At 69.1% G+C, this 105,504-nt stretch carries 110 protein-coding genes (1 of these 110 running past the window's edge); 61 read left to right on the top strand and 49 right to left on the bottom strand.

The genetic code is table 11. The annotated features are described in order from the left end of the window. Positions 1 to 187: 187 nt before the first annotated feature. Complete coding sequence (locus tag ACWGE0_RS21360; RefSeq protein ID WP_452262626.1) at positions 188 to 676, bottom strand: SRPBCC domain-containing protein; 489 nt, start codon at positions 674 to 676, stop codon at positions 188 to 190. A 153-nt stretch (positions 677 to 829) separates the two neighbouring features. Here ACWGE0_RS21360 and ACWGE0_RS21355 point away from each other — a divergent pair, with 153 nt between their 5' ends. The 3 genes from ACWGE0_RS21355 to ACWGE0_RS21345 are packed head-to-tail and all read left to right on the top strand — an operon-like array spanning position 830 to position 3,305. After that, positions 830 to 1,288 (top strand): nuclear transport factor 2 family protein, encoded by a 459-nt coding sequence (locus tag ACWGE0_RS21355; RefSeq protein WP_319964434.1) that lies wholly within the window; start codon positions 830 to 832, stop codon positions 1,286 to 1,288. Further along, positions 1,285 to 2,376 (top strand): acyl-CoA dehydrogenase family protein, encoded by a 1,092-nt coding sequence (locus tag ACWGE0_RS21350; RefSeq protein WP_452262625.1) that lies wholly within the window; start codon positions 1,285 to 1,287, stop codon positions 2,374 to 2,376. Before ACWGE0_RS21355 ends, ACWGE0_RS21350 begins: the two co-directional genes overlap by 4 nt. Then, positions 2,373 to 3,305: a Gfo/Idh/MocA family protein gene (locus ACWGE0_RS21345; protein WP_452262624.1), complete on the top strand. Its 933-nt coding sequence runs from the start codon at positions 2,373 to 2,375 to the stop codon at positions 3,303 to 3,305. Before ACWGE0_RS21350 ends, ACWGE0_RS21345 begins: the two co-directional genes overlap by 4 nt. A gap of 57 nt (positions 3,306 to 3,362) precedes the next feature. On the opposite strand, the gene ACWGE0_RS21340 is transcribed toward ACWGE0_RS21345, so the two are convergent. Further along, positions 3,363 to 4,781, bottom strand: a complete 1,419-nt coding sequence (locus ACWGE0_RS21340; RefSeq protein ID WP_452262623.1) for an alpha/beta fold hydrolase — start codon at positions 4,779 to 4,781, stop codon at positions 3,363 to 3,365. A gap of 156 nt (positions 4,782 to 4,937) precedes the next feature. On the opposite strand from ACWGE0_RS21340, the gene ACWGE0_RS21335 reads away from it, so the two are divergent. From ACWGE0_RS21335 to ACWGE0_RS21325, 3 genes are read left to right on the top strand one after another with little or no spacing between them, the layout of a single operon-like run. Beyond that, on the top strand, positions 4,938 to 5,261 hold the full coding sequence (locus tag ACWGE0_RS21335) for a 2Fe-2S iron-sulfur cluster-binding protein (protein ID WP_452262622.1): 324 nt from the start codon (positions 4,938 to 4,940) through the stop codon (positions 5,259 to 5,261). A 13-nt stretch (positions 5,262 to 5,274) separates the two neighbouring features. Further along, positions 5,275 to 6,051 carry an SDR family NAD(P)-dependent oxidoreductase gene (locus ACWGE0_RS21330; RefSeq protein WP_452262621.1) on the top strand — a complete coding sequence of 259 codons (777 nt, stop codon included), beginning with the start codon at positions 5,275 to 5,277 and terminating at the stop codon, positions 6,049 to 6,051. Beyond that, the gene (locus ACWGE0_RS21325; RefSeq protein ID WP_452262620.1) at positions 6,051 to 7,217 is read left to right on the top strand and encodes an NAD(P)/FAD-dependent oxidoreductase; all 1,167 of its coding nucleotides are present in this window, start codon (positions 6,051 to 6,053) and stop codon (positions 7,215 to 7,217) included. The genes ACWGE0_RS21330 and ACWGE0_RS21325 overlap by 1 nt, the downstream gene beginning before the upstream one ends. 63 nt (positions 7,218 to 7,280) lie before the next feature. On the opposite strand, the gene ACWGE0_RS21320 is transcribed toward ACWGE0_RS21325, so the two are convergent. Beyond that, a complete protein-coding gene (locus ACWGE0_RS21320) occupies positions 7,281 to 8,396 on the bottom strand; it encodes an epoxide hydrolase family protein (RefSeq protein WP_452262619.1) in 1,116 nt (371 codons plus the stop codon). Positions 8,397 to 8,514: 118 nt separating this feature from the next. Here ACWGE0_RS21320 and ACWGE0_RS21315 point away from each other — a divergent pair, with 118 nt between their 5' ends. Next, positions 8,515 to 9,726 carry a cytochrome P450 gene (locus ACWGE0_RS21315; RefSeq protein ID WP_319964442.1) on the top strand — a complete coding sequence of 404 codons (1,212 nt, stop codon included), beginning with the start codon at positions 8,515 to 8,517 and terminating at the stop codon, positions 9,724 to 9,726. A gap of 61 nt (positions 9,727 to 9,787) precedes the next feature. Here the strand turns inward: ACWGE0_RS21315 and ACWGE0_RS21310 are convergent, their stop codons facing one another. Beyond that, positions 9,788 to 10,915, bottom strand: a complete 1,128-nt coding sequence (locus ACWGE0_RS21310) for an acyltransferase family protein (RefSeq protein ID WP_452262618.1) — start codon at positions 10,913 to 10,915, stop codon at positions 9,788 to 9,790. A 214-nt stretch (positions 10,916 to 11,129) separates the two neighbouring features. On the opposite strand from ACWGE0_RS21310, the gene ACWGE0_RS21305 reads away from it, so the two are divergent. The 6 genes from ACWGE0_RS21305 (at position 11,130) to ACWGE0_RS21280 (ending at position 17,949) form a co-directional block, all read left to right on the top strand. Then, the gene (locus ACWGE0_RS21305; protein WP_452262617.1) at positions 11,130 to 12,539 is read left to right on the top strand and encodes an NDP-hexose 2,3-dehydratase family protein; all 1,410 of its coding nucleotides are present in this window, start codon (positions 11,130 to 11,132) and stop codon (positions 12,537 to 12,539) included. 111 nt (positions 12,540 to 12,650) lie between these two features. Continuing rightward, positions 12,651 to 13,826 carry a nucleotide disphospho-sugar-binding domain-containing protein gene (locus ACWGE0_RS21300; RefSeq protein WP_452262616.1) on the top strand — a complete coding sequence of 392 codons (1,176 nt, stop codon included), beginning with the start codon at positions 12,651 to 12,653 and terminating at the stop codon, positions 13,824 to 13,826. A 6-nt stretch (positions 13,827 to 13,832) separates the two neighbouring features. Then, complete coding sequence (locus ACWGE0_RS21295) at positions 13,833 to 15,425, top strand: MFS transporter (RefSeq protein WP_452262615.1); 1,593 nt, start codon at positions 13,833 to 13,835, stop codon at positions 15,423 to 15,425. Positions 15,426 to 15,530: 105 nt separating this feature from the next. Then, a complete protein-coding gene (locus ACWGE0_RS21290; RefSeq protein WP_319964447.1) occupies positions 15,531 to 15,980 on the top strand; it encodes an ester cyclase in 450 nt (149 codons plus the stop codon). A 9-nt stretch (positions 15,981 to 15,989) separates the two neighbouring features. Continuing rightward, the gene (locus ACWGE0_RS21285) at positions 15,990 to 16,763 is read left to right on the top strand and encodes an NAD-dependent epimerase/dehydratase family protein (protein WP_452262614.1); all 774 of its coding nucleotides are present in this window, start codon (positions 15,990 to 15,992) and stop codon (positions 16,761 to 16,763) included. Positions 16,764 to 16,776: 13 nt separating this feature from the next. Continuing rightward, positions 16,777 to 17,949 (top strand): nucleotide disphospho-sugar-binding domain-containing protein, encoded by a 1,173-nt coding sequence (locus ACWGE0_RS21280; protein ID WP_319964449.1) that lies wholly within the window; start codon positions 16,777 to 16,779, stop codon positions 17,947 to 17,949. A gap of 113 nt (positions 17,950 to 18,062) precedes the next feature. Here the strand turns inward: ACWGE0_RS21280 and ACWGE0_RS21275 are convergent, their stop codons facing one another. Further along, a complete protein-coding gene (locus tag ACWGE0_RS21275; RefSeq protein WP_452262613.1) occupies positions 18,063 to 19,091 on the bottom strand; it encodes a zinc-binding dehydrogenase in 1,029 nt (342 codons plus the stop codon). 134 nt (positions 19,092 to 19,225) lie between these two features. On the opposite strand from ACWGE0_RS21275, the gene ACWGE0_RS21270 reads away from it, so the two are divergent. From ACWGE0_RS21270 to ACWGE0_RS21260, 3 genes are all read left to right on the top strand, one after another. Then, positions 19,226 to 20,590, top strand: a complete 1,365-nt coding sequence (locus ACWGE0_RS21270) for a GMC family oxidoreductase (RefSeq protein ID WP_452262612.1) — start codon at positions 19,226 to 19,228, stop codon at positions 20,588 to 20,590. Next, entirely contained in the window at positions 20,580 to 21,170 is a 591-nt protein-coding gene (locus ACWGE0_RS21265) for a malonic semialdehyde reductase (RefSeq protein ID WP_452262611.1), read from the top strand. Before ACWGE0_RS21270 ends, ACWGE0_RS21265 begins: the two co-directional genes overlap by 11 nt. A gap of 168 nt (positions 21,171 to 21,338) precedes the next feature. After that, the gene (locus ACWGE0_RS21260) at positions 21,339 to 22,466 is read left to right on the top strand and encodes an IS30 family transposase (RefSeq protein ID WP_452262635.1); all 1,128 of its coding nucleotides are present in this window, start codon (positions 21,339 to 21,341) and stop codon (positions 22,464 to 22,466) included. A gap of 55 nt (positions 22,467 to 22,521) precedes the next feature. On the opposite strand, the gene ACWGE0_RS21255 is transcribed toward ACWGE0_RS21260, so the two are convergent. The 6 genes from ACWGE0_RS21255 to wrbA all read right to left on the bottom strand — a co-directional run bounded on the left by ACWGE0_RS21255 (position 22,522) and on the right by wrbA (position 28,182). Continuing rightward, the gene (locus ACWGE0_RS21255) at positions 22,522 to 23,358 is read right to left on the bottom strand and encodes an SMP-30/gluconolactonase/LRE family protein (RefSeq protein ID WP_452262610.1); all 837 of its coding nucleotides are present in this window, start codon (positions 23,356 to 23,358) and stop codon (positions 22,522 to 22,524) included. Between the two features lie 25 nt (positions 23,359 to 23,383). After that, complete coding sequence (locus ACWGE0_RS21250; RefSeq protein WP_452262609.1) at positions 23,384 to 24,457, bottom strand: winged helix DNA-binding domain-containing protein; 1,074 nt, start codon at positions 24,455 to 24,457, stop codon at positions 23,384 to 23,386. Next, the gene (locus ACWGE0_RS21245; protein WP_452262608.1) at positions 24,454 to 25,527 is read right to left on the bottom strand and encodes a winged helix DNA-binding domain-containing protein; all 1,074 of its coding nucleotides are present in this window, start codon (positions 25,525 to 25,527) and stop codon (positions 24,454 to 24,456) included. The genes ACWGE0_RS21250 and ACWGE0_RS21245 overlap by 4 nt, the downstream gene beginning before the upstream one ends. Before the next feature lie 92 nt (positions 25,528 to 25,619). Next, the gene (locus ACWGE0_RS21240; protein WP_452262607.1) at positions 25,620 to 26,438 is read right to left on the bottom strand and encodes an SDR family NAD(P)-dependent oxidoreductase; all 819 of its coding nucleotides are present in this window, start codon (positions 26,436 to 26,438) and stop codon (positions 25,620 to 25,622) included. A 133-nt stretch (positions 26,439 to 26,571) separates the two neighbouring features. Continuing rightward, positions 26,572 to 27,594 carry a ketoacyl-ACP synthase III family protein gene (locus ACWGE0_RS21235; RefSeq protein ID WP_452262606.1) on the bottom strand — a complete coding sequence of 341 codons (1,023 nt, stop codon included), beginning with the start codon at positions 27,592 to 27,594 and terminating at the stop codon, positions 26,572 to 26,574. Next, a complete protein-coding gene (gene wrbA, locus ACWGE0_RS21230; RefSeq protein ID WP_452262605.1) occupies positions 27,595 to 28,182 on the bottom strand; it encodes an NAD(P)H:quinone oxidoreductase in 588 nt (195 codons plus the stop codon). It lies immediately after the preceding gene. 111 nt (positions 28,183 to 28,293) lie between these two features. Here wrbA and ACWGE0_RS21225 point away from each other — a divergent pair, with 111 nt between their 5' ends. Then, positions 28,294 to 28,899, top strand: a complete 606-nt coding sequence (locus tag ACWGE0_RS21225; protein WP_452262604.1) for a response regulator transcription factor — start codon at positions 28,294 to 28,296, stop codon at positions 28,897 to 28,899. Positions 28,900 to 28,915: 16 nt separating this feature from the next. On the opposite strand, the gene ACWGE0_RS21220 is transcribed toward ACWGE0_RS21225, so the two are convergent. The 4 genes from ACWGE0_RS21220 to ACWGE0_RS21205 all read right to left on the bottom strand — a co-directional run bounded on the left by ACWGE0_RS21220 (position 28,916) and on the right by ACWGE0_RS21205 (position 34,388). Next, positions 28,916 to 31,144 carry a sensor histidine kinase gene (locus ACWGE0_RS21220; protein ID WP_452262603.1) on the bottom strand — a complete coding sequence of 743 codons (2,229 nt, stop codon included), beginning with the start codon at positions 31,142 to 31,144 and terminating at the stop codon, positions 28,916 to 28,918. Between the two features lie 129 nt (positions 31,145 to 31,273). Next, positions 31,274 to 31,918 (bottom strand): hypothetical protein, encoded by a 645-nt coding sequence (locus ACWGE0_RS21215; protein ID WP_452262602.1) that lies wholly within the window; start codon positions 31,916 to 31,918, stop codon positions 31,274 to 31,276. A gap of 26 nt (positions 31,919 to 31,944) precedes the next feature. Further along, positions 31,945 to 34,206 (bottom strand): TOMM precursor leader peptide-binding protein, encoded by a 2,262-nt coding sequence (locus tag ACWGE0_RS21210; protein WP_452262601.1) that lies wholly within the window; start codon positions 34,204 to 34,206, stop codon positions 31,945 to 31,947. After that, on the bottom strand, positions 34,203 to 34,388 hold the full coding sequence (locus tag ACWGE0_RS21205) for a hypothetical protein (RefSeq protein WP_452262600.1): 186 nt from the start codon (positions 34,386 to 34,388) through the stop codon (positions 34,203 to 34,205). The genes ACWGE0_RS21210 and ACWGE0_RS21205 overlap by 4 nt, the downstream gene beginning before the upstream one ends. A gap of 204 nt (positions 34,389 to 34,592) precedes the next feature. Between ACWGE0_RS21205 and ACWGE0_RS21200 the strand changes: the two genes are divergently transcribed. The 8 genes from ACWGE0_RS21200 (at position 34,593) to ACWGE0_RS21165 (ending at position 41,199) form a co-directional block, all read left to right on the top strand. Then, positions 34,593 to 35,402: an AfsR/SARP family transcriptional regulator gene (locus tag ACWGE0_RS21200; RefSeq protein WP_452262599.1), complete on the top strand. Its 810-nt coding sequence runs from the start codon at positions 34,593 to 34,595 to the stop codon at positions 35,400 to 35,402. Positions 35,403 to 35,571: 169 nt separating this feature from the next. After that, the gene (locus ACWGE0_RS21195; protein WP_319964465.1) at positions 35,572 to 35,823 is read left to right on the top strand and encodes an acyl carrier protein; all 252 of its coding nucleotides are present in this window, start codon (positions 35,572 to 35,574) and stop codon (positions 35,821 to 35,823) included. A 33-nt stretch (positions 35,824 to 35,856) separates the two neighbouring features. Beyond that, a complete protein-coding gene (locus ACWGE0_RS21190; protein WP_452262598.1) occupies positions 35,857 to 36,792 on the top strand; it encodes an aromatase/cyclase in 936 nt (311 codons plus the stop codon). Positions 36,793 to 36,838: 46 nt separating this feature from the next. Beyond that, the gene (locus ACWGE0_RS21185) at positions 36,839 to 37,027 is read left to right on the top strand and encodes a hypothetical protein (protein WP_319964467.1); all 189 of its coding nucleotides are present in this window, start codon (positions 36,839 to 36,841) and stop codon (positions 37,025 to 37,027) included. Further along, the gene (locus tag ACWGE0_RS21180) at positions 37,028 to 37,741 is read left to right on the top strand and encodes a hypothetical protein (protein ID WP_452262597.1); all 714 of its coding nucleotides are present in this window, start codon (positions 37,028 to 37,030) and stop codon (positions 37,739 to 37,741) included. Beyond that, on the top strand, positions 37,738 to 39,006 hold the full coding sequence (locus ACWGE0_RS21175) for a beta-ketoacyl-[acyl-carrier-protein] synthase family protein (protein ID WP_319964469.1): 1,269 nt from the start codon (positions 37,738 to 37,740) through the stop codon (positions 39,004 to 39,006). The genes ACWGE0_RS21180 and ACWGE0_RS21175 overlap by 4 nt, the downstream gene beginning before the upstream one ends. Next, positions 39,003 to 40,217, top strand: coding sequence for a ketosynthase chain-length factor (locus tag ACWGE0_RS21170; protein WP_319964470.1), 1,215 nt, complete (start codon positions 39,003 to 39,005; stop codon positions 40,215 to 40,217). Before ACWGE0_RS21175 ends, ACWGE0_RS21170 begins: the two co-directional genes overlap by 4 nt. Before the next feature lie 64 nt (positions 40,218 to 40,281). Next, a complete protein-coding gene (locus ACWGE0_RS21165; protein WP_452262596.1) occupies positions 40,282 to 41,199 on the top strand; it encodes an acyltransferase domain-containing protein in 918 nt (305 codons plus the stop codon). Between the two features lie 190 nt (positions 41,200 to 41,389). Here ACWGE0_RS21165 and ACWGE0_RS21160 read toward each other — a convergent pair whose 3' ends face one another. Next, a complete protein-coding gene (locus ACWGE0_RS21160; RefSeq protein ID WP_452262595.1) occupies positions 41,390 to 42,166 on the bottom strand; it encodes a cyclase family protein in 777 nt (258 codons plus the stop codon). 106 nt (positions 42,167 to 42,272) lie between these two features. Here ACWGE0_RS21160 and ACWGE0_RS21155 point away from each other — a divergent pair, with 106 nt between their 5' ends. The 3 genes from ACWGE0_RS21155 to ACWGE0_RS21145 are packed head-to-tail and all read left to right on the top strand — an operon-like array spanning position 42,273 to position 44,519. Next, a complete protein-coding gene (locus ACWGE0_RS21155) occupies positions 42,273 to 42,581 on the top strand; it encodes an antibiotic biosynthesis monooxygenase family protein (protein ID WP_452262594.1) in 309 nt (102 codons plus the stop codon). Next, positions 42,578 to 43,576 carry a CaiB/BaiF CoA transferase family protein gene (locus ACWGE0_RS21150; RefSeq protein WP_452262634.1) on the top strand — a complete coding sequence of 333 codons (999 nt, stop codon included), beginning with the start codon at positions 42,578 to 42,580 and terminating at the stop codon, positions 43,574 to 43,576. The genes ACWGE0_RS21155 and ACWGE0_RS21150 overlap by 4 nt, the downstream gene beginning before the upstream one ends. A gap of 10 nt (positions 43,577 to 43,586) precedes the next feature. Further along, positions 43,587 to 44,519 (top strand): LLM class F420-dependent oxidoreductase, encoded by a 933-nt coding sequence (locus tag ACWGE0_RS21145; protein WP_452262593.1) that lies wholly within the window; start codon positions 43,587 to 43,589, stop codon positions 44,517 to 44,519. Positions 44,520 to 44,537: 18 nt separating this feature from the next. Here the strand turns inward: ACWGE0_RS21145 and ACWGE0_RS21140 are convergent, their stop codons facing one another. From ACWGE0_RS21140 to lpdA, 6 genes are all read right to left on the bottom strand, one after another. Continuing rightward, a complete protein-coding gene (locus tag ACWGE0_RS21140; RefSeq protein ID WP_452262592.1) occupies positions 44,538 to 45,032 on the bottom strand; it encodes a hypothetical protein in 495 nt (164 codons plus the stop codon). A gap of 39 nt (positions 45,033 to 45,071) precedes the next feature. Beyond that, positions 45,072 to 45,800 carry a lipoyl(octanoyl) transferase LipB gene (gene lipB / locus ACWGE0_RS21135; RefSeq protein WP_452262591.1) on the bottom strand — a complete coding sequence of 243 codons (729 nt, stop codon included), beginning with the start codon at positions 45,798 to 45,800 and terminating at the stop codon, positions 45,072 to 45,074. Further along, complete coding sequence (locus ACWGE0_RS21130) at positions 45,757 to 46,335, bottom strand: phosphatase PAP2 family protein (protein WP_452262590.1); 579 nt, start codon at positions 46,333 to 46,335, stop codon at positions 45,757 to 45,759. Before ACWGE0_RS21130 ends, lipB begins: the two co-directional genes overlap by 44 nt. Continuing rightward, on the bottom strand, positions 46,332 to 47,222 hold the full coding sequence (locus ACWGE0_RS21125) for a TIGR01777 family oxidoreductase (RefSeq protein WP_452262589.1): 891 nt from the start codon (positions 47,220 to 47,222) through the stop codon (positions 46,332 to 46,334). The genes ACWGE0_RS21130 and ACWGE0_RS21125 overlap by 4 nt, the downstream gene beginning before the upstream one ends. 156 nt (positions 47,223 to 47,378) lie before the next feature. Beyond that, entirely contained in the window at positions 47,379 to 49,130 is a 1,752-nt protein-coding gene (sucB, locus tag ACWGE0_RS21120; protein ID WP_452262588.1) for a 2-oxoglutarate dehydrogenase, E2 component, dihydrolipoamide succinyltransferase, read from the bottom strand. 51 nt (positions 49,131 to 49,181) lie between these two features. Continuing rightward, entirely contained in the window at positions 49,182 to 50,570 is a 1,389-nt protein-coding gene (gene lpdA, locus ACWGE0_RS21115) for a dihydrolipoyl dehydrogenase (protein ID WP_452262587.1), read from the bottom strand. A gap of 179 nt (positions 50,571 to 50,749) precedes the next feature. Here lpdA and ACWGE0_RS21110 point away from each other — a divergent pair, with 179 nt between their 5' ends. After that, on the top strand, positions 50,750 to 51,076 hold the full coding sequence (locus tag ACWGE0_RS21110) for an oxidoreductase (RefSeq protein ID WP_319964481.1): 327 nt from the start codon (positions 50,750 to 50,752) through the stop codon (positions 51,074 to 51,076). On the opposite strand, the gene ACWGE0_RS21105 is transcribed toward ACWGE0_RS21110, so the two are convergent. Both ACWGE0_RS21105 and ACWGE0_RS21100 read right to left on the bottom strand, forming a co-directional pair. After that, the gene (locus ACWGE0_RS21105) at positions 51,073 to 51,537 is read right to left on the bottom strand and encodes an OsmC family protein (RefSeq protein WP_452262586.1); all 465 of its coding nucleotides are present in this window, start codon (positions 51,535 to 51,537) and stop codon (positions 51,073 to 51,075) included. The two genes, ACWGE0_RS21110 and ACWGE0_RS21105, sit on opposite strands and share 4 nt — an antisense overlap. 272 nt (positions 51,538 to 51,809) lie before the next feature. After that, positions 51,810 to 53,294, bottom strand: coding sequence for a leucyl aminopeptidase (locus ACWGE0_RS21100; protein ID WP_452262585.1), 1,485 nt, complete (start codon positions 53,292 to 53,294; stop codon positions 51,810 to 51,812). A gap of 204 nt (positions 53,295 to 53,498) precedes the next feature. On the opposite strand from ACWGE0_RS21100, the gene ACWGE0_RS21095 reads away from it, so the two are divergent. Next, complete coding sequence (locus ACWGE0_RS21095) at positions 53,499 to 54,746, top strand: amino acid permease (protein WP_452262584.1); 1,248 nt, start codon at positions 53,499 to 53,501, stop codon at positions 54,744 to 54,746. On the opposite strand, the gene ACWGE0_RS21090 is transcribed toward ACWGE0_RS21095, so the two are convergent. Beyond that, positions 54,685 to 54,954 carry a hypothetical protein gene (locus ACWGE0_RS21090; protein WP_452262583.1) on the bottom strand — a complete coding sequence of 90 codons (270 nt, stop codon included), beginning with the start codon at positions 54,952 to 54,954 and terminating at the stop codon, positions 54,685 to 54,687. The two genes, ACWGE0_RS21095 and ACWGE0_RS21090, sit on opposite strands and share 62 nt — an antisense overlap. A gap of 92 nt (positions 54,955 to 55,046) precedes the next feature. On the opposite strand from ACWGE0_RS21090, the gene ACWGE0_RS21085 reads away from it, so the two are divergent. Then, positions 55,047 to 56,138, top strand: coding sequence for a branched-chain amino acid aminotransferase (locus tag ACWGE0_RS21085; RefSeq protein ID WP_452262582.1), 1,092 nt, complete (start codon positions 55,047 to 55,049; stop codon positions 56,136 to 56,138). Positions 56,139 to 56,148: 10 nt separating this feature from the next. Here the strand turns inward: ACWGE0_RS21085 and cobS are convergent, their stop codons facing one another. Genes cobS through cobU form a run of 3 tightly spaced genes read right to left on the bottom strand, consistent with a single transcriptional unit; the run spans position 56,149 to position 58,483 of the window. Further along, entirely contained in the window at positions 56,149 to 56,850 is a 702-nt protein-coding gene (gene cobS, locus ACWGE0_RS21080) for an adenosylcobinamide-GDP ribazoletransferase (protein WP_452262581.1), read from the bottom strand. Further along, positions 56,847 to 57,932 (bottom strand): nicotinate-nucleotide--dimethylbenzimidazole phosphoribosyltransferase, encoded by a 1,086-nt coding sequence (gene cobT, locus ACWGE0_RS21075; protein WP_452262580.1) that lies wholly within the window; start codon positions 57,930 to 57,932, stop codon positions 56,847 to 56,849. The genes cobS and cobT overlap by 4 nt, the downstream gene beginning before the upstream one ends. 11 nt (positions 57,933 to 57,943) lie before the next feature. Beyond that, entirely contained in the window at positions 57,944 to 58,483 is a 540-nt protein-coding gene (gene cobU / locus ACWGE0_RS21070; RefSeq protein WP_452262579.1) for a bifunctional adenosylcobinamide kinase/adenosylcobinamide-phosphate guanylyltransferase, read from the bottom strand. 17 nt (positions 58,484 to 58,500) lie between these two features. Here cobU and ACWGE0_RS21065 point away from each other — a divergent pair, with 17 nt between their 5' ends. Further along, positions 58,501 to 58,701 (top strand): hypothetical protein, encoded by a 201-nt coding sequence (locus tag ACWGE0_RS21065; protein WP_452262578.1) that lies wholly within the window; start codon positions 58,501 to 58,503, stop codon positions 58,699 to 58,701. Between the two features lie 9 nt (positions 58,702 to 58,710). Here the strand turns inward: ACWGE0_RS21065 and ACWGE0_RS21060 are convergent, their stop codons facing one another. From ACWGE0_RS21060 to ACWGE0_RS21050, 3 genes are read right to left on the bottom strand one after another with little or no spacing between them, the layout of a single operon-like run. Continuing rightward, the gene (locus ACWGE0_RS21060) at positions 58,711 to 59,697 is read right to left on the bottom strand and encodes an aldo/keto reductase family protein (RefSeq protein WP_452262577.1); all 987 of its coding nucleotides are present in this window, start codon (positions 59,695 to 59,697) and stop codon (positions 58,711 to 58,713) included. Between the two features lie 33 nt (positions 59,698 to 59,730). After that, positions 59,731 to 60,363 (bottom strand): class I SAM-dependent methyltransferase, encoded by a 633-nt coding sequence (locus tag ACWGE0_RS21055; protein WP_452262576.1) that lies wholly within the window; start codon positions 60,361 to 60,363, stop codon positions 59,731 to 59,733. A 14-nt stretch (positions 60,364 to 60,377) separates the two neighbouring features. Beyond that, positions 60,378 to 61,004 carry a DUF3043 domain-containing protein gene (locus ACWGE0_RS21050; RefSeq protein WP_452262575.1) on the bottom strand — a complete coding sequence of 209 codons (627 nt, stop codon included), beginning with the start codon at positions 61,002 to 61,004 and terminating at the stop codon, positions 60,378 to 60,380. A 42-nt stretch (positions 61,005 to 61,046) separates the two neighbouring features. Here ACWGE0_RS21050 and ACWGE0_RS21045 point away from each other — a divergent pair, with 42 nt between their 5' ends. Beyond that, positions 61,047 to 62,075, top strand: coding sequence for a glycerate kinase family protein (locus ACWGE0_RS21045; RefSeq protein WP_452262574.1), 1,029 nt, complete (start codon positions 61,047 to 61,049; stop codon positions 62,073 to 62,075). A 118-nt stretch (positions 62,076 to 62,193) separates the two neighbouring features. Then, on the top strand, positions 62,194 to 62,565 hold the full coding sequence (locus tag ACWGE0_RS21040) for a HesB/IscA family protein (RefSeq protein WP_191303173.1): 372 nt from the start codon (positions 62,194 to 62,196) through the stop codon (positions 62,563 to 62,565). 94 nt (positions 62,566 to 62,659) lie between these two features. On the opposite strand, the gene ACWGE0_RS21035 is transcribed toward ACWGE0_RS21040, so the two are convergent. Beyond that, entirely contained in the window at positions 62,660 to 62,833 is a 174-nt protein-coding gene (locus ACWGE0_RS21035; RefSeq protein ID WP_452262573.1) for a hypothetical protein, read from the bottom strand. A 158-nt stretch (positions 62,834 to 62,991) separates the two neighbouring features. Here ACWGE0_RS21035 and ACWGE0_RS21030 point away from each other — a divergent pair, with 158 nt between their 5' ends. Together ACWGE0_RS21030 and ACWGE0_RS21025 are read left to right on the top strand one after the other, a co-directional pair. Then, positions 62,992 to 63,924: a carbohydrate kinase family protein gene (locus tag ACWGE0_RS21030; RefSeq protein WP_452262633.1), complete on the top strand. Its 933-nt coding sequence runs from the start codon at positions 62,992 to 62,994 to the stop codon at positions 63,922 to 63,924. Positions 63,925 to 63,931: 7 nt separating this feature from the next. Beyond that, complete coding sequence (locus ACWGE0_RS21025; RefSeq protein WP_452262572.1) at positions 63,932 to 64,696, top strand: class I SAM-dependent methyltransferase; 765 nt, start codon at positions 63,932 to 63,934, stop codon at positions 64,694 to 64,696. Between the two features lie 41 nt (positions 64,697 to 64,737). Here ACWGE0_RS21025 and asnB read toward each other — a convergent pair whose 3' ends face one another. After that, positions 64,738 to 66,666, bottom strand: coding sequence for an asparagine synthase (glutamine-hydrolyzing) (gene asnB, locus ACWGE0_RS21020; RefSeq protein WP_452262571.1), 1,929 nt, complete (start codon positions 66,664 to 66,666; stop codon positions 64,738 to 64,740). Between the two features lie 170 nt (positions 66,667 to 66,836). On the opposite strand from asnB, the gene ctaC reads away from it, so the two are divergent. Next, positions 66,837 to 67,769, top strand: coding sequence for an aa3-type cytochrome oxidase subunit II (gene ctaC, locus ACWGE0_RS21015; protein WP_452262570.1), 933 nt, complete (start codon positions 66,837 to 66,839; stop codon positions 67,767 to 67,769). Between the two features lie 13 nt (positions 67,770 to 67,782). Then, positions 67,783 to 68,199, top strand: coding sequence for a cytochrome c oxidase subunit 4 (locus tag ACWGE0_RS21010; protein WP_452262569.1), 417 nt, complete (start codon positions 67,783 to 67,785; stop codon positions 68,197 to 68,199). 237 nt (positions 68,200 to 68,436) lie between these two features. On the opposite strand, the gene ACWGE0_RS21005 is transcribed toward ACWGE0_RS21010, so the two are convergent. The 4 genes from ACWGE0_RS21005 to ACWGE0_RS20990 all read right to left on the bottom strand — a co-directional run bounded on the left by ACWGE0_RS21005 (position 68,437) and on the right by ACWGE0_RS20990 (position 71,487). Then, on the bottom strand, positions 68,437 to 69,120 hold the full coding sequence (locus ACWGE0_RS21005) for a lysophospholipid acyltransferase family protein (RefSeq protein ID WP_452262568.1): 684 nt from the start codon (positions 69,118 to 69,120) through the stop codon (positions 68,437 to 68,439). 456 nt (positions 69,121 to 69,576) lie between these two features. After that, positions 69,577 to 70,623 (bottom strand): anthranilate phosphoribosyltransferase, encoded by a 1,047-nt coding sequence (gene trpD, locus ACWGE0_RS21000; protein ID WP_452262567.1) that lies wholly within the window; start codon positions 70,621 to 70,623, stop codon positions 69,577 to 69,579. 6 nt (positions 70,624 to 70,629) lie between these two features. Continuing rightward, a complete protein-coding gene (locus ACWGE0_RS20995) occupies positions 70,630 to 71,040 on the bottom strand; it encodes a hypothetical protein (protein ID WP_452262566.1) in 411 nt (136 codons plus the stop codon). A 45-nt stretch (positions 71,041 to 71,085) separates the two neighbouring features. After that, positions 71,086 to 71,487 carry a hypothetical protein gene (locus tag ACWGE0_RS20990; protein ID WP_452262565.1) on the bottom strand — a complete coding sequence of 134 codons (402 nt, stop codon included), beginning with the start codon at positions 71,485 to 71,487 and terminating at the stop codon, positions 71,086 to 71,088. A 93-nt stretch (positions 71,488 to 71,580) separates the two neighbouring features. On the opposite strand from ACWGE0_RS20990, the gene ctaE reads away from it, so the two are divergent. From ctaE to qcrB, 4 genes are read left to right on the top strand one after another with little or no spacing between them, the layout of a single operon-like run. Next, the gene (gene ctaE / locus ACWGE0_RS20985; RefSeq protein WP_363768639.1) at positions 71,581 to 72,192 is read left to right on the top strand and encodes an aa3-type cytochrome oxidase subunit III; all 612 of its coding nucleotides are present in this window, start codon (positions 71,581 to 71,583) and stop codon (positions 72,190 to 72,192) included. Positions 72,193 to 72,252: 60 nt separating this feature from the next. Then, positions 72,253 to 73,065 carry a cytochrome bc1 complex diheme cytochrome c subunit gene (gene qcrC, locus ACWGE0_RS20980; RefSeq protein ID WP_452262564.1) on the top strand — a complete coding sequence of 271 codons (813 nt, stop codon included), beginning with the start codon at positions 72,253 to 72,255 and terminating at the stop codon, positions 73,063 to 73,065. Beyond that, entirely contained in the window at positions 73,062 to 74,186 is a 1,125-nt protein-coding gene (gene qcrA / locus ACWGE0_RS20975; RefSeq protein ID WP_452262563.1) for a cytochrome bc1 complex Rieske iron-sulfur subunit, read from the top strand. The genes qcrC and qcrA overlap by 4 nt, the downstream gene beginning before the upstream one ends. Next, positions 74,183 to 75,847, top strand: coding sequence for a cytochrome bc1 complex cytochrome b subunit (gene qcrB, locus ACWGE0_RS20970; protein ID WP_452262562.1), 1,665 nt, complete (start codon positions 74,183 to 74,185; stop codon positions 75,845 to 75,847). Before qcrA ends, qcrB begins: the two co-directional genes overlap by 4 nt. A 107-nt stretch (positions 75,848 to 75,954) precedes the next feature. On the opposite strand, the gene ACWGE0_RS20965 is transcribed toward qcrB, so the two are convergent. Both ACWGE0_RS20965 and ACWGE0_RS20960 read right to left on the bottom strand, forming a co-directional pair. Then, the gene (locus ACWGE0_RS20965) at positions 75,955 to 76,242 is read right to left on the bottom strand and encodes an Lrp/AsnC family transcriptional regulator (RefSeq protein ID WP_030465012.1); all 288 of its coding nucleotides are present in this window, start codon (positions 76,240 to 76,242) and stop codon (positions 75,955 to 75,957) included. 396 nt (positions 76,243 to 76,638) lie between these two features. Beyond that, positions 76,639 to 78,339: a DEDD exonuclease domain-containing protein gene (locus ACWGE0_RS20960; protein WP_452262561.1), complete on the bottom strand. Its 1,701-nt coding sequence runs from the start codon at positions 78,337 to 78,339 to the stop codon at positions 76,639 to 76,641. 210 nt (positions 78,340 to 78,549) lie between these two features. Between ACWGE0_RS20960 and ACWGE0_RS20955 the strand changes: the two genes are divergently transcribed. From ACWGE0_RS20955 to ACWGE0_RS20940, 4 genes are all read left to right on the top strand, one after another. Beyond that, on the top strand, positions 78,550 to 79,896 hold the full coding sequence (locus ACWGE0_RS20955; protein WP_452262632.1) for an NYN domain-containing protein: 1,347 nt from the start codon (positions 78,550 to 78,552) through the stop codon (positions 79,894 to 79,896). 67 nt (positions 79,897 to 79,963) lie between these two features. Next, a complete protein-coding gene (locus tag ACWGE0_RS20950) occupies positions 79,964 to 80,965 on the top strand; it encodes an NlpC/P60 family protein (protein ID WP_452262560.1) in 1,002 nt (333 codons plus the stop codon). Positions 80,966 to 80,975: 10 nt separating this feature from the next. Further along, positions 80,976 to 81,743, top strand: coding sequence for a hypothetical protein (locus tag ACWGE0_RS20945; RefSeq protein ID WP_452262559.1), 768 nt, complete (start codon positions 80,976 to 80,978; stop codon positions 81,741 to 81,743). A 10-nt stretch (positions 81,744 to 81,753) separates the two neighbouring features. Next, positions 81,754 to 82,857, top strand: coding sequence for a glycosyltransferase family 4 protein (locus ACWGE0_RS20940; protein ID WP_452262558.1), 1,104 nt, complete (start codon positions 81,754 to 81,756; stop codon positions 82,855 to 82,857). Here the strand turns inward: ACWGE0_RS20940 and ACWGE0_RS20935 are convergent. Both ACWGE0_RS20935 and ACWGE0_RS20930 read right to left on the bottom strand, forming a co-directional pair. After that, positions 82,847 to 85,711 carry a BTAD domain-containing putative transcriptional regulator gene (locus ACWGE0_RS20935; protein WP_452262557.1) on the bottom strand — a complete coding sequence of 955 codons (2,865 nt, stop codon included), beginning with the start codon at positions 85,709 to 85,711 and terminating at the stop codon, positions 82,847 to 82,849. The two genes, ACWGE0_RS20940 and ACWGE0_RS20935, sit on opposite strands and share 11 nt — an antisense overlap. A gap of 277 nt (positions 85,712 to 85,988) precedes the next feature. Next, on the bottom strand, positions 85,989 to 87,785 hold the full coding sequence (locus ACWGE0_RS20930; RefSeq protein ID WP_452262556.1) for an AMP-dependent synthetase/ligase: 1,797 nt from the start codon (positions 87,783 to 87,785) through the stop codon (positions 85,989 to 85,991). Between the two features lie 98 nt (positions 87,786 to 87,883). Here ACWGE0_RS20930 and ACWGE0_RS20925 point away from each other — a divergent pair, with 98 nt between their 5' ends. From ACWGE0_RS20925 to ACWGE0_RS20900, 6 genes are read left to right on the top strand one after another with little or no spacing between them, the layout of a single operon-like run. Next, complete coding sequence (locus ACWGE0_RS20925; protein ID WP_452262555.1) at positions 87,884 to 88,264, top strand: polyketide cyclase / dehydrase and lipid transport; 381 nt, start codon at positions 87,884 to 87,886, stop codon at positions 88,262 to 88,264. Between the two features lie 59 nt (positions 88,265 to 88,323). Next, entirely contained in the window at positions 88,324 to 89,112 is a 789-nt protein-coding gene (locus ACWGE0_RS20920; protein WP_452262554.1) for a metallophosphoesterase family protein, read from the top strand. 23 nt (positions 89,113 to 89,135) lie between these two features. Then, a complete protein-coding gene (locus tag ACWGE0_RS20915) occupies positions 89,136 to 89,576 on the top strand; it encodes an SRPBCC family protein (RefSeq protein ID WP_452262553.1) in 441 nt (146 codons plus the stop codon). Then, positions 89,573 to 90,796: an ArsA family ATPase gene (locus tag ACWGE0_RS20910; RefSeq protein WP_452262552.1), complete on the top strand. Its 1,224-nt coding sequence runs from the start codon at positions 89,573 to 89,575 to the stop codon at positions 90,794 to 90,796. The genes ACWGE0_RS20915 and ACWGE0_RS20910 overlap by 4 nt, the downstream gene beginning before the upstream one ends. Before the next feature lie 13 nt (positions 90,797 to 90,809). Continuing rightward, positions 90,810 to 91,163, top strand: coding sequence for a hypothetical protein (locus tag ACWGE0_RS20905; protein ID WP_452262551.1), 354 nt, complete (start codon positions 90,810 to 90,812; stop codon positions 91,161 to 91,163). 14 nt (positions 91,164 to 91,177) lie between these two features. Beyond that, on the top strand, positions 91,178 to 92,137 hold the full coding sequence (locus ACWGE0_RS20900; RefSeq protein ID WP_452262631.1) for an ROK family protein: 960 nt from the start codon (positions 91,178 to 91,180) through the stop codon (positions 92,135 to 92,137). A 98-nt stretch (positions 92,138 to 92,235) separates the two neighbouring features. Here ACWGE0_RS20900 and ACWGE0_RS20895 read toward each other — a convergent pair whose 3' ends face one another. From ACWGE0_RS20895 to ACWGE0_RS20885, 3 genes are all read right to left on the bottom strand, one after another. Further along, complete coding sequence (locus ACWGE0_RS20895; RefSeq protein ID WP_452262550.1) at positions 92,236 to 92,961, bottom strand: aminoglycoside N(3)-acetyltransferase; 726 nt, start codon at positions 92,959 to 92,961, stop codon at positions 92,236 to 92,238. 291 nt (positions 92,962 to 93,252) lie between these two features. Continuing rightward, on the bottom strand, positions 93,253 to 93,381 hold the full coding sequence (locus ACWGE0_RS20890; RefSeq protein ID WP_452262549.1) for a hypothetical protein: 129 nt from the start codon (positions 93,379 to 93,381) through the stop codon (positions 93,253 to 93,255). Positions 93,382 to 93,447: 66 nt separating this feature from the next. Continuing rightward, complete coding sequence (locus ACWGE0_RS20885) at positions 93,448 to 93,942, bottom strand: hypothetical protein (RefSeq protein WP_452262548.1); 495 nt, start codon at positions 93,940 to 93,942, stop codon at positions 93,448 to 93,450. 179 nt (positions 93,943 to 94,121) lie between these two features. Here ACWGE0_RS20885 and ACWGE0_RS20880 point away from each other — a divergent pair, with 179 nt between their 5' ends. From ACWGE0_RS20880 to ACWGE0_RS20860, 5 genes are all read left to right on the top strand, one after another. Beyond that, complete coding sequence (locus tag ACWGE0_RS20880) at positions 94,122 to 94,856, top strand: lysophospholipid acyltransferase family protein (protein WP_452262630.1); 735 nt, start codon at positions 94,122 to 94,124, stop codon at positions 94,854 to 94,856. Positions 94,857 to 94,877: 21 nt separating this feature from the next. Continuing rightward, positions 94,878 to 95,390, top strand: coding sequence for a polyadenylate-specific 3'-exoribonuclease AS (locus ACWGE0_RS20875; protein ID WP_452262547.1), 513 nt, complete (start codon positions 94,878 to 94,880; stop codon positions 95,388 to 95,390). Between the two features lie 75 nt (positions 95,391 to 95,465). Further along, positions 95,466 to 96,494, top strand: coding sequence for a 6-phosphofructokinase (locus ACWGE0_RS20870; protein WP_452262629.1), 1,029 nt, complete (start codon positions 95,466 to 95,468; stop codon positions 96,492 to 96,494). Between the two features lie 174 nt (positions 96,495 to 96,668). Further along, positions 96,669 to 97,025: a putative quinol monooxygenase gene (locus tag ACWGE0_RS20865; RefSeq protein ID WP_452262546.1), complete on the top strand. Its 357-nt coding sequence runs from the start codon at positions 96,669 to 96,671 to the stop codon at positions 97,023 to 97,025. A 2-nt stretch (positions 97,026 to 97,027) separates the two neighbouring features. Beyond that, positions 97,028 to 98,758, top strand: a complete 1,731-nt coding sequence (locus tag ACWGE0_RS20860; protein WP_452262545.1) for an FAD-dependent monooxygenase — start codon at positions 97,028 to 97,030, stop codon at positions 98,756 to 98,758. Here the strand turns inward: ACWGE0_RS20860 and ACWGE0_RS20855 are convergent. From ACWGE0_RS20855 to ACWGE0_RS20840, 4 genes are all read right to left on the bottom strand, one after another. Continuing rightward, entirely contained in the window at positions 98,719 to 99,093 is a 375-nt protein-coding gene (locus ACWGE0_RS20855; protein ID WP_452262544.1) for a nuclear transport factor 2 family protein, read from the bottom strand. The two genes, ACWGE0_RS20860 and ACWGE0_RS20855, sit on opposite strands and share 40 nt — an antisense overlap. Continuing rightward, positions 99,090 to 99,548 (bottom strand): cupin domain-containing protein, encoded by a 459-nt coding sequence (locus tag ACWGE0_RS20850; RefSeq protein ID WP_452262543.1) that lies wholly within the window; start codon positions 99,546 to 99,548, stop codon positions 99,090 to 99,092. Before ACWGE0_RS20850 ends, ACWGE0_RS20855 begins: the two co-directional genes overlap by 4 nt. After that, entirely contained in the window at positions 99,508 to 101,013 is a 1,506-nt protein-coding gene (locus ACWGE0_RS20845; RefSeq protein ID WP_452262542.1) for a flavin-containing monooxygenase, read from the bottom strand. The genes ACWGE0_RS20850 and ACWGE0_RS20845 overlap by 41 nt, the downstream gene beginning before the upstream one ends. A gap of 78 nt (positions 101,014 to 101,091) precedes the next feature. Beyond that, positions 101,092 to 101,874, bottom strand: a complete 783-nt coding sequence (locus ACWGE0_RS20840) for an IclR family transcriptional regulator (protein ID WP_319964535.1) — start codon at positions 101,872 to 101,874, stop codon at positions 101,092 to 101,094. A gap of 39 nt (positions 101,875 to 101,913) precedes the next feature. On the opposite strand from ACWGE0_RS20840, the gene ACWGE0_RS20835 reads away from it, so the two are divergent. Genes ACWGE0_RS20835 through ACWGE0_RS20820 form a run of 4 tightly spaced genes read left to right on the top strand, consistent with a single transcriptional unit; the run spans position 101,914 to position 105,053 of the window. Further along, positions 101,914 to 102,684 (top strand): SDR family oxidoreductase, encoded by a 771-nt coding sequence (locus ACWGE0_RS20835; protein ID WP_452262541.1) that lies wholly within the window; start codon positions 101,914 to 101,916, stop codon positions 102,682 to 102,684. A gap of 52 nt (positions 102,685 to 102,736) precedes the next feature. Next, positions 102,737 to 103,240 (top strand): cupin domain-containing protein, encoded by a 504-nt coding sequence (locus ACWGE0_RS20830; RefSeq protein ID WP_452262540.1) that lies wholly within the window; start codon positions 102,737 to 102,739, stop codon positions 103,238 to 103,240. Then, the gene (locus ACWGE0_RS20825) at positions 103,237 to 104,121 is read left to right on the top strand and encodes an alpha/beta fold hydrolase (RefSeq protein WP_452262539.1); all 885 of its coding nucleotides are present in this window, start codon (positions 103,237 to 103,239) and stop codon (positions 104,119 to 104,121) included. The genes ACWGE0_RS20830 and ACWGE0_RS20825 overlap by 4 nt, the downstream gene beginning before the upstream one ends. Continuing rightward, positions 104,121 to 105,053: a DODA-type extradiol aromatic ring-opening family dioxygenase gene (locus ACWGE0_RS20820; protein WP_452262538.1), complete on the top strand. Its 933-nt coding sequence runs from the start codon at positions 104,121 to 104,123 to the stop codon at positions 105,051 to 105,053. The genes ACWGE0_RS20825 and ACWGE0_RS20820 overlap by 1 nt, the downstream gene beginning before the upstream one ends. A gap of 3 nt (positions 105,054 to 105,056) precedes the next feature. Here ACWGE0_RS20820 and dmpG read toward each other — a convergent pair whose 3' ends face one another. Next, on the bottom strand, positions 105,057 to 105,504 hold the 3' portion of the coding sequence (gene dmpG / locus ACWGE0_RS20815; RefSeq protein ID WP_452262537.1) for a 4-hydroxy-2-oxovalerate aldolase. Its footprint extends 551 nt past the window's final position; only the last 448 of its 999 coding nucleotides appear in the window; its start codon lies beyond the right edge, outside the window; the stop codon is at positions 105,057 to 105,059.

The raw sequence follows: 105,504 nt of genomic DNA, 5'->3' as shown, positions 1-105,504 counted from the left end.
GTTTAAGACTCTGTCGCGGCTGTTCTCTTTTAAGCGGGCCGGGCGGGGGGCGCAGCCGCCGCGGGACCTGTGCGGCCGGTTAGTGTCCTGGTCCTCCCCCTCGCCGCGGGGGCCGCCCACTTCCTGTTCGTCCACAACGAGAAAGGGCCCGCTCTCAGCCGAGAGCGGGCCCTTTCTCGTTGGTGGGTCACACCTTCGCGGGTGCGTGCTTCAGAACCGCCGTCGCGAACTTGGCGAGCGTGTCGCCGGGGCTCGGGCCGTCCAGCGCGCCGAAGATCTGGCCGGCCAGCGGCTGACCGTGGCGGTGCAGGTCGGCGTGCGTCAGCGTCACCTTCGTGGTGGCCGGGCCCACGGCCTCGAAGTCCACCTTGATGAGCGACGCCTTCGAGTCCTCGTAGATCGGCTGCCAGCCGGGGCCGACGCGCCAGGTCATGACGAGGCGGTTCGGCGGGTCCCACTCGGTGATCGTGCCCCAGGCGATCTCCTCGCCGTCGGCACCCGTCTCGTAGTAGCGGCCGCCCACGACGGGCTCGATGGTGATGGCACGACGGTCCTTGACGAACACGTGCTTCTCCGGCCACCAGTCGAGCGGGTGCTCCGCGAAGATCGCGAACGCCTGCTCGATCGAGCACTCGACCGTGACGGACTTGGCGACATCGGGAGTTTCCTCCGACATGAGCCCTCCAGGTGTGATGGACAAATCGGACCGAGCATCCGCGAAACCACTGCACGCCAACTAGAAACCTCCTCGAACGAGAGGTCCTCCACTGGCCTTCCACCACCCGTGTGGAAGGTGAGGTGTCACAGAACACAGGAGGAGGGAGTCGTAGTGTCCCCAGTCAGCGTGAACACCTACATCGAGGTGAAGACCTTCTACGCGCTGCAGATGCGGCTGCTCGATGCGCTCGACATCGAGGGGTACGCGGCTACCTTCACCGAGGACGGCGTCACCGACCACGCCCACCGCGGCGAGAAGGTCGAGGGCAGGGCGGCGCTCATCGCGGGCGCCAACGCCGCGCTGCCGCGGTACGCCGACGGCGCTGTGCGGCACTGGAACGACCACTACGTCATCGAGGAGATCGACGAGAACACGTTCGACGTCTCGTACTGCTCGCTGGTCACCAGGACCGACAAGGCGGGCAACGTCACGTTCGAGCCCACGTTCTTCATCGAGGACGTGCTCGTGCGCGTCAACGGCGAGCTGCAGGCGAAGTCCCGGACGATTCACCGGGACGAGCCCTCGCCCGTCGCCATCGCCGCCAAGGCGGCAAGGGAAGGAGCCGCATGAGCGACACCGGACTCGTCCCGGTCGCGGAGAAGGTGAGCGCGCTCGCCGCGGAACACGCGCAGGAAGCCGATCGGACGCGCAAGCTCGCGCCGGAGGTCGTGGCGGCCGTGCGGGAGGCGGGGTTCGCCCGGCACTTCGTCGCGAAGTCCTACGGTGGCAGCGAAGGCGGCTTCGGCGAGCTCACGCAGGCAGTGATCGCGGTCGGCGAGGGCTGTGCCTCGACGGCCTGGTGCGCCTCGCTCTCAGCGCTTTCCGCCCGGTACGCCACGCACCTGCCGCAGCTGGGCCACGACGAACTGTGGGGCAGCAGCCCCGACACGTTCGTGGTCACCGCGCAGCCCCCGCTCGGCAAGGCCACCACGGCCGCCGGCGGTCACCGGCTGAGCGGCCGCTGGGCGTACGTCAGCGGTGTCGACTTCGCCGACTGGGCCCTGGTCTGCGGCATGGTCGCGACCGGCGGCGAACCGGAGGCGCGGTTCTTCGCCCTGCCGCGCAAGGACTTCACCGTCATCGACGGCTGGGACAACGCGGGCATGCGCGCCACCAGCAGTCACACCGTCGTGGTCGACGACGTGTTCGTGCCGGAGCACCTGTCGTTCCTGCGCGCGGACTTCATCTCCGGCAAGAACACCACTAGCGACCTGCCCGCGCACAACGCGCCGTTCCAGGCGGTCGGCGGCCTCACGTTCGTCGCCCCCGCGGTTGGTGCCGCGTACGGCGCGCTCAACGCGGCCACGAACGCCGTGCGGGGCAAGAAGGTCAACACCACCCAGGGCGTCGACCTGTGCCGGGCGTCCGCGCAGATCGACTCGGCGCGGTTCCTGGTGGAGCAGAACGCACAGGTGCTCGACGAGCGCACGTTCACCCCGAGGTTGATGGCGCGCTGCGAACGCAACGCCGCCTTCACCGCGGACAGCCTCGTCGACGCGGTGGGAGCCCTCGTCAGGGCCGCCGGCACGAGCGGGTTCAGCGAGAACTCGCCGTTGCAGCGGTTCTGGCGCGACATCGTCAGCGCGTCGAGCCACGTCGCGCTGCGGTACGAGACGGCGGTAGCGCGGACATGGCCAGCGGCGTTGATCGGCGAGTGAGGCTCGGGGTCGTCGGATGCGCCGACGTCGCCCGGCGCAGGATGCTGCCCGCGTTCGCTGGACTGTCCGATGTGGACATCGTGGCGGTCGCGAGCAGGGACGGTGAGAAGGCGGGCAAGGTCGCGGCCGACTTCGGCTGCGAGGCGGTCACCGGGTACGAGAAGCTGCTCGGCATGGACCTCGACGCGGTCTACGTGCCGTTGCCCGCGGCGCACCACGCCGTGTGGATCGAACGCGCGTTGACTGCCGGGAAGCACGTGCTGGCCGAGAAACCGGTCACGCCGTCGCTGGAGGAGACCGCCGACCTGGTCTCGCAGGCCAGGGAACGCGGGCTCGTGCTGCGGGAGAACTTCCTGTTCCCGCACCACTCCCAGCACCACGAGGTGCGCCGGCTCGTCCAGGCGGGAGCGGTCGGCGAGGTGCGGGCGTTCGAGGCGGCGTTCACGATCCCGCCGCGGCCGTCCGGGGACATCAGGTACCGCAAGGACCTCGCCGGCGGGGCGTTGCTCGACGTCGGCGTCTACCCGCTCAAGGCCGCCGTGCTGATGCTCGGTCCCGGCCTGAAGGTGCTCGGCGCGAGCCTGAAGGTCGACAGCACCTACGGCGTTGACGTCTCGGGATCGGTGTTGCTGGGGGCTCCAGGCGGCATCACGGCCCAGCTGACGTTCGGCATGGAGCACACCTACCGGGCGAGCTACACGGTGTGGGGCAGCGAAAGCCACATCACCGTCGACCGTGCTTACGCTCCGCCTGCGGACCTCACGCCGATCGTGTCGCTCGGTGGCGACGAGGTGTCGCTCGAAGCCGACGACCAGTACACGAACGCGGCCCGCAGCTTCGTGGCCGCCGTCAAGACCGGCGGGCCCACCTCCAGCGAGTCGGTGGAGCTGGCCCAGCTCGTGGACGCGGTCCGGGATGCGGCCAGGTGACCTGAAGTCAGCCGAAACGAAGAAGGGGCCCGGAGATCCGGGCCCCTTCTCTCGTTCTCACGCATCCGCGGGGATGTCCGGCCGCGGGGTCGAACCCGGCACGCCGACGCGCTTGTCCGGCAGCACACCGTCCACCAGGTAGGCGTTGACGATGGCGTCGAGCGCGGTGTTGCCGGCGAACGCGTACACCTCGTGGTCGCCGGAGTCCTCGACGACGACCAGGTGGTGGCCGAGACGTTCGGCCATCGCGACACCGCCCTCGTAGCGGTCGTACTGGTCGCCGTCCGCCTGCACGCACAGCCCCACCGGGTAGCCGACCCGCTTGAGGTACGTCGGCTCCTCGAGGTTCTCGAACGTGCGGAACGCGCCGACCCACGGCTGGGCGCGCAGCACGCCGAAGCCGTACGGGTGGTGCTGGCGGTGGTAGCGCATGTCGGCGAAGTAGACCTCGAGGTCGTCGGGCCACTCCGTCTCCATCGTGATGGCTTCCAGCACACCGATCCTCAGGTCACCGGTCGTGTCCTGCGGGCGCCACGTGCCGTTGCCCGCGATCAGCTGCTGGGCGGTGGCGACGTCCTCGGCCTTGCGCAGGTCGCCGACCAGGTAGCCCAGCGAGTCCCACTGCGCGCGGTCGGTGGCGCGTGTGCCCACCGCGCCGTCGAACAACGTGCGCAGGTGGATGGCGCCCAGCTCCTCCAGTGCGGAAACGACCTCCTCGACGGTCTCCAGCACCGCGGCGGCGGACTTTCCGAGTCCGAAGTGGACGTTGCGCTCGGCCGTCCACTGCGCCCACTTCTGCACGTTGCGGTACACGGCCTCGGCCTGCGTGACGAACTGCTCGCGCCACGTCCAGTTCGGGTTCACGCACGAGTCGAGCACGCTGCGGTCCAGGCGCGCCGGGAACATCGATCCGTAGACCGCGCCGACGAGCGTGCCGTAGGCATACCCGACGAAGCTGATCCGGTCCTCGTCCAGCACGCCGCGGATGACGTCCATGTCCCGCGCGATGTTGCGGGTGGTGATGTGCGGGCGCAGGTCGCCGCCCGCCCGCGCGCACGCCAGCTCGCGCTCGCGCATGTCGATGGCGATCTGCTCGAACAGCGAGTCCGGCGGACGCGAGTCGAACGGCGCCACGGGCACCGCGACCTCGCTGTAGAGCTTGGTGGACTCGCCGATGCCGCGCGGGTCGAACCCGATCAGGTCGTAGGCCTCGCGCACCTCGGCCGGGAACTCCAGCGGCAGCTTGATGCCCTCGCCGTTGTCGCCGCCGGGGCCGCCGTTCACCGAGAGCAGCACGCCACGGCGCTTGTCCGGGTTCGTCGCGCGGAGGCGGGAGAGAGCGATCGTCAGCCGAGCGCCCTGGGGGTCGTTGTAGTCGCGCGGCACCGAGATCGTGGCGCGCTCCAGGCCGTCCTCCGCCGACGGCGCGGACCATTGCGGTCGCTGTTCGTAGAACTCGTGCAGTGCGTCGGGCACGGTAAGACCTCCGCGTCGGTTGCGTCGGACTGCGAGGGTCGCAAAAGGCCCTAGAGGGGGTCTCGAACGCGTTCGAGGGGAGTTCCAGGCGATCCCCAGGCGCCGCAGGCACCTTGACTGAAGTCCGGCGAGCCGAATGCGTGGGGAGACACCGCGATGGCCAAGATCACCTATGTCCACCCGGACGGGACGTCGTCGGTAGTCGACGTCGAACCGGGCAACTCGATCATGCGCGGTGCCAAGCTCGCCGGCGTCGAGGGCATCCTCGCCCAGTGCGGCGGTGGCGCGACGTGCGGGACCTGCCACATCTACGTGGACAAGGACAACACCAAACCGTTGCCCGCCATGCACGACCTGGAGGACGGGCTGCTGGGCGTCACCGCGAGCCCCCGTCAGGACAACAGCCGGTTGAGCTGCCAGATCCCGGTCGTCGAGGAGCTGGACGGGCTCGTCGTGCACCTTCCCGAGAAGCAACTCTGAGGAGCGTTGAACCATGACTCGACGGGTCGCCTTCGTCACGGGCGCAACCAGCGGAATCGGCCTCTCCGTCGCGGAGTCGCTCGCAGCGGCGGGCCACGCGGTGTTCGTGGTCGCGCGCGACGCGGAGAACGTCGCCTCGACGGTCAAGCAGCTGCGCGAGGACGGCTACGAGGCCGACGGCACCACCTGTGACGTCAAGTCCACTGAGGACATCCGCAAGGCCGTCACCAAGGCCGTGGAGACGTTCGGCCGCATCGAGATCCTCGTCAACAACGCCGGTCGCGGCGGCGGCGGTGAGATCGCCACGCTGGACGAGGCGATCTGGACCGACGTCATCGACACCAACCTGCACAGCGTCTTCCGCGTCACCAAGGAAGTCCTGTCCACCGGCCAGATGAACCAGGGCGACTGGGGCCGCGTCATCAACATCGCGTCCACCGGCGGCAAGCAGGGCGTCATCTACGCCTCCCCGTACAGCGCGTCGAAGCACGGTGTCGTCGGCTTTACCAAGGCCGTCGGCCTGGAGCTCGCGAAGACCGGCATCACGGTCAACGCCGTCTGCCCCGGCTACGTCGAGACGCCGATGGCGGGCAAGGTGCGCCAGGGCTACGCCAACCACTGGGGCATCACCGAGGACGACGTCCTGGAGAAGTTCAACGCCAAGATCCCGCTCGGCCGCTACTCCACCCCCGAGGAGGTCGCCGGCCTGGTCACCTACCTGACCACCGAGACCGCGAACTCCATCACCGCGCAGGCGCTCAACGTCTGCGGTGGCCTGGGGAACTACTGATGACCGACGCTCCAGTCGTCATCGTGGGTGCGGGCCAGGCGGGGTGCCAGGCCGCGGTGTCCCTGCGAGAACGGGGACACCGCGGCGCCATCACGCTGATCGGCGACGAGGGTGTGCTGCCCTACCAGCGCCCGCCGCTCACGAAGGCCTATCTGCAGGGGGACATCGGGTTCGGCGACCTGGTGTTCCGTCCGGAGAAGTACTACGCCGAGCACGACATCACCCTCGTGCTCGACGACCCGGCGGTCTCCGTCGACCGCGCGGCCCGGCAGGTCGTCCTGCGCTCGGGACGCACCGTCGAGTACGGGAACCTCGTGCTGGCAACGGGGTCGCGTCCGCGCCCGATACCCGGCGCGCACACGATCCGGACGACCGCCGACGCTGACGCCGCCCGCCCCCAGGGGAACGTGGTGGCGATCGGCGCCGGGTTCATCGGACTCGAGTACGCCGCGGTCGCCAGCGAGGCCGGGTGCGACGTGACCGTGATCGAGGCACAGCCCCGCGCGCTGGCACGGGTCCTGTCCGAGGAGACGGCCGAGCACGTCGTGCAGGTGCACCGGCGGCGAGGGGTGAAGTTCCTCTTCAACGCCACCGTTGCCGAGGTGCGGCCCGGCGAGGTCGTGCTCGCGGACGGCACGGTGCTGCCCGCCGATCTCGTCGTGGCGGGCATCGGCGTGGTGCCGAACGCCGAACTGGCCGCGGAGGCCGGGCTGTCGGTCGACGACGGGATCGTGGTCGACCCGTGGCTGCGCACGTCCGACCCGGCGATCTTCGCGATCGGCGACTGCGCGCGGTTCCACCACGGGGCGCGGCAGATCCGGCTGGAGTGCGTGCAGAACGCCGTGGACCAGGGCACCGCTGTCGCCGAGGTCATCACCGGCTCGGCGGAGCCGTACGCGCCGGTGCCGTGGTTCTGGAGCGACCAGTACGCGATGAAGGTGCAGATCGCCGGTGTCACCGATGGCCACGACAGCGTTGTGGTGACCGGGGATCCGATGTCCGGCGCGTTCTCGGTGTTCTGCTTCGCCGGCGACCGGCTGCTCGGCGTGGAGTCCGTCAACAAGCCCGTCGACCACGTCCTCGCGCGGCGGTTGCTCGCGGCGAACTGCCCGATCCGGCCGGAAATGGTCGCGGTCCCCGGCTTCGACCTGCGCACCGCGGCCTAGCTGTTCTGGCGTCTGCAAGTACCACCAACACGAAGTTGGTGGTACTTGCAGACGCCTTTTGCGTCAGCGGACGTGCCGGAAGAAGGTGCGGAGCTCGGACACCAGGACATCGGGGCGTTCGATGCCGGGGAAGTGGCCACCGACCTCGGCGTCGTTCCAGTAGCGCAGGTCGGTGAACCTGGCCTCGATCCACGCCTTCGGCATGCGGGCGTCCTTCGGGAAGATCGTCACGCCGGTCGGCACGGAGACCTGGTGCATCGGCACCTTGTTGTGAGACTCCCAGTACAGCCGTGCGGCCGACGTCGCCGTCCCGGTGAACCAGTAGATCGACACCGCGTCGAGCAGCTTCTCCACCGGCACAACCTCTTCGAACGGCCGGTCATGGTCGGTCCAGGAGTAGTACTTCTCCGCGATCCACGCCAGCAGCGCGACGGGGGAGTCCTGCAGGCCGTAGCCGATGGTCTGCGGCTTGGTCATCTGGATGGCGGAGTAGCCGGCCTCACGCGCCTGGAACTCCTTCAGCGCGGAGAGGCCCGCGTAGTCGCGCTGGGTCAGCTCGACCTGCGCCTCGGGTGCCCCGGCGAACACCATCGTCAGGTGGATGCCGATGAGCCGCTCAGCGTCGATGTGGCCCAGTTCCGCGGTGATGAACGAACCCCAGTCACCGCCGTGCGCGGCGTAGCGGTCGTAGCCCAGCCCGGTCATCAGCGACGACCACGCGCGAGCGATCCTCTCGACGCCCCAACCGGTTTCGGCCGGCTTGTCGGAGAAACCGTAGCCCGGCAGGGAGGGCACGACGACGTGGAAGGCGTCGGCGGGGTCGGCGGGGTTCGTCAGCGGTTCGACGACCTCCAGGAACTCCAGGACCGAACCGGGCCAGCCGTGCGTGAGCAGCAACGGGGTGGCGCCGGCGTGCGGCGAGCGGACGTGGATGAAGTGGATGCCCAGCCCGTCGATCTCGGCGCGGAACTGGGGGAGGGCGTTGAGCCGCGCCTCGACGGCCCGCCAGTCGTACTTGTGCTCCCAGTGCTCCGCGAGCGAGCGGACGAAGGACAGCGGCGCGCCCTGCGACCAGTCGGACACCGTCTCCGCGTCGGGCCAGCGGGTCAGCGACAGACGGGTGCGCAGATCGTCCACAGAGGACTCGGAGACGTTGACCTCGAACTCGGTGACGTTCATGCGTGGGCACGTTACGGCCGCGGCCTCGAAGGGCCCTCGAAGGCGGTTGAGCGGACATCCAGGGCAGCTCCACGCGGGGCTGGCACGGTCAAGCGCGGCTGACGAGAAGGGAACCGCCATGACCAACGCCGAGACAGAGCTGACGCCTTTCCCCTGGCACCGCAAGTGCCCGTACCAGCCCCCGGAGGAATACGCGCAGCTCCGGCCGGAAACCCCCATCGCCAAGGTCGAGCTCCGCACGGGCCGTGAGGCCTACGTGGTCACGAGCTACGAGCACGTGCGCAAGCTCTTCACCGAGCCGGACGCGAGTTCCGACCGCGGTCACGAGGGTTTCCCGTACTACATCGACATTCCCCCGCAGTTCCGCACCGAGGGCTCGTTCATCGGATGGGACCCGCCCAAGCACACGGCCTACCGCCGGATGGCCGCGGTGTCCGGTGAGTTCACCAAGCAGCGGGTCCGGGCGATGCTGCCGCGGATCGAGCAGATCGTCGACGAGCGGATCGACGCGATGCTCGAGCAGGGGCCGGTGGTCGACCTGGTCACCGCGCTCGCGCTGCCGGTGCCGCTGACGATCGTCTGCGAGATCCTCGGCATCCCGCACCAGGACCACGACTACCTGCACGACCGCACCGACAAGCTGTTCGGTGGCAAGTCCTCCGCCGAGGTGCGGATGGCCGCCATCACCGAGCTGAACGGCTACCTGGCCGGGCTGCTCGAGAAGAAGCTCAAGGAGCCGGGCGAGGACCTCATCAGCCGCATCGTCGTCCGGTTCCACGAGGCAGGTCTCTACGACAGCCGCGAGCTCGTCAACCTGGTCCGCCTGCTGCTCAACGGCGGCCACGAGACCAGCGCCGCGATGATCGCGATCGGCGCCATGACCCTGCTGGAGCACCCCGACCAGCTGGAGAAGCTGAAGAACGACTGGAGCCTGGCGCCCAACGCGGTCGAGGAGCTGCTGCGCTACCTGACGCCGGGCGACCTCGCGTCCTCCCGGGTGGCACTGGCCGACATCGACGCCGGCCCGGTCACCATCAAGAAGGGCGAGGGCATGATCATCTGCGGTGCCGCGGCCAACCGCGACCCCGAGGCGTTCCCCGAGCCCGACAAGTTCGACATCACCCGCCCGAACGCGCGCAACCACGTCGCGTTCGGCTACGGCGTGCACCACTGCATCGGCGCGGAGATCGCCCGTGTCGAGCTCACCGTGGTGCTCACCAAGCTGTTCCAGCGCATTCCGAACCTCAAGCTCGCCAAGCCGTGGAACGAACTGCAGTACAAGGACGGCGCGGTCATGTACGGCGTCTACGAAATGCCCGTCACCTGGTGACATAGCCGCTCAACGAGAAGGGCCCGCCGGTCGCAACCGGCGGGCCCTTCTAGCGTTGCTGTTATCGCACTGCGCCAACGACGTCCTCCTGCGGCGAGGTCTGCAGGGGCTTGACCTTCGTGCGGCCGAACCGCCGCATGAACGGTGTCTCCACCCACGCGAACAGCGCCCAGGCGACCAGCAGGGACACCGCGAAGGAGGCCACCAGGAACGCCAGCGCGACCGGTGCGGACCACGCCTTGCCGCCCAGCGCGCCGAAGGCGTTGATCTCGGTGCCGAACGCCCAGTGCCCGTAGGTCAGCACGAGCCGGTGCACCAGGTAGAACGCGAACGACACCTCACCCAGCCACACCATGCTCGACCGCGCGAAGACGGTCTTGCGCCCCTTGACGTCCGCGACGGCCGCGGCCGGGATCAGCAGCGCCAGCGGGATGATGGTCGCGCCGACGAACGCGTACAGGAACGGCACGAACAGCGAGGCGACGTAGCCCACGGCCGCGAGCGCGATGCCCCACTTGACGCCCAGGCCGATCCAGCGGCCGGTCATGACGATCCGCGCCAGGATGATGCCGAGCGCGAACTCGAACAGGCGCGTGACCGGGAAGTTGTAGACGAACCAGATCTGGGCGTAGGACGCGGGACCCCACGGCCACACCGGCGTCGACGGCAGGACCGCCTTGGCCACCAGCGGCACCAGCAGCACCGCGAGGATCGTCGCGCCGGCGTAGAACCACAGCCGCGACGGCCGGATCTTGTTGATCAGCACCAGCAGGAACGGGAACGACAGGTAGAACAGGGCCTCGACCGACAGCGACCACGCGACACCGTTGCCGGACAACAGCACGTCGTAGTTCGGGACCCACGACTGGAGCAGGAACAGGTTCGCGACCGCGGAGGCCGGGTCGATCGCCTGGCGGAACACCAGCAGCAGCACGATCGCCGCGACGAACGTGACGACGTGGTTGGGCAGGATCTTCGCGAACCGCCGCCGGAAGAAGTTCCCCTTCGTGTCACCGGGCCTGGCCGACCAGGTCAGCACGAATCCGCTGAGGATGAAGAAGAACGACACGCCGACGAACCCGGCGGTGCTGGTGGCGATCATGTACAGGAAGCCGACCTCTGGCGTCCGGAAGAGGAACTCCAGGCTGCCGTGGAAGACGAAGACCATTGCCGCGGCGACGAACCGCATGCCCGTCAGTGACGGGAGTCTCGACGAACTCGCTACTTGGCTCGACACGGTGGGGACCTTTCGGAAGGACGTTGTCAGGTCGCCCGATGGTGAGAACCCGTCATGGCGAATGGCTCGCGACCTGCTCGAAACCCTTTTCCTCAGTCACTTCCCGATTCGCACTTGAGCGCACGCGGACACCGTTCCCGACGAGGAGTTCCCCAGGGAGGTTGCCGTGACACCGTCCACCACGGAGCTGCGCAGGCGGGAGGACACCGACCTCCCGACGAGGCTCGCGAAGTCCGCCGCCACCGAGCAGGGCGCGTTCCTGCAGACAGAGCACTTCGACCTGTGGCTGACCGAACGCTGGCTCGCCAACGCGTTCCGCGTCGAGCGCATCCCGTTCGCCGACCTCGACCTCTGGTACACCGAGGAGGAAACCGGGAACATCCGGCACCAGAGCGGCAAGTTCTTCACCGTCGAGGGCCTGAAGGTCGACACGGCGACGCGGTCGTGGAGCCAGCCGATCATCCGCCAGCCCGAGGTCGGCATGCTGGGCATCCTCGTCAAGGAGTTCAACGGGGTCCTGCACTGCCTGATGCAGGCGAAGATGGAGCCGGGAAACCCGAACCTGCTGCAGCTCTCGCCGACCGTGCAGGCCACGAAGTCGAACTACACCCGCGTGCACAAGGGCGCCAAGGTGAAGTACCTGGAGTACTTCGCGGAGGGTGCCCAGCGCGGCCGGGTGATCGTCGACGTGCTGCAGTCCGAGCACGGGTCCTGGTTCTACCGCAAGAGCAACCGCAACATCGTCGTCGAGGTGACCGAGGACGTCCCGATGGACGACGACTTCTGCTGGCTCACGCTCGGCCAGGTGAACGCGTTGCTGCACCGGGACAACCTCGTCAACATGGACTCGCGCACAGTGCTCTCGTGCCTGCCCGCACCGGGGTACGCGGAGCCCGCGAACGACTTCCAGGCCGCGTTGCTGGCCTCCCGCGACCCGCACGCCGGCGCGTTGTCGGCGACACCGGACGTGCTGAGCTGGTTCACCGGGCAGCGCGCCGACCACGACATCGACGTCTCGCGCATCCCGCTCGGCGCGGTGCCTGGATGGCTCCGCACCGACGACGAGATCTGCCGTGAGGACGGGAAGTTCTTCCGGTGCGTGGCGGTGCGGGCGATCGCGGGCAACCGCGAGGTGACCAGCTGGACGCAGCCGTTGTTCGAGCAGTACGGCAGAGGCGTCGCGGCGTTCATCGTGAAGCAGTTCGCCGGCGTGCTGCACGTGCTGGTGCACGCACGGCTGGAGGGCGGGTTCCTCGACACCGTGGAGCTCGGGCCGACCGTGCAGTGCGTTCCCGGCAACTACCACGACGCCGAACGCCCGCCGTTCCTCGACCACGTGCTCGCCGCGGAGAAGTCGAGAATCCATTACTCGACAGTGCATTCCGAGGAAGGCGGCCGATTCCTCGACACGGAGAGCGATTACCTCGTCGTCGAGGCGGACGAGTCGTTCCCGAGTGAGGTTCCGCCGCAGTACGCATGGGTCACGGTGGGGCAGCTGACGGATCTGCTCCGGCACGGTCGTTACGTGAACGTGCAGGCCAGGACGCTGGTAGCGGCGCTGAACGCGCTCGGCTAGGCGAGCTGGGCAGGAAATAATACCTGCGCGACATGGGAAAAACACGATCGGGTTAGGCCGCTCTAGCGCGGTTCGAGTGTCACCCGATCCGGCTTGAATAGCGTGGTCGCCATGAAGATCCTAGTGAGTAGCGGTCCGTCGTTCGGCCTCTACTTCCCGGTCGTCCCGCTGGCGTGGGCCTTGCGGGCGGCGGGTCACGAGGTGCTCGTCGCGAGCCCGGAGAGCATGGCCGCAGCGGTCAACGGCTCCGGGCTCCCCCATGTGGCCACCTACGGGCCCATGCAGATGCGCGAGGTCATGCTGCACGACCGGGCGGGCAACCAGCTCGCGCAGGCCGGCACCGAGGAAGGCCTGCTCGAGCAGGTCGGCCGCGGGTTCGGCCGGCTCGCCGCCCGCACGATCGACGGCATGCTCGCCATCACCGAGGCCTGGCGCCCGGACGCGATCATCGGCGAGGCGCACGCGTTCTCCGCCGGGATCGCCGCGAAGATCCACGGGATTCCGTGGTTCGAGAACGGCATCGGCATCGGTTACCGCTCCGACATCGACGGCTGGACGGCCGTGGAGTTCGCGCCCGAGCTGGAGAAGCTCGGGTTCGACGGGTTGCCGGAGCCCGACATGGTGCTCGACACCTGTCCCGCGCTCATCCGTCCCGCGGATGTGGTCGCGGGACAACCGATGCGGTGCGTCCAGTACGACACGCCGGCCCCGGTGCCCTCCTGGGTCTTCGAAAAACGCGATCGTCCTCGTGTCATGATCACGCTCGGCACCATCCTGCCGAACTCCCCCGCGGGCCCGGCCATCTTCAACGAGCTGGTCCGCACCCTGCCCTCGCTGGGTGTGGAGCTCGTGCTCGCGATGCCGGACGAGGCGGTCGCCAAGCTCGATCCGTTGCCCGACGCCGTCGTCGCCGCCGGGTGGATGCCCCTCACCTCCGTGTTGCCCGCCTGTGATCTCACGGTGCATCACGCCGGTGGGGGATCGACCATGTCCTCCCTGATCGCCGGACTTCCGCAGCTGCTGGCTCCTGGAGTCATGGCAGAGCAACGGGATTCGGCACTTCGTCTCTGCGAGTTCGGTGCTGCCAAGCAGCTCCAGTCGCAGGAGGTGGAACCGGCAGAGGTGCTCGAGGCCTGCCGGGCGTTGCTGGAGGACGCGTCCTATCGGGATCGGGCGAGTCAGCTGAAGCACGCGATTGAGGAAATGCCCTCGCCCGGCGCGGTAGTGCCGGTGATCGAGGACTTCGTCCGTCACCGCGCCGTTGGCGCAGCGGAAGAAACTGAGTGAGGAGCTATGACCCAGAACATCGACGCGGCGCCGGATTCAGGTGCGCAGAGTTGGCCGGGAGCCAACGCGACCCAAGGTGAGCCGTTCAAATGGCGCTGGCTTGCACTCGGCGTCATCCTGCTGGCCACCGCGATGGACATTCTCGACTCGCTGATCACGGTCATCGCCGCTCCGTCCATCGTGGCGGACATCGGTGGTGGCGCGACCTTCATCCAGTGGCTGGGTGCCGGTTACACACTCGCGATGGCGTGCGGCCTGATCATCGGCGGCAGGCTCGGTGACATCTTCGGCAAGAAGCAGATGTTCGTCGTCGGTGCCACCGGCTTCACGATCGCCTCGGCGCTGTGCAGCGTCGCGACGACACCGGGCGTCCTGGTGACCGCCCGCGTGCTGCAGGGCCTGTTCGGCGCGATGATGCTGCCGCAGGGTCTCGGTGTCATCACCGAGGTGTTCCCGCCCAAGGAGATGGCCAAGGCGTTCGGCGCCTACGGCCCGATCCTCGGTCTCGCGACCATCGGCGGCCCGATCCTCGGTGGCTGGCTGATCAACCTCGACCTGTTCGGCACCGGCTGGCGGGCGATCTTCCTGATCAACCTGCCGCTCGGCCTGCTGGCGATCTTCGGTGCCATCAAGTGCTTCCCCAAGGCCACCAAGACGGCCAAGAAGCTCGACCTGGTCGGCGCGCTGCTCGCCTCCGGCGGTGCCGCGCTGCTGGTCGTGCCGGTCGTGCAGGGACGGGAAGAGGGCTGGCCGGCGTGGACCTTCGTGTCCATCGTCGCCGGTGTCCTCACGTTCTTCGTCTTCGGCTGGTACGAGGGGCGCCGTGACAAGAAGGGCGGCGAGCCGCTCGTCGTGCCGTCGCTGTTCAAGAAGAAGGCGTTCAACGGCGGTCTGGCGGCCGGCCTCGCGCTGTTCTCCGCGCTGACCGGCTTCTCGCTGGTGCTGAGCATCTACCTGCAGCTGGGCCTCGGGTTCACCGCGCTCGGCGCGTCGCTCGCGGTGCTGCCGCAGGCGATCGGTTCGACGTTCGGCTTCGCCGCGTCCGGCGCCGGTCTGGCCGCGAAGCTCGGCCGCCGCCTGATCCACATCGGCCTCGCCGGCATGGTCGTCGGCCTGATCGCGTTCTACCTCACGATCAAGCTGGGCGGCCCGGACGTCGGTGGCTGGGCGATGTCCCCGTCGCTGTTCTTCGCAGGCATCGGCATGGGTCTCGCGATGGCGCCGTTCTTCGAGCTGATCCTCGCGGGTGTCGACCCGCAGGAGACGGGCTCGGCGTCCGGCACGCTGACCTCGGTGCAGCAGTTCGGTGGCGCGCTCGGCGTCGCGGTCCTCGGCACCGTGTTCTTCGCGCTGGTCAACGGATCCGGTTACCTGTCGGCGATCGAGACCAGCATCTGGGTGGTCGTGGCCCTGCAGGTCGCGGCGGGGGCGCTGATCTTCTTCCTGCCGAAGATGCCGAAGCCCGCGTGGGACCCGAGCCAGTGGGAAGGCGGCGACGGCGGCGGCGAGTGGAGTGCCGAAGCGGCCGCGCAGTGGGGCGGTGGTGGCGACAACGCCGAAGCCGCCGCGGCCGACTGGAACGCGGACGCCAAGAAGTAAGCGCTACAACACAACCGGATTGTCCGGAAGGCTCGCCGATCATCGCGATCGGCGGGCCTTCCGCCCGTAGTGGGCTCTTTTCAAGGAATCTTCGAGGGAGACTCAATGACCGCCGTGACAGAACCCTCCTTGGACGTCGCGCTCGCCGCGACGTACAAGAAGTCCATCAGCGAGCACTACAAGGATCTCGCGCTCAAGCTGCAGGTGGCGCTGAACACCCAGGACCTCAGCCTGGTCGACGGGCTCATCCACGACGACTTCCTCGACGTGACGGGCCCTCCCGGGATGTTCCCCGACGGCCCGGAAGGCGTGCGGCAGCACATCCTGTGGCTCAACCGCCGCTTCAAGGACGCGAAGTGGGAGGTGCAGCAGGCCGTCGCCGAGGGCACCACGGTCGTGCTGCGCGTGCGCTTCACCGGCATCGAGACCGAGGAAGGCCAGGCCGCACCCGTCGGCACGCGGTTCACCTACGCGCAGGCGCACTACTTCGAGGGCCGCGACGGCCTTCTGGTGCAGCACATCGGTGTCCGCAGCGAACAGGACATCTCCCAGTAAGGGACTTCCATGGACGTCATCGGACGTGGCTTCCTGGCCACGAACCTCGCACGCATCGCGGGAAAGCATCATGACGTCGTCGCGTTCGCGGCCGGATCCTCCTCGACCGTCGCCACGTCGGCGGACGAGTTCGGCCGTGAAACAGGCATCCTGCACGACGTGATCAGCAGGTGCCGCGCGGAAGGCAAGCTGTTCGTCTACTTCTCCACCGCGTCCGCCGCCATGTACGGCTCGCCGGACTCACCGGGCACGGAGGACGGCCCGGTGTTCCCGGGCAACGCCTACGGGCGCCACAAGCTCGCGATGGAGGCGCTGATCCGCGCCTCCGGGGTGGCGTACCTGGTGCTGCGCCTGGGACATCTCGTCGGTCCCGACCAGCGTCCACATCAGATGATGCCGACACTGGTGGCACAGGTGCGTTCCGGCGAGATCGAGGTCTGGCGGGGAGCGCATCGCGACCTCGTCGACGTGCTCGACGTGGTGCGGCTCCTCGACGCGTTGCTGACCACCCGCGTGTGCGGAGAGGTCGTGAACGTCGCGAGCGGTGTGCCCGTACCGGTCGAGGACTTGGTGGAGCACCTGGAAAACCGGCTGCGCGTGCCGTTGCGGAAGACCTACCGCGACGCCTACGCGCGGCACGACATCTCACTGGTCAAGCTCACCCGTCTCGCGCCCGTCGTGCGCGAGCTGGGCTTCGGCCCCGACTACTACCGGCGCGTCGTCGACCGCTACCTGAGCGCCACGACCGGCGTGCCGCTCGAAGACCTACCGTCAGCCGGATGAAGGAGCAACGGCAATGCGAGTACTCATCAGCACGTGGCCGGCGAGCGGGCACCTGCAGCCGATCGTCCCACTGAGCTGGGCACTGCGCGGTGCCGGCCACGAGGTCATCGTCACCACGCCCCAGCACCTCGTGCCCTTCGTCAAGTCGACCGGCCTCGACGCGATCGCGCTCGGCGAGGAGCAGGACCAGAAGATGATGCTGCAGGGCATCATCCAGCAGGCCGGCGAGAACGCCTCTCCCGCGGAGGCGCTGCCGCGGCCGGACCGCCAGTTCTGGGGCAACATCGCCTACGGTCCCGCGGGCCGCACCGCGGAGGTCCTCCCGCTGCTGCTGGAGAAGGCCAAGGCGTTCGCACCCGACCTGATCGTGGCGGACCCGATGGACCTCTCCGGGCGGCTGCTCGGCGGCATCCTCGGGGTGCCGGTCGTGCGTCACCGCTGGGGCGTCGACCCGTTGACGGAGGCGTTCGAGGAGACCGCCCACATGGTCCTCGACCCGGTGGCGCAGCAGATGGGCCTGACCGGGCTGCCGGAGCCGGACCTGACCATCGACCCGTGCCCGCCGTCGTTCCAGCTGCCAGGACTGGAGAAGGGCCGTCCCGTGCGGTACCTGCCGTCCAACGGGTTCGGCGCGGTGCCGGCCTGGGCGCTGGAGGAGCCGTCGAAGCCGCGGATCTGCGTGTCCTTCGGCTCGATGCCCAAGGAGCTCGGCATGCGCAAGGTGCTGGGCTGGGTCTACGAGGCCATCTCGCGCCTCGGTGACGTCGAGGTCGTCCTCGCCGTGCCGAACGGGATCGACGCCGAGGACCACTCGGTGATCGCGGACAAGGTGATCTCGTCCTCGCACCTGCCGCTGAACCTGTTCATGCGCACGTGCTCGGTGATCGTGCACCACGGCGGTTCCGGCACGGGCCTGACCGCGCTGAACGCCGCCACTCCGCAGCTGGTGCTGCCGCAGTTCGCCGACCACTTCCCGTGGGCGGAGCGGCTCGAGGCGACCGGTGCCGGTGCGGCCGTCGAGGGCGTGGAGAAGCAGCAGGACGTGGCGTTCATCCAGGACCGCCTGGAGGAGCTGATCCACAAGCCCGAGGCCAAGGAGGCGTCGCTCGCGATGCAGGCCGAGATCCACAACGCGCCGTCCCCCGCGTCGCTGGTGCCGGAGCTGGAAGCCCTCGCGGGAGTCTGATGGTGCGTCTGCAAGTACTACCAGCAACCCTGTTGGTAGTACTTGCAGACGCCTTTTCCACGACGCGGAGAAGCCCCCGGCTCGGCGAGCCAGGGGCTTCTCCGTGATGTCGTTCAGTCGTTGAGCTGGAGCACGACCGTGCCCGCGAACTTCTTGTCCAGCAACGCGATGAACGTCTCGGCCGCGACCGGCACGCCGCCCTTGACGACGGTGTGGGCGAAGGAGATCTTGCCCTCGTCCAGCCAGCCGGAGAACGTCTTGTTCCACGCCGCCAGCTGCTCTTCGGTGTCGAAGGTGGCGAAGCCGCGGAACGTCAGCTGCTTGGCGATGGCGCGCATCAGGGCGAGGCGCGGGTGGTCGCCGTCGGTGCCACCGATCTGGCCGCTCAGCGCGCCGCACAGGGCGAACCGGGCGCCGGGCTGGGCGTGCTCGACGGCGGCCTCGAACTGCTCGCCGCCGACGTTGTCGAAGCACACCGTGATGCCGTCGGGAGCGAGCTCGCGCAGCCGGTCCAGCACCGGGCCGTCGTGGTAGTCGAAGGCGGCGTCGAAGCCGGCCTCGTTCACCAGGAAGTCGACCTTCTCCTTGCTGCCGGTGGACCCGATGACGAGCTTGGCGCCACGGGCCTTCGCGATCTGACCGGCCAGCGTGCCGACCGCGCCGGTCGCGCCGGACACGAACACGACGTCGCCCTCGCCGGCGTCGGCCATCTCCACGATGCCGCGCCACGCGGTGGGACCGTTGGCGAGGAAGTACTCCGCGCCGGGCAGCAGCGAGCGGTCGAGCTTCTTCACGCCGAACTCGGGGCTGACGACCGCCCATTCGCGCCAGCCGTTGTAGTGCAACAGGAAGGTGCCGACGGGCAGGCTTTCGTTGTTGGACACCACGACCGTGCCGACGGTGGTGCCCCAGGGCGTCGCGCCGATCTCGTAGTTCGGGATCGGGAGGCTGGTCTCCTCGTTCATCAGGTCGCGGTACACCGAGCCGAGGAACATCCACTCGTTGCGCACCAGGACCTCGCCCTCGCCCGGCACCGGCATCGGCACCTCGACGAGCTCGAAGTTCTCCTGGGTCAGCCGGTCCGCCGGACGCGAAACCAGGCGCAGCTCCCGCGACGTCGCAGGAATCGCTTCGGCGCTCATACGGATCTCCTTAAGCCTTCACACAGTGGGGTTTCACCGTCCCCGGCCACGGCTTTGCGGGCCTTGAGAGGAACCTGAGCCATCTCAAGGCACGCGCGAGCGGGGGTGCAGGGGGCACTGGCTGACTAGGGGTCATGGCTGACTTCGACGTCATCGTGGTCGGCAGCGGCTCGGCGGGCGGCGTTCTGGCGGCACGGCTGTCGGAGGACCCTTCTCGGCGCGTGCTGCTGCTGGAAGCAGGGCCGGACGACCCCGTCGCCGGCCCCATGCACAACTGGATGTACCGCTCAGAGCCCCAGGTCGGCGGTGAGCCGCTGAACCTGCCGCGCGGCAGGATCGTCGGCGGTTGCTCGGCGGTCAACGCGTGCATCGCCCTGCGCGGTGCGCCTTCTGACTACGACGCGTGGCCCGACCCGTGGTCGTTCGCCGTGGCGTCGCGGTACTTCGAGGCCGTGGAGTCGGTCGTGCCGATCCGCAGGCCCGCCGACGACATGACGTCCACGAACCGGGCGTTCATCGAGACCGCCGTCTCTCTCGGCCACGAACGGATCGAGGACCACAACGCGCCGGGTGCGATCGGCGCGGGACCGGTGCCGTTGAACGAGATCGACGGCGTGCGGCAGAGCACCGCCGTCACCTACCTCGCGGCCGCGAGGTCCAGGGACAACCTGACGATCCGGCCGAACTCCCTGGTGTGCAAGGTGCTCGTCCGGGACGGCAGGGCCGTCGGTGTGGTGCTGCTCGGCGGTGAGACGGTCTCGGCGCGGAACATCGTGGTCGCCGCGGGGGCCTACGGCTCGCCGGCCGTGCTGCTGCGGTCCGGGATCGGCCCTGCCACGGCGCTGTCCGCGCTGGGCATCTCGGTCGTCGCGGATCTGCCGGTGGGGCAGGGGTTGCAGGACCACCCGCTGGTCACGGTGAAGCTGATGGGCCGCGGGCCCGCGCTGTACCAGGCCGTCGCGACGACGGAGTCCGGGCTGCAGTTCCTGCCCGGTGCCCCGTCGCCCGCCGAGACGACCGGCGCGAACCTGATCATCTCGGTGGCCCTGCTCAAGCCCACCTCGCGCGGCCGGGTGTGGCTGCGGTCGGCCGACCCGACCGACGCGCCGCACATCGACCTCGGCCTGCTGCGGTCCTACGAGGACAGAGCGTTGATCAGGTCGGGTATGCGGGACCTGTTGCGCCTCATCGGCACCAAGCCGTTCGCGGAGGAGATCGACGGTCCGCCGCTCAACAGCCCGCCGGCCGACCTCTCGGACGACCAGGCGCTGGACCGGTGGATCTTCGCGAACGCGGGCACGTACCACCACGCGGTGGGCACGTGCGCGATGGGTTCCGTTGTGTCGCCCGACGGGCAGGTGCTCGGCGTGGACGGCCTGTGGGTCGCCGACGCCTCGATCATCCCGGAAGTGCCTGCCGCCAACACGAATCTGCCCACCATGATGGTCGCGGAGCGCATCTCCGCGGTACTGATCGAGGAGACCCGCCATGTCGCTTGAGCTGGACGCCGCAGCCCAGGACCTGCTGTTCCGGGAAGCCCGCACCGCCAACACGTTCTCGTCCGAGCCGGTCTCCGACGAGACCCTGCAGGCCGTCTACGACCTGGTCAAGTACGCGCCGACGTCGATGAACCAGCAGCCGTTGCGCATCGTGCTGATCCGCTCCGACGACGCCCGTGAGCGTCTGGTGAAGACGATGTACGGCCCGAACGGCGCCAAGGTCGCGCAGGCCCCGCTGGTCGCGATCCTGGCCGCGGACCTCGAGTTCCACGAGCTGATGCCGAAGCTGTTCCCGCACTTCCCCGAGGCCAAGGACATGTTCGCGGACCCGGCGATCCGCGAGGCCTCCGCCGTGCAGAACGGCACGATGCAGGCCGCGTACTTCCTGCTCGGCATCCGGGCCGCCGGTCTGAACGCCGGCCCGATGATCGGGTTCGACGCCGAGGCCGTGAACCGCGAGTTCTTCCCGGACGGCAAGCAGAAGGTGCTGCTGGTCATGAACATCGGCAAGCCCGGTGAGAACGCCTGGTGGCCGCGGTCGCCGCGGCTCGAGTACGACGAGGTCGTCACCGCCGCCTGACGTGCCGCATGAAGAGGCCCCCGCCGAACGCTTGGGTTCTAGGAGTCGTCGCAACACCCCAGTTCAGGGGATGCGATGGACTTTCAGATCCGGGCGGAGCGTAAGCCGAAAGGGCCGAGGCTGCTCGTTGCCGAACGGGCCGAATACTTGCGGCTCGTGCAACAGGGTGTGGGTAACAAGGAGGCATGCCGGCTCGTCGGGGTCAACCTGAAAACCGGCAAGCGCTGGCGTAACGGACGCAACGCGTCCGGTAAGGACAAGGCGGCACCACCGATCACCGCGGTGGTGCCGCCTTCGGCGTCTTCTCGTTACCTGCGTGAGGACGACCGCATCCACATCGCCGGCCGGCTGCGGGAGCAGGCCACGATCCGGCAGATCGCCTCCGAGCTGGACCGCAGCCCGTCCACGATCAGCCGGGAGATCCACCGCAACCGCCACCCCGGCAACAGGCAGTACCGGCCCCACGCCGCGCAGACCCGTGCCGATGCCCGCCGTCCGCGGCCCAAGACCCGCAAGCTGGCGGCCGATGCCGAGCTGCATCGCGTCGTGCAGGACCATCTGGCCCGTAAACGCAGTCCCGAACAGATCGCGGCGATGCTGCGACGGGAGCACCCCGACCGGCCGGAGTGGCACGTGGTCCACGAAACGATCTACCAGGCCCTCTATGTCCAAGGACGCGGCGAGCTACGGCGTGAACTGGCTCGTGCGTTGCGCACCGGCCGCACCATGCGCAAACCCCGCCGCCAGACAGGACAACGCCAGTCCCGGTTCATCAGCCCGATGGTCATGATCAGCGAGCGTCCCGCCGAAGCAGAGGACCGGGCGATCCCTGGGCACTGGGAAGGCGATCTGATCATCGGCAAGGACAGCGCTTCCGCGATCGGGACCCTGGTCGAACGCGTCACCCGCTACGTGATGCTGCTGCGTCTGCCCCACGACCGCACCGCCGAAGCGGTCCGAGATGCCCTCATCGACATAGTCCAGACGCTGCCAGCCCACCTCACCCGTTCCCTGACCTGGGACCAAGGCGCCGAGATGGCCGGCCACGCCGCGTTCACCATCGCTACCGACATCCCGGTCTACTTCTGCGACCCGGCCAGCCCCTGGCAGCGAGGTTCCAACGAGAACACCAACGGCCTGCTGCGCCAATACTTCCCGAAAGGAACCGACCTCTCGATCCACAGTGCCGAACACCTCGCGTTCGTCGCCGCCGAACTCAACAACCGCCCACGCAAAACGCTCGGCTGGGACACCCCAGCCGAGCGCTTGACCAAGCTCCTGGCCCAAGCCAGTTGATCAGTTGTGTTGCGACGACTCCTAGAACCCAAGGACGTGGCGGGGGCCTTCTCGTTCAGTTCATGGGCCGCGGAACCGCGACCGACGTGTAGGTCGTCTGCGGCGTGGCCTCGGTGGTGAACCTGCCGTTGATCACGTACAGCAGGTCCTCGTGCAGGGCGAGCGAGCTGGGGATGTCGAACCGGGGATCGCTCACCCGGCGCAGCACCTTGCCGACCGTGCCCTCGTGGTTGAGCCGCAGCAGCACGACCTCGTTGCGCACGCCCATGGCCACGTACAGCAGGTCGCCGTCGAGCACCATGCCGTCGCAGTCCATCAGGTCCTCGCCGCCCAGGTCGACGCTCGTGGCACGCCCGGTGGCGGTGTCCACGTGGAACAGTCCGCCGGTGTTGGACTGGTTGATCAGCAACGCCGTGCCGTCCGGGGTGCGGCAGATCCCGTTGGCGTTGAAGCCCTGCTCGAGGTACCGGATGTCCCCGGTGAGCTCGACCTGTTCCACCTGCTCGGGTTCCGGCAGCTCGCCGTTGCCGCCCAGCGGCAGCTTCCACAGCACCGGCAGGATCGAGTCGGTGGCCCACGCGGCGGTCGGGGTCAGCGCGAAGTCGTTGACCAGGCCCGCGAGCGGGTAGGACGCCAGCGTGGCACCGGAGGCGGCGTGGATCACGTGGGCGTCGCCGGCGAAACCGCCCGCGATGAACAGCCGCCCGCGGCGATCTATCTTCACGCCGGCGGAGGCGGTTCCAGGTCCGGAGTGGACGGTCTTCCCCTCGCCGGTGATCAGGTCCGCGCGGTAGATGGACCCGTCGGCCAGCGAACCGAAGTACGCGAACGGACCGGGCCCGATCGTCATCGACTCAGGCCGGAATCCGTCCGGCAGCGCGATCGTCGTCATACCCACCAGAAAACCGCAGCGTGCTCTAGGTTTGCTCGAACGCCACAGCGTGTTGTGCGCCCGGTGCGGCGAACTTCAACAGCCGGCGTCCTTCGGCCTCGACTTGGGCGCTGTCGCGTTTGAGCAGCCGCTGGTACGGCGCGATCAGCAGGGTCGCGGCCTGCTTCTTCTTCTCGATCTTCCAGGTACCGCTGACGAACCCGTCGACGGTGAAGCTGCCGCGCGTCGAGGAACCGTTGAAGCCGGGGGAGATGATCCTCGTGCGGTCGGCGTGCGACAGCGCGATGTTGTCGAACTCGGGCAGGAAGCGCGGCGGCGCCGGGGTGTCCTCGTCCGGTCGCGGCGAGTCCTCGTGGTCGAAGAGCGTCCTGCCGTTCTCGTCGCTGAACCGCCGCAGCGGCAGCCGTTCGACCACCTCGGCGAGCCGGGTCAGGCCGGACCAGGTCTGGACGTCCTGGACGCTCGCCGGGCCGAACGCCCTGAAGTAGCGGGACACCACCTCGGTGATCGACGCCTCCGGCAGGGATTCGCTGCCGAGCCAGGTGTTCAGGGTCGCGTGGGCGCCACGGCCCGGTGCGAGGCCCCAGACGCCCCGTGGCGGGATCTGCGCGAGCGGGACGAGCAGTTGCACCGCGTAGGCCAGCGCGGTCGCCTGGTGGCCCGTCCAGTGCTCTTTCAGCAGTTTGCCGAGATCTTCCCGCGTGCGCGGTTCCTCTTCGAGGATCTCCCGGCCGCGTTGCGCCAGTTCGGCCGGGTCGATGCCCTCGATCTGCTTTCCGTTGTGCCCGGTGAAGTTCGTGCGGTCCAGCACGGGTTTCAGCAACGGCCGCAACAGCAGCGCGTCGCGGGCGCTCACGAGGTGGATGGTGGCCCTCATCAGCACGAGACGGACCGTCGCGCGGCTTTCCAGGGTGGCGGCGAGGTCGGCGGGCTGAAAGTGGCTGATACGCGACCACAGGCCCACATACGGCGACAGTGGGACCTGGGACTGCATGCCCACCAGGTGTTCCACGACCTCGAACGGGGTCTTCTCGGTGCGCTCCAGGAGGAACTGCCGGGCCAGCAGTGCCCGGTTGAGCTGCCGTGCGCTGAGCTTCACCCGACCACGAACTCCCGCGTCGTCGCGTCCGGCGCCGCGAACCGCAACAGCGCGTCGGCCTCCTGCTCGACCGCCTTGAAGTCCTTTTTGGACAGCGGCTTGAACAGGGTCAGCGTGAGGGTCGCGGTCTTCTTCTGCTCCTTGAGCTTCCACATCCCGCGCACGAACCCGTCGACCAGCAGCGTGGCCGCGATGCCCGCGCCGACGCACACCTGCTTGCGGATGTCGTCGTCCATCACGCGAGTGCGGTCGAAGTGCGACACCATCAGGTTGTCGTACTCGGGCAGGAACCTCACGGGCGCCGGCGTGTCGCCGTCCGGCCGCGGTGCGTCCCGCAGGTCGTAGAGCTCCTGGCCGGTGTCCGAGACGAGGACCTCCAGCTCGGCGCCCATGTCCTTGAACACCTTGGCCATGAACGTGAGCCCGCTGAACGCCTGGAGGTCCTTGACGGTGGCCGGTCCGTACGCGGCGAGATAGCGGCGCACCAACTGCTTCGGGTCCGGATCCTTCGTGAGCTTCTGGTCCAGGAACGGTTCCGCGAGCGTCGACGGCACCGAACCGCCCTTGCCCCACGGCGGCACGTGCACCAGCGGCACCAGGTACTGCACGGAGTAGGCCAGCGACAGGGGATCGCGGCCGGGGAACTTCTCGCTCATCGCCTCGCGCAGCTGGACCTGCGTGAGCGCCTTCCCGTTCAGCAGCTTGCGGCCGTGCTTCGCGATCTCACCGAGGTCCATGCCGTCGGTCTGACGGCCGAAGAAGCCCTTCTGCGCACGGTTGAGCACCGGCTGGAGCAACGGCCGCAACCACAACAGATCCGGCGTGGTCACGAGGTGCATGGTGTAGCGCATGAGCGACGACCGCACGATCTGACGGTCCAGGATGAGCTTCGACAACTCGTCGCGGTCGAACGAGTTCAGCCTCGCCCACAGTCCGATGTAGGGCGGGAACGGCAGCTGCGCCTGCAGCCCGACGAGCTGCTCGGTTGCTTCGAGCACGCCCATGTCGTGGCGCTGCAGCAGAAGTTGGCGCGCGAGGGTCGCTCGGTTGATCGCGCGGCGGTCCAGCACGGGGAAAGCCTTTCTGTAAACGCGGAAACGCGGCCGTCACCGGAGGCTACCTCTCCATCCGGTGACGACCGCTCAGGTGCGGAAGACGTGGCTCAGGCCGCGTCACCCTCGAGGCGTGCGCGGAACCACGACATGAACAGGTGGTCGGTGCCCGCGGTGAGGTCCTGGCCACCGTCGATCGTGATGATCTGGCCGGTGACCCAGGAGCTGGCGGGGCTGGCGAGCTGCACGATCCACGGCGTGATGTCCTCGACCGTGCCGGTGCGGCCCAGCGGCATGATGTCCGCCAGCGTCGCGAAGATGCCGTCGGTCTCCTCCTCGTTCAGGCCGTTGGCCGCGTAGACCTCGGTGCGCACGCCGGCCGGGGCGACGGCGTTGACCCGGATCCCGAGCGGGGCCAGCTCGCGCGCCCAGGTCAGCGTCAGGCTGTGCATGCCCGCCTTGCTGGCCGCGTACAGGGCGGCGCCGGGCTCGGGGTTGTGGCCCGCGACCGAGGAGACGAACACGATGTTGCCGCCCGGCTTGGCGAGGTACTGGTACAGCGCGCCGGTGAGGCGGACCGGGCCGAGCAGGTTGATGTTGAGCAGCTCGTTGCTGGCCTTCTCGTCGAAGTACTCGGCGAGCGTGTTGCGGAAGATGCCGGCGTTGTGCACGAGCACGTCCACCTTGGCGCCGTTGGTCTCGACGGCGTCGGCGACGGCCTGCGCGCCCTCGGCCGTGGTGACGTCGGCGGCGACGGGAACGATGTTCTCGTGCAGCTCGGCGACCTCGTCCAGCCGGTCCTTGCGGCGGCCGGTGATGATCACGCTCGCGGCACCGAGCTTCGCGAACTCGACGGCCGCGTGCTTGCCGATTCCGGTGCCACCACCGGTGACGACGACTCGCTGGCCTTCAAACGGCTGGTCGGACATGGTCTGAGTTCCTTTCGAAATGCCACCGGGTGTCGCCTACATCCAGCCAAATCAGGCTGGTATCCCACTCGAACCGTGCTCAGGCCACCCGGACGGCAGCTCCAAGCTGTAGCCGGTCCCGCTGGAGCCGCGCTCAAGCCGCCCAGGAGGGCTTCGCGTCGATCTCCAGAACCGCGCAGCCCCAGCTGTAACCGGCGCCCACGCCGAACAGCACGACCCGCTGCCCGGGCCGGGCCTGGCCGGTGTCGACCAGGTGGCCGAGCCCGGCGAACTGGTCGCCCGCGCCGAGGTGCCCGATCGTGCGGCTCCACTCCCACGTCGTGCGCGCGGGGTCGATGTCGTAGGGCCGCAGGTAGTTCACGTCGAGGCGGCGCCTGCCGAAGTGCGGCAGCACCACCCAGTCCGCGTCGCCGAGCTTCATGTCCGCGTCCGCCAGGGCCTCCTCGACCGCGGCGGCCTGGCCCGCGTTCGCCCTGTTGATGCCGAAGGACAGTCCGTACTGCTTCGCGAACGCGTGCTTGGCGGCCTCGAAGTCCACCGGCATGCGGTGCGAGAACGGCGCCAGCCCCATCGGTTCGTCGCCCCGGTGCAACGGCTCCAGGTCCGAATCAGCGTTGATAGCCAATGAAAGCAGCCGTGCATAGCCGCCTCGGCGTGACAGCACCACCGCGCTCGCACCGTCGGCGTAAGGCGTGCCGGGGTCGGTGCGCCAGCGGTCGATGCCGGGCAGGCAGAACCGGTCGGCCGTGGTCAGCAGCGCGTCCTTGCCGGGGCTCAGGTAGCGCACGGCGAGGTCCAGCGCCGCCATGCCGCCGTTGGACATCTGCCTGATCTCCAGGGCCAGGCAGCTGTTGCGGACGGTCTCGCGCTGGATGTAGCTGCCGACCGGCCACAGGTCCTGGCCCTGGTGGTAGGTCGTGGCGTGCAGGATGAGCTCGACGTCGTCACCGGTGCTGCCGGCCCTCGCCAGCGCCTGCTGGGCCGCCCTGACGCCCATCTCGGCCGCCGACTCGTCGGGGGAGTAGGCGACGCTGGTGACGTCCGTGCGCGCGACCAGCTTCGGTTCGCACTCGCCGGAGTCGATGGCGTCCTGCACGTTCAGCGTCGCGGGCAGACGGATCCCGTTGCCCCGCACGTAGATGCCGTCGACGCGCACTCAGGCCTCCTTCAGCGCACGGGCGACCCGCACGACCCGGTCGGCCTGCACACGGGCGGACTGCAGCGCGATCTCGCTCACCGGCTTGCTGTCCGAGCCGAGCACGTGGGAGGTGCCGTAGGGGTTCTCGTTCAGCCCCGGCGGCACGATGATCCCGCCGAAGTGGCACACCATGTTGTAGATGGAGACGATCGTGGTCTCCATGCCTCCGTGCGTGCTGCCACCGGACGTGAAAGCGCTGTACACCTTGTTCGACAGGCGGCCCTGGAACCACGCGGGTCCCAGCGTGTCGATGAACTGCTTGAGCTGCGCGGACATGTTGCCGAACCGCGTGGGCGTCCCGAACACGACCGCGTCGGCCCACAGGACGTCCTCCACCTGGGCGATCGGCACGTCCTCGGTGGCCTTGAGGTGGTCGGCCCACGCCGGTCGCGAGTCCACGACGGTCTGGGGTGCGAGCTCGGCCGCCCTGACCAGCCTGACCTCGGCTCCCGCCTTCTCCGCCGTCTCGGCGATCTCGGTGGCGATGCGGTGGATCGTCCCGGTGGACGAGTAGTAGACAACGGTGACGTTGACGCTGCGTTCCATGGCGGGATCCCTTTCGCAGGCAGGTCCCCACCACCGTTGCCGGTACACCTCGACGCGGCGTCGAGCGCGGCCTGAACGCCGGGAGATATGGTGTCTCGCCGGAGGGGCGTAATGATCAGGGTTCTGCTTGCCGAGGACATGCACATGGTGCGCGGTGCCCTCATCGCGCTCCTCAACCTCGAACCGGACATCGAAGTGGTCGCCGAGGTGAGCTCGGGGGACAAGATCCTGCCGATGGCGCGGCAACACCGGCCCGACGTCGCGGTGATCGACATCGACCTGCCGATCCTCGACGGCCTCAGCGCGGCCGCGAAGATCCGGGAGACGATGCCGTCGGTCCGTACGTTGATGCTCACGTCGCTGGGCCGCCCCGGCACGTTGCGCAAGGCGCTGGCGGCCCGCGTGGACGGTTTCCTGCTCAAGGACGCCCCACCCGGCCAGCTGGCCGGCGCGATCCGCGACGTGGCGGCCGGCAAGCGGGTGGTCGACTCGCAGCTGGCGCTCGCGGCCTGGGACCGCGGGGAGTGCCCGCTGACCGACCGCGAACTGGAGGTGCTGCGCCTCGCCGCGGCCGGTTCGGACGCGCCGGAGATCGCGGTCGCCCTGTCGTTGTCGACGGGGACCGTCCGCAACTACATGACGACCATCATCACCAAGCTGAACGGCCGCAACCGCGTCGACGCCATCCGCATCGCGGACGAGGCCGGCTGGATCTGAGCCGGCGACCGCCGGGTCAGCCGAGCGGGATCTCGGCGTGCAGCCGGAACGTGCGCTCGGACGTGGGACCGGCGTCGAGGCTGCCCCCGAGCGCGCAGACGCGGGTGGTGAGGTTGCCGATGCCGCTGCCGTTGCGGGAGTTCCGCTCCGTCATGGCGAGCCCGTCGTTGATGATGTCCATCGTCACCAGCCGCGGTGAGCTGGACAGCACGATCTCGCAGCGCTCGGCCTTGCTGTGCCGCAGCAGGTTCGTCACGCCCTCGCGCAGCACCGTCGCCAGCGTCACCCGCACGTCCGTGGGCAGCTCGTCGCACGCGTCGATCCGCACGGTCACCTCGATGTCGGCCGCGGACAGCAACGCCTGCGCCGACTGGGTCTCCTCGTTCAACGACAGCTCGCGGTAGCTCAGCGCCACCGACCGCACGTCGGCCAGCGCCTGCCGGGAGATGTCCAGCACCTCGCTGAGCTCCTGCTTCGCCCGGCCGGGGTCGATCGTCAGCAGCCGGTGCGTGAGCTCGCTCTTCAACGTGATCGCGGACAGGCTGTACCCGAGCAGGTCGTGCAGGTCGCGGGCGAACCGCAGCCTCTCCTGCGTCACCGCCGCCGTGGCCAGTTCCTCACGCGCCTCGTGCAGCTCGGTCACCATGGACCGCAGTCGGGTCAGCGCGTACAGCACCAGGCCGTGGTTCGTCGCGGCCATGATTCCCCACGCGATGTACACGGGGCCCTGACCGAGGACGCCGAAGACGATGCCCTGACCCGCGACGACCGCGAGGAAGCCCAGCCAGCCCGCCGCACGGGGCAGCAGGAGCGCCGCCGAGCCGGCGACGAAGCCGGGCACACCGATGAACGGGCTGCTGTAGATCACCTGGGGCACGTACACGCAGACCGCGATCCCGGCGAGCACCGCCACGGACTGCGGCAGGGTCAGCTGGACCTGCGGACGGCTCACGAGGCTCAGCACCAGCGCGACCATGCCCGCGACGCTGACCGCGGCGACCGCGATCCCGACCGGTCCGAGCAGGTTGTAGTCGTGGAACGCCAGCGTGGTCGCCATCAGGCCGTACCCGACCACCACGGTCGTGAGCAGCACCTGGGCGAACCGCGTCGCGATCGGCGGACCCGCCGCGCGCCGCTCGTCCGCCGGTTCCTCCGGCGCCGGCGTCGCGGGCACCTCGGCGTGCAACCGGTAGGTGCCGTCCGCGGACGCCTGGGCGAGCAGGGATCCGCCGATGGCCGTGGTGCGGGTGGCGAGGTTGGTGAGACCGCTGCCCCGGTCGGTGCCGACCTCGCTGGGCGCGCCGTCGTTGGTGATGTCGATCGACACCAGCTGGCCGTCGCCGGCGATCCTGATCGAGCAGCGGGTGGCGTCGCTGTGCCGCAGCAGGTTCGTCACGCCCTCGCGCAGCACCGTCGCGAGCACGGTCCGGGAGCGCGGTGACAGCTCGGCGCAGTCTCCCTCGATCGTGGTCGCGACACCCGCCGCCGCCAGGACGGACTGCGCCGATTCGATCTCGTCCGACAGCGACAGCTCGCGGTAGCTCGATGCCACCGCACGAACGTCCGTCAGGGCTTCGCGGGCGATGCCGAGGATCTCGGTCAGCTCGCGCATCGCACGTTCGGTGTGCTCGCCGACCAGCTTGCGGGCCAGCTCCACCTTCAGCGTGATCGCGGAGAGGCTGAACCCGAGCAGGTCGTGCAGGTCGCGGGCGAACCGCAGCCGTTCCTGCGACACCGCCAGGTCGGCGAGCTCGGACCTGGCGGTCTCCAGTTGCCTCACCAGCGAGGGCAGCCGGGACAGGCCGTAGACGACCAGGCCGGAGACCACCGGCGTCAGCACGTAGTAGGCGAGCTCGGCGACGTTCTGGACGACCAGGTACTTGATCACGCCGTTGATGAGCGCCACCGCGCCGAACACGAGCCATCGCACGCGTCCGGGCAGCACGAGCAACGCACTGCCCGCGAAGAAGCCGGGCATGCCGGACCACGCGTTCGGGAAGAAGGGCACCGGCACGAACACCATCAGCGCCATCGCGCCCAGTGCCAGGTACGCCCTGCCGGACCGCAGATCGGCGCCCGGCCGCGAGAACACCCGCAGCTGGAGGTACCCGATCGTGAGCAGGCAGGCGAGCGAGCCGACGATCCGCACCGGCGTCACGCCGGCTTGCAGAACGTAGAAGAAGGCGTTGCCGAGATAGTTGGCGAACACCACGCTGATCACGACGTACGCCAAGCGACGGGACACAGATGAGCGTTCCTGTCGCAGCGTCACAGCAGCAGCTCCCACGCGAGGGTCGGGACGCGGCCATGATACGGGCGCTTCCTGGGAAATCTCGCGTTTCGCGATCCTCGATCGGAGCAACATGGCGATGGCTCAACACCTCGCGACGACGACGAGTTGCGCACCGGCGAGGTAGGCCACGATGTCCGCGACCAGCGTCTTGTCGACCTGCAACGCCTCCGCGATCTGCGCGATCGTGCTCTCGCCGGCCAGCAGCGACTTCGCGATCTCCGTCGCGGGCGCGCTGTGCAGGATCACCTGGTACTGCTGACCTCCGCAGGTCAGCGCCTGGTCGCCGTTGAGCCGCTCGATCTCGGTGCCCGGCCGCATGGAGACGATCGTGTCGTCCTCGATGTGCGGCAACGTGAACACGGCGTCACCCGTCACCGCCACGACCGACAGGATCGGGCCTGCGCCGTCGTCCAGGCCGAGCGACGGCACTACGCAGCCACCCAGCTGGTCGAGCGTGTTCTTGAGCTTGCGCCAGATGAGGCACGGTCCGCCGCCGGTCTTCCAGCGCACGAAGTTCTCGTGCAGCGCGGAGATGTTCTCCAGCGCGACGGGACCGAGGCTCATGCGGTGCAGCGCCTCCCGCACGACCGGGCTGGTGTCGGCGAGCTGGATCGCTCCCCATCTGCCGTGCACGGTGAGGTGCTCGCCGCTCTCGTCGACGAACGCGTCCTCGAGCAACGACCACAGCGGGCGGCCCGTTGGGATGTGCGACTGGGTGGGCACCACGGCGCCTCCGCTCCGGCAGGTGGGGGTCACATGAACAACGGGATCGGGTTGAGCTCTTCGAGTGTGCGAGGCCGGTCCAGTCGACCCAGTTGTACAGGTACGTCGTAGAGGCGGCCTTGAGCGAACCTCGACCAGAAGTGCCGCAGTCCCGGCACGACCACCCTGACCACGGGAAGCCCGATGTCGGGCCGGGTCTGGTCGAGCACCAGCACCTCCATCCCGCGAGCCTCGAGGGTGTCCTGGACGGCGCGGATGTCGTCGGCCAGGTCGCGCCGGTGTTCGTAGCCGTGGTGGAACGAGTCCCGCGGCGGTACGGCGGGGTCCGGGGCGAGCCAGGACTGCTCGTCGATGCGGGCGTGCTCGAACCAGTGCCGGGTGTCGCCGTCGAACGCGTCCAGCCGCACCGGTTCGCAGACCATCGGCATGCACTGGTTCAGCTCGGTGAGCGCCCTGCGCGCGGCGATCCGCGGGTCCAGGTGCGCGCCGCAGCCGAGCATGATGTCCTCGCGCGGGCCGCCGGTGCGCCGGGACACGGCGACCATCACCGGCACGCCCAGGTCCGCGGTGACGTCGAGCAGCCACAGCTCACGACCGAGGCTCGCGTGCACCTCGCGGCACTCGTCGATCCACGTGTCGTGGAACGAGTCCAGGTCCATTCCCGGCATCGGCGTGCGGTTGTACCACCAGATGGCGACCGCATCGCGTTCGACCAGCTCCAGCAGGGCCTGCAGCACCGCGTCCTCGATGCTGCTTCCCGCGGCGCAACCGTTGGAGTTCGACGTGACGCTGGGCGGGCATGGAGCGCCGAAGTAGGACATGCCGGTGGGCAGGAACTTGTGCCGTTGTTCGGTGAGCGACCAGAACGGGGTCCAGTTCATCACCTCGTCCTCGTCGAACGGGGTGGTGACGTGCTGGAACTTCGAGTGGCTCGCGTTCCAGGCGTCGCGGTCCTCGAACTGCCGCGGGTGGTAGTGCTGCACGGTGTCGGGGTGGATCGCGAGCTCACCCAGCGACCTGTAGCTGCCGCTCACCTGCGCCTCGTCGCCGCAGAACGCGCCACTGCGTCGTTCCACGGCCTCGCACAGCGCGCCGACCTCGGCGTCGAGCGGGGTCACGCCCTTGCCGCCGGTCTCCACCCGCAGCGACGAGCGCAGCCCTTCGAGACCCTCGCCCGCGGCCGCGATGTTGGAGCCGGACCAGAAGGAGTTGAAGAACGCGGGCCCGTTGTCGCTGCGGCGGATGTCCCTCACGATCCCGGTGACAGGGCCGATCAGGTGCCGGTAGGTGTCGAGCACCTCCTGCGGCGACGACGACCGGTGGCCGCCGCCGTCGCAGGAGCGCTTGACGCGACTGGTCAGCTCGACCGGGTCGAACGCCCTGCGCGCGACCATTCCCGGGTCACCACAGCCCGAGCACTGCGGGCGGACCCGCACCTCGTGCTGGGTGACCCGCATGGTCAGGCTGTCGTAGCTCCAGATGGATCGCTGGGTCTCGTGACGCAGGCCGGCGAGCCACTTGGCCGCCTCTGCCGACGCGATCTCCAGCGCGGCCGCCCGCAGCGACGGCAGCCCGATCGCGGGGCGCGGGGCGGGGCCACGTTGCCCGCACCGCGCCCGCACGTGGGCCTCCGCCGACCGGTTGGCCGACAGACGTGTTGCCAGGCAACGCCAGCACGGGCCGTCGCCCGGGGTGATGAAAGGACCCACGCACACCTGCGCGCCGACCGGCTTGACCAGCAGCCACGGAGTGCCGGCGGCGCGGTGTGAGGCGTCGATGTCGCGAAGCTCTGGTGCCAGGTAGTCCGCACACGCCACGACCGTGAGGTCACCACTCCCCGAGGTGACCGTGAGTCCGTTGCGGTGCAAGGCTTCCGCGAGTGCGTCGCGGTCCAGGTCGCCGATCGCGACGACGGAGACGAGCGACGTCGTTGTCGCCGCCACCGCGTCCGTGGGATCGAGGCCCGCCGCATCCCAGTAGGCGAGCGATGCCTCGATGCCGGCCGAACCGTCCTCCGTGCCCCTGCTGCCGATCAGCCCGGCCGCCGCGAGCCTGGCGAGCATGCGCTCCACCTGGTCGACGGTCAGGTCCTCGGCTGCGTCGCGCAGCAGTCCGGCGAGGTCACGGGTGCCGTCGAGCAGTAGCGCCAGCGTCTCGACGTGCGAGCCTTGGATCGCGGTGACGCCGGACTCCCCGAAGAGGTACACGGCTTCGCCCCGCACGATCTGCGGCCGGAGGTGTCTTTTGAACCCGATGCGTTGCTCACCCGGTTCGGCCAGGTCCTCTCTCATGCCGCGAGTACTTCTTCGTGCCGGACGAACGAACGGCCGCCGGGCATGGTGGCGGTCCAGCTACCGGTGAAGAAGCCGGTCGTGACCTCACGGTCGAACTCGTAAATCTTCATGTCGTCGGAGTCGTCGGCAGTGGGGACGGAAGCCAGGTGCTCCACGGTGACGGTGGGGTACATGCGCATCTCCGATGTTTATGTGTCGTTTGTTGTGGGTAATCGTGCCGACCAGTGCTAATGGACCGGTAGTTACCGGCTAATGCGCCTTGGTATGAAGTTTTCATACCCGCACCGGGGTGAACTCACCTGACATCGATGGCCTGTGCACTAACGCGCCTTCGTTGGGCCGAGCAGACTAATGGTGTGCTTGGAACCGAAGGAGGGGTTGCGATGCAGATCAAGGTCCTGGGGCCGGTCGAGGCCAAGGTGAACGGTCGCTCGGTGACTCCGTCGGCGGCCAAGCCGCGGCAGATCCTGGCGCTGCTCGCCCTGCACTCCGGCTCGGTGGTGTCCGTGCCGACGCTCATCGAGGAGCTGTGGGACGACCGCCCGCCGCGCAGTGCGCGCACCACGTTGCAGACCTACATCCTGCAGCTGCGCCGGCTGATCGGCGAGGCGCTGGCAGCGTCGGACGAGAGCGGCGCCAAGGAAGTGCTGGTCACCCGCTACGGCGGCTACCTGCTCGACGTGCCGGAAGAAGCAGTCGACGTGCACGAGTTCGACCGCCTCGCCCGCGCCGGTCAGAACGCCTACGAGGCCGACGACTACGCGGCCGCGTCCCGCCTTCTGCGCTCGGCGCTGGAGATCTGGCGCGGGCCCGCCGTCGTCGACGTCCGGCCTGGCATGCCGCTCGGCGTCGAGGTCGTGCGCCTGGAGGAGGCCCGGCTCGGCGCGCTGGAGACGCGCATCGAGGCGGAAATGCGGATGGGCAAGCACAAGTCGCTGCTCAGCGAGCTCGCCGTGCTGACCGTGCAGCATCCGATGAACGAGCACCTGTGTGCGCAGTACATGATCTCGTTGTTCCGCGCGGGACGGCAGTGGCAGGCCCTGGACGCGTTCCGGGGGCTGCGGCGCACGCTCGTCGACGAGCTCGGTGTCGAGCCGTCAGCGCGCCTGCAGCAGCTGCAGCACGCGATCGTCACGTCCGACCCGCGCCTCGACCGCGCGGAAGCACGTCAGCTGCAAGGACTCCTGGCCTGAGAAATACTCCAGCGGCCCCCGCCACACTGTGGCGCGGGGCCGTTTTTCGTTGTGCGGCAAGGATTTTCCCGACGACATGTTCGAGGAAACCTCCACTGGACTACCAGTGCGCCCTGGCAACCTCACTACGTGGGCGAGCGGAAACGCCCGGTGAGGAAAGGAAAAAGCCGTGAGCGCACTGACCATCGAGGGTCTCAAGGAGATTCTCAACGAGGCCGCCGGCGAGGACGACTCGTTCAAGGCCGGCCAGGACATTCTCGACACTCCGTTCCTCGAGCTGGGCTTCGACTCGCTGGCCCTGCTGGAGACGGTGGCGCTGATCAAGCGCAAGTACGGCGTCGGTGTCGGCGACGACGAACTCGCGGACATCGAGACCCCGCGCGAACTGCTGACCAAGGTCAACGGCAGCCTCGCGGCCTGACCGCCGGGGAGCCGAGAACGGAGACACGGGGACATGACGCACACCACCACGCACACGGTCATGATCGGTGCTCCCGCCAAGGTGGTGTACGACCTGATCGCGGACGTGACGCGCTGGCCGTACACCTTCGGACCCACGGTGCACGCCGAGGTGTTCGAGACCGAGGGGGCCACCGAGCGGCTGCGGCTGCACGCCTTCGCCAACGGCGACGTGCGCACGTGGACGTCTCGCCGTGAGCTGGACTCGGCGAACCTGCACGTCAAGTTCGAGCAGGAGCGTTCGGCGGCGCCGGTGAAGTCGATGGGAGGGGAGTGGCGCATCGTGCCGATCGCCGACTCGGCCACCCGCGTCGACCTCCTGCACCACTTCACCACGGCGCAGCCGGAAGCCGTCGACCTGGTTCTGAACGCGGTGAACAACAACAGCGACGCCGAGCTCGCGGCGCTCAAGCGCGCCGCCGAGCTCGGCGACGACTACGACAAGCTGGTGCTGAAGTTCTCGGACAGCATCACGATCCACGCGACCCGCAAGGACGTCTACGAGTTCCTGTACCGGTCCGACCTGTGGCCGCAGCGGCTGCCGCACGTCGCCCGGCTGGACCTCACCGAGGCCGTCACCGGCGTGCAGTCCATGGAGATGGACACGCGCAGCCCGGACGGGTCGATCCACACGACGCACTCGGTCCGGGTGTGCACGCCGTACGACACGATCGTCTACAAGCAGACCAGGACGCCGCCGATCATGGCGGCCCACGTCGGCCGGTGGACGTTGCGGGACATCGGTGACGGCATCGAGGCGGGCGTCGAAGCCACCTCGCACCACACCGTCGTCATCCGGCCGGAGGTCGTGGCGGAGGTGCTCGGCGCGGACGGCACGGTCGAGCGCGCACGTGAGCTGATCCGGCACGCGTTGGGCACGAACAGCCTCACGACCCTGCGGCACGCCAAGGAGTTCGCCGAGAACGGCTGATCTGCCGGCCCGCGTGCGGGCGGGCGAAGAGGTGAGGTGGTGGGCGATGGGGTTGGCCGGAGTCGATCTGCTGACCGCCGCGGCCCGTGCCGCGAGCCGCAACGGGCTCTACGTGGTCTCCATGTACCTGGAGAAGGCCGCGGTCGAGCATCAGCGCAAGGGATGTCCCTCCTCCGAGGTGGCGCCCTGTGCTTACGAGATCGAGGCTTCCCGCGTACTGCTGTCGGGGTTCTAGATGGAGCTCTACGACATCTCGCTGCGCCGCACCGGCCTGTCCATCACCGACAGGCTGGTCGCGGCGCGGCGCCTCGACGCGCTCGGAGTCACGTTCGTCGACGGAGGCCGGCCAGGACGGTGGTTCTATCACCGGGCTGCGATCGAACTCCGTCTGCGGGCAGCCACCCTCATCGCTTCGGGTGGGGTGGAAGACCTCACCGCACTGCTCGCCGCGGAAACCCCCGCGGTGGCCGTGGTTGTTCAAGGGCACGGCTTTTCGGTCCTGAGAGAAGCCGTGCGTCAACTTGTGCGCGCCGAACGGCGAGTGATCGTCGAGGCGCGGGACTTCTTCGACGGCTGGGTGATCGACCCCGAGCACGCGCTCGAGGTCGTGCTCACGGCCGCCGAGGCTGGGGCGGAAACCGTGTTGCTGCACGACACAGCGGGTGCCCTGTGGCCGGACCAGATCGGCGAGATCGTCGAGCTGGTCGCGGAAACCGGTGTGCCCCTTGGGTTTGGTTGTCACGACGTCGGCGGTTCGGCGGCGAAACAGCTGTTCGCCGCGGATGCGGGGGCTGGACTCGTACAGGGGTCCTACGCCGTCGTTCGAGGTGGCCTCGATCGGGGCGTTTCATCATCGGTTCATTCGGCAGAAACAGGTATCGCTCCCGTGCCCTGTCCGAGATTGGAGCAGACCGTGTCCGCACAGAAGGCGATTGGAGGTGTCCGATGAGTCGTCGCGCCGTCATCACCGGGGTGGGCGTGGTCGCACCTGGTGGCATCGGAACGAAGGCGTATTGGCAACTGCTGTCCGAAGGGCGTACGGCGACTCGCATCATCACGCACTTCGACGCGTCTCCGTACCGCTCCCGCATGGCGGGAGAAGCAGATTTCGATCCAGTGCGCGAAGGTCTTACGCCGCAGGAGATCCGCCGGCTCGACCGGGCCGCGCAGTTCGCGGTCGTCGCGGGTCGTGAGGCGATGTCGGACTCCGGCATCGAGTTCGACCAGCTCGACCCCGGCCGCATCGGTGTCTCGCTCGGCACCGCCGTCGGCTGCACGACCTCGCTGGAGCGCGAGTTCATCGTCGGCTCCGACCGGGGCAAGTACTGGGAGGTCGACCAGTCCTACGCCGTTCCGCACCTCTACGACTACTTCACGCCGTCCTCGATGGCGACGGAGCTGGCGTGGACGGTCGGCGCGGAAGGCCCGGTCTCCGTGGTCTCCACGGGCTGCACCTCCGGCCTCGACTCGGTGGGTTACGCCGCCGAGCTGATCATGGAGGGCTCCGCGGACGTCGTCGTGACCGGCGGCACCGAGGCTCCGCTCTCCCCGATCACCGTGGTGTGCTTCGACGTCATCCGTGCGTCGAGCACCCGCAACGACGACCCCACCACCGCGTGCCGTCCGTTCGACAAGACCCGCGACGGCCTGGTGCTGGGCGAGGGTTGCGCGATCATCGTGCTCGAGGAGCTGGAGCACGCCCGCGCTCGCGGTGCGCACATCTACGGTGAGGTCGCCGGCTTCGCCTCGCGGTGCAACGCCTACCACATGACGGGCCTGCACCCCGAGGGCATCGAGATGTCCGACGCCATCAACATCGCGCTGAAGCAGGCGCGGGCGGACGCCACGGACGTCGGGTACATCAACGCGCACGGGTCGGGCACCAAGCAGAACGACCTGCACGAGACGGCGGCTTTCAAGCGCAGCCTCGGTGCGCACGCGTACAAGACCCCGGTCTCCGGCTTCAAGTCGATGATCGGGCACTCGCTCGGCGCGATCGGTTCGCTCGAGATCGTCGGCTCGCTGCTGGCGTTCGAGCAGGACCTCATCCCGCCGACGGCGAACCTGCACGAGCAGGACCCCGAGTGCGACCTGGACTACACACCACTGGTCGCGCGCGAGAAGAAGGTCGACACGGTCCTCACCGTGGGCAGTGGTTTCGGTGGATTCCAGAGCGCCATGGTGCTCAAAAAGGTGGAAGGGGCAGGCCGGTGACTCGGGCGGTGGTGACGGGAATCGGCATCGCGTCGCCGAACGGGCTGGGGCCGACCGCGTACTGGCGGGCGACCCTGCAGGGTGAGGCGGCGATCAAGCCGATCACCCGGTTCGACAGCGCGAACTACTGGGCGAAGATCGCCGGTGAGGTGCCTGGCTTCGAGGCAGGGCGGCACCTGCAGGGCCGCCTGCTGCCGCAGACGGACCACATGACGCGGCTGACCCTGGTCGGCACGGACTGGGCGTTGCGTGGTGCGGGTGTGCAGCCCAACGACATCCCGGACACCGACATCGCGGTGATCACCGCGGCGACGGCGGGCGGGTACGAGTTCGGTCAGCGCGAGCTGCAGAAGCTGTGGCACCAGGGTCCCGAGTACGTGTCGGCGTACCAGTCGTTCGCGTGGTTCTACGCGGTCAACACGGGCCAGATCTCCATCCGTCACGGCACACGTGGTCCGGGTGCGGTGGTGGTGTCGGAGCAGGCCGGTGGCATCGACTCCATCGGGCACGCTCGTCGTCAGCTGCGCAAGGGCGTCCAGCTCGCGCTGACCGGCGGCATGGACTCCTCGCTGTGCCCGTGGGCGTGGGTGGCGCACCAGGCATCGGGTTGCCTGTCCCGCAACAACAACCCGAAGCGCGCCTACCTGCCGTTCGACCGTGACGCCTCCGGGTACGTCGCGGGCGAGGGTGGCGCGATCATGGTGCTGGAGACGCCGGAGTCGGCGGCCGAACGCCCTGGCACCAGGGTCTACGGCGAGATCGTCGGGTACGCCTCGACGTTCGACTCGCGGATGCCCTCGCGGGAGCCGGGGCTGAAGCGGGCGGCCGAGCTGGCGTTGCGCGATGCCGGCATGGACGCCTCGGAGATCGACGTGGTGTTCGCCGACGCGGCGGGCATTCCCGAGCTCGACAAGGCAGAGGCCGAGGCGATCAAGGGCATCTTCGGGCCGTACGGCGTGCCGGTGACGGCACCGAAGACCATGACCGGCCGGCTGTTCGCCGGTGGCGGGTCCCTGGACGTGGCGTCGGCGATCCTCTCCATCTACTGGAGCGCGATCCCGCCGACCGTCAACGTCGAGAACCCGGTGCCGGAGTACGAGATCGACCTCGTGATGAACGAGGCTCGGCACGGCAAGGTCAAGGCCGCTCTGGTGCTCGGGCGCGGCAAGGGCGGGTTCAACTCCGCAATGGTGGTTCGCGAGTACAGGTGATGTCATGCCTCAAGGCCGTGAAGGTGTCTCCTTCACGGCCTTGAGCCGTTTCTGGAGGCGTGTTGTGGACGTAGCACTGATGTTTCCGGGCCAGGGATCGCAGTACCCGCGGATGGCGGCGTCCCTGTACGGCACGGATGCCGTGTTCACCTCGGTGATCGACGAGGTGTTCGAGCTGTTCGGTGAGGTCGGCGCTGTCGCCTGTGAGGACTGGCTGTCCGGCGCCGACATCGATCACGTGTCGCGCGCGCAGCCGTTGCTGTTCGCGGTCGACTACGCGTTGGGGCGCACGGTTTTGTCGTGGGGCGTCAAGCCGGTGGCGTTGATCGGGCACTCCGCCGGCGAGGTGGTCGCGGCGACGCTGGCCGGCGTTTTCTCGTTGGAGGAAGCCGTTTCGCTGGTGCGGGACCGGGTGGTGTCGGCCGTGTCGATCCCGTCCGGCGGGATGCTGGCGGTGGCGGCGTCCGAGGCCGAACTGCTGCCCTACCTGGCGGGTGACGTGGCGATCGCGGCCGTGAACTCCGCCCGGCAGACCATGCTGGCGGGGTCGGACGAGCCGCTGGCCGCGGTGCGCGCCCGGCTGGAGGCGGACGAGTTCATCGTCGTGACGGTGCCGGCCACCACCCCGTTCCACAGCCCGGCGATGCAGCCCGCCGTGGACGAGGCGCTGGCGGCGTGGAACGTCTCGCCGCGGGCGCCGCGGATGCCGGTGTACTCCGGGTACACGGGCACGCTGATGACCGAGCACGACGCGTTGTCCGCGCGGTTCTGGACGCGGCAGCTGACCGACGCCGTCTACTTCGGACCGGCGCTGAACGACCTGCTGGCGATGTACGACGTGCTGCTGGTGGAAGCCGGTCCCGGTCAGACGCTGACGTCGTTCGCGCGGCGCACGAAGGCGGTGCGGCACGGGGCTTCGAAGGTGCTGCCGTTGCTGGACGCGCTGGATTCCGTCGAGGCTGCTCGTTCCCAGCTGGTGTGACGTATAAAAGGGCCGCCCTCTCCCGGTTCTCCGGGGAAGGGCGGCCCTTTGGCGCGCATCTAGTCGATGCCGCGGACGATGTGGTCTTCGGACTCGGGTGGTGTTGTTTCGTTGTTCTCCATACGTTTCAAGGTAGGAGCGGTGATTCAGCTCTCACTTGAGAGCGGGTCAGGAACGAACGTTCGGGCCATCACTCGTCGAGCAGGGCGACCGCCCTGGTCCAGCCCGCGCCGGCACCCTTGATCTTGACCGGGAACGCGACGACGGTGAACCCGAAGTCCGGCAACGCCTCCAGGTTGGAGAGGCGTTCGATCTGGCAGTACTCGCGGTCGCGGCCGGCGAAGTGCGCGGGCCACAGCACGCTCTCGTCCTTGGTCGTCAGGTAGCGCTTGACGATGTCCGGGAACGGCGCGTCGAGGCTGAACGCGTCGGTGCCGATCACCTTGACTCCCAGGTCCAGCAGGAAGTTCGTGGCGGGGCCGTCGAGTCCGGTGTAGTCGGTGAAGTAGGTCTGGGTGCCCGCGTGCTCGGCGGCACCGGTGTCGAGGATGACGACGTCCATCGGCTTCGGCGTGTAACCGATGCGGGCGAACTCCTTCTCCAGCACCTCGACGCCGATGACTCCGGTGCCGTGGCCGCGGACGTCGAGCTTCACCCCGGGGTTGTGGAACCACTCCAGCGGCATCTCGTCGATGTGGCGGGGGATTCCGTTGCCATAGGTGGTCTTCGAGCCGTAGTGCGACGGCGCGTCGACGTGCGTGCCGGTGTGGGACGTGAGGCTGATCCGGTCCAGCGTGAGGAACTCCGAGTCCCGCAGCACGGAGACGTCGAACTCGATGCCGAGGCGGGCCTTCAGCTGCTCGGCCATGTGTTCCGCACCCTGAGCGGCCGTGAGCACCTCGTGCGTCACCGGGTCCGCTTCGTACGCGGATGCGTCAATGTGGGAAGACAGATCGATGATGCGCATGAGCTGAGCTTGGCGGGCGTTCCTTGAGCACGTCTCAAGAGGCGGTGTGCATGGTTTTCCTTGGCCTGACACCGTTTCGCAGTGTCCAATTTTGGGGAGCCCTCTCATGATCACCTTCGTCAACCGCTTCACGCTCACCGGTGACCCCGAGGAGTTCGAGAAGGCCTTCGACGAGACCGCGGCGTTCCTGCGCGAGCAGCCGGGCCTGATCCAGTACACGCTGTCGCGCCAGCTGGACGACCCGGCCTCGTACGTCAACATCGCGTTGTGGGAGAGCGCCGACGCTCTGCGTGCCGCACTGGGGCACCCGGACTTCGGCAACCACGCCAAGGCGATGCGCGGCCTGGCCGAGTCGTCCGGTGCCATCTTCGGCCCGCGCCTGTCCTTCGTGGCACAGCCGGCCGAAGGGGCCTGATGAACCCGTTGCAGGGGCTGAAGGTCGTCGAGTTCGGCGGCATCGGCCCCGGTCCGCACGGTGCGATGCTGCTCGCGGACCTCGGCGCGGAGGTCGTGCGCGTCGAACGTCCGTCCGGCGGTCTGTCCGTGGTGCCGGACGCCTCCCGCGACTTCCTGTTGCGCGGCAGGCGTTCGGTGTCCGCTGACCTGAAGTCCGCGGCTGGCCGTGCCACCGTCCTGGAGCTGATCTCGTCGGCCGACGTGGTGATCGAGGGATTCCGTCCCGGTGTGCTGGAACGGCTCGGTCTGGGGCCTTCTGACTGCCTGGCGGTCAATCCAGGGCTGGTCTACGCGCGGATGACCGGCTGGGGCCAGTCCGGTCCGCTGGCCGAGCGCGCCGGGCACGACATCAACTACCTGTCGCTGACCGGTGTGCTGCACGCCATCGGCAAGCCGCCGCTGAACCTGGTCGGCGACTTCGGCGGTGGGTCGCTGTACCTGGTGCTGGGCGTGCTGGCGGCGTTGTGGGAACGGCAGCGCACCGGTCTCGGCCAGGTCGTCGACGCGGCGATCGTCGACGGGGTGGCGTCGCTGGCGCAGATGATCTGGTCGATGAAGGCGCAGTCGGTGTGGGAGGACGCACCAGATTCCAACCTGCTCGACGGCGGGTGCCCGTTCTACTCGTTGTACGAGTGCGCGGACGGCCGTTCCGTCGCGGTGGGGTCGCTGGAACCGCAGTTCTACGCGTTGCTGCTGGCGGGTCTGGGCCTGGCCGCCGATGATCTTCCCGCACAGCTGGACCGTGCTTCGTGGCCGTTGCTGCGCAAGACGCTCGCCGAGGCGTTCCTGACCAGGACCCGTGACGAGTGGTCGGACGTGTTCGCGTCCACCGACGCCTGTGTGACCCCGGTGCTGACGTTGGAAGAGGCCGCCTCACATCCGCACCTGGTGGCGCGCGGAGTGTTCACCTCCGACGGGGCAGCCGCACCCGCACCTCGCTTTTCTGGCGACTAGATTCAGCTTTGTGGAACTGCGAATCTTCACCGAGCCCCAGCAGGGGGCGAGCTACGACGACCTGCTCCGGGTGGCCAGGACGGCGGAGGACGCCGGGTACGGCGCCTTCTTCCGCTCCGACCACTACCTCAGCATGGGGTCGGCCGACGGTCTGCCCGGCCCGACGGACCCGTGGATCACGTTCGCCGGCCTCGCCCGCGACACGACCACGATCCGGCTGGGCACGCTGATGACCGCGGCGACGTTCCGCTACCCCGGCCCGCTCGCCATCAGCGTCGCCCAGGTCGACCAGATGTCCGGCGGCCGCGTGGAGTTCGGCATCGGCGCGGGCTGGTACGAGGCGGAGCACGCCGCGTACGGCATCCCGTTCCCGTCGCTGGGCGCGCGCTTCGAGCGCTACGAGGAGCAGCTCGCGATCATCACCGGTCTGTGGGAGACCCCGGTCGGCGGCACGTTCTCGTTCGAGGGCAAGCACTACACGCTCACCGACTCGCCGGCGCTGCCGAAGCCCGCCCAGGAGCGCGTCCCGGTGCTGATCGGTGGCATGGGTGCCAAGCGCACCCCGGCGCTGGCCGCGTCCTACGCCACCGAGTTCAACCTGCCGTTCGTCGGCATCGACGCCGCGGTCGAGCAGTTCGCCCGTGTCGACGCGGCGTGCGCCGAGATGGGCCGCGACCCGCGCGAGATCACCCGCTCGGTCGCCCTCGTCGCCTGCGTCGGGCGCACCGACGCCGATGTCGCCCGCCGTGCCGCCGCGATCGGCCGCGAGGTCGGCGAGCTCAGGGAGAACGGCATCGCCGGCACCCCGGCCGAGGTCGTCGAGCGCATCGGCACGTGGCGCGAGCAGACCGGCGTCCAGCGCGTCTACCTGCAGATCCTGGACCTGGCCGACCTCGACCACGTCACCGAGATCGCCGAGGACGTCGCGCCCCAACTGGGCTGACCCATCGGGTGTCGGATATCAGGCGAGCGCTTTGCGCACTGCCGACGGCATCGGCATGACGTAGTTCGTGAAGCGTCGCCGATATCCGATGTACCGGAGCTGCAGCGAGGGATCGTCGAAGTAGCGCTTCTCCAGCCCGTCCTGCCCGAACACCAGCTTCAGCCCGCGTCCGAGCATCGACGGCGCGTCGAGGGCGAACCGGTCGCGCACCACGTCGGCGGCCGCGTGGTCGCCGAACTCCAGCGCGGCGCGGCGCACGGACTCGACCGGCACCATCAGATACTGCTCATCCGCGCGGACCCCGTCGCGGTAGGCGATGCCCAACGCACTGAGCGCCTTCTGGTGCGCGCCGCCGTCGAGCCCGAGGTAGTACCGCTCCCAGTCACCGACGCTGATCTCGCCACTCCAGGCGCGCACAGGAGCGGCCACCGCCGCCGCGCCTGTGGACATTCCTGCTGACGCGAGCGCCGTGACACCGGCAGCCGTGAACAACTGGCGTCGAGAAAACCTCACGACGCACCCTCCTCCGAATTCCCGCAGTCGAGCGCGGGGCTACGGAATGCTAGCGAAGGTGATACCCGGTGCGACGGGGCCAGTGCGGGCCAGAGTGCGGTCCGTCAGGGGGAGTGTTCCGTCGAGCGCCGCGAGCACAGCGTCACGGGCCAGCGGCAGCACCTCGGCCACCGTGACGTCCCTGCCCAGTTCCTGCGAGAGAGAAGCGACGCCCGCGTCCTTGATGCCGCACGGGATGATGTCGCCGAACGCGTCCAGGCTCGCGTTGCAGTTGATCTCGAAGCCGTGCATGGTCACGCCGCGCTGCACGCGGATGCCGATGGCGGCGACCTTGCGCTCCGGACCGCGGTCGTCGGCGGGGATCCACACGCCGCTGCGGCCCTCGATCCGGCCGGTGTGCACGCCGAGCCGGTCGCACACGTCGATCAGGCCCTGCTCGATGCGGCGGACGTAGTCGACGACGTCCATCGGCTCGCTCAGCCGCACGTGCGGATAGCCGACCAGCTGACCGGGGCCGTGCCAGGTGATCTTGCCGCCGCGGTCGACGTCGATGACCGGCGTGCTGCCCCCGCGCGGGCGCTCCTCGTCGAGAGTGCGCCTGCCGCAGGTGTAGACCGGCGGGTGTTCCAGCAGGAGAAGCATGTCGGGGCCGGTGCCGCCGGCGCGCGCCTCCACGATCTCCCTCTGGAGGTCCCACGCCGCCATGTAGTCGATGAGCCCCAGCTCACGGACGACGACGGGGTCTGACGAGGTGCGGCACGAGTTCACGACCCGACGTTACCAACCCCAGCGCGAGTGCTGCCACGAGTCCAACGCCCGTCACACCCAGCACCGCGCCGATGACGTCGGTGACCCAGTGCATCTCCAGCACGACCCGCGCGAAACCGGCCACGAGCACTGCCAACACGGCCCAGGGGACACCGCGCCGGAACAGCACGATCATCGTGAAGCCGACCGAGGCGACCGCCACCGTGTGCCCGCTCGGATAGCTGGGCAGGTGGTACTCGACGGGCCGCATCCGGTCGAACAGCCACCGCGTCAGCAACGTCGCGCAGCACAACGCGTGCAGCGCCAACGCCTTCCACAACCGCAGATCACGCCGCCGCCACGCGAGCACGAACAGCACCGCCGCGAACGCCCACCCGATCGTCGGCCCGAGCACCAGGCTCACCGCGAACGCCGCCACGCGCAGCCAGTCCGGCCGCGGCAGTTCGTCGTGCACCCACATGTCGAGCCCGGTGACCTCGGGCATGCCCAGCAACACCCACGAGATCACCAGAACGGCTGCGATGGCACGCGTCATGCAACCGCCGCGTTCAGCGCGGCCGGCAGTGCCGGGTGCATGAAGTGGAAGCCACGGCTTTCCAGCACCTTCGGCGTGAGGCCGGGCCCGCTGAGCAGCAGCTCCTCCGCCATCTCCCCGCCGAGCAACGTCTTCAACGCGAACGCCGGCACCACCCACGGCGTCGGCCGGTGCAGCGCCGTCCCGACCGCCTTGGTGAACTCGGCGTTCGTCACCGGCGTCGGACCCGCGACGTTCACCGGCCCGCGGATCTCCTCGTGCTCGACGACGAACCGGTACGCGGACACGACGTCGTCCAGCGACACCCACGGGAAGTACTGCTCGCCGGTCCCGAGCTTGCCGCCCAGGAAGAACTGGAACACGGGCCTCAACCGCCCGAACACGCCACCCGACGGAGATATGACGACAGCGGTGCGCATGAGGACGACGCGCACGCCGCCCTCCTGGGCCACGGACGTCGCCGCCTCCCAGTCCTGGGTCAGCCGCGACATGAACGTGTGCCCGCCGGGCGCGTCCTCGTCCGCGAGCCGCGACCCGGTGTCGCCGTAGAAGTGCGCGCCAGAGGAGTTCACCAGCGCCGGCACGCCGTGCTCGACGACCGCCGCCGACAGCACCTCGGCCGGCACGACCCGGCTGTCGTGCAGCACCTGCTTGCGCGCGTCGTCCCACCGCTTGTCGCCGATGCCCGCGCCGCACAGGTTGACGACGGCGTCGACGCCGTCGAACGTCCCCTCGTCGATGCGCCCGGCGTACGGGTCCCACCCGCGTTCGTCGGGCGCGGCGGCCTTGCGGCGCACCAGCCGCAGCACCTCGTGGCCGGCGGCGCGCATGGACGCCACCAGACTCGTTCCGATCAGTCCCGACGATCCCGCGATGACGACTCGCATATGTAGATCGTTCCCCACTGTGTCATCACCTGCACAGCAATACATCGCATACAGGAGTCAGGATGTGCCGAAGGCCACCCCGGCAAACCGGGGTGGCCTTCAGATCACACTTACGTGATATCCAACATATCGGATATCAGCCCTGCTCCGAGGCGATCAGAGACCGAGGTCGGCCTCGAACGCGCCCTCCTCGAGACGGTTCTTGACCGTCGTGAGGAAGCGGCCCGCGTCGGCACCGTCGACCAGGCGGTGGTCGTAGGTGAGCGCGAGGTACATCATCGAGCGGATCGCGATGGTGTCGTTGCCGTCCTCGTCGGTCAGGACGACCGCGCGCTTCTTGACCACGCCGACGCCCAGGATGCCGACCTGCGGCTGCTGGATGATCGGGGTGTCGAAGAGCGCGCCGTTGCTGCCCAGGTTGGTCAGCGAGAACGTGCCACCGGCGAGCTCGTCCGGCGTGAGCTTGTTCGAACGGGCGCGCGCCGCCAGGTCACCGATCTTGTGGGCGATGCCCGACAGGTTCAGGTCACCGGCGTTGTGGATCACGGCGTTGAGCAGGCCGCGCTCCGTGTCGATCGCCAGACCGAGGTGCTCGGCACCGTGGTAGGTGACCTCCTTGCGCTCCTCGTCGATGGACGCGTTGAGCACCGGGTGGGCCTTGAGCGCCTCGATGGCGGCCTTGGCGAAGAACGGCAGGAACGTGAGCTTCGCGCCCTCACGAGCCTCGAACGCCTTCTTGGCCTGGTTGCGCAGCCGGGCGATCTTGGTCACGTCGACCTCGAACACCTGGGTGAGCTGGGCCGACTGCTGCAGCGACTCACGCGTGCGCTGCGCGACGATCTGGCGCAGCCGCGGGAGCTTCTGCACGGTGCCGCGCTTGCCCGAGTTGTCGACCGAGGCCGGAGCCGAGGTGCGGGAGGCGGGAGCGGCAGCCGGAGCAGCGGCGGGTGCCGGAGCCGGGGCCTTCTTGGCCTCGACGGCGGCGAGCACGTCCTGCTTGCGGATGCGGCCACCGACGCCGGTGCCCTTGAGCGAGCCCAGGTCGATGCCGTTCTCCGACGCGAGCTTGCGCACGAGCGGGGTGACGTACGGCGTGCCGTTCGCATCGTCCGAAGAGGACGGTGCGGCGGCGGGAGCGGCCTGCTGGGCAGGAGCGGCCTGAGCCGGCTGCTGCGCCGGGGCGGACTGCTGCGGAGCCGGCTGCTGCGGAGCCGGTGCCGGAGCGGCCTGCTGGGGCGCTTCCTGCTTCGGTTCGGGCTTGGTCTCAGGAGCGGGCGCGGACTGCGCGGGGCTGCCAGAACCGATGACGGCGAGCTTGCCGCCGACCTCGACGGTCTCGTCCTCACCGGCGCTGATCTCGAGCAGCGTGCCCGCGACCGGCGACGGGATCTCGGTGTCGACCTTGTCGGTCGAGACCTCGAGCAGCGGCTCGTCGACCTCGACGCTGTCGCCGACCTGCTTCAGCCAGCGGGTGACGGTGCCCTCGGTGACGGACTCGCCGAGCGCGGGCATCGTGACGTCGGTGCCCTCAGCCGTTCCACCGGACTGGGCTGGAGCCTCAGCGGCCGGGGCGGGTTCCGGAGCGGCTTCCTCGGCGGGCGGCGCGGACGGCGTCGTCTGCTGCGGAGCTTCCTCCTGCGCCGGGGCGGGCTCGGCAGCGGGGGCGGCGTCGCCGTCACCGATGACGGCGAGTTCGCCACCGACCTCGACGGTGTCGTCCTCCTGCGCGACGATCTTCTGCAGGACACCGGCCGCCGGAGACGGGATCTCGGTGTCGACCTTGTCGGTGGACACCTCGAGCAACGGCTCGTCCACCTCCACCCGGTCGCCTTCCTGCTTCAACCACCGGGTGACCGTGCCCTCGGTGACACTCTCACCGAGTGCGGGCATCTGGACGGAGAAGGCCATTGTTCGCTGACTCCTCGTGCTCTCGTGTGGCTGACTTTGTATGGGGATCGGTCAGCCGTGCACGTGCAGCGGCTTGCCGGCCAGGGCGAGGAACGCCTCGCCAAGGGCTTCAGTCTGGGTCGGGTGGGCGTGGATCAGCGGAGCCACGTCCTCCGGGTAAGCCTCCCAGCTGTAGATCAGCTGTGCTTCACCGATGAGCTCGCCGACGCGTTCGCCGACCATGGTGACACCGACGACCGGGCCGTCGGGAGCCTTGATCAGCTTCACGCCACCGGCGGTCTTGAGGATCTGGCTCTTGCCGTTGCCCGCGAGGTCGTAGATGAACACCTCGGCGGAACCGTACTTCTCCTTGGCCGCGGCCTCGGTGAGGCCGACGGAGGCGACCTCGGGCTTGCAGTAGGTGACCCGCGGAATGCCCGCCTCGTCGATCACCTTCGGGTTCTGGCCCGCGATCTCCTCGGCCACGAAGATGCCCTGCTGGAAACCGCGGTGCGCGAGCTGCAGGCCGGGCACGATGTCGCCGACGGCGTACACGTTCGGCAGGTTCGTGCGCAGGCGCTCGTCGGTGATGACGAAGCCGCGGTCGATCTGGACGCCGGCCTCCTCGTAGCCGTGACCCGCGCTGTTCGGGCCGCGGCCGACCGCGACGAGCAGCAGGTCGGCGTCGAGGACGTCGCCGTTCTCCAGCGTGATGGACACGCTCGAGTCGGTCTGGGTGGCGCCGGTGAACTTCACCCCGGTCTTGAACTTGATGCCGCGCTTGCGGAACGCGCGCTCGAGCTGCTTGGAGGCGTACTCGTCCTCGGCGGGCACCAGGCGGGGCAGGGCCTCGACGATGGTGACGTCCGCGCCGAACGAGCGCCACACGCTCGCGAACTCCACGCCGATGACGCCGCCGCCCAGGACGACGACCTTCTCCGGGATGAAGTCCAGGTTGAGCGCCTGGTCGCTGGTGATGACCCGGCCGCCGATCTCCAGGCCGGGGAGGCTCCGGGCGTACGAACCGGTCGCGAGAACCACGTTCTTGCCGGTGTAGCGCTGGCCGTTCACCTCGACGGTGTTCGGGCCGACGAACGTGCCCGCGCCCTCGACGAGGGTGACCTTGTTGGCCTTCGCGAGACCCTGCAGTCCCTTGTAGAGCCTCGAGATCACGCCGTCCTTGTACGAGTTCACACCGGCGATGTCGATGCCCTCGAGCGAGCTCTTCACACCGAACTGGTCGCCCTCACGCGCGTTGTCCGCGACCTCGGCCGCGTGCAGCAGCGCCTTGGTCGGGATGCAGCCGCGGTGCAGGCACGTGCCACCCAGCTTGTCCTTCTCGACCAGGACGACGGACAGGCCGAGCTCTGCCGCGCGGAACGCGCAGGCGTAACCACCTGAACCGCCGCCGAGGATGACAAGATCGGCGTTGGTGGCCGACTCCAGTTCCGGCGAAGTCACTTCGGATCTCCTCGGGATTACTTACTACGCGCGGGTGCGCGCGAGGTACGCGGCCATCTTGTCACTAGTTGCCAGAGCATGGTGATCCGGCATAGGACACCACGCCCGGCTCTGATCATTCACCTACTCATAACACCCCTACCTGGCACCATGGTGGAAGGAAGCGCAGGAGGTGCTCGATGGGGCTGTTCGATCGTTTTCGCAGGAAGCCGCGCCCAGGTGTGCTGCGAACCGCCTCCAACCAGGACACCAGCCACCTCGAGCAGTGGACGAAGAGCCGCCACGGCGTCGAGGCCTATGTGGAACCGAAGACCACGGTGACCGAAACCACTGTGGTCCTGGTCGCTCACGACGGCGAGTGGACGCGCCGCCGGGTCGCGTCCCCGGACGCCGCCCGGAACTTCGCCCGCAAACAAGGCATGCCCATCTACGACGCCGGCATCGTCGGCTACCCGAAGCGCATGCGCGACTACACCGCGCGCAAAAAAGCCTCAGGCGATCTCTAAACACTCACCGTCGGCTCGTGCCGCACGGGAAAGTTCACGCTCGCCGCGATGAAACACATCGAGTGCGCTTTCTCGTGCAACGCCTGCGCCGTCTCCCGAGTCTCCGGATCGGCCACCGTCACCACGGGGTTGAGCACCACGTCGGTGAACCGCCCGGACCCGTCCGGGTGCTCGGCCATGGTCCCGGTGGCGTGATCGCGGTAGCCGGTGACGACGACGCCGTTGACCGACGCCAGGTGCAGGTACCAGAGCATGTGGCACTGCGACAGCGACGCGACGAGCAACTCCTCGGGGTTGTACCGGCTCCGATCACCCCGGAACGACGGGTCCGACGACCCGAGGATCGTCTCCTTGCCCGCCGCCACGACCTCGTGCGCGCGCTCGTAGTCCTTGTACCCGGAAGTCCCGCTCCCGGTGTTCCCGGTCCAGACGACGTCGACCTCGTACTGATGCGTCCCCATGTGGAAATACTGCTCTCACCGGGCTCGGCCACCTAGCCCCTTGAGACACGCGTCTCCGTTCAGCCGCCGCCCGATCGCGCCCAGCCAAACCGATATATCAGTTCCGCCCCACCCTTGACCTGCACCTTAGCAATGAGACTTTGGACTTCGCCCGCAAAAGACTCGTTGCAAAGGCGCCGTGGAAATGATTTCCCGACCCCCGGCTCGCCGCGTCGGAAAACAAAACGGGCGGAGTCCCGGAAAGGAACTCCGCCCGCGTGGAAGAAGCGAACTCAGCCGTTGGCGGCGATGTCCGCCAGCACGGCGGCGATGGTGCGGACCGGAACGCCGGTGCCGCCCTTCGAGGTGTAGCCGTACGGGCCACCCGTGTGGAACGCCGGGCCCGCGATGTCGATGTGCGCCCACTGCACGCCCTCGGCCACGAACTCGCGCAGGAACAGGCCGGCCGCGAGCATGCCGCCCCAGCGGTGGCCGGTGACGTTCGCCAGGTCAGCCAGGCGGGAGTCGAGGTCCGCGCGCAGCTCCTCGGGCAGCGGCATGGCCCAGGTCGACTCGCCGACCGCGGTGCCGATGGCGGCGACGCGGTCGCGGAACTCGTCGGAGCCCATGACGCCCGCGGTGCGCTTGCCCAGGGCGACGACCTGCGCGCCGGTGAGGGTCGCGGTCTCGATCAGGTAGTCCGGGCCGTCCTCGCACGCGCGCACGATGGCGTCGGACAGGATCAGGCGGCCCTCGGCGTCGGTGTTGAGCACCTCGACGGTCTTGCCGCCGTACATGGTCAGCACGTCGCCGGGGCGGTAGGCGTCGCCGGACGGCATGTTCTCCGCCATCGGGATCGACGCGATGATCTCCAGCGGGTACTTGAGCTTCGCGGCGAGGACCATGGTGGCGACGATCGCGGCGGCGCCCGCCATGTCCGAGGTCATCTCGTCCATGCCCGCGGCCGGCTTGATCGAGATGCCGCCGGTGTCGAACGTGATGCCCTTGCCGACGAGCGCGACCTTCTTCGTGGCCTTGGTGCCCTTGTACGAGATGCGCACGAGGCGCGGCTGGCGGGTCGAGCCGCCGCCGACGCCCAGGATGCCGCCGAAGCCCTGCTTCTTCAGCGCCTTCTCGTCGAGCACCTCGACGTCGAGACCGGCGGCGGTGGCCAGCTTCGAGGCGCGCTCGGCGAACGAGCCGGGGTAGAGGTCGTTCGGCGGCGTGTTCACGAAGTCACGCGCGATGGCGACGGCCTCGGAGATCGCGACGGCGGCCTTCAGTGCGGCCTTGTTCTCCTTGGACGCGGCGGCGATCAGGTCGACCTTCGCGACAGCGCCCTCGCCCTTGTCCGACTTGTACTCGGTGAACGAGTAGGCGCCCAGCAGCGTGCCTTCCGCGGCGGCGACGACGTGCGTGGCGGCCAGCGTGTTCAGGGCGCGCTTCTTACCGGCCAATGCGCGGGCGGCGACACCGGACGCGCGGCGCACCTGCTCCTCGCTCGGACCACTTTCCTGGGACTTGCCGAGGCCCACGGCCAGGACGAGCGGGGCGGCGAGCTTGCCGAACGTCGGGACCTTCACCAGCTCGTCGGCCTTGCCGGACGCGCGCAGGGTGCCGAGCACCTCGAGCAGCGCGCCGTCGAACGCGGCGTTGACAGCGTCGGCGCCGGGGGCGAGCTCCAGACCGTCCGCACCCTGCAGGGTGCCCACGACGACTGCGTCCGCGGCGGTGGTGCTCAGGTCACCTTCGGTGAGGGCCAGCTTCGGGGCTGTCACGTGCTGCTCCAGAGGTTGTGCGTGGTAGGGGTGCTCGGAATCGTGACCTATGCTAAAGGTCGGTCGGTCCCACGAATGCCGGGGCTCGCCACGTTCGGCAGCGATCCGTGACGTTGACAGTTGCTCTCGGTGGCGATTCGCCCGATTCACGTATCAGTCGACCGGGTGGTTACGGCCGGATGCCGCATCTGCGAATGTGTACCGGTGACCCACACGCCTCGCGAGATCGTTGGCACGATCGCGCTCGGTCTACCCGCGGTGCTCGGTGCGGGGGTCTTCGCCGGATTCGCCCCAGCCGCAGGCCTTGCGGGCTGGTGGGTGCTCCCGGCGCTGGCTCTGTCCGCCTTCGCCGCCCTGTGCTCGGCCTTCTCCACCGCCGACCAGTCCCGTGCCTACCCGGACATCGGTGGCGGTTACGGATACGTGCGCGCGCAGCTCGGTGTGTGGCCCGCACGGATGACGGCCAGTGCCCACCTTCTCGGCCGTGCGGCGATGGCGGCCGTGGTGGCGTCGATGTTCGGCGCGTACGTCGTGCCGGACCAGCCGGTGATCGGTGCGCTCGCCCTCGTCGTGGCCACGGCGGTGCTCGGTGCCGTCGGTTTCCGCTTCGGCACGGGCGCGAGCGTGTTCGTGTCCCTGGTCGTGCTCGGCGTGCTGGCTCTCGTTGTGGCGTCGAGCTTTTCGATCGAACCGGTGCCGTCGGCCGGGGAGACGGGCACGCCCAACGAACTCGTCGGCGTCGCGGGCCTGATGTTCATGGCGTTCGCCGGTTTCGAACGCATCACCGCCCCGAACCGCGGTGAGCGAACGCACTCGCCGGCGGTGCTGAAGATCGCGATTCCAGTCCTCATCGGACTGTCCTTCGTGGTCTATCTCGCTGTGGGCGCCGGTGTGCTCCGCCAGCTCGGCAGCGCGCGCCTCGCGTTGTCGCCCGCGCCACTGCGGGACGCGCTCGTCGCGGCGGACGCGGCGGCGCTGGTACCGCTCGTGCAGATCGCCGCGGCGGTGGCCGGTGTGGCCGCACTGCACTTCGTGCTCTCGTCCGCGCATCGCACGCTGACCGGACTGGTCGAGGACGGCGAACTGCCGACGCGCCTCAAGCCCGGTGTGCTCTCGCTCGTCGTAGTCGTCGCCAGCGCTCTCGCGCTGATCCTCATGCCGATGGCGACGGCACTGGGCGTGGCGGCCTCCACGACGTTGTTCTACTACGCCTTCACGAACGCCTCGGCGCGCGTCCTGCTCCAGAACGACCGCACGTGGCCCATGCGCACGGCGTGTCTCGGACTGGGGCTCTCGGTGCTGCTCGCGATGAGCATGCCGGTGCCCGCGCTGCTCATCTCCCTCGCGGGACTGGGCGTGGGCACCGGCCTCATCGGCCTCACCGCGTCGCTCAGAGTGTCACTGAGAGGAAAACGATCAGCGTCACGGCAACGCACACCGCAAGCCCGATGACGCGGCCGTTGTTCGACGGGCCGTTCTTGCTGATGCCGTAGTACCCGGCGAGGAAGAAGACGGCGAGGAACACCGCGCCGATCACACCCCCGACGCCACCGAGGACCCAGCCGTCCAGAAGCGTCATCCCGGTGCCCAGAACGAGCAGTGCGGCCTGTAAAACGGTGCGGGCGTCGGCACCCTTCGAAGATCTTTCCGGCGTGGTCATGGAAGGGCACTCTAGCGAGTGTCACTTAGTAGGACGTCCGAGTTTTGGGAAGACGATTTTCCGTATCCCCACCAGCGGGTTACCGTGCTCACATGACGAGCGCGTTGCCTTTCACCCGGACTCCCCACCCGCACCCGGCGACCCCGGAGCGCGTAGCGGAGGTACTTGCCAAGCCGGGCTTCGGGCAGCACTTCACCGACCACATGGTGACGATCCGCTGGAACCGCGAGCAGGGCTGGCACGACGCTGAAGTCGGCCCCTACAGCTCCCTCGCACTCGACCCCGCGGCAATGGTGCTGCACTACGGCCAAGCGATCTTCGAAGGGCTCAAGGCCTACCGCCAGCCCGACGGTTCGATCGCGTCCTTCCGCCCTGAGGCCAACGCCGAGCGCTTCCGCTCGTCGGCCCGCCGCATGGCGATGCCCGAACTTCCCGACGAGCTCTTTCTGGAGTCCGTCCGGCAGATCCTCGCGGTCGACGACCGCTGGGTGCCGGAGGCCGAGGAGGAGTCCCTCTACCTGCGGCCGTTCATGATCTCCACGGAGAAGGGCCTCGGCGTGCGACCCGCGTCCGAGTACCTGTACGTGCTGATCGCCTCACCCGCCGGCTCCTACTTCGCGGGCGGCGTCCGCCCGGTGAGCGTGTGGCTCTCGACCGAGTACGTCCGCGCGGCACCCGGTGGCACCGGCGCTGCCAAGTTCGCCGGCAACTACGCCGCGTCCCTCGTGGCGCAGGCGCAGGCCGCCGAAAAGGGGTGCGACCAGGTCGTCTGGCTCGACGCGGTGGAACGCCGCTGGGTCGAGGAGATGGGCGGCATGAACCTGTTCTTCGTCATGGGGGACAAGGTGATCACGCCAGAGCTGACCGGCACGCTGCTGCCCGGCATCACCCGGAGCTCGCTGCTGCAGCTGGCCTCCGACCTCGGCCTGTCCGTGGAGGAGCGCCGCATCTCGACCGACGAGTGGGAGAAGGCCAACGCCTCCGGTGAGCTCACCGAGGTCTTCGCCTGTGGCACGGCCGCGGTCATCACGCCGGTCGGTCACGTCAAGCACGCCGGTGGCGAGTTCGACATCGCCGACGGCGGCACCGGCTCGGTGACGAAGCAGCTGCGCGAGCGCCTGACCGGCCTCCAGCACGGCCACGTCGCCGACACCCACGGCTGGATGACGGTGCTGCACTCGTAGGGCTCTGGGGTCAGGCGATCACCAGCACGGCCAGAAGCGCGATTTCGGCGGCAGCACCGAGCACATCACCGGTGATGCCGCCGAAACGCTTTCCGGTGTGCTTCACGAGTTCCCACACGAGCGCGAACGCGACGACGACGGCGACGACGGCGCGCCACCCGAGTGGGACCGCCGCGGCGGCGAGCACCACCCACGTGCCGATCACCAGCATTGGATGCTGTGTACCGGCGACCAGGGCGCCAAGTCCCTCAGGCCGTGCGGCGGGCACATTCCGCATACAGCAGACACCGAACGCGGCCCTGCTGGTCGCGAACGCGAGCAGGACGACGCCCCAGTGAGCCTGGGGGAGTGCGGCGGCCTGCGCTCCCAGCACGACGATCAGCGTGACGACCCCGAACGGCCCGGCGCCGCCGTCCTTCATGACCTCGAGCGCCCGCTCCGGCGGCCCGTAACACCCCAGACCGTCTGCGGTATCCGCAAGACCGTCGAGGTGCATACCGCGTGTCGACAAAGCGACGACGCCGACGACCAGGAACCCGGCTACCAGCGGCGATATATTGCATACAGCCAACAGTTCGAGCACTCCGACGACGAACGCGCCGAGCAGAACGCCGACAATCGGCGTGTATGCAATGGCCCGCCCCGCCGCTTTGCGGTCGACGTCGTCGACGCGCAACGGCAGGACGGTCAACCAGGAGAGAGCGAGCTTCACTCGCTCTTGTCTTCTTCGGCCGGATCTTCTCGAGCAGTGTCTTCCCGGCTGGTGACGCCGGCGCTCTCGAACGTCGCCATCTCCGCGAGCACCTTCACCGCCGAGATCAGCAACGGCAGCGCCGCCACCGCGCCGGAGCCCTCGCCGAGCCGCATCTCGAAGTGCAGCAGCGCCTTCAGGTTCAGGTGCCCGAGCGCGATCGCGTGCGCGGGCTCTGCCGACTCGTGCCCGGCGACCCACCACTCGCGCGCGCCCGGTGCCAGCTCCTCGGCGACGACCGCGGCCGCACCGACGACGACACCGTCGAGCACGACAGGAGTCCGGCGGACGGCGGCCTGCGCCAGGAACCCGGCCATCGCGGCCAGGTCGGCGCCACCGGCCGTGGCGAGCAGCGCGATGGGGTCGCTGATCACCAGGCGGGCCCTGCGCAGCGCGTCCCGGATCGCGGCGGTCTTGCGCATCCACGCCTGGTCGTCGATGCCGGTGCCGCGACCGACGACCGCGACGGGCTCCGACCCGGTCAGCGACGCGATCAGCACGGCGGCCGGGGTGGTGTTGCCGATGCCCATGTCGCCGGCGACGAGCACGTCGGCGCCCGCGTCGACCTCCTCGTCGGCGATGGCGCGCCCTGCCGCGATCGCGAGCTCGCACTGCTCACGGGTCAGCGCGTCCTCGCGGTCGATCGACCCGGACGAGCGCCGCACCTTGTGCTGGCTGACCGCGGCCGGGGTGTCCGCGTCGACCGCCATGTCGACCACGCGCACCGTCGCGCCCGCGACCTGTGCGAGCACGTTCACGGCGGCGCCGCCGGTGAGGAAGTTCGCGACCATCTGGCCGGTCACCTCGCTCGGGTACGCCGACACGCCCTGCGCGGTGATGCCGTGGTCGCCCGCGAACACGACGACGCGAGGCCGCACGAACGGCTTGGGCGGCACGACGCCCTGGCACGCCGCGATCCAGTTGCCCAGCTCCTCGAGCCGGCCGAGCGAGCCGACCGGCTTGGTCAGCACCGCGTGCCGGGCCTCGGCCTCGCGCAGAACGGTCTCGTCCGGCGGTTCAACCGGCGGGAACTCGGTGCTCACCTGGTCGCTCCTTAGCGCAGTTTCAACGGGATGCCGGCGACGAGCAGGGTGACCTCGTCGCACACCTCGGCGACGCGCGCGTTGAGCGCACCGAGGTGATCGCGGAAGAGCCTGCCAGAGCGCGTCGAGGGAATGACGCCGAGGCCGACCTCCGCCGTCACCAGCACCAGTCGCGTCCGGCAGGTGGCGACGGAACTCACCAGCTCGTCGGCGTTGCGTTCCACCTCGTCACCGCCGCCGCCCTCCCAGGCATCGGCGTCGTCGAGCACGCCGACCAGCCACGTGGACAGGTCGTCGACCAGGATCGGCGGGTCTTCGTACTGCGTCGCGGTGAGCAACGCGGGCAGGTCGGACGGCGCGGACGCCTCGACCGTGTGCCAGGTGGACGGACGCCGCGCGACGTGCAGTGCGATGCGCGCGTCCCAGTCCGGGTCGTCGGGGTAATGGCGGGCGGTTGCGACGTAAGTCACGGCCGCTTCGGTGAGCAGGCCTTCCGCGTGCGCTGACTTGCCTGAACGCGCTCCGCCGAGCACGAGAGTGCGAGATGACAAGGGTTAGCCTTCGTCTCATGGAGTTCCGCTGGCGCTACCAGGATGCCCAAGCCCGCGACGTCGCGGGCCCGGATGTGGCGTTCGCCGACCAGACAGAGGCGGAGGAGTGGTTCAGCGCCCAGTGGCGTGACCTGCTCGACGCCGGGGTCGACCAGGTCACGCTGCTGCGCGCCGAATCCGAGGTGTACGGCCCGATGAGCCTCCACGCTGCCCAGTAAAAAGCTGGATCAGCCCTGGGCGGTGAGCCTCGGGTCGTCGGTGATGACGCCGTCGAGGACGGTGTCGATCTGCTTGAGCACGTCGTCGTCGAGCTCGATGTCGATCGCCTTGACGTTCTCGAAGACCTGCTCGGGACGCGACGCTCCGATGATTGCCGAAGCGACGTTCGGGTTCTTGAGCACCCACGCGACCGCGAGCTGCGCCATCGTGACGCCCGCTTCCTCGGCGATCGGCTTGAGCTGCTGCACGGCGTTGAGCACGTCGTCCCGCATCCAGCGCGAGATCATCTGCGAACCCCGCGCGTCGGCCAGGCGCGAGCCCTCCGGCACGTCGGCGCCCGGCAGGTACTTGCCGGTCAGGATGCCCTGCGCGACGGGGGAGAAGACGATCTGGCTGAGACCCTCGCGCTCGCACGCCGGCACGACCTGCGGCTCGATGACGCGCCACAGCATCGAGTACTGCGGCTGGTGCGACACGAACGGCACCTGCAGCTCACGCGCCAGCGCGGCACCGCGGGTGATCTGCTCGGCGGTCCACTCGGAGACACCGACGTAGAGCACCTTGCCCTGGCGGACGAGGTCGGCGAACGCCAGCATCGTCTCTTCCAGCGGCACGCTGTAGTCGAACCGGTGAGCCTGGTACAGGTCGACGTAGTCGGTCTGCAGTCGCTTCAGCGACGCGTTGGCCGACTCCATGACGTGCTTGCGGCCGAGCCCGCGGTCGTTGGGGCCACCGGGACCGGTCGGCCAGTAGACCTTGGTCAGGATCTCCAGCGACTCGCGCCGCTCACCCTTGAGCGCCCGGCCGAGCACCGACTCCGCCGCGGTGTTGGCGTAGACGTCGGCGGTGTCGAAGGTCGTGATCCCCGATTCCAGGGCCGCCTTCACACAGGCGTGCGCCTGCTCTTCCTCAACCTGCGAACCGTGGGTGAGCCAGTTGCCGTACGAGATCTCGCTGATGGACAGGCCGCTGCGGCCGAGTCGACGGAACTTCATACATCGGAGCTTAAACCGAAATCGTTCGTCCTGCTAATGAACTTCGGGCGCGTGCCAGACCAGCGAATATCGCCAGAACAGGTGCCTCCGGACGCGCGCTCCCGGCACGATCTCCGCAGCCGCCGCGCGGATCTCCGTCAACGTCGGAGCGGTCATCACCATCGGCATCTCGGTGTCGTGCGGCTTGCCGCCGGTGCCGTTGAGGGCCTTGGCGAGGCCGACGACGGCGTTCGCGGGCAACGTCACGAGCTCCATCGCCATGTCGGCCGGCGTCGCCGTCATGTACAGGCCGACGACGATCAGCACGCCGCCCGGCCTGGTCAGCTCGGCCAGCCTGGTGAGACCTTCTCGCAACGGCAAGTGGTGCAGGCTCGCCTCAGCGGTGACGACGTCGTACCGCCCGAGATCGTGGGTCAGCACGTCGCCCTGAACCCAGTTGACCCGGTCACTGGTCGCGCTCGCGCGTTCGATCATGCGCGCGCTGGCGTCGATCGCGGTGACCTCGTCGGCCTTCAGCGATCGCGCCAGATCACCGAGTCCGCAGCCGACGTCCAGCGCCGACCCGGCCCGAGACGGCAACTGCCGGAGAAGCCAGCGGCGGTACCACGCGTTGTGGTCCCACCGCAGCTTCTCCGGCAGCTGGAGCTTGCGCTGCTTCTTGCGCACTACTTGCCTGTTCTTTATTTGACAGCTTCGCCCGGCTTCACGCGCGGCTTGGGCACGCGCAGGCGACGCAGCTGGCTGGCGCGGATGAACGAGTACCAGCCGATGGAGAGACCCTTGATCGGCTCGGTCGGGAACTTCACCCGCACCTTCCTGGTGACGAGGCGGCCGAGCACGAGGCCCTCGATGACCATCGCGATCAGCATGAACGTGGTCGCCAGCGTCGCGTACCGCTGCACGGCCAGCGACGGCGTCAGCAGCGCCACGAACACCAGGATCGCGAGCGGCATGAACAGGCCCATGAGGTTGCGGCGCGAGTCCACGAGGTCGCGGATGTACGCCTTCACCGGACCGCGGTCGCGCGGCAGCAGGTACTTGTCGTCGCCGGCCATCATGCGCTGACGGCGCTCGGTGGCCGCGGCACGGCGCTCTTCCTTGCTCACCTTGTTGCCGCGCATGCGCTTGAACGCCTCGCGCTGCGTGCGGGGAGGCGGCGGAACGGGCCCGGAGCGCCTGCCCTGCGCCTCGCGCCGCTTCGGCGTGGGCCGGCCCTTGCCCGCGTTGCGGGTGGACTCGGAGACCTCGTCGGTCGATCCGGGGGCCGAAGCATCGGTGTCGGCGGAGTTGCGGCGCAGGAACCTCACAACGACAGGGTAGGACAGTGGTTCTTCTGTACCTTTCGCGAGGTGCGCGTACTCATCGCTCCGGACTGCTTCGGCGGCACCCTGACCGCCCGCGAGGCCGCCGACGCCATCGCCACCGGCTGGCGCGAGGCCAAACCCGACGACGTCGTCGTCGAACGCCCCCTGGCCGACGGCGGCCCCGGTTTCGTCGACGTCCTGCACGCCGCCCTGGACGGCGATATCCGATATATCACCGTGACCGGCCCGCTCGGCACACCGGTCGAAGCCCGCTGGCTCAGCGTGCACACCGGCGGTCGACGCGTTGCATACATCGAGTCCGCGGAAGCGTGCGGCCTCCATCTGATCCCAGCGGAACTCCGCCCGGAGTCCTGCGAGACGGCGACCACGCGAGGCGTTGGCGAGCTCATCGCGGCAGCGGCGAATGACAACGATGTCATCACAGTCGGCCTCGGCGGCTCCGGCACGACGGACGGCGGCGCCGGGATGTTGGATGCGGTCGACAATGTCGACCTGGCTGACATATCGCTCGTGGCCGCGTCCGACGTCGAGAACCCGCTCCTCGGCCCGCACGGCGCCGCCCGCACGTTCGGCCCGCAGAAGGGCGCGTCCCTGGAGGCCGTCGAACGCCTCGAAGCCAAGCTCGCCGCGATGGACGTCCTCAGGTCTGTATCCGATATACCGGGTGCCGGCGCGGCAGGAGGCCTGGGCGCCGCGCTGCTCTCATTGGGAGCGACGGTGCAGTCGGGCGCCGGACTCGTCCGCGAACTCACCGGTCTGGACGCCGCACTCGACGCCGCCGACGTCGTCGTCACCGGCGAGGGCAGCTTCGACTGGCAGTCACTGCGCGGCAAGCTCATCACCGCCGTCGCGGGCGGCGCCGCCGAGCGCGGCATCCCGTGCGTCGCCATCGCCGGTCAGGTCAGCGTCGGCCGCCGCGAGATGGGCGCCGCGGGCGTTCAGGAGGCCTACTCGGTGTCCGACCACGTCGGCTCCGTGCAAAAGTCGATTGCGGAAGCCCGCAAAAGTCTCATTGCAACGGCACAGCACGCCGCGCGGCAGTGGTCTACGTGACACTGACCACTGGGGGCGGTATGCCGTGCCGTTGTGGGACCATGGGGAGAGGAACAAGGCGGGGAACGCCCGTGTTGTTGATGGGTGAACCGCCCGCAAAGGACCTCTTAGGAGAGCCATGACGACCGCTCAGGATGCCGCTTCGACCTCCACCGAGGCGCCCAGCCACGGCGTGACGCTGACCGATGCGGCCGCCGTCAAGGCGAAGGCGCTGCTCGACCAGGAGGGCCGCGACGACATGCACTTGCGCATCGCCGTCCAGCCCGGCGGTTGTGCCGGCCTGCGTTACCAGCTGTTCTTCGACGAGCGCGCGCTCGACGGTGACGCGATGGTCGACTTCAACGGCATGAAGGTCGCCGTTGACCGCATGAGCGCGCCTTACGTCGAAGGCGCTGTCATCGACTTCGTGGACACGATCGAGAAGCAGGGCTTCACGATCGACAACCCGAACGCCGGCGGGTCCTGCGCCTGCGGCGACTCGTTCCACTAAGGCGAACACGCGCGAGGCCGCGTTCCCGCACCGACGGGAACGCGGCCTCGCTGTGTGTACTGGGAAGCTGTGTACTGGGAATCAGCCCAGGCGTTCAGACGCCATACTCGGGCAAGCCCTCGACCTGGTGGGTGCACCTGTCGTCGACCTGCCAGGGCGCGGCCTCCCGCGGTGCGGGCAGGGGGTGCTCGGGGTGCGTCAGAGCGAAGGGGAGCTGTGCGCAGTCGTCGATCAGCTCACGCATCGTGGTCGCCTCGGGGATCGTCACCTCCCGACCGTATGACGGTGGTCTGACCTGCGGTAGCCCTACCAAACGGTAGTCTTCACAGCTGCACTCATCCGGGTGAGTTGTCACGTACAGCAACAAGACAAGGGAGAGCCGACGTGCCGGTAGCCGTGTGCGGCAGCATCGCGACCGACCATCTGATGCACTTTCCGGGTCGATTCGCGGACCAGCTGGTCGCGGAGCGTCTCGACCGCGTGTCGCTGAGCTTCCTGGTCGACGACCTCGTGGTCCGCCGCGGTGGCATCGGCGCGAACATCGCGTTCGGCCTCGGCGTGCTCGGCGTGCGACCGGTGCTCGTCGGCGCCGTCGGCAGGGACTTCGACGACTACCGCTCGTGGCTCGAGCGGCACGGTGTCGACACGTCCGGCGTGTACGTGTCCGAGGTCGCGCACACCGCGCGGTTCGTCTGCACGACGGACGACGACATGTGCCAGATCGCCTCCTTCTACGCCGGAGCGATGGCCGAGGCGCGCAACATCGAGCTCTCGCCGATCGCGGACCGCGTCGAGAACCTCGAGCTCGTCGTCATCAGCCCGGACGACCCCGCGGCGATGCTCCGGCACGCCGAGGAGTGCCGTCAGCGCGGCTACAAGTTCGCCGTCGACCCGTCGCAGCAGCTCGCCCGCATGGATGGTGAGCAGGCGCGCGCGTTCATCGACGGCGCCGAGTACCTCTTCAGCAACGACTACGAGTGGGAACTGCTGCTGCAGAAGACCGGCTGGACCGAGGCCGACGTCCTCGCCCGCGTCGGCAAGCGCGTCACCACGCTCGGTGCCAAGGGCGTCGAGATCGTCGACCGCGACGGCTTCTCGCTGCACGTCCCCGCCGTCCCCGAGGTCGCGAAGACCGACCCGACCGGTGTCGGCGACGGCTTCCGCGCGGGCTTCCTCGCGGGCATCAACGCGGGCCTGAGCATCGAGCGCGCAGCTCAGCTCGGGTCCTTCATCGCCGTCGAGGTGCTCGAGACCGTGGGCACGCAGGAGTGGGTGCTGGAGCGCGAGCCGGCGCTCGCCCGCATTCGTGGCGCGTTTGGTGAAGAAGCTGCTGAAGAGATCGCCCCAGTCCTGCCATGATCGGACAATGGGGACGTACCTGTTCGGCGACGCCGGCGAGTTGCACGATCCGTACTTCGACGCGCTGAGCTCCCTGCTCGACGCGGGCACGTTCGCCCGCGCCGAGCAGCTCGGCGTGGCCGACGGCTGGCGCTGTCTCGAGGTCGGGGGCGGTGGGGGATCGGTGGCGAACTGGCTCGCCGAGGTCGTCGCCCCGTCCGGGCACGTGACGGTCACCGACCTCGACGTCGCCCGGCTCGAGGAGCGCGACAACGTCACCGTTCTCGAGCACGACGTGGTGTCCAACATATTGCCGGGCAACGCGTTCGACCTGGTCCACGCCCGCCTGGTGCTGTTCCACCTCCCCGCCCGCGACGCCGTCCTGCGCAAGCTGCGCGACTCGTTGCGTCCCGGCGGCTGGCTCGTGCTCGAGGAGTTCGACTGCCTCCCGCTCGAAGTCCTCTCGGCAGCACCCGACGACGCGAAGCTGATCATGCGGGTGAAGAACGCCCTGCTGACGTTGCTCGACCAGGCCGGCGCGGAGCTGGCGTGGGGCGCGCGCATCGAGAGGGCGTTGCTCGACACCGGCCTGAACGACGTCAGCGGCTCCCGCGAGGTGCGGGAGTGGGAAGGCGGTTCGGCAGGCTGCCGGCTGCTCGCCACCACCGCGCGCAAGGTGCGGGACAAGCTGCCGCTCTCCGACGACGAGTTCGACCGCTACCTGGAACTGATGGCGTCACCGGAGACCGTCGTCAGTTCGTATGCGATCTGCAGTGCGCAAGGACGGCGTTAGCGGCGAACGAAAAGGGCCCCTCCGGAGAGGGGCCCTTCTCGTTAGAGCTTGACCGGGTAGTGCGGTTCCGGCACCACCGGCTTGATGCGGTCCTCGATGAAGATGCCGTGCCAGATCATGAACACCAGCAGCGCCCAGATGCGGCGGCTGTGGTCGAGCACGCCGGAGCGGTGCTCCTCGATCATCCGCAGCACCGCGGTCTTGTCGATGTACTGGTCGGTCTGCGAGGTGCGCACGACGTCGACGGCCCAGTCGTGCATCTCGTCCTTGAGCCAGTGCCGGATCGGCACCGGGAAGCCGAGCTTGCGGCGGTTCAGCACGTGCGCCGGCACGATGTCGCGGATCGCCTTGCGCAGCGCGAACTTCGTGGTGTCCGGCGTGATCTTCAACTCGCTCGGGATCTGCGAGGCGATCTTGAAGACCTCGGGGTCCAGGAACGGGACGCGCAGCTCCAGCGAGTTCGCCATGGTCATCTTGTCGGCCTTGACCAGGATGTCGCCGCGCAGCCACGTGAACAGGTCGACGTGCTGCATGCGCGTGACCGGGTCCCAGTTCTGCGACTCGCGGTACGGCTGGGCCGTGACGTCCATGTGCGAGACCGCCGGGTCGTACGTGCGCAGCACCTGACGCAGGTGGTCGTCGAGGAAGATGCGCGCGTTGCCGTAGTAGCGCTCCTCCAGCGTGAGCGCGCCACGACGCAGCAGGTCCTTGCCGCGCACGCCGTGCGGGATCTTCGTCGAGACCTTGCCCATCGCCTTGCGCAGCGCGCCGGGCACCTTCTCGAACGCCGCCAGCGACAACGGCTCGCGGTAGATCGTGTACCCGCCGAACAGCTCGTCCGCGCCCTCACCGGACAGGACGACCTTCACGTGCTGACGCGCCTCACGGGCGATGAACCACAACGGCACCAGCGCCGGGTCGGCCACCGGGTCGTCGAGGTACCACGTGATCAGCGGCAGGGAGTCCATCATCTCCTGCGCGCTGACCGTGCGGACGACGTGCTTCACGCCGATCAGCGCCGCCGACTCCGCGGCCACGTCGATCTCGGAGAAGCCCTGGCGCTCGAAGCCCGTGGTGAACGTGATCAGGTCCGGGTTGTGCTCCTTGGCCAGCGCCGCGACCACGGTGGAGTCGATGCCGCCGGACAGGAACGAGCCGACCGTCACGTCCGCGCGCATGTGCTTGGCGACCGAGTCGCGCAGCGCCGCCGTGATCTCGTCGTACAGCGCGTCCGCCTCGGCCTCGGCGCGGACCGTGCGCACCTTGAAGTTCGCGGGGAAGTAGCGCTCGAACTTCGGTGCCTCGCCCGGCACCAGCGTGAACGAGTGGCCGGACTCGACGCGGAAGATCTGGTCGTGCAGCGAGGCGGGCTCCGGCACGTACTGCAGCGTCAGGTAGTGCTGCAGGCCCTTGACGTTCATCTTCGGGTTGATGGCGAGCGTGCGGGCGATCTCCAGCAGGATCTTCTTCTCGCTGGAGAACGCGACGCCCAGCTGGCCCTGCGCCCAGTACAGCGGCTTGATGCCGAACGGGTCGCGGCCGCCGAAGAGCATCTTGCGCTCGGCGTCCCAGATGATGAAGGCGAACATGCCGCGCAGCTTCGTGATCGCCGCGGCGCCGAAGTAGTGGTACGCGGCGACGATGGTCTCGGTGTCGCCATCGGTGTGGAAAACCGCGCCGTAGGTCTCGGTGAGCTCGGCGCGCAGTTCCAGGTAGTTGTAGATCTCGCCGTTGAAGTTGATCGTGTACCGGTTCGGCGACTCCGGCGGGCCCCACGTCAGGGGCTGGTGGGAGTGCTCGATGTCGATGATGGCGAGCCGGTTGAAGCCGAACACGACCTCGTCGACCCGCCGGGTGCCGCTCTCGTCCGGGCCGCGGTGCCGCATGCAGCGCAGTGCGGCCTCCACCGCCGGGCGCGCGCTCTCGGCCTCGTTCTCGCTAGGGCATACAAGTCCTGCCAGGCCGCACAAGGCTCTCGCACCTCTCAAAGAAATACGACGGGGAAGACCCAAGTATGCCGAAGGCGCTTTGTGTGACGGAAACTGCACCGCAGCGGCGGTGCCCCCAAGGGGTGAGCGTGGTTGCGCTGGGCTACGCTCCCGCTTGATCCGTTGGCATGGAACGAGGAGGCGGGCGAGCAGTGGGCCTGAAGGAGGGCACCAGGGCATCCCGGCTGGTGAAGACCGCTGGGCTTGTGAGCCTGGTCGGCATCGGGGCCACCGGTTGCTCCACGGACGAGGTGCTGCGCTTCGGCTGGCCGGTGGCCGTCACGCCGCAGGCCGAGAAGATGCGCGAGCTCTGGACCTGGTCCGTGATCGCCGCGCTCGTCGTCGGCGTCATCGTGTGGGGTCTGATCCTGTGGTCGGTGGTCTTCCACCGCAAGAAGACCGAGGAGCTGCCGCGTCAGACGGCGTACAACCTCCCGCTGGAGATCGTGCTCATCGTCGTGCCGACGGTGATCGTGGCGGTGTTGTTCTACTTCACCGCCATCACGCAGAACTACGTCACGGACAAGTCGGGCAAGCCCGACGTGAACGTCGACGTGATCGCGTTCCAGTGGAACTGGGAGTTCCAGTACCCGGACCACAAGACCGAAGAGGGCAACGTCGTCAGCACGGTCGGCACCTCGGGTGAAGTCCCGATCATGGTGCTGCCGGCCGGCAAGCGCATCCAGTTCACGCTGCGCTCGACGGACGTCATCCACTCGTTCTTCGTGCCGGAGTTCCACTTCAAGCGGGACGTCTTCCCGCATCCGGAGAAGAACAACCAGGACAACGTCTTCCAGGTCGACCAGATCGACCGTCCTGGCGCGTTCGTCGGCCGTTGCGCCGAGCTCTGCGGCTCGTACCACGCGGTGATGAACTTCGAGGTCCGCGCCCTTGAGGAAGCCGACTTCGAGAAGTACATCGAGCTGCGCAAGCAGGTCAACGAGAAGACGGGCAAGCCGTACACCACGGCCGAGGCCCTCTCTCAGGTGAACTGTGACAAGTGGTGTTCACCGCTGGCCACGACGACCACCCCGTTCAACACCGACCGGACGGCGCGCGAAGCCTCCGGTGCGGGCCAGAAGTAGGGAACGCCTCGCGATGAAGATCGAAGCTCGCGTATTCGACCTGGTGATGGCCTTCTCGTTCCTGATGGCCGTCGTCTACGGCTACTGGACGCACCTGGCGACCGGCCACGTCGAGCCCACCGGCACGGTGGCACTCGCGCTGACCGGTGGCCTGGCCCTCATCACCGGCACCTACTTCCGGTTCGTCGCCCGCCGCATCGAGGTGCGGCCAGAGGACAACCCCGACGCCGAGGTGTCCGACGGTGCCGGTGAGCTGGGCTTCTTCAGCCCCGGCTCGTACTGGCCGGTCGGCCTCGCGGCAGCGGCGGCGACCGCCGGTGTCGCGGTGGCGTTCTGGCACGTGTGGCTGCTCGTGATCGCCGTCTGCCTGGTGCTGATCGCGGTCGGCGGCCTGGTGTTCGAGTACCACACCGGCCCCAACCACGAGTGACGCGCGCCTGATGTCCGGTATACCGGATACGGCTTGACTGAGGCCCTCTCCTTTCGGAGGGGGCCTCAGTCGTTTTCAGAGGCGTTTCTGGAGGCGTTTCCGCAGGCGATATCCAGAATGTGATACATCGCATATCGGATATCGGCCTGTCCGATATATCGCATATCGCGCGAAAGGCCCCTCCCGCCGTGATGGCGGAAGGGGCCCTTCGCGGGGTCCTCAGGGTGTTGCAGCGCGCTACGCGGCGGCGCTGACCTTCTCCGGGGTCTTCTGGTACGCGTCGACGTACTCCTGGCCGCTCAGGTCCAGGATGCGGTAGATGATCTCGTCGGTGACGCTGCGCAGCACCGGCAGCGAGTCCTGCATGCCGTCGTAGCGGCTGAAGTCGAGCGGCTCGCCGAAGCGGACCGTCACGGGGACGATCTTCGGGAACCTGCTGCCGACGGGCTGCACCTTGTCCGTGCCGATGATGCCGACCGGGATGACCGGGGCACCGGACTCCAGCGCCATGCGGGCGACGCCCGTGCGGCCGCGGTGGAGCATGCCGTCGAGCGAGCGGGTGCCTTCCGGGTAGATCGCGAAGGCGTCGCCGCGCGCCAGGATCTCGGCGGCGGTGTCGAGTGCGGCGCGCGCGTCACGGCCCTTGCCGCGGTGCACCGGCACGTGGCCCAGCGAGGAGAAGAACCAGCGGGACAGCGATCCCTTCACGCCGGTGCCGGTGAAGTACTCGGCCTTGGCGAGGAACGACACGCGCCGCGGCACGACCATGGGGATCACGACGCTGTCGATGAAGCTGAGGTGGTTGGCCGCCAGGATGACCGGGCCGTCGGTGGGGATGTTCTCCAAGCCCTCGACCACCGGGCGGTAGACGAGACGGGCTGCGCGCGCGACGACATGCTTCATCACCGGGTAGAGGACCATGCCTCCAGCATTCCAGGTGACGATTGCTGCCGCGTTACCACGTGGTGCGCATCTCCGGCCCATCACTCGCTCGGACTACGCCGATGCGGCGGCCGTGCGACGACGGTCACGCATCGACGACGACGCGTGACGAAACCGGCCGGGAAGGCGTTGCCGCGACCCGTTCGCCAGGCTCCACACGTGGTGGAAGGCCCTCAGATCAGCATCTCGGTGACGGTGCCGGCGGGCCTCAGCACGATCCTGTGCGCAGCGTGCCGTGTAACCGGGCATGAAGTTCAAGGGTGTGGCCGCGTTCATCGAGACGGACTTCGCTGGGCTCGTCCAGTTCGTCAGCGCCAGTGCAGCCGTCATGGCCTCCGGGCCGGCTCGCCGAAGCCGGGTGCGAGCAGGCCGGGCGGGCACGCGATGTGCCCGTGCCCGTCCTCCTGCGGGAAACTCAGCCCGGCGAAGAAAGCTCTAGCCCTTCAGCGACTGCGAAAGCTCCACCCAGCGGGTCAGCAGCGTGGCCGCCCTGCCCGAGTCGATGGCTTCGGCCGCGCGGCTCAGCGAGGCCGTCAGGTCGGCGTGCAGGTCGTCGGAGAACCCGCCGTGCGCCGCGATGGCCCCGGCCGCGTTGACGAGGACCGCGTCGCGCACCGACCCCGTCTTGCCGGCCACGAGGTCGCGGACGACCTGGGCGTTGACCGAGGCGTTGCCGCCCTTGAGGTCTTCCTCCCGGGCCGGTTTCACACCGAGCACGGCCGGATCGATGGTCTCCGCCCGCACCTCGCCGTCCTGCGCGAGCCACGCGGACGTCGTCGTGGTGGTGGTGATCTCGTCCAGACCGTCGTCGCCCCGCACCACCAGCGCGGTGTTGCGGCGGCGGGCGAACACGCCGGCGATCAGCGGTGCCGCGGACGCGCGGGCGCAGCCGATCAGGCCGACCTGGGGCTGTGCCGGGTTCGTCAGCGGGCCGAGCAGGTTGAACGACGTCGGGATGCCGATCTCACGCCGCACCGGGCCCGCGTGCCGGAAGCCGGGGTGGAACACCGGCGCGAAGCAGAAACCGATGCCCAGCTCGGCCACGGTCGCCCGCACGCCGTCCGGCGGCAGGTCGATCGCGACGCCCAGCTCCTCCAGCACGTCCGCCGTGCCGCACTGCGACGACGCCGCCCGGTTGCCGTGCTTCACCACCGGCACGCCCGCGGCGGAGGTGATGATCGCGGCCATCGTCGAAATGTTCACCGAACCGGAATGATCGCCGCCGGTGCCCACGATGTCCGCCGCCCGCACGCCCACGTCGAACCGCCGGGCGTGGTTGAGCATCATCGTGGCGAGGCCGTCGATCTCCTCCGGCGTCTCGCCCTTGGCGCGCAACGCGACGATGAACGCCGCGATCTGCGCGGGCGTCGCCTCGCCCGACATGACCTGGTCCATGCCCCACGACGTGTCGTCGGCGCTCAGGTCGACGCCGTCGAGAAGTCTGTTGAGCAGCAACGGCCAGGTGCGCTCGCTCGCGCTCATGCGGGATCAGCCCTTGACGACGGGAACCGCGGAGCCCCGCAGCACCTCGGCCACGGTCTCGGCGGCGGCCAGCGGGTCCAGCGGGTGCACGAGCACCGCGTCCGCCTGCGACCAGGTCGCGAGCCAGCGGTCGTCCTTGCGGCGCACCGCCACGACGATCGGCGGGCAGTTGGTGATCTCGTCCTTGAGCTGGCGGGACAGGCCCATGCCACCGGTCGGCTGCGCCTCGCCGTCGAGGATCAGCAGGTCGACGGTGCCGGCGTCCGCCTCGTAGAGGACGTCCGCGATCGTCGCGGCCTCGACGTAGTCGACGCGCTGCAGATCCGGCGCCGGACGGCGGCCGACGGCAGTGATGATCGTCTCACGCACCTCGGGCCGGTGGCTGAACACCAGGATCTTCGTGGTCTGCGTGCTCATCTCGAGATCCTCCGCTGCGACTGCGTGACCAAGGTCGCCGTGATGCTATCGGGCGGGCTCCCGCGCCGGTTGCAGGGCGTCCCACCCCAGTGCCTCCCCGCCGAGCCGCTGGGCGAGCGAGGCCATCCGCGACCGCTCCTGGGAGCAGTGCAACGCGTCCAGCTTCTGCACTCGACTGATATGCGATATATCACCTGCGACCAGCACCCAGCCGTCCGGGGTGAGCAGCTCTCGCGCGCGTTCTACCTGGTCAGACGGGATGCGCACGTGGTGGCGGAGCACCGCGAGCTCGTCCGCGCGCCACTGCGGAGAGCGGGCCAGAGCGGCCGAGTCCGCCTCCACGACGTCGAACGCCTCGACGACCACGACGAGCGCCGGATCGTCGATCGACAACGCCGGCTCGTCCTGTCGGTGCAGCAAGTCCCGCAATCGGCCCAGCAAACCCATCCGTTGATCTCCTCGCGATCACCGGCTGTGTGACCCAGCCGACCCATGATCCGCCCAGGACCCGATGGGCGGACGGAAATAGCGCAGGCAATAATGCTGCCCGTGACCACGGCAGCGCCTTCAATCGGCCAGCGCGTGCACTCGCTGAACCGCCCGAACATGGTCAGCGTCGGCACGATCGTCTGGCTGTCCAGCGAGCTCATGTTCTTCGCTGGCCTCTTCGCCATGTTCTTCACGGTGAAGGCCCAGAACACTGCGGAGCACTGGCCGCCCCCGCCCACGCACCTGAACGTGCCCTATGCGTCGGTCTTCACGATCATCCTGGTCGCGTCGTCCTTCACCTGTCAGTGGGGCGTGTTCGCCGCGGAACGGGGCGACGTCTTCGGTCTGCGTCGCTGGTACATCGTGACGTTGATCATGGGTGCGATCTTCGTCGCAGGTCAGGCGGGTGAGTACGTCACCCTCGTCGAAGAGGGCACGACCATTCCCTCGTCGGCCTACGGCACCGTCTTCTTCCTGACGACGGGCTTCCACGGCCTGCACGTCATCGGCGGTCTGATCGCGTTCGTCTTCCTGTTGATCCGGACGAAGCTCAGCAAGTTCACGCCGGCACAGGCCACCGCATCGATCGTCGTGTCGTACTACTGGCACTTCGTCGACGTCGTGTGGATCGGCCTGTTCGCCATCATCTACATCGTGCCCTGACCTAGTCAGCACGCAGCCAAGCCAGAGCTCCCGAACTGACAGCAAGGGTTGCCGCACACCATGACCACCACTACGAAACGCCCGCGCGGCGCCCGCACGAAGCTGCGTCGCCGGGTCGCAGGCCTGCTCGCGCTGGGCTTCGCCCTGCTCAGCGCCGGCATGTTGTTCGCCGCGTTCGCGCCCCAGGCGCAGACCGCGCAGGCGCAGCAGCAGGACGCTCTGGCCCGTCAGGGCGAGCAGATCTACCTGAACACCTGCATGGGCTGCCACGGCAGGTCCCTCGAAGGTGTCAAGGACCGCGGGCCGAGCCTGATCGGCGTCGGTGACGCCGCGGTCTACTTCCAGACTTCCTCCGGCCGCATGCCCATGGCGCGGCAGGAGGCGCAGGCCATCCGCAAGCCCGCGAAGCTCTCGCCTGAGGACATCAACGCGCTGATGGCCTACATCACCGCGAACGGCGGCGAGGGCCCGAAGAAGCCCTCCGAGTCCGGTGAGGCCCTGCGCGGCGACAACCCGGCGCGCGGTGGCGAGCTGTTCCGCCTCAACTGCGCCAGCTGCCACAACTTCACGGGTCGTGGTGGCGCGCTGTCGTCCGGCAAGTTCGCGCCGACGCTCGACGGGGTCTCCGAGGAGCAGATCTACACGGCGATGCTGACCGGCCCGCAGAACATGCCGAAGTTCGGCGAGCGCCAGCTCACGCCGGAAGAGAAGAAAGACATCATCGCGTACGTCAAGTCGGTCACCGACGGAAACAACAACTCCGGCGGTAACCCCCTGGGCGGGTTCGGACCCGTCTCCGAGGGATTGATCGCGTTCATCGTGGGTATCGCCGCGCTCATCGGCGTGACCCTCTGGATCGGAGCCAAGGCATGAGCGGCGACAAGCCGATCGAGCTGCCCAGCGAGGCAGAGCTCGCGGAGATGAGCCGGGACGACCTCGTCAAGCTCGGCACGAAGATGGACGGCGTCGAGCTCGTCCACTACGAGGAGAAGTTCCCGGTCCCCGGCACCCGTGCCGAGCGCAGGGCCCAGCGCGTGGTCGCGCTGTGGTTCATGATCTCCGCGCTGTCGGGTCTGGCGTTCCTCGGCGTGTTCCTGTTCTGGCCGTGGCAGTACGAGGCCCCGCACACCGACGGCCACCTGCTGCACCTGCTCTACAACCCGCTGATCGGCCTGTTCCTGGGCCTGTCGGTGGTGGGCCTGGGCGTCGGCGCGCTGCTCTACACCAAGAAGTTCATCCCCGACGAGCTCGCGGTGCAGCAGCGTCACGACGGCCCGTCGGCCGAGGTCGACCGCGCCACGCTGGTCGCGGAGCTCGCCGACGCGGGTGAGCGCAGCGGCATCGCCCGCCGCAGCCTGATCAAGCGCACCGCTGGCCTCGGCGCCGGCGTGCTGGGCCTGGGCGTGGCCGCCGTGCCGCTGGGCGCGCTCATCAAGAACCCGCACTCGGACAGCGAGACCAAGAACTCGCTGTGGCACACCGGCTGGAAGGCCGAAAAGGGCGAGAAGGTCTACCTCCGCCGCCACACCGGCAACTTCCACGAGGTCTCCCTGGTGCGTCCCGAGGACGTCGAGCCGGGCGGCTTCGAGACGGTGTTCCCGTTCCGCGAGTCGGAGCGCAACGACGAGCACGCGCTGGTCGCGGCCCTGAAGCGGGCCGACGCGCCGGTCATGCTCATCCGCATGCGCCCGAACCAGAACGTCACCAAGCGGGCCGGTCAGGAAGACTTCAACTACGGCGACCTGTACGCGTACTCCAAGATCTGCACGCACCTGGGTTGCCCGACGTCACTGTTCGAGCAGCAGACCGGTCTGCTGCTCTGCCCGTGCCACCAGTCGCAGTTCGACGTGTTCGAGTACGCCAAGCCGCGGTTCGGTCCGGCAACCCGTCCTCTGCCACAGCTTCCGATCACGGTGGACGAAGACGGATACTTGGTTGCCCGCAGCGACTTCATCGAGGCTGTGGGTCCGGCGTTCTGGGAGCGGAAGTCATGAGTGCCATCACCACGCCGACGAAGCCGGCCAACGCGGCCGCGCGCGTCGCAGGGGCGGCGGCCAACGCTGCCGACGAGCGGTACCACGCGGCCTCTGGCCTGCGCAAACAGCTGAACAAGGTCTTCCCGACGCACTGGTCGTTCCTGCTCGGTGAGATCGCGCTCTACAGCTTCATCGTGTTGCTGCTGTCGGGCACGTACCTCGCCCTGTTCTTCGACCCGTCGATGACCGAGGTCACCTACAACGGCGCGTTCGAGAACCTCCGCGGCATCGAGATGTCGCGGGCGTTCGCCTCGACGCTCGACATCTCGTTCGAGACGCGCGGCGGTCTGTTCGTCCGCCAGGTGCACCACTGGGCGGCGCTGCTGTTCATGGCGGCGATCGTCGTGCACATGTTCCGGATCTTCTTCACCGGCGCGTTCCGCAAGCCGCGTGAGATCAACTGGGTCATCGGCATCGTGCTGTTCATGCTCGGCGCGATCGAGGGCTTCCTCGGCTACTCGCTGCCGGACGACCTGCTCTCGGGCACCGGCCTCCGCGTGATGGCGGCGCTGCTGATCTCGTTCCCCGTGGTCGGCACCTGGATCAACTGGCTGATGTTCGGCGGGGAGTTCCCCGGCACGGACATCATCCCGATGCTCTACACCGCGCACATCCTGCTGATCCCGGCGATCATCCTCGGCCTGATCGCGGCGCACCTGGCGCTCGTCTGGTACCAGAAGCACACGCAGTTCCCCGGCGTGGGCCGCAAGGAGACCAACGTCGTCGGCGTCCGCATCATGCCGGTGTTCGCGGCCAAGGGCGGTGGCTTCTTCGCCATCGTCGTCGGTGTCATCGCGATCATGGGTGGCGTCTTCCAGATCAACCCGGTCTGGAACTTCGGCCCGTACAACCCCGCGCAAATCTCCGCCGGCTCGCAGCCCGACTGGTACATGGGCTGGACCGACGGCCTGGTCCGCATCTGGCCCGCGTGGGAGTTCTACCTGGGCAACTACACGATCCCGGCCGCGTTCCTGCCGTTCATCCTGGGCCTGCCCCTGCTGACCGGCATCGCGGGCGCGTACCCGTGGATCGAGCGCAAGATGACCAAGGACTACGCGCACCACAACCTGCTGCAGCGCCCGCGTGACGTTCCCGTCCGCACCGCGCTCGGCTGGATGGCGATCACGTACTTCATGGTCCTGCTGCTCATGGGCGGCAACGACATCTTCGCGTACAAGTTCGACATCTCGTTGAACCTGACGACGTGGATGGGCCGCATCGGCATGCTGATCCTGCCGCCGATCGCCTACTTCGTGGCCTACCGCATCTGCATCGGCCTGCAGCGCGGCGACCGCGAGGTGCTGGAGCACGGCGTCGAGACCGGCATCATCAAGCGCCTGCCGCACGGCGAGTTCATCGAGATCCACCAGCCGCTCGGCCCGGTGGACGACCACGGCCACCCGATCCCGCTCGCCTACCAGGGCGCGGCGGTGCCGAAGAAGATGAACAAGCTCGGCTCGGCCGGTCACCCGGTCGCCGGCAGCACGTGGTCGCCGGACCCGGTCGAGGAGACCGTGGCACTGGAGAACGCGCGCAAGAAGAAGCACGTCTCCGAGGAGATCAGCGCCGAGGACAAGGCAGGCGAGCTCGCGGGCAAGCCGGCCGACCCGAAGGCCTAGTTCTCGTCCAGACAGACGCGAAAGCCCCCGTGAACCTTCACGGGGGCTTTCGTTGCGCCGGGCGCGCCAATGATCTGGGCGCGGTGCGGTTTGCGGCCTGCTGGTGCCTACTGGGCGTCGTCCAGGCCGATGGAGAAGGCGGCCTCGTCGTCTCGCTTCGAGTAGCTGCGGAACGCGATGTGCGTGTCGGTGTTCAGCACGCCCGCGACCTTGCTGATCTTGCCGGGCACCAGCGCGGCGAGGTCCTCGTGCTTGCTGACCCGCACCAGCGCGATCAGGTCCACGTCACCTGCGCAGGAGTACACCTCCGTGACTCCGTCGATGTCGGCGATCTCCTGCGCCGCCTCGGGAATGCGTTCGGCGGCGGCCTGGATCAGCACGATGGCGGTGACCACGGCGTCCTCCTCGGGGTCTCAGCACGGGTGTCTAAAGCACCCGTAGTGTGCCCTACCGGCTGATCGCAGACGTGAGGACGTCGCTGCCGCGTTCGGCCTGGGCGTCAGCGTCGCCCAGGCCGTCGTGCTCACCTTCGCGGGCAGCGACCCGGCGGCCCGCCTCCATGCCCTGGTGACCGCCGCGTCGACGTCCCGAGCCTCAGTGAGCTGCGGCCAGAGTTGTCGCCGGGTTGTCGCTATGTCGACACGCGAACTGATATATCGGTTGGCGACACGCCGTCTGACCAGTGCCCTAGCAATGAGACGTTGGACTTCGTCGTCAAAAGACTCGTTGCAAAGGGGTGGGCGGCCGGAGCCACGACGGGGCGCGTGCGGAGATCGGTGATGGGCCTGGGGTCAGCTTCGCCAGTCGTGGAGAGGGCGGGCGCCCGCGGCCTGTTCGGCCCACGGGACCCATGCTGCCGCGGCGCCGGCGGGGGAGGACCAGGGTTCGTCCGCGTACACCAGGCGGGTGCCCGGCTGGTCGAGCCAGCGCAGGACGACGCCGGTCTCCTCGGGTGGCGCGCCTCGGAGCGGGCCCGCCGTCGGGACGACCGTCTCGGCTGAGGCGACGAGGGCGTCGACCACCGGCATCGGGCGGGTGCCGCGGCGGGCGACGCCGGCGGAGGCGAGGCGGCCGTAGCGGACTACGGAGAACTCCCAGCCGCCCTCGCGGTCCGGCCGGGCGGCGACGAGTTGGGGGAGTGCGGCCAGGGCCGCCAGGCGTTGGGCGCGGTCCAGCGAGCGGACCAGGCCTGCCAGGCGGTCGCGGCGGCGGGCGGCTTCCTCGAAGCGTTCGGCTGAGGCCAGGCCGCCCATCTGCGTGATGAGGGCGCGTAACGGGTCGGCGCTTCTGCCCACGACCAGATCGCGCACCGCCACCACGGCGGGGGAGTACTCGTCGACGGTCTGGCGGCCCGCGCACGGTGCCTGGCAGCGGTCCAGTTCGGCCAGGGCACAGGGGGACGCTCGCTGGTTGGTCGCCGGGATCTTGATGGTGCACGCGCGCAGCGGCACGGCGTCCAGCAGCGCGGCGGATACGGACTCGGCGGCCTGACGCGTGCGGAAGGGGCCCAGTGCGCCGTCGCGCGGGTTTCGGACCAGCGACAGGCGTGGGAACGGCTCATCGGTCAGGACCAGCCACCACGCGTGGTGCGGGTTCTTCGACCGGCGGTTGTAGGCGGGGCGGTGGGCGCGTAACAGCCGTAGTTCGCGTACCTCGGCTTCCAGCGGGTGCGCGCATTCCACGGCGTCGACGCGCACGGCGAGTGCGACCATCTCGCGGAGCCGGCGGCGGCCTTCGCTGGCGGTGAAGTACTGCCGGACGCGGCGGCGCAGGTCCGAGGCCGTGCCGACGTAGAGGACCTCTTCCTTCGGGCCGCGGAAGAGGTAGACGCCCGGCGTGGACGGCAGGTGCGCGGCCAGGGAGCGCTTGCGGCGTTGTTCCGGCGTCACCTCCGGCAGGTAGGCCAGCAGCTCTTCCAGGGAGTGCACGCCGACGTTGCCCACGCGCTCCAGCAGCGCGTGCAGGACCTCGACGGTCGCTCGTGCGTCGGCCAGGGCCCGGTGGGTGGGCTTGGTCGAGGTGTGGAACAGGTCCGAGAGCGCCGACAGCCGGCAGGACGGCGCCTCGTCGCGGCTAAGGACGCGCCGCGCCAGCTTCACGGTGCAGACGACCGGCGGTTTCGGCCACCGGTAGCCCTGCCGTTCGCAGGCGGCCTTGAGGAAGCTGATGTCGAAGCCCGAGTTGTGCGCCACCAGCACCGCTCCGGCCGCGAACTCCAGGAACGCGGGCAGCACCGTGTCCAGCCTCGGCGCGCCCGTCACCATCAGCTGCGTGATCCCGGTCAGCTGCGCCACCATCGGCGGGATGCCGCGCTCGGGGTCGACGAGCGTGGCGAACTCGCCGAGCACCTCGCCCGCCCGCACCTTCACCGCGCCGATCTCGGTGATGGCGTCCTCTTCGGCACTTCCGCCCGTGGTCTCCAGGTCGAAGACGACGAACGTCGTGTCGCGCAGGGGCGTGCCGAGCTCGTCGAAGGAGAGTTGACCGGTCACGGGGGCGACGTTAGCGACGGGGTCTGACAATTTTCGGCGGTGATCGTTTCCGCGGGTCGTTTCCGGGTCTGTTTTCAGGGTGCTTTGACCTGCGATTGCTCTGTTCGAGTGATCAACCGGTGATCTTTTCCAGATCGTTGCTGGGAAGGGTGGACACGTCCGTGCGCTGCTCAAGCACGGGGGCTCTAGCCTGTTGGGGTGCCCGACCCGATGCCCGAGCCCGAGTTCGACCAGCCTGCCGAGGAGGTAGGCGAGTCCACAGAAGATTCCACTGTGGACTGGTCGGCCCTGCCGGAGCCGTTGCGGGTGAGGCTCGCGGAGCTGGGTGCCGACGCGCTGGGTGAGATGGCGAAGGTCGACGTGCCGCAGCATCTGCGCCCGGTGGCCAAGTTCGCCCCGACCAAACGAGCACGACTGGGTGGCGCGCAGGTCGTCGCCGGCCTGCGGGACTCGGCGAACTTCCGCACCGCTGTCGTGGAGTGGCTGCGCAAGAACAGGCCGTCGACGCTGGAGGTGACGTCGCCGGATCCGCTGGCGGCTGCCGCGGCGGCGGTGCTGACCGGTGACGACGTCGCGCCGCACTACGTGGAGCTGGTGGCGCGGCGGGTGGGCGACGCGACGCTGCGGGCCGAGCGCGACGCGGCGGTGGTGCGCGCGGAACGGCTCGAAGGCGAGCTGGACCGGCTCAAGGCCGAACGCAGCCAGCTCGACGGCGCCTCCGAACGCGTCCGCGCCGACGCCGAGGTCGAGCTGGAACGCCTGCGCAAGCGGTTGCGCGAGCAGGGCGTGAAGCTGCGCGAGGCCAAGGACGCCGCGGAAGCCGCCACCTCCGAGGTCGAACGGGTCCAGGTGCGCACCGCGGACGAGGTCAAGCGCATCACCGCCGAACGCGACCGGGAACGGGAACGGGCCGAGGCCGAGCGGGGCAAGGCGCAGCGGGCGATCGCGGACGCCGAGGTCGCCCGGCAGTCCGCGCGGGAGGCCCGGCAGGCGGACGAGGTGCGGCTCGCGTTGCTCGTGGACACCCTCGACGGCGCCGTGACGGGCCTGCGCCGCGAACTGGCTCTCGGGGGCGGCACCGGACCGCGCCCTGCCGACCTCGTGCGGGGCGCCAGCGCGTCGCAGGGGGCCGTGGGACGCGTGGAGGACCCCGCCGCACTCGACCGGCTGCTGGCGTTGCCCGCGGTGCACCTGGTGGTGGACGGCTACAACGTCACAAAGACCGGCTATCCGGAGCTGTCGCTGTCGGATCAACGCGATCGGCTCGTGCACCAGCTGGCCGTGCTGGCGGCGCGCACGGGTGCCGAGGTGACGTTGGTGTTCGACGGCGCCGGCGTGGTGGCTGTGCCCGCGGCGGCGCCTCGTGGCGTGCGCGTGCTCTTCAGCGACCCCGGTGTTCTGGCAGACGACGTCATCCGGGCGTTGGTCACCGCGGAGCCCGAGGGCCGGCCCGTGGTGGTGGTGACGTCGGATCGCGCGGTCGCGGATTCGGTGCGCCGTCGCGGTGCGCATCCGGTGCCGTCCGCTGTGTTGCTGGCCCGTCTCGGGCGAGTTTGATCACCCGGTAGCCTGACGCCCGTCGATCTTGACGGTGTTGTTCTCGCGAAGGGGATCGGCGACCTTTATGTCGCGCAAAATCGCCCATGGGTTTCTGGTCGTAGTGCTGCTTTCGGTCATGCCGGCCGTGTCTTTAGCGGCGCAACCGGCGGACCCGGCACGCCAGTACGCCGATCTGACGGCGCAGGCGACGAAGCTCAACGAGGAAGTCCTGCGCGCGCAGGAGGATCTCGTCCAGCGGCGGTCCGAACTCGACCGCGCGACCGCGACCGTCGCTGCGGCGCAGCAGATCGAGCGGCAGGCCAAGACGGACGAGGCCGAGTTCCAGAGTCAGGTCGACCTCATCGCCCAGGCGTCGTTCGAGGGCGCGCGGTTCAACCAGCTGTCGGCGCTGCTCGTGGCGGACTCGCAGCAGGACTTCCTGAACCGCCTGGAGATGATGCGGGTGCTGGCCGCCGACAAGGCGGAGTCGCTGGCACGGCTCTCCGGAGCGCTGGAAAAGGCCCGCCAGGCGCACCAGGTGGCGGAGGACGCGCGCACCCGCGCCGCTCAGGCGACCGCGGCCGCCGAGAAGCTGAAGAGCGACCTGGACGGGCGCAACCAGGCGTTGCAGGCCCAGATCGCCGAGGTGAAGGCGGCTCTGCCCAGGTTGCCCGCCCCGGTCGCCGCGCAGCTGCGTGATCCGGGTGACCGCTCGGCGATCGGCGTGCCCTCCGGGGTGGCGGGCCTGGCTCTGGCGTTCGCCCTGGCGCAGCGCGGGGACGTGTACAGGTACGGCGCCACCGGGCCGAACGAGTGGGACTGCGCCGGGCTGACGATGAAGGCCTACGCGGCGGCCGGGTTCGCGATCCCGCGCACCTCCGGTGGACAGGCCGGCGTCGGGCGCGTCGTGACACGGCCCGAGGTCCGTGCGGGCGACCTGATCGTCTACTACTCGAGCCGGTCGCACGTCGCCATGGCCGTCGACAACGCACGCGCCGTGCACGCCTCCACGGAGGGGCAGCCGGTGAAGATCGCACCGATCGACGCCATCGGGCCCATCGCGACCATTCGGCGCATCGAGGGCTAGCGTTGCGCCGGTGAAATACCTCAGGACGTTGCTGGCGATCACCATCGCCGCGACGTTCCTGCTGGGCCTCAGCGTTGCAACACGGCCCGTTGAGTTGCGGTCGACCGAAACTGTTCATTGCAAAGAGGCTGTTCAGAAGGTTGCGGTGGGCACGGTGACCGCCAGCTCGTGCGATTCCGAGCTGGCCGGGCGGGTGTCGGGACTGCTGGACGAGTCGGTGCGCGGTGTTGCCGATATATTGGATATCAGCTGGGCGCGGCGGGTCGATGTCGTTGTGCCGGCGTCCGATTCGGAGCTGGTGTCGCTCGTCGGACCGGCGTTCGCGGAGATGGCCGGGATCGCGATCCGCGACGCTGCCGGGCAGCGCGTGGTGATCAATCGGGTGCGTGCGGCGTCCTTGACGGACACGGAGTTGCGCGTGCTGTTGCGGCACGAGATCACGCACGTCGCGACGCGTGATCTGACGTCGGACTCTGCGCCACTGTGGCTGGTGGAGGGGTTCGCGGACTGGGTGGCCTTCCACGGCCTCGGGCTGTCGTTGCGTCAGGCCGCGCCGAAGCTCACCTCGGACGTCTCGGCGCTGCCAGCCGACTTCGGTGGTCCTGGGCGTGACCTGGCCTACCAGCAGGCGTACTCGATCATGGTCTACCTGGAGTCACGGCTGGGGGAGCGCGGTGTCGTGGACTTCTTCCTGCAGCACGCGGCGATGTCCGCTGTGGACCTCGGTGACGTCGACGTGGCGGGCTGGCGCGAGTTCCTGAAATCGAGCATCGGATAGCGTTGGGTTCGTGCGCCGAACCTTGCTGGTGACCAACGACTTCCCGCCCCGCCCCGGTGGCATCCAGTCCTACCTGCACGCGTTGGCGACACGGCTGCCCGCGGAATCCCTGGTCGTGTACGCGCCGAAGTGGAAGGGCGCGGAGGAGTTCGACGCGCAGCAACCGTTCCCGGTGGTGCGGCATCCCACGTCGTTGATGCTGCCGACGCCGGACGTGCTGAACCGCGCCCGCGACATCGCCCGCGCCGAGTCGTGCGACGCGGCGTGGTTCGGCGCGGCGGCACCGCTGGCGCTGCTGGCGCCGTCGCTCGGGCTGAGTCGCGCGGTGGCGTGCACGCACGGCCACGAGGTCGGCTGGTCGATGCTGCCGGTGGCACGGCAGGCGTTGCGGGCCATCGGGTCCGGTGTGGACGTCGTGACGTACGTCAGCCGCTACACGCGTTCGCGGTTCGCCGCGGCGTTCGGCCCGATGGCGGCGCTGGAGCACCTTCCGTCCGGTGTGGACACCGAGCTGTACCGCCCGGATCCCGCCGCGCGCGCCGAGATCCGGCGGCGGTACGGGCTCGCGGACCGTCCGGTGATCGTGTGCGTGTCCCGGCTGGTGCCGCGCAAGGGACAGGACGTGCTGATCCGCGCGTTGCCGTTGATCCAACGTGCCGTGCCGGACGCCGCACTGCTCATCGTCGGCGGCGGGCCGTACCGGGGAACGCTCGAGAAACTGGCCGCCGGCAACCGCGACGTCGTGCTGACCGGCTCGGTGCCGTGGGAAGAACTGCCCGCGCACTACAACGCCGGCGACGTCTTCGCGATGCCCTGCCGCACCCGTGGCCGCGGCCTCGACGTCGAAGGGCTCGGCATCGTCTACCTGGAGGCGTCCGCGACCGGGCTGCCCGTCATCGCCGGACGCTCCGGTGGCGCACCGGAGACCGTGCTCAACGGCACCACCGGCAACATCGTCGACGGCCGTGACGTCGCGGACGTCGCCGCCAAGGTCGCCGCGCTGCTCTCCGACCCCGAGATGGCCGCCAAGATGGGACGCGCAGGGCGGGAGTGGGTGAGCGAGAACTGGCGGTGGGACCAGCTCGCACACCGCCTCGAAGGACTTATCGGCTGAGCTCGCGGGCCCGGTTCTCCAAGCCGCGCAGACCGAGTTCGGTGCTGCGTCGCACGGCCTGTTCGGCGGCGGAACGAGCATCCGCGGGGCGTTCCAGATCCCGCAACACCACGGCGAGACCGATCAGCGCCCGCACCTCGCCGGACGCGTACCCGATCCGCCGTGCCGTCGCCAGCGCCTGCTCGAACAGTTCCGCCGCGGCGGTGAAGTCGGACGACGCGCGCCGGATCTCGCCGAGCGTGACCCGCACCGACGTCGCCACCTGCTGATCCCCTCCGTCCGCGACCAGCGACAACGCGCGGGAGGCCAGCGCGAGCGCGGCGTCGGAATCACCGGAGGCGAGTTCGAGCGCGGCGAGGTTCTCCAGCGTCTCGGCCTCGCCCGCGGGAACGTTGCCGAGGTCCAGTGCGCGTTCCAGATGGGCGCGCGCCTCGGCGAACTGGCCCTGCAGGCGCAGGGCCAGGCCGAGGTAGGTGTGGCTGTCGGCGTTCGGTGCGAGCGCCAACGCCTGGGAGAAGTGCTCGACCGCGCCGTCGATCTCCCCGAGTTCCACCGCGAGCTGCCCGAGGTTGTGCAGGCCGATGCTGACGCTCTCCTCCGACCGCAGCATCTCCAGGCAGCGCACCAGGGCCTCCTTCGCGGCCCCCAGCTCGCCCGAGCGGCGGTGCACGAGGCTGAGGTTGTTCAGCACGCTCGCCTCGGCGTCCTTGTCGCCCAGCGCCCGGTACAGCTCGATCGCCTGGTTGTGGTGCTCCACGGACCGCGCGAACTCGCCCAGCCGCAGGTAGAGGGTGCCGAGGTTCGCGTGCATCGCGGCCTCGGCCGGCCGGTGCCCGGACGCCTGGGCCGCCTGCAGGCCGTGGTGCGCCGTCGCGAGCCACTCACCGACGTGCTGGCCGATCCACAGGTACCCGCGCAGCCCGTCGGCCAGCTGCCAGGCGAGCGCCGCGGGACCGTGCTGGGCCGCGTGCCGGATGGCGGCGGTCAGGTTCGGGCGTTCGGCGTCGAGCCACGCCAGCGCCTCGGCGGAGGTCGAGATCCGGGGCGGCGGACCCGAGGCGGAGGACGGCAGCCGCACGATCCCGGGGTAGAGCAGCTCGGCACAGCGTTCGACCCCGAGCACGTAGTGGTTCAGCAACGCCGTCCACGCCGCCTGTTGTTCGGACGGGCTGTCCGACTCCTCGCGCAACGCGGCGGCGTAGCGCATCAGCTCGTCGTGGAAGCGGTAGCGCCCAGGAGCCGCGGAGACCACGAGCTTCGCGATCGCCAGCACCGTCAACAGGCCGTCGGCGTCGACGTCGGCCAGCGCGGACGCGGCCTCCGCGGTGAAGTCCGGCCCCGGCACCAGCGACAACAGCCGGAACAACCGCTGCGGCGCTGGCGGCAGCGCGGCGTGGGCGAGCTCGATCGGCGACCCCGAGATCGTTACGTCGTCCCGTCCGGCCAGATAGGCCGCCGCCACCCGCAACGCCAGCGGCAGGTGCCCGCACCGGGAAGCCAGCTCCGCGTGATCACCCTGCCCCAGCAGCGTCGTGAGCAGCGCCTCCGACTCCGCGGGCGAGAACACGTCCACCGGCACCGTCCGCGCGCCGTTCATCGCGATCAGCCCGCGCAGGTCGTCCCGGGACGTCACGATCACCCGGCACGACGCCGTCCCCGGCAGCAGCGGCCGCACCTGGTCCGGCGCCGAGGCGTTGTCCAGCACCAGCAGCATCCGCCGGCCCGACAGCAGCGACCGCAGCATCGTGCTCTGCTCGTCCGCGTCCGGCGGGATCTCGTCCGGCGGCACCCCCAGCGCCCGCAGGAACCGCGACAGCACGTCCATCCCGTCCGCGGGCGGTCCCAGTGCGTAGCCGCGCAGGTCGACGTACAGCTGCCCGTCCGGGAACCGGTCGCGCAACAGGTGCGCCACGTGCACGGCCAGCGTCGTCTTGCCCACCCCCGGCGGTCCCGCCAGCGTCACGGTCGGCACCGAACCGCCGGTGATCAGCCCCGAGATCCGTTCGACGTGCCAGTCGCGGCCGGTGAAGTCGGAGATGTCGTCGGGCAGCCGCATCGGCGACCCCTGCGGGCGTTCCGGTTCGCGCCTGGCGACCGGCGCCGCCAGTTCCGGCGCCCCCACCAGGATCGCCTGGTGCAGCGCCCGCAACTCCTTCGACGGGTCGATGCCGAGCTGTTCGTCCAGCGTCCGGTCGAGCTGCCGGAACGCCTCCAGCGCCTCCGCCTGCCTGCTGCCGCGGTACAGCGCGATCATCAGCTGGCCCCAGAACCGCTCGCGCAACGGGTGGTCCCGCGTCAGCGCGAACAGCTCCGGCACCAGGTCCGCGTGGTCGCCCAACGCCAGTTCCACGTCGATCCGCTGCTCGTGCACGGTCATCAGCAGCTCGTTGAGCCGCGGCGCGTGCTCGGAGTACAGCGTCTCGGAAGGCACGTCCGACAGCACCGGCCCGCGCCACAGTTCCAACGCCTCGGCGAACGCCTTGCGCGCCGCCGGCAGATCGTCGACAGCGGCGGCCGCACGCCCGCGCGCAGCCGCGTCAGCGAACCGGTGCACGTCCACGGCCAACGGGTCCACGCGCATCCGGTAGCCGTCCGCGGCCGTCTGGATCAACGACGGGTCGCCCAGCGCAGCCCGCAACCGCATGACATACGTCTGCAAAGTTCCACGAGTGCGCGCAGGCGGTGTGTCACCCCACACGTGTTCGACGAGTTCCGTCACGGGGACGACGCGGTTCGGCCGCAGCAGCAACGCCGCCAGCAACGCCCGGTGCTTGCCCGCGCGCAACACCACCGCAGAGGTGTCCAGGCGCACTTCCAGCGGGCCGAGCAGCCGGAACTGCGGACCCGAAGCCATTGCCTTCCCCTCGTGCGCTGCCAAACGATCCACGGCAGCTGATCGGCCGCCGACGATCCCCGTCTACCGGACAGCCTATTGGCGCGCTGTCGCCGAGTGACATCGGCGCGTCAGCGATACGTCAGCGTCATACGGCAATCTTCTGCATGTCCCGGTCGGGGGGCCGGGGCAACAAACTTCTCGGGTTCCGCAGAAACCCTGCGGATCACGATCGCTGGGGGTCGAAAGGCCCAGGAGCTCTCTCTCAGCTCCTGGGCCTTTCGCGCATTACACCCTCTTACTTCGCGTAGATCGCGTCGATGTCCGACGAGAACGTCGTCGCCACGACAGAGCGCTTCAGCTTCAGCGACGGCGTCATCTCGCCGCCCGCCTCCGTGAAGTCGACCGGCAGCACGCGGAACTTGCGGATCGCCTCTGCCTTCGAGACCGACTTGTTCGCCTCGTCCACCACGGCCTGGATCTCGGCCAGCAGGTCGGAGTCCTCGATCAGGTCGGGGACCTCGGCCGACGCCGGCTTGCCGTGCGACTCCTTCCACGACGGGAAGAACTCCGGGTCGATGGTGATCAGCGCGCCGATGAACGGCTGCTTGTCGCCGACGACCATGCACTGCGAGATCAGCGGGTGCGCCCGGATGCGGTCCTCGAGCTGCGCGGGGGAGACGTTCTTGCCACCGGCGGTGACGATGATCTCCTTCTTGCGGCCCGTGATCTTCAGGAACCCGTCGCTGTCGAGCTCGCCGATGTCACCGGTGTGGAACCAGCCGTCCTCGAGGGCCTCCTTGGTGGCGGCCTCGTTGTTCCAGTAGCCGGTGAAGACGATGTCGCCCTTGATGAGGATCTCGCCATCGTCTGCGATCTTCACCGAAGTGCCCGGCACCGGCAGGCCGACCGTGCCGACCTTCTCCTGACCGCGGAACGTCACGCACGCCGCCGCGGAGGTCTCGGTCAGGCCGTAGCCCTCGTAGACCGGGATGCCCGCGCCGCGGAAGAAGTGCGACAGCCGGTCACCCAGCGGCGCGCCACCGGACACGGCCGCGATCGCGCGACCACCCAGGGCGGCGCGCAGCTTCGTGAACACCAGCTTGTCGAACACCGCGTGCTTGATCCGCAGGCCCAGGCCGGGACCGCCGTTGTCCAGCGCGCTCGAGTACGCGACCGAGGTGGCCTCGGCGGCGTCGAAGATCTTGCCCTTGCCGCCGGCGTGGGCCTTCTGCTTGGCGCCGTTGTAGACCTTCTCGAACACGCGCGGCACCGCGACGACGAACGTCGGGCGGAACTGGCCGAGGTCCTCGACGAGGCTCTTCACGTCGGCGGTGTGGCCCACGGTCACCCGCGAGTACACGCACGCCAGCGCCAGAGCGCGCGCCAGGATGTGCGCCAGCGGCAGGAACAGCAGCAGCGAGTTGCCCGCGGTGAGGATCTCGGGGAACCGCGACAGCGCCGAACGCACCTCGGACAGCAGGTTGCGGTGCGTCAGCGTGCAGCCCTTGGGACGGCCGGTGGTGCCGGACGTGTAGACCAGCGTCGCCGTCTGGTCGGCCTTGGCCTGCGCGCGGCGCTCGTGCACCTGCTCGTCGGTGATCTCGGCGCCCAGCGCGGTGAGCTCGTCGACAGCGGCGGCCGAACCGTCGATCTGCCAGACGTGCCGCAGCTCGGGCAGCTTGCCGACGACGTCGTCGATCATCGCGCGGTGGGCCGCGGTCTCGACGAACACCGCCGTGGCGCCGGAGTCGGACAGGATCCACTCGATCTGGTCCGCCGACGAAGTCTCGTAGATGGGCACGACGACGCCACCGGCAGCCCAGATGGCGAAGTCGAGCAATGACCACTCGTAGCGGGTCTTGGAGACCAAACCAACCCGGTCGCCGAGCTCGAGACCGGCCGCGACCAGGCCCTTGGCGACTGCCATGACCTGCGCGGCGAAATCACGCGCCGTGATGTCGACCCAGGTGCCGTCGACCTGCCTGCGGAAGCTGACGGCGTTGCCGAAGCGCTCCGCGTTGGCCCACACCATGTCGGTGAGGTTCTCCTCCGGAGCCACAGCGGCGGTGGCGGGGACGCTGAACTCGCGCACGTCAACCTCCGTACGGTGAAATGTTACTGGTGGGGAAACCTAGCGTGTGATTCCGGCGATACAAAGGTTGGTACGCCCTTCCGTTACCTTTTGTCCTCATGGCCAGCGTGGACGTCGTCGACGAGACTTTCCTGGCGGTACCACCCAGCGTGGTCGCCGCCGCCTTCGCCTCGCCATCGTCGTGGCGTGATTTCTGGCCCGATCTCGAACTCGGTGTCTACGCCGACCGCGGTGAAGAGGGACTGCGCTGGACCGTCGGCGGCGCGCTCGTCGGCACCATGGAGGTCTGGCTCGAGCCGATGCTCGACGGCACCCTGGTGCACTACTTCCTCCGCGCTGATCCTCCGGCGGGCTCGTTCACCCCGCGCAACGCCCTTCGTGAGGTGCAACGCCGCCAGCTCGACGCGAAGTCCGTTGCTCTGGGTCTGAAACTGACTCTGGAGGACGGTCGTCCGCCTGGCTGCCCTCCGCACGGGTGATCTTGCTTGACGTGCGTCTCAGAAACCACCCCAGTTCGCCGTGAACTAGGTTGGAAACCGTGCGGGTTCACGTGGTTTCGGATGTGCACGGCAACGCGGAGGCACTCGCGCGGGCCGGTGACGGGGCTGACGCGCTCGTCGTGCTCGGCGACCTCATCGACTTCGTCGACTACCACGACCATTCCAAGGGGATCCTCGGGCGCGTCTTCGGGCCCGAGAAGGTGGGGATCTTCGCCGAGTTGAGACGCGGCACCAAGCGCGCGGACACGGCGAGCTACATCCGTTCCCTGTGGGACGGTCTCGCGGACGCCCGGTCCGTGGTGGAAGAAGCGGTGCTGGAGCAGTACCACGCGTTGTTCAGCGCGATGACCGCGCCGACGTACGCGACACCGGGCAATGTGGACAGTCCGCACCTGTGGCCGCAGTTCGCCGGTGACGGGGTGCACGTGCTCGACGGCGAGGCCGCGGAGATCGGCGGGCTGCGGTTCGGCTTCGCGGGCGGCGGGCTGATGCTGCCCGGACACGTGCGCAACCCCAACGCGCCGTGGTTCCCGTACCTGCGCACGGAGGCCGACATGGCGGCGGCACTGGAGCGGATGGGGCAGGTCGACGTGCTGTGCACGCACATCCCGCCGCTCGTTCCGGAACTCGCCTACGACGTCGTCGCGCGCCGTCCCGAATGGGGATCGCGGGCCGCGCTGGAGAAGATCGAGCGGGAACGTCCGCGCTGGTCGGTGTTCGGACACGTGCACCAGCCGTTGGCCAGGCGAGTGCGCGTCGGCTACACCGAGTGCATCAACGTCGGGCACTTCCAGCGCAGCGGCAAGCCTCACGTCCTCAACTGGTAAAGACGCGAGTAACCTCCTCACTCATGGCCGACGAGTCCACGCAGTCCATCGTCATCGACGCTCCGCCTGAGAAGATCATGGCGATCATCGCGGACTTCCCGTCGTACCCGGACTGGGCGAACGGGATGAAAGAGGTCGAGGTCCTCGACACCGCTCCCGACGGTCGTGCCCAGCAGGTGCGCTTCGCGATCGACCAGGGTCCGGTGAAGGACGAGTACACCCTGAAGTACGACTGGTCCGCCGACGGTCTTTCGGTGAAGTGGGAGCTCGTCAAGGGCACCATGCAGAAGGCGCAGAAGGGCAGCTACGTGCTGGAGCCCTCCGGCGCCGGCACCAAGGTCACGTACACGCTGTCGGTGCAGCTGGTGATCCCGATGATCGGGCTGTTCCGCCGCAAGGCGGAGAAGCTGATCCTCGACACCGCGCTCAAGGAGCTCAAGAAGCGCGCGGAGAAGGCGGCTTGAGCCGGGTCCTGCTCTTCACCGGCAAGGGCGGGGTCGGCAAGACGACGCTGTCGGCCGCCACGGCTGCCTCACTGGCCGCGCACGGCCGCAAGGCGCTCGTGGTGTCGACCGACCCCGCGCACTCGCTGGGCGACGCGCTCGACGTGCGCCTGGGTGCCGAACCATCCGAAGTGGACGGTGCGGCCGGGTTGTTCGCCTGCCAGATCGACCCTCGCGGTCTCGTCGACGAGGCCTGGGGCGAGCTGCGCGGACATCTGCGGACCGTGCTGGCGGGTGCCGGTGTCGACGAGCTCGACGCCGAGGAACTGACCGTGCTGCCGGGCGTCGAGGAACTGCTCGCGCTCGCCGAGGTGCGGCGGCTGGCCTCCAGCGGCCCGTGGGAGGTCGTGGTCGTCGACTGCGGGCCGACCGCGGAGACGTTGCGGTTGCTGTCGCTGCCCGAGGCGTTCGCCGGTTATCTGGAACGGCTCTTCCCGACCCACCGGCGCGTGGTTCGCGGGCTGCTGGCGGGTGTCGCCGGTACCGGGACCGTGGAGAAGTGGGACGCGACCGCGGACGCGTTGAGCCGGCTCGCCGAGCGGCTGGACGCGTTGCGCACGATGCTCGCGGATCCCGAGGGGTGCTCGGTGCGGCTGGTGCTGACGCCCGAACGCGTGGTGGCCGCCGAGACCCGGCGCACGCTGACCGCGTTGGCGTTGCAGGGAATCCGCGTCGACAGCGTGATCGCGAACCGGCTGGTGCCCTCGCCGGGTGCCGCGCGGGGTGCCGCCGCCACGTGGCTGCGCACGCGCCGGCACGAGCAGGACGCGGTGCTGGCCGAGCTGACCGGGATCGGCGAGATTCGCATGGTCGACCACCGCGCGTCCGAACCCGTCGGGGTGCCGGCGCTGCTGGAGGTCGCCGAGCAGCTCTACGGCGACTCGGACCCGCTGCCGGGTTCCGCTGTTGCTGGTTCCGGGGTGGCGGGGTCGTTGCTGGAGGTGTCGGGCAGCGGGCGTGGTCTCGACGCCCGATACTCGCTGCGGATCGCGTTGCCGCTGGCCGACGACACGGAACTGGACCTCGCGCGCGTGGGTGACGACCTCGCCCTGACCGTGGACGGCCGGCGCCGGCTCGTGGCGCTGCCGTCGTTGCTGAGGCGCTGCATCGTGACCGGTGCGGAGATGGACTCGGGTGGCGTGACGGTGGGGTTCCGCCCCGACCCCTCCCTCTGGCGCTGATCAGGAGCTTTGGATGAATCAGGACAACACCGGCAAGCTCGCCGAGGAGCTGCGGCTGCTCATCGACGTGGCTGCCGAGCGCATGCAGCCGTGGCTGCAGCGCGTGGCGGAAGCGGGCGACGGCTCGCACACGCCCGAAACGTGCGGCTGGTGCCCTCTGTGCAACGGCGTGGCGCTGCTGCGCGGCGACCGTTCCGAGCTGGCCGCCAAGGCCGCCGAACACGCGGCCGGCCTGGTCGCGGTGCTGCGGGCCGCTCTGCGTGAGCCCGGCGCACCGCCTTCCGCCGCGCCCGCGGGTGACGCCGGGGAACCTGCTGACACCGGTCAGCGGGTGCAGCACATCAAGGTCGTCAGGAAGACCGACTAGTGCTCACGGTCGGGGTGGACATCGGTGGCACCAGCGTGCGCGCGGGCGTCGTGGACCCGCGCGGCTCGGTGCTGGACACCTCACGCGCGCCGACCCCCGCCGGCGAACGCGCCCTCGAGGACGCGATCGTCGCCGCCGTCGAAGAAGTGGCCGACCGCCACGCCGTGACCGCTGTCGGGCTGGCCGTGGCGGGCTTCATCGCTCCAGACCTCCGCACGGTCCGTTTCGCACCGCACCTGGCGTGGCGGCAGGCCGACGTGGCCGACCGCATGAGCGACCGCCTGGGCATGCCCGTGGTCCTGGAACACGACGCGAACGCCGCAGCCCTGGCCGAACACCGCTTCGGCGCCGCCCGCGGGGCCAAGACCGCGGTGCTGGTGGCCATCGGCACCGGAATCGGCGCCGCCCTGCTGCTCGACGGCGAGGTCTTCCGCGGCGCCCACGGCGTGGCCCCCGAACTGGGCCACCTGCGCGTCGTCCCGGACGGCCGCCCCTGTCCGTGCGGCAAGAACGGCTGCTGGGAGCGCTACTGCAGCGGCACCGCCCTGAGCGCCACGGCGGTCGAACTGCTGGCCAAGCATCCCGGCGTCTCGACCGTGCTCGCCCGCGAGGCCGCCGGCGACTCCCGCGCGGTGACCGGCCGCCGGGTGGCCGGCGCGGCCCGCGACGGCGACCCCCTGGCCAAACGCGCGATGGCAGACCTGGCCCGCTGGCTCGCCGAGGGTCTGGCCCTGGTCGCCGACGTCTACGACCCCGAGGTGATCGTCATCGGGGGAGGCGTCTCGACCTCGGCGCCGCTGTTCCTCGACGACGCCCGCGAGCGCTACGCCTCCGTCGTCACCGGCGCGGGCCACCGCCCGCTGGCGCGCATCCGGACCGCGCAGCTCGGTGACGACGCCGGCATCGTGGGCGCCGCGACCCTGGCCCGCGAGGTGGCCTCGTCGATGACGAGGAACCACTCCCGCCGCTCCTGACCCCCGAGCGGGTCGTGCCCCCGTCGTCCTCCGGGTATCGGAGGACATGACGAAGCACCCGTTCAAGCCCGGCGACGAGGTCGAGTGGTCCAGCCGGGTCAGGATCGCAGGAGCTGGTCGAGCCGCTGCCGGGCGAAGTCGATGAACGCAACGGCGTCCACCAGTTCGCAGCGGGCCGCTCCGATGACCTGGCGGCTGGCCCGCCCCAGGTCAGCCCATTCGGCACCTGTCTGCGGGAAGTGCGTGTCGTTGTCGTCGCCGACGTCCGGCGCTTCGAGCCAGACCCGTTGCCCTTCGACGAGATAGGGGAACCGGCGCAGCTTCGTGCGATGAACGGGCAGCAGCGACTCCGCGTGGTGCAGGAACGAGTTGCGGTTGTGCCCGACGCCGAGCAGCACGATCTTCGCCTTCAGTTCGTACAGCCTGCTGAACGGGGAGTCGGCCCCCAACGCGTAGGCGAACGGCTGGTGCTCGGTGACGTGCTCCGCGGCGGCGCCGAGCGCTGCCACCGAGGCCTGCGGGTGCCGGCTGCGCCGTCGGTCCGGCTCTGCCAGCACCGCGGTGGACACAGCACCCATGGACGTGGGAGACGCGTCGTGGAACAGCGGTACGCGGGCCCTCGCCGCCTCTACCTCGGGAACTCCGGCGCTGCGGCAGTCCGGATGTGGATCGGCGATCACGTCGCCGGTGAACGTCGGGACCACGATCGTGCCGGCCTCGCCCACGCATCTCCTCAGCGCGCGCAGGACCGTCCCGGCTCCACCGTCCACCTCACCGAAGGCCGAGAGGGACGAGTGCACCACCAGCGTCGCGCCCTCGGTCACGCCGAGAGCCTGCAAACCTCGGTGCAGAAGCTCGAAATCAACCCGCGTCATCGACCAGCCGTCCCGTCCTCGTCAGCCTGCGCTGCCGTTCATCGTTGGACTGAGACCGGGCCACCGCACTGCCTTTGCAACGAGTCTTTTGGGGACGAAGTCCAAAGATCTGTTGCAAGGGTGCTGGTCAGAGCGACTGATATATCGGGTTGAGGAGTGTCGCGGCGGGAGTGTCGGGGTCTGTTCGCCCGCCGCGAACACCCGGCTGGAACGGCCGGCCTGCGAGCCGGCCCGGGGGAGCTAGCGGCCGAGCAGGCGCAGGATGCGCGGGCGGCGCTTGGCGCGCTCCGCGTCCTTCTTGCTCAGGGTCGCCAATGCACGGGCCATCATCAGGTGCTGCATCTGGTCCATGTCGCACACCGTAGGCATGGCCGAATCGTTATCTGAAGGTTTGAGTGGCCGTTATCACGCCGTTACCAACTGGGACGTGACGTGTCACACCTGGGCGCCGTCGTCCCATCCGGAGTCCGGTGGCGGGGTGTTGCGCATGCGCAGGATCAGCCAGCCGACGCCCGCGCAGAGGGCCACCAGGGACAGCGGGGTGCCGATGCGCGCCTGCAGTCCGAAGAGGCCGGGAGCGACCAGCAGGACGATGCCGAGGACGAACAGGCCGAGGGCCGCGAGGGTGGACGCGCGCAGCACCGGGAAGGGCGGCGGTTCCGGTGGCACGTAATGGTCTTCGTCGTCCCGATCTCGCCGTTCGGGCTCGTCGACGAGGTCGGTGGCGACGTCGGAGGAGGTGTCCTCTGCCGGTTCCTCGCGGGACTTGAGGTCTTGGTCAACGGCTTCCGGGCTCGCCTCGTCGAGGTCGAGCCAGTCCTTGCCGACCCCGTCCCGTTCGAGACCCGCGACGATCTCGGCAAAGAGCTCGTCGACGTTCTCTGGGCCGTCGGTCGAGTCACGCCGGGCGTTCATCCAGAGCCTCTCCATGTGCCGCAACCCTCTTGACCCCACATCGTTGCACGGGCGGGATGTGTTGCGGGTTACGGCAGTCGGCTCAGTCTCAGCCGTGACGCGCTGACTCGGGACTCGTTGTGTGAGGTGCGGTCGGCTCCGTAGGCTGGTTGCCGGGATCAAGGTTCGCGGTGTCTAGGGAGGCGCTTCCCAAAGTGCTGTACTGGTTGATGAAGCACGTCCTCCTGGGACCGATTCTCCGGCTGTTCTTCCAGCCGAAGATCATCGAGGGTGCCGAGAACATCCCGAAGGAGGGCGGCGCGATCCTGGCGAGCAATCACCTCGCCGTGTCCGACTCCTTCTTCCTGCCGTTGATGCTGTCGCGGCGCATGACCTTCCCCGCCAAGATCGAGTACTTCACCGGTCCCGGGATCAAGGGCAAGCTGCAGAAGTGGTTCTTCTCCGGCGTCGGCCAGGTGCCGATCGACCGGTCCAGCGCCTCTGCCGCGCAGGGCGCGCTCGACACGGGCGTGCGGATCGTGCGTGAGGGCAAGCTGCTCGGCATTTACCCCGAGGGCACGCGTTCGCCTGACGCCCGCCTCTACAAGGGCAAGGTCGGTGTCGCCTGGATCGCCCTGGAGTCCGGCGCGCCGGTCATCCCGGTGGCGATGTTCGGCACGGACAAGGCGAACCCCATCGGCTCGCGGATGTGGAAGCCGCACCCGATCCGGATCAAGATCGGCAAGCCGCTCGACTTCTCCCGCTACGAGGGGCTGTCCGGCGACAGGTTCGTGCTGCGGTCGATCACCGACGAGATCATGTACGCGTTGATGGAGCTCTCCGGTCAGGAGTACGTCGACGTCTACGCGGCGAAGGCGAAGGAACAGGCCCCGCCCGTCCCCGAGCAGGGCAAGGCCGCCGACCGGGTGCCCGAGAAGAAGGCGAGCTGACCGCACCCCTAGGGTGTCGCGGTGCGGTTCTTCTACGACTGTGAGTTCATCGAGGACGGGGTGACGATCGACCTCGTGTCGATCGGGGTGGTCGACGAGGAAGGCCGCGAGTTCTACGCCGTGTCCACCGAGTTCGACCCCGAGCGCGCGGGTCCGTGGGTGCGGCAGAACGTCCTCAACCAGCTGCCCTCGCCCGCGGACAAGGCGTGGCGCAGCCGCGACCGGATCCGCGAGGACCTGCTCGACTTCCTGGGCGCCCGCAACGCCGCCCGCGACGAGGTCGAACTGTGGGCGTGGTTCGCCGCCTACGACCACGTGGCGCTGGCGCAGCTGTGGGGTGCGATGCCGGCGTTGCCGCGCGCGCTGCCCCGGTTCACCCGTGACCTGCGGCAACGCTGGGACGACGTCGGCAGGCCCAGGCTGCCCGCCCCTCCCGCGGACGCCCACGACGCCCTCGCCGACGCGCGCCACAACCTCGCGCGGTGGAAGGTGATCGAGGAACATCGGCGCAAAATCGGGTTTCCCGTCCGGTAAGTGAGACCCGCATTGCTGCACCGATACAGCTCGTGAAAGTCTGCGTGACACAGAACACGAGAGATGGGGAAGCAGATGCGCATCGGTGTGCTCACTGGCGGTGGTGACTGCCCCGGTCTGAACGCCGTGATCCGGGCCGTGGTCCGCAAGGGCATCAAGGCACACGGCTGGGAGATCGTCGGGTTCCGCAACGGGTGGCAGGGCCCGATCGAGAACCTCACCAAGTCGATCGACCTCACGGACGTCGAGGAGATCCTCACCCGCGGTGGCACCATCCTGGGCTCGTCGCGCACGAACCCGTACAAGGTCGAGGGCGGCGTCGACCGCATCCGCGAGACCATCGCGGCGAACCAGATCGACGCGATCATCGCGATCGGCGGCGAGGACACCCTCGGTGTCGCGAAGCGCCTCACCGATGACGGCATCGGCGTCGTCGGTGTGCCGAAGACGATCGACAACGACCTCGGCGCCACGGACTACACGTTCGGCTTCGACACGGCCGTGCACATCGCGACCGAGGCCATCGACCGCCTGCGCACCACGGCCGAGTCGCACCACCGTGCGCTCGTCGTCGAGGTCATGGGCCGCCACGCGGGCTGGATCGCGCTGCACTCCGGTCTCGCCGGTGGCGCGAACGTCATCCTCGTGCCCGAGCGCCCGTTCAACGTCGACAAGGTCGTCGGGTGGGTCGAGCGCCGCTTCGAGAGCGAGTTCGCGCCGATCATCGTCGTCGCCGAGGGCGCGATGCCAGAAGGTGGCGCCGAGGTGCTGCACTCCGGTGAGCGCGACGCCTTCGGTCACGTCCGCCTCGGTGGTGTCGGCCAGTGGCTCGCGGAGGAGATCGCGGACCGCACCGGCAAGGAGTCCCGCGCGGCCATCCTCGGCCACATCCAGCGCGGTGGTACGCCGACCGCATACGACCGCGTGCTCGCGACCCGTTTCGGATTGCATGCAGTCGACGCCGTCGCTGCCGGCGACTTCGGCACCATGGTCGCGCTGCGCGGCACAGACATCGTGCGCGTGAAGCTGTCGGAGGCGACGGCCGAGCTCAAGACGGTTCCGACCGAGCGCTACGAAGAGGCTGAAGTCTTCTTCGGGGCCTGATATATCGGATATCGCATGCTGGCGAATGCCGGGTGTCGCTTGTCGACGCCCGGCATTTCGCTTGTACACCGCCGGTGAACCAGGAGTCCCGCTCGCTGGGACTCGCGTTGTGATCGCGTGCTCGCTCGCTGCGAAGGTGAATTCACCATCCGTTGAGCAACTTCAGGAGACCTGATGAGCGACGCGCGAGTCGTCCTGCCCGACCCGGACGCCGACGAGACCGGGCCGTACACCCACCTGGGTTTCGCCACCGCCAAGCCCGGCTGTGAGGACCAGGTAGAGGCGCTGATCCTCGGCCTCGTCGAGCCGTTGCGCGCCGAGGCCGGGTCGATCGAGTTTCACGTCCACCGCGACCGCGCGGACCGGTCGCAGTTCGTGATCTACGAGATGTTCCGGTCGAAGCAGGACCTCGAGAAGCACCTCGCCGAGCCCTACGTCCACGAGTTCGTGCGCGCGATGCGGCCTCTTGTCGAAGGGCCGCTGCGCCAGCAGTTCCTGCGCATGTCGAGCGACCTGCCGGGGGTGAGGTAGCCGTGGGACTGAAAGTCACCGCACGTCCTGGCAGCAGCCTGCTGGCCCGCCTGGGCAAGTCGCGGACCCGCCCCGTCAACCCACCACCGCAACCACGGACCCCAGTGCCACGGCTGCCTCGCTACGACTGCGACGTGCTCGTCGTCGGCGCGGGTCCGAGCGGCCTGATGACGGCGGCGTTGCTGGTCCGCCGGGGCGTCAAGGTCCGCGTGGTCGACGCCAACGCGGGCCCGGCCACGGAGTCGAGGGCGTTCGCCGTCCAAGCGCGCACCATCGAGCTGTTCCGGAGCATCGGGCTCGCCGACGAACTCCTCGAACGCGGTGTCGTCACCACCGGAATCCGCTTCCACATCAAGGGCAAGCACGTCGGTGGCCTCGACTTCGACCGGGCGGGGTCGGCGACCACGCCGTACCAGTTCATCCTGATGGCACCGCAGTCCGAAGTGGAGGAAGTGCTGCTCCAAGACCTCGCACGGCACGGCGTCGCGGTCCGGCGCGGCACGCGGCTCACCCAGCTCCAGCAGACCGAGGACGCCGTCACCGCGGTCGTCACCGGTGAGACCATCACCGCTCAGTACGTCGTGGGTGCGGACGGCGCCCACAGCACCGTCCGGCAGCAGCTCGGGCTCGGCTTCGAAGGCGACAAGTACGCGCAGCGCTACCTGCTCGCCGACTGCAAGGTCGACTGGCCGCTCGACCACGCGCACTTCCGGGTGTTCATGAACGGCACCAGGATCGGCCTGTTCCTGCCGCTCAACGGCGCCGAAACGTCCCGTGTCATGGTCACGGACTTCGGCGAGCCCAGCGCGCCGTTCGAGATGCAGAAACTCCAGGACGAACTCCGCAAAGCGATGAACCTCGACGTCACCCTGAGCGCCCCGATCTGGACCAGCCGCTACCAGGTCCACCTGCGCGGCGTCGACGACTACCGGCGCGGCAGGGGATTCCTCGTCGGCGACGCCGCCCACATCCACTCCCCGGCGGGCGGCCAGGGCATGAACACGGGCCTGCACGACGCCGCCAACCTCGCCTGGAAGCTCGCGGCGGCGATCAAGAACGACGTGGACCTGCTCGACACCTACTCCGCCGAGCGTCATCCGGCGGGCATCCGGCTGCTGAAGTTCACCGACCGCCTCTACAAGGTCGCGGCGGGCCTGAACGGCTGGCAGGCATGGTTGCGCGACACCGCGGGACCGTTCCTGATCGGACGGATGTCGGCGGCGCCACTGCCGCACCGCAAGTCGTTCCACCGCCTGTCCCAGCTGAGCCTCGGCTACCGGCCGAGCGAGATCAACGTCAACGAGCTGCTCTACTCGCTCAAGGGCCCGCTGGCCGGCCACCGCGCCCCCGACGCCAGGATCAACGACCGCGAGCAGATGTTCGACCTGCTGCAGGGCTATCAGCTGCACGTCGTCGCGTTGTCCCGCAAGCACCTCACCGCTGGCGAGATCGCGGACCACACGGCTGCGCTCGACGAACTCGGCGCCACCACCCACCTGATCTCACGGGTCGAGGCCCGCCAGGACGACCGCGTGCACCGGGCGGACTCGGCGCAGGTGTTCGAGCACTACGGCCTCACCGAACCGGATTCGCAGGCCCTGTACGTCATCCGCCCCGACGGTCACGTCGCCTGGCGCTGCGACGAGCTCGACGTCGAAGCCTGCCGGACCTTCCTCGCCACACTGCACTCCGCTCAAGCCATCGCCGGTGATATGTCCATGTGCACGCGGTAGTCGACGACCTGCTCGCCGGACATCCAGATCACCGTCACGCAAGGCAACGCGAGCGGCGTCCCGTCCCGCGTCTCGGTCTCGATGGTGAACCGGCAGAACAACTGGTCCCCGACCTCGGCGACCTGGTCGATCACGTGCCGCACCCACGGCAACGCACTCGCCGCGCCTGCCGTTGCCGTCACCACGGCATCACGACCGATCAACGGCGAGTTGTTGCCGAAGGTGTAGGAGGCGTCGGCGGCGAACCAAGCCCCGAACGCCTCCGCATCGCCGGCATCGACCGCGGCGCACATCCGCCGCACCATCTCGGTGCGGTCGAAGGCAGTGCGGGTCATGGCTTCTTCTGCAACGAAAGGCCGTGCTCCACCATGATCTCCGCGACCAGCTTCATGTCGCGCGGCCCCGGTGGCAGTTCGGACAGCGCCTGGTAGTAGTTCTCCAGTCCAGGCGGCGAGACCACCGCCACCACGCGGGTCTCCTCGTCGAACGGGTTGTGGAACATGTGCGGCACCCCGCGCGGCATCAGCAGCGAATCACCTTGCGCCAGCACGTGTTCCTCGCCGTCCAGCTCGACGACGACCCGTCCCTGCACGCACGTGAACAGTTCGTCCTCACGGGAGTGGACGTGCGTGGGCGGCCCACCGAGGTTCGGCGGCACGACGTACTCGAACAACGAGTAGGCGCCCTTGGTGTCCGCGCCGGTCAGCCGCGTGTAGATGCCCAGGCCGATCGCGCCGACGTTCGTGCCCTCACCGCTGCGGTAGACGTGATGCTGCACGGGGGTTTCCATGTTCTCCAACCTCATTTCGACTGAGCCGGGCGAGCAGTTGGGGCGTGACCTTGCGATACGCCGAGGGCGCGACCGGGTTGAGCCAGTGGGTGGCGCGGGTGAGCCTGCCGATCTGCAACCCGAGGTCCTCCAGCACCTCGTCCGCGTTGTGCAGCGAGAACGGGATGATCTTCGTGCCGCGGCAGTGGTGGGTGTTCGTCGCCTCGTCCATGAACGCGAGCTGCGCGGTCACGTCCGCCCGCCGAGTCTCGTCGTCCGGCAGCGAGAGCGCTCCCGCGAGGTCGGCCGCGATCCACAACGCGGCCATCTCGGCGTTGAGCGGGCTGAAGAACGACGAGTTGTAGCCGTTGAAGTACAGGCCGGGCACGCCGATCGGCTGGATCTGCCGGTACAGCGCGAAGTTGCCGCGCTCGTCGAAGATCCGCTCCTGGACGGCGCCGGGCAGGAACGACACGCCCTGGGTGAACCCGGTCGCGCAGACGATCAGGTCGGCGGGCAGCACCGTGCCGTCCGACAGAACGGCACCGCTCGACGTCAGCCGCGCGATGGTCGTGTCGCGGCGCACGCGGATCCGGCCGGCCTCGACGCCCTCGAAGAACCCTTCGGTGGCCAGGCCGATCGCGCCCTTGACGATGTCCTCCATCTGCCCGGACGGCACCAGGTCGTGCCGCGCGAGGCCGAACTGCCGCACCGACACCGACCCGAGCGAGTTGAGCATCGAGCGCCGCATCCGGTTCGCCGGGCCGTGCAGGAACTTCTCGAACCCGCGCAGCCACCGGTAGCGGAACAGCGCCTCGCCCATGCGGGTCAGCAGCAGCATCTTGAAGTTGACGACCCCGCCGATCTTGCGCGGCACCTTCCACAGCAGCTGCCGCGCGATGATGTCGGTGCTCGCCGCCACCTCGCTGATCGGCACGGTCACGTCGCACGCCGACTTGCCGTAGCCGACGACCAGGACGCGGTGGTCCCGCGCCTCCTCGGCGTCGTGGAACTCGGTGCCCGCGAGCACCCGCCCGCCGGCTGCCTCGAACTCCTCACGGCCGGGAAACGCCGGCACAGACGGTTCGCAGAACACGCCGTTGGCGACGACGACTCGGTCGTAACGGTAGGTGGTGCCGGTGTGCGTGGTGAGTTCCCACTCGCCGTCAACGGGCACGACGGACGTCACCGTCGTCTCCAGGCGCAGGCACGCGTCGACACCGAAGTGCCACGCGTACGCCTCCAGGTACGCCTGCACCTGGGCGCCGGTCGGCCACTCCGGCAGGTCCTTCGGCATCGGGAAGTCCGAGAACGAGTACTGGGCCTTGGGGCTCTGCGTGGTGAGGCCGGGGTATCGCCGGGTGCTGCTCCACACCCCGCCGACGTCCGGTGTCCGGTCGAACACCTCGACCTCGTGTCCGGCCTGCAGGAGCACCTTGGCCGTGGTGAGGCCGGCGACTCCGGCACCGATGATCGCGACTCGCATCCTGGTCCTCCTGGCTGAGGATGTGACGGCCCCACACTGTGGAGCGCTCCCACCTCACGGGCCAACCAGGAGTCCCGGCTAGTGGGACTCCCAGCGGCGGGTCGAGTAGGCGCGGGTCGCCGCCGAGGCCGCCATCCGCACGGCGGGCCCGATCCGTTCCGGGCGCACCGCCGCGCTCGGTCCGGTCACCGACAACGCCGCGGCGACCTCGCCTCCCGCGCCGAAGATGGGAGCGGCGATGCAGCTGATGCCGACGTTGCCCTCCTCGCGGTCGTAGGCCCAGCCCTGGTCCGGGATCGCCGCGAGCTCCCGGCGCAACGCCGTCGGGCTCGTGATCGTGCGGGGAGTGCGGCGGGTCAGTCCTGCGGCGATCACCGCGTCCACAGTGGACGCGGCGGAGAACGCGAGCATCGCGCGGCCCAGGCCCGAGCAGTGCGCCGGGATCATGCCGCCCACCTGGTCGAGCATCGGCATCGGCCGGTGCCCGGTGATCTTCTCGACGACCAGCACCTGGGTGCCGTCGAGCACGCCGAGCTGCACCGTGACGCGGGCGGCGGCGTAGAGGTCCTGCAGGAACGGCAGCACGGCCTCGCGCAGTTCGTGCCGTACCGGGACCAGGCTGGAGAGCTTGAAAAGGCCCGTGCTGATCCGGTAGCGGTCGCCCGGTTTGTCGAGCCAGCCGAGCTCGATCATGCGCGCCGCCGTGCGGTGCACGGTCGAACGCGGTAGTCCGGACCTGCGCACCAGTTCGGCGAGGCCCAGCTCCCGGTGGGTCACGTCGAACGCGTCCAGGATCGCCGCCGCGCGTTCGAGTGAACCGCTCGGCTCGGTGGACGGCGAGTCCCGGTCACTGGGACTCATCCTTGGTCACCCTTCGGCACACGGCGACTGTAGGAGCTCATGGACGCAAACACCACGCGGGTCGCGCTCGTCGGGGGCGGCGCCGGCGGAATCGGTGCGGCAACGGCCGCCGCGCTCGTCGAGAGCGGGCACCGCGTCGTGCTGGCCGGACGCACCGAGGCCACTTTGAAGGAAACAGCCGCGGTGCTCGACGCGGACTACCTCGTCGGTGATCTCGCCGATCCGGGTGAGGCGACCGCGATCGTGGCGCGCGTCGCTGACCGGCACGGTTCGCTCGACGTGCTGGTCGTGAACGCGGGCGGGCCGTCGCCGGGAGGGGTCTTCGAGGTGACGGACGCGCAGTGGCACCGGGATCTCGACCTGCTGTTGCTCGGACCGCTCGCGTTGCTGCGCACGGCATTGCCTCTGATGGCGCGGCGCGGGTTCGGTCGTGCGGTGGTGATCACCTCGACGGCGGTGCGGCAGCCGCAGCCGGGTCTCGCGTCGTCCACGGTGCTGCGCGCGGCCGTGACGTCGGCGATGAAGCTCGCTTCCCGGCAGCATGCGGCGGACGGCGTCACGGTCAACTGCGTGGCTCCAGGCGCGACTTTGACGCCTCGGCGGCTGGAAGTGCTGCGCCGCAGGGCCGAGGCCGCGGGAGTGGACCTCGACACCGCGGCCGCCGACGACATCGCGGACATCCCGGCGTTGCGCGCCGCGGATCCCGCCGAGATCGCCGCCGCGGTCGCGTTCCTGGCTTCACCGCAGGCCTCGTACGTCAACGGCACCGTGCTCACCGTCGACGGCGGCCGCACTGAATTCCCTGCTTGAACTCGACTGTCTGAAAGGGAACGCGTTGGCCACCTCAGGACCCGACTTCGCCATGACCGACTTCCTCGGGGCGCTCACGCACGCGGTGCGGCCCGACGGCGGGCGTCCGCTGGTCGTGCACGACGACGAGCTGGAGACGATCCCGCCAGGCGCGGTGCCGAACCCGACCACGTTGCGGATCGCGGGACAGCTGCCGACGTCGACGTTCGAGCTGTTCCGCCAGGTCATCCCGGCGGGCGAAAGCTCGGACATGCAACGGCACTACCACGAGACCGTGCACTTCGTGATCTCCGGCGACGGGCACAGCGAGATCCAGAAAGCCGAACCAGACGCGTTCGAGACGGTGACGTGGACTTCCGGGTCGTTCGTCTACACGCCGCCGTGGACCTGGCACCGCCACTACAACGACTCCACCGAGCACCCCGTCGAGTTCCTCACGATCGAGAACTCCCGGCTGCTCGCGCTGTTCGGGCTCGCCCGCAGGCAGAGCGCCGGTCTCGCGACCTTCGACGAGGCCCGCGCCCGTTTCGACACAACATCTGGGGAGGACCAGTGATTCCCGAGCACATCAGCATCTGGGGCGAACTGTCGCATGTGGACCACGTCGTGCGGCACGTGGACGTCCCCGTACGCGGCCACACCGTGCGGACCAGGATCCTGCAGGCCGGTGCCGGTCCGGAACTCGTGCTGCTGCACGGCACCGGCGGCCACCTGGAGGCCTATTCGCGAGACATCGCCGGGCTGGCCGAGGACTTCCACGTCACCGCGTACGACATGGTCGGCCACGGCTGGTCCGACCTGCCGGACCTGCCGTACACGATCGACGTGCTGTCCGAGCACCTCGTGGGGCTGCTGGACGCGCTCGGCGTGGAGAAGGCGCACCTGTCCGGAGAATCGCTCGGCGGCTGGGTCGTGGCGTGGGTGGCCGCGCACTTCCCGTCGCGCGTCGATCGGCTGGTGCTGAACACGCCGGGCAACATCGCGAACAAACCCGAAGTCATGCAACGGATGCGCGACAGCACGATGGCCGCGGTGCTCGACCCGAGCGAGGAGACCGTGCGGCGGCGGGTGGAGTTCTTGTTCCACCACAAGGAGATGGTCACCGACGAACTGGTGAACCTCCGCCGTCAGGTGTACTCGCGGCCGGGATTCGTGCAGGCGATCACGAACACGTTGGTGCTCCAGGACCCGGTGGTGCGCAAGGACTTCGCGTGGGATCCGGCGTGGGTCGGGAAGGTCGCGGCACCGACGTTGTTGCTGTGGACCAGCCATGACCCGACGGGCGGACTGGACGAGGCCGACATGCTGCTGCAGTGGCTGCCAGACGCGCGTCTGCACGTCATCGACGACGCGGGGCACTGGCCGCAGTGGGAGAAGGTCTCCGAGTTCCTCGACACGCACCGCACGTGGTTGTTGCACGGAAAGGACCCCTCCTGATGGCCGAGATCATCGGGTTCGCCGGCATGTCGCACAGCCCGTTCGCGACGCTGCTGCCGCCGGAGGGTGACGGGCCGGGGGCGGTGTTCCTGCGCGACGCCGGCCGCGTGCGACGGGCGGTCGAGAAGCTCGCGCCGGACGCGATCGTGGTCATCGGGCCGGACCACTTCCACGCCAACTTCTACGACGTGATGCCTCCGTTCGTGCTCGGCGTCGAGGAAGCGGTGGGGTTCGGCGACTTCGGCAGCAGCTCGGGGTCGTTACCGGTGGCGCAAACGCTTGCCTGGTCGGCGCACAGCGGGTTGGCCGACGCTGGGTTCGACGTGTCGCTGTCGTACTCGCTGACCGTCGACCACGGGATCGTGCAGAGCTACGAGATGATCACCGGCGGGACTTCCCTGCCGCTGGTGCCGCTTGTGGTGAACACGGCCGCGCCACCGTTGCCGTCGCTGGACCGCTGTGTGGAGCTGGGTCGCGCGCTCGGGGCGGCGTTGCGGTCGTCGGTGTTTCCCGGGCGGGTGCTGGTGGTCGCCAGTGGCGGGTTGTCGCATTGGCTGCCGTCCAACGACCCGCGCGATCCGTCCGTGGTGGGGGAGCGGCGCGAGTCGTTGATCCGGGGGCGGTCGTACGCGAAGGAGTTCGCCGCGGCGCGCGAGCCGCGGGTGAAGGCGATGGGCGGCAACCCGGAAGCGCGGGTGAACTCGGTGTGGGACGGGTGGTTCCTCGACCGGCTGGCCGCCGGCGCGGCCGGTGAGATCGCGTCCATCGGGCACGAGGCGTTGGAGGCGCACGCGGGCAGCGGCGGGCACGAGATCCGCTGCTGGCTCATCGGGCAGGTCGCCGTCGGGTTGCCGCTGGTGTGGACGAGCTACGAGCCGGTGCCCGAGTGGATCACCGGCATGGGCGTCGGGACCACCTTTCCCGTGATCTGACGGCTAGCGGGTGAGGTCCAAGGCGATGTCGGTGAGCATGTCCTCCTGACCGCCCACCAGGCGTCGGCGTCCGGCTTCCAGCAGGAGATCCCGGACATCGACGTCCGTGCGTCGGGCGGCGGTCTCGGCGTGGCGCAGGAACGAGCCGTACACGCCCGCGTAGCCCAGCGTCAGGCTCTCGCGGTCGACGCGGACCGGGCGGTCCATGAGCGGGCGGACGAGGTCGTCGGCGGCGTCCTGCAGCGCGAACAGGTCCGCGTTGTGCTGCCAGCCGCGGAGGTTCGCGACGGCGGTGAACGGTTCGATGGGGCAGTTGCCCGCGCCCGCGCCGAGCCCGGCGAGAGAGGCGTCCACTCTCGTCACACCCTCTTCCACGGCTGTCATCGAGTTCGCGACAGCCAGTGAGAGGTTCTCATGAGCGTGAATGCCTATCTCGGTGGTGACGTCCAGT

This window comes from Lentzea sp. NPDC054927 (assembly GCF_053610285.1).
Note: the sequence above shows the minus strand (reverse complement) of the source record. Positions and strands in the feature narration are given on the sequence as shown.

Excerpts from the sequence above, each read along its gene's own strand:
- ACWGE0_RS21360 (WP_452262626.1), bottom strand. The coding sequence starts at position 676 with ATGTCGGAGGAAACTCCCGATGTCGCCAAGTCCGTCACGGTCGAGTGC.
- ACWGE0_RS21350 (WP_452262625.1), top strand. The coding sequence starts at position 1,285 with ATGAGCGACACCGGACTCGTCCCGGTCGCGGAGAAGGTGAGCGCGCTC.
- ACWGE0_RS21335 (WP_452262622.1), top strand. The coding sequence starts at position 4,938 with ATGGCCAAGATCACCTATGTCCACCCGGACGGGACGTCGTCGGTAGTC.
- ACWGE0_RS21330 (WP_452262621.1), top strand. The coding sequence starts at position 5,275 with ATGACTCGACGGGTCGCCTTCGTCACGGGCGCAACCAGCGGAATCGGC.
- ACWGE0_RS21325 (WP_452262620.1), top strand. The coding sequence starts at position 6,051 with ATGACCGACGCTCCAGTCGTCATCGTGGGTGCGGGCCAGGCGGGGTGC.
- ACWGE0_RS21320 (WP_452262619.1), bottom strand. The coding sequence starts at position 8,396 with ATGAACGTCACCGAGTTCGAGGTCAACGTCTCCGAGTCCTCTGTGGAC.
- ACWGE0_RS21315 (WP_319964442.1), top strand. The coding sequence starts at position 8,515 with ATGACCAACGCCGAGACAGAGCTGACGCCTTTCCCCTGGCACCGCAAG.
- ACWGE0_RS21310 (WP_452262618.1), bottom strand. The coding sequence starts at position 10,915 with ATGCGGTTCGTCGCCGCGGCAATGGTCTTCGTCTTCCACGGCAGCCTG.
- ACWGE0_RS21300 (WP_452262616.1), top strand. The coding sequence starts at position 12,651 with ATGAAGATCCTAGTGAGTAGCGGTCCGTCGTTCGGCCTCTACTTCCCG.
- ACWGE0_RS21295 (WP_452262615.1), top strand. The coding sequence starts at position 13,833 with ATGACCCAGAACATCGACGCGGCGCCGGATTCAGGTGCGCAGAGTTGG.
- ACWGE0_RS21290 (WP_319964447.1), top strand. The coding sequence starts at position 15,531 with ATGACCGCCGTGACAGAACCCTCCTTGGACGTCGCGCTCGCCGCGACG.
- ACWGE0_RS21285 (WP_452262614.1), top strand. The coding sequence starts at position 15,990 with ATGGACGTCATCGGACGTGGCTTCCTGGCCACGAACCTCGCACGCATC.
- ACWGE0_RS21280 (WP_319964449.1), top strand. The coding sequence starts at position 16,777 with ATGCGAGTACTCATCAGCACGTGGCCGGCGAGCGGGCACCTGCAGCCG.
- ACWGE0_RS21275 (WP_452262613.1), bottom strand. The coding sequence starts at position 19,091 with ATGAGCGCCGAAGCGATTCCTGCGACGTCGCGGGAGCTGCGCCTGGTT.
- ACWGE0_RS21270 (WP_452262612.1), top strand. The coding sequence starts at position 19,226 with ATGGCTGACTTCGACGTCATCGTGGTCGGCAGCGGCTCGGCGGGCGGC.
- ACWGE0_RS21265 (WP_452262611.1), top strand. The coding sequence starts at position 20,580 with ATGTCGCTTGAGCTGGACGCCGCAGCCCAGGACCTGCTGTTCCGGGAA.
- ACWGE0_RS21255 (WP_452262610.1), bottom strand. The coding sequence starts at position 23,358 with ATGACGACGATCGCGCTGCCGGACGGATTCCGGCCTGAGTCGATGACG.
- ACWGE0_RS21240 (WP_452262607.1), bottom strand. The coding sequence starts at position 26,438 with ATGTCCGACCAGCCGTTTGAAGGCCAGCGAGTCGTCGTCACCGGTGGT.
- wrbA (WP_452262605.1), bottom strand. The coding sequence starts at position 28,182 with ATGGAACGCAGCGTCAACGTCACCGTTGTCTACTACTCGTCCACCGGG.
- ACWGE0_RS21225 (WP_452262604.1), top strand. The coding sequence starts at position 28,294 with ATGATCAGGGTTCTGCTTGCCGAGGACATGCACATGGTGCGCGGTGCC.
- ACWGE0_RS21210 (WP_452262601.1), bottom strand. The coding sequence starts at position 34,206 with ATGAGAGAGGACCTGGCCGAACCGGGTGAGCAACGCATCGGGTTCAAA.
- ACWGE0_RS21205 (WP_452262600.1), bottom strand. The coding sequence starts at position 34,388 with ATGCGCATGTACCCCACCGTCACCGTGGAGCACCTGGCTTCCGTCCCC.
- ACWGE0_RS21200 (WP_452262599.1), top strand. The coding sequence starts at position 34,593 with ATGCAGATCAAGGTCCTGGGGCCGGTCGAGGCCAAGGTGAACGGTCGC.
- ACWGE0_RS21190 (WP_452262598.1), top strand. The coding sequence starts at position 35,857 with ATGACGCACACCACCACGCACACGGTCATGATCGGTGCTCCCGCCAAG.
- ACWGE0_RS21185 (WP_319964467.1), top strand. The coding sequence starts at position 36,839 with ATGGGGTTGGCCGGAGTCGATCTGCTGACCGCCGCGGCCCGTGCCGCG.
- ACWGE0_RS21180 (WP_452262597.1), top strand. The coding sequence starts at position 37,028 with ATGGAGCTCTACGACATCTCGCTGCGCCGCACCGGCCTGTCCATCACC.
- ACWGE0_RS21175 (WP_319964469.1), top strand. The coding sequence starts at position 37,738 with ATGAGTCGTCGCGCCGTCATCACCGGGGTGGGCGTGGTCGCACCTGGT.
- ACWGE0_RS21160 (WP_452262595.1), bottom strand. The coding sequence starts at position 42,166 with ATGCGCATCATCGATCTGTCTTCCCACATTGACGCATCCGCGTACGAA.
- ACWGE0_RS21155 (WP_452262594.1), top strand. The coding sequence starts at position 42,273 with ATGATCACCTTCGTCAACCGCTTCACGCTCACCGGTGACCCCGAGGAG.
- ACWGE0_RS21130 (WP_452262590.1), bottom strand. The coding sequence starts at position 46,335 with ATGACGCGTGCCATCGCAGCCGTTCTGGTGATCTCGTGGGTGTTGCTG.
- ACWGE0_RS21125 (WP_452262589.1), bottom strand. The coding sequence starts at position 47,222 with ATGCGAGTCGTCATCGCGGGATCGTCGGGACTGATCGGAACGAGTCTG.
- sucB (WP_452262588.1), bottom strand. The coding sequence starts at position 49,130 with ATGGCCTTCTCCGTCCAGATGCCCGCACTCGGTGAGAGTGTCACCGAG.
- ACWGE0_RS21110 (WP_319964481.1), top strand. The coding sequence starts at position 50,750 with ATGGGGCTGTTCGATCGTTTTCGCAGGAAGCCGCGCCCAGGTGTGCTG.
- ACWGE0_RS21105 (WP_452262586.1), bottom strand. The coding sequence starts at position 51,537 with ATGGGGACGCATCAGTACGAGGTCGACGTCGTCTGGACCGGGAACACC.
- ACWGE0_RS21090 (WP_452262583.1), bottom strand. The coding sequence starts at position 54,954 with ATGACCACGCCGGAAAGATCTTCGAAGGGTGCCGACGCCCGCACCGTT.
- ACWGE0_RS21085 (WP_452262582.1), top strand. The coding sequence starts at position 55,047 with ATGACGAGCGCGTTGCCTTTCACCCGGACTCCCCACCCGCACCCGGCG.
- ACWGE0_RS21065 (WP_452262578.1), top strand. The coding sequence starts at position 58,501 with ATGGAGTTCCGCTGGCGCTACCAGGATGCCCAAGCCCGCGACGTCGCG.
- ACWGE0_RS21060 (WP_452262577.1), bottom strand. The coding sequence starts at position 59,697 with ATGAAGTTCCGTCGACTCGGCCGCAGCGGCCTGTCCATCAGCGAGATC.
- ACWGE0_RS21040 (WP_191303173.1), top strand. The coding sequence starts at position 62,194 with ATGACGACCGCTCAGGATGCCGCTTCGACCTCCACCGAGGCGCCCAGC.
- ACWGE0_RS21030 (WP_452262633.1), top strand. The coding sequence starts at position 62,992 with ATGCACTTTCCGGGTCGATTCGCGGACCAGCTGGTCGCGGAGCGTCTC.
- ACWGE0_RS21025 (WP_452262572.1), top strand. The coding sequence starts at position 63,932 with ATGGGGACGTACCTGTTCGGCGACGCCGGCGAGTTGCACGATCCGTAC.
- ACWGE0_RS21010 (WP_452262569.1), top strand. The coding sequence starts at position 67,783 with ATGAAGATCGAAGCTCGCGTATTCGACCTGGTGATGGCCTTCTCGTTC.
- ACWGE0_RS21005 (WP_452262568.1), bottom strand. The coding sequence starts at position 69,120 with ATGGTCCTCTACCCGGTGATGAAGCATGTCGTCGCGCGCGCAGCCCGT.
- trpD (WP_452262567.1), bottom strand. The coding sequence starts at position 70,623 with ATGAGCGCGAGCGAGCGCACCTGGCCGTTGCTGCTCAACAGACTTCTC.
- ACWGE0_RS20995 (WP_452262566.1), bottom strand. The coding sequence starts at position 71,040 with ATGAGCACGCAGACCACGAAGATCCTGGTGTTCAGCCACCGGCCCGAG.
- ACWGE0_RS20990 (WP_452262565.1), bottom strand. The coding sequence starts at position 71,487 with ATGGGTTTGCTGGGCCGATTGCGGGACTTGCTGCACCGACAGGACGAG.
- ctaE (WP_363768639.1), top strand. The coding sequence starts at position 71,581 with ATGCTGCCCGTGACCACGGCAGCGCCTTCAATCGGCCAGCGCGTGCAC.
- qcrC (WP_452262564.1), top strand. The coding sequence starts at position 72,253 with ATGACCACCACTACGAAACGCCCGCGCGGCGCCCGCACGAAGCTGCGT.
- qcrA (WP_452262563.1), top strand. The coding sequence starts at position 73,062 with ATGAGCGGCGACAAGCCGATCGAGCTGCCCAGCGAGGCAGAGCTCGCG.
- qcrB (WP_452262562.1), top strand. The coding sequence starts at position 74,183 with ATGAGTGCCATCACCACGCCGACGAAGCCGGCCAACGCGGCCGCGCGC.
- ACWGE0_RS20955 (WP_452262632.1), top strand. The coding sequence starts at position 78,550 with ATGCCCGAGCCCGAGTTCGACCAGCCTGCCGAGGAGGTAGGCGAGTCC.
- ACWGE0_RS20950 (WP_452262560.1), top strand. The coding sequence starts at position 79,964 with ATGTCGCGCAAAATCGCCCATGGGTTTCTGGTCGTAGTGCTGCTTTCG.
- ACWGE0_RS20935 (WP_452262557.1), bottom strand. The coding sequence starts at position 85,711 with ATGGCTTCGGGTCCGCAGTTCCGGCTGCTCGGCCCGCTGGAAGTGCGC.
- ACWGE0_RS20925 (WP_452262555.1), top strand. The coding sequence starts at position 87,884 with ATGGCCAGCGTGGACGTCGTCGACGAGACTTTCCTGGCGGTACCACCC.
- ACWGE0_RS20915 (WP_452262553.1), top strand. The coding sequence starts at position 89,136 with ATGGCCGACGAGTCCACGCAGTCCATCGTCATCGACGCTCCGCCTGAG.
- ACWGE0_RS20905 (WP_452262551.1), top strand. The coding sequence starts at position 90,810 with ATGAATCAGGACAACACCGGCAAGCTCGCCGAGGAGCTGCGGCTGCTC.
- ACWGE0_RS20890 (WP_452262549.1), bottom strand. The coding sequence starts at position 93,381 with ATGCCTACGGTGTGCGACATGGACCAGATGCAGCACCTGATGATGGCC.
- ACWGE0_RS20885 (WP_452262548.1), bottom strand. The coding sequence starts at position 93,942 with ATGGAGAGGCTCTGGATGAACGCCCGGCGTGACTCGACCGACGGCCCA.
- ACWGE0_RS20870 (WP_452262629.1), top strand. The coding sequence starts at position 95,466 with ATGCGCATCGGTGTGCTCACTGGCGGTGGTGACTGCCCCGGTCTGAAC.
- ACWGE0_RS20865 (WP_452262546.1), top strand. The coding sequence starts at position 96,669 with ATGAGCGACGCGCGAGTCGTCCTGCCCGACCCGGACGCCGACGAGACC.
- ACWGE0_RS20855 (WP_452262544.1), bottom strand. The coding sequence starts at position 99,093 with ATGACCCGCACTGCCTTCGACCGCACCGAGATGGTGCGGCGGATGTGC.
- ACWGE0_RS20850 (WP_452262543.1), bottom strand. The coding sequence starts at position 99,548 with ATGGAAACCCCCGTGCAGCATCACGTCTACCGCAGCGGTGAGGGCACG.
- ACWGE0_RS20845 (WP_452262542.1), bottom strand. The coding sequence starts at position 101,013 with ATGCGAGTCGCGATCATCGGTGCCGGAGTCGCCGGCCTCACCACGGCC.
- ACWGE0_RS20840 (WP_319964535.1), bottom strand. The coding sequence starts at position 101,874 with ATGAGTCCCAGTGACCGGGACTCGCCGTCCACCGAGCCGAGCGGTTCA.
- ACWGE0_RS20835 (WP_452262541.1), top strand. The coding sequence starts at position 101,914 with ATGGACGCAAACACCACGCGGGTCGCGCTCGTCGGGGGCGGCGCCGGC.
- ACWGE0_RS20830 (WP_452262540.1), top strand. The coding sequence starts at position 102,737 with ATGACCGACTTCCTCGGGGCGCTCACGCACGCGGTGCGGCCCGACGGC.
- ACWGE0_RS20820 (WP_452262538.1), top strand. The coding sequence starts at position 104,121 with ATGGCCGAGATCATCGGGTTCGCCGGCATGTCGCACAGCCCGTTCGCG.